Genomic DNA, 115,343 nt, shown 5'->3' on the forward strand with positions numbered 1-115,343 from the left:
CCAATGGCTTGTAGAGAGTGGCATTCAATACCAGAGCTAACAAGAGAAACTGGATTGCCATCAAGGGTAAGGTAGCATCTAAATCAAATAGCCCGCCTTCCTTGGCAACCTCTTCCACCGCCAATAAGGTGATCCAATGTGTCATGTTTGCTTGTTCCTATCTACTATGTTAGTCCTGAGTTCTGAGTTGTGAGTTATGAGTTATGAGTTATGGGTTAAAGGCTTAAACCCTTAACTCCTAACTATTTTCACTCAACACTCAGCACTCAGTACCCAGTACTCAGTACTGATTATGCGAAGGGGTTAGCAAACAACAATACTAGAGCAACTACTAGACCGTAGATGGTTAGCGCTTCCATGAACGCCAAACTGAGTAGTAATGTACCGCGAATTTTACCTTCTGCTTCGGGCTGACGGGCAATACCTTCTACAGCTTGTCCTGCTGCATTACCTTGACCAATACCAGGGCCGATTGCAGCCAAACCAACAGCTAGAGCAGCAGCTAAAACGGAAGCAGCAGAAACTAATGGATCCATGATATTCTTTCCTTACTTTAATGAAACGAATGGTTTTGTTAGTGGTCAGTTGTGAGCCAGTGCGGTCTTGGGGGTTTCCCGCATGAGCAACTGGCGAACCCGAAGGGTCAGTTGTCAATTGTCAGTTGTTACTTACTAAATAACTAATGACAATGACTAATGATGTTCCTCATGCTCTTCGCCATGATGATCTTCCATCGCTTCACCGATGTAAGCCGCAGCCAAAGTAGCAAAAATTAGTGCCTGGATAGCGCTTGTAAAGAGTCCCAAAGCCATTACAGGCAGAGGTACAAATAAAGGCACTAGTAATACCAGTACGCCGACTACAAGTTCATCAGCTAAGATGTTACCGAATAAACGGAAACTCAGGGAAAGGGGCTTAGTGAAGTCTTCAATAATCTTGAATGGCAACATGAACGATACAGGTTGCACGTAGTTACCAAAATACCCCAGTCCTTTTTTGCTGAATCCAGCGTAAAAGTACGCCAAAGATGTCAACAACGCTAATGCAACAGTTGTATTGATGTCACTTGTCGGTGCTGCTAATTCTCCTTCAGGCAAATGAATTAGCTTGAAGGGAACTAAGGCTCCTGACCAATTTGACACAAAAATGAACAAAAACAAAGTGCCAACGAAAGGCACCCAGGGGCGATATTCTTTTTCGCCAATCTGGTTTTTAGCCAAATCCCGAATGAATTCCAGGGCATACTCCAGTAGGTTCTGTATGCCACTAGGAATCCGTTTAACGTTACTGCTTGCAGCCACAGAAGCTAGTACTAGCACGCCAATAACAAACCAAGAGGTGAGAAACACCTGACCGTGCAGTTTTAAGTTGCCTATTTGCCAGTACAGATGTTTTCCCACTTCCAATTCGGCAAGTGGAACAGAGTAAAAGTTCAGAAAATTCAACATTTTCCTTCCATTTCAATTGCTTCTCCAATCTTACCTGGAGAAGAGGAGCCTTTTAAGGTTGCCGGAGCTTTGGCGAGTCAGAGATAAAAGCCACCCTAACTACATAAATGATGAGTGTTGCTTTATAGGTGAGAAATCCCAAGAATATGGGCATTATTTGCAGTTGATTCCACCGTGATGCCAGCAAAATCAGCGCTATTAATAACGCCAACCGAGTTTTACTCAGCGACTGTTTTTCTCTACCTAAACGCTCAACATCTTTTGCCAACATCCTCAAGTAAACCACACCTGTACACGCCCCTAATAAATAATTCAGGGCAATGTTTAAGGAGTAAAAGATCCAGACAGAGATAAATACAACCCCTGTTAAGACAAGAGTGATTAGCACCAACTCTTGATAGAGTTGATAAAACTCCTGCATAGAAGAGTTTGCTGGTTCTGCGTCCTCAAAACCAGGTTGAGTATCTTGTCGTGTTGTCGGGGTGGGTGCGATTGGTTCTTCTGACAAGCTCACGGGACTTGAAACCAGTACAGCTAACTTATTATGACTGCACATTCAGTCAGCTGAATCATATCACGATCCGGTAACAATACTTTAGAAAAAAACAATTAACTTCTTGTCAGGGAGATATGGATAGGGAAAAATTTACCTTAAGGATAAGGTAGATACGAGGGGAGAGACCAGGAAATGTTTCTTGATCTTGTTGTATAGTTAATCACATAGATACTAGTTAGAGAGTAATTTCTCTATTGACTCTAGTTTCTAGCTCTTATTCCCTAATCTCTAATCCCTGCCTGAGAAACCGCAAGTTTTTAACCGATTTTGGTGAATAACTATCCTCCAATATTGTTGCCAGAGGTCTAGCGTGTGCCTTGATGTTGTGATGGAGTTAGGTTTTATCAAATTAGCTAGTGCTTGAGGCGGGTCACACCACTGCTAAGTTTTCCAAAACCTGGACTTGTAGAGTTTGTCATCCCCAGTATGCTGGGCAACGGCTAGACACACTTCTACTTTACATGAGATTTGCAAAAACGGGTTGTGGGCGATCGCCTATCATGAGGCATAGCTCTTTGCATCTGGTATCAGCATAATCAGCTGTTGCTTAATTAAGCTTCTAACCTCATCTAAGCTTAACTGCACACTTACCAAAATCTCAGCTACGGTAGAATTGCCATCACATTTTTGTAAAAACTCAAACTCTAGTGCTGACAAGTTCACAATTTGGTAATCGTGATTAAATATACATCGACCGGGAAACCCATCGATACAAGGATTTAATTCGGGAATTGCTTGCTGTAAAGCGTCATCACTTGACCAGTCAGCTTTTTTGATAGGTGGACGACCAAGGAAAAATTCGTAATGGGTAACTTCTGGGTCTAGTAATTCTATTAAACGATAACGTTGGCGATCGCTCAATTCTTCAGATCGTTCTATTAACTCTGGTGCTTTCCCTAACAACCTGTCTAAACTCCAAAAGCTGGGATTTGAGAAGCCGATAAACTCTAAACCTGAAGCATCAATCAATTCAAACAATGTATCAATGTTGTAATCCACCTCTTGGGGATGAACGTACATATCAGCAAAGCATTCATCTCGTTGGTTTTCCATTGCCCAACGTTCTTTTTCTCGCTTGACAAGACGATTATTTTCTGGCAGAGAGGCAAATATTTTTCGCCCGACTTGCACACCATCGCGGTAATCACCTCGTTTCTCATTTTGCAGGAGTGCGATCGCTTTTTGCATCAGTTGAATTTCCCAGCGTCCCAACTCTCCATACACAAAAATGTGCATTAGTCCACCAGGAGCTAACTTTTTCGCCAAAGCTTGAATACCACGAATTGGATCTGGTAGGTGATGCAACACACCGACACAGTTAATTAAATTAAACTCACCCGGTAACTGTTCCACATCGTACAAACTCAAGTGATGAAACTCGACGCGGTTTGCACCGGAACGCTGACAACGTTCTTTGGCTACTGCTAGAGTACCTGCACTTAAATCAATTCCAACTACTTGCGCTTGGGGGTTGAGATGTACTAAGTATTCTGTCCCCACACCTGAACCACAACCAGCATCTAATATGCGAATATCTTGCTTTGTTGGTTTTTGTCCTGTGCAGAAGCTGTAAGCCGCTAACCAATTCCAGCGCCAATTGTAACCAGGAGGTGGTTCATCTAGTATCGGTTCTGGCGGGAAGGGATAAGTATCGTAGAGTTTAGCTACAGCATTACTAACGGTTTGAGGGTCGGACATGATGAGGAAGAACGCAGCATTTCTGAGTTTAGCGGATAGGGGTGATTAGGGCAAAGCTTGCTATGCTCAAATTTTATTTAGATTGAGCTAGAATCATCCCTGATGTAGTTAATTGAAGGTTTATCCAACAGCAAAACCTGTAAATTGACGTTTATAAGGCGCGTGAAATCCTAATACAATATCTTCTTTTGGTACACCAGCAGCAATTAATTCATTGGCAATGCCGATTTCTGTACCATATCTTTGTATCCAAATTTTCTCATTTTTAATATCAACATGAATAATGACACCATAAGTTCTTTTTTGTTCTTTCCAACCAATATTTAAAACTTGATAATGATGGCGCTCTGTGTCAAATAACAGTTGAATTTCTGTATCCTAGCTATTAGGCGATCGCTCTCATGATCTACGACCAGTCTGACTTTGATTGGTATGATTTATGTAAAATTCAAGTAGCTTATAATACTAAGTACTTTAGGCTAAGGGAACTTAGGGAGGAATTTTTACCCAATCCCTAGCCCCCAGTACCCAGTACCCTGATTTTTATGCTCAAATAAAAATTAGAGAACCAAAGCGAATTAGAACTTTTTTGGCAGATTTGTTAAAGAACGTAACAAAAATTAGATTTTGTCTTCGCCCTGAAAGAGTATGTACTTCTAGAAATACAAGGGTTGAGACTAAAAAATCTACATACTTCTTAATAAATCACCAGCGTCAACGCAAAACGTTCTAATCTAAAAGCTGATTGGGTTAATTTTACTGGCAGTTTTGAAGGCGTTATTTGTAAATCATAGGTACACCCATGTGTCAAGCCTCAAAGCGACCCAGACTTAACACATAAATTATTATGATGGGAGTTTTACAAATCAGATGAGTGTTAAGGCGAGTGGAGGAAGCTCGGTTGCGCGCCCGCAACTATATCAAACCCTAGCTGTGGCAACAATCACCCAAGCGGAACAGCAAGACCGCTTTTTAGGCAGGGGTGAACTAGATGAACTAGCAAGCTATTTTGCATCTGGTGCAAAACGTCTAGAAATTGCCCAACTTCTCACAGAAAATTCCGAGATTATTGTTTCTCGTGCTGCTAACCGGATTTTTGTTGGTGGTTCGCCAATGGCTTTCTTGGAAAAGCCGAGAGAACCAGAACTGGCAATGGCTGCTGTTGGTGGTGGTGGAGATGTCAGAGAGAGCATGAAGTTGGGAACTGTCACCTATGTGGAAACCCGTGGTGGATTCCTAGAAAACTTGCGCTCTATCTTTAATACATCTCCCAGTGGTCCAACTCCTCCAGGGTTTAGACCAATCAACATTGCTCGTTACGGCCCAAGCAACATGGCCAAGAGCTTGCGGGACTTGTCCTGGTTCTTGCGCTATGCTACTTATGCGATCGTGGCTGGCGACCCTAACATCATTGTGGTGAACACAAGAGGTTTGCGGGAAATTATCGAAAATGCTTGCTCTGGTGAAGCAACCATTGTTGCTTTGCAGGAAATCAAAGCTGCATCACTTTCTTATTTCCGTAAAGATCCAGAAGCCACAGAGATTGTGTCTCAATACATGGATGTTTTGATCACAGAATTCAAAGCACCCACACCATCTAATAAGCTGCGTCAACGTCCCTCTGGTGACCAACAAGGCTTACAACTACCTCAAATTTACTTCAGTGCGGCTGAAAGAAGACCCAAGTTTGTGATGAAACCGGGGTTATCAGCGACTGAGAAAAATGAAGTAGTAAAAGCAGCTTATAGACAAATCTTTGAGCGCGATATTACTCGTGCTTACAGCTTGTCAATCTCTGACCTAGAATCCAAAGTTAAGAACGGCGACATCTCTATGAAGGAGTTTGTCCGTCGTTTAGCAAAATCTCCTCTTTACCAAAAACAGTTTTACCAACCTTTTATTAACAGCCGCGTTATCGAACTAGCTTTCCGTCACATTTTGGGACGGGGGCCAAGTAGCCGTGAAGAAGTTCAAAAATATTTCTCAATCATTTCTAACGGCGGTCTACCAGCTTTAGTAGATGCTTTGGTTGATTCGGCAGAATATGGGGACTACTTTGGAGAAGAGACAGTACCTTACCTACGTGGTTTAGGTCAAGAAGCTCAAGAATGTCGTAACTGGGGACCACAGCAAGACCTGTTTAACTACAGTGCGCCTTTCCGTAAAGTACCTCAGTTTATTACCACATTTGCGGCGTACGATCGCCCACTACCAGATCAACACCCATACGGTTCTGGTAATGACCCATTAGAAATTCAGTTTGGGGCAATTTTCCCGAAAGAAACCCGCAACCCCAGCACCAGTCCCGCACCTTTTGGTAAGGACACCAGACGGATCTTGATTCACCAAGGCCCTGGAATTAACAACCAAGTTAGTAACCCCAGCGCACGAGGTATAGCTCCTGGTTCTCTTGGGCCTAAAGTGTTCAAGTTAGATCAATTACCTGGAACTATCGGTAGAAAAGCAGCTAAGGGTGCAAGTGTCAAGTTCTCCGAAAGCTCAACCCAAGCAGTAATTAAAGCTACTTACTTGCAAGTTTTCGGTCGGGATGTGTATGAAGGTCAACGGCTGAAAGTCCAAGAAATTAAGCTGGAAAACGGCGAAATTTCTGTAAGAGAGTTTGTCAGAGCTTTGGCTAAATCGGATCTATTCCGTAAGCTTTACTGGACTCCTTTCTATGTTTGTAAGGCGATCGAATATATCCACCGTCGCTTATTAGGTCGTCCTACCTACGGTCGTCAAGAAAACAACAAGTACTTCGATATCGCCTCTAAGAAGGGCTTATATGCTGTAGTTGATGCCATTCTGGACAGCCTAGAGTATACCGAAACCTTCGGCGAAGATACAGTTCCTTACGAACGCTATCTAACTCCGGCTGGTGTAGCACTCAGACAGCTACGTGTTGGTACTATCCGGGAAGATGTGGCGAATGTTGAAAAACAAGAAACACCACGTTTTGTAGAACTGGGTACAGTCAAGGAAAATCGGACTCAACCAGATATCGATTTCCGCATCAACCAAGGTGTTACCAAGCAGCGTGAACAAACCAAGGTGTTCAAGCGGGTAGCGGCTAACAACGATAAAACTGCGACCCAAACCTTGATTAGTGCGGCTTATCGGCAAATTTTTGAGCGTGATATTGCACCATACATTGCTCAGAATGAATTTTCAGGCTGGGAAAGCAAACTGGGTAACGGTGAAATCACTGTAAAAGAATTTATTGAAGGTTTGGGTTACTCTAACCTCTACCTGAAGGAGTTCTACACACCATACCCCAACACCAAAGTAATCGAGTTGGGAACCAAGCACTTCCTCGGTCGCGCACCAATTGACCAAGCAGAAATCCGCAAGTATAACCAAATTTTGGCTACCCAAGGGATTCGGGCTTTTATTAACGCTTTGGTAAATAGCCAGGAGTACAACGAGGTATTTGGTGAAGATACAGTACCTTACAGACGCTTCCCGACCTTACCTGCGGCGAACTTCCCCAATACCCAAAAGCTGTATAACCAACTCACCAAACAAAATAATGATGTGGTTATCCCCAGCTTTAAGCCTGTACAAGCGCGGATACAGTCTGATAAGACACCAATTTTAGCGAAGGCGATCGCAGATTTAGCAGCCCAAGCCAAACAAATCGACAAGAGCAAGCCTCTGTTCATTGAATTGGGTCGCTCCTACAACGACGGTCGCGGACAGTCTGTAGAAGTGGGTGTGGGTACAACTCGTCGTAAACCTGCACGTATTTATCGCCTGACCGATGGTATCGGCCAAGCAGAAAAACAACTGGTAATTAACGCGATTTACCGTCAGGTATTGGATGTATTTAGCGGACAAGTACCAGATTATTACCGCCGCACAGAACTAGATAGCAAACTGCGGAATGGGGAAATTTCTGTACGGGAATTCGTGCGGGAAATAGCTAGTTCCGAAATCTATCGCAAGCGTTTCTACACACCTTATCCCAACACCAAGGTAATTGAATTCTTATTCCGTCACCTGTTGGGACGTGCGCCAGCAACTCAAGGCGAAATTCGTCAATATAACAAGCTGCTAGCTGATCACGGTTTGCGTGCTGCGGTAGAAGCAATTGTGGATAGTCCAGAATACAGCCGCTACTTCGGTGAAGATGTGGTTCCTTACCCACGCTTCCCATCACTACCCGCAGGTAACTACCTCGGTAGCGTCCAAGCAGCAGCTGACTTGGTAAAACAATCTTGGTCTAGCTTATCGCCATCCACCCTTACAGGTAGACCAGGCGATCGCTAATTTGTAGGACAGGAGACTGGGAACTAGGTACTGGGAAAAAATTTTTCCAATACCCAGTCTCAGTTTAGGGACTGGGGATTAGGGACTAGGGATTAGGGATTGGGAAACGATTTTCCAATACCCAGTCCCCGATACCCAATCCCTAGTTTTGCTGTAACTATTGTTGGATCGCAGTAAATCTGAAACAAATATTACAAACTGTTAAGAGCAGTCATAAATGCTCAACAGAATGCCGGAGAATATTTTGCGGAAGGTCACTGAGTTTTAAAGCTTGTGTAGTTGTATTAACTCAAGCGAACTTGTATTGTAGTCACAATAGCAGTCACTTCTTTTACTGCTGTGTCCACAAGATGGGAACTAATCTCAGTCACCCAAATTTAAAATCGCACCAGTTTAATCAAATTCTGGTTTCATTTCGTACTGGAGGAATCCATTAATGAGTATCGTCACGAAGTCCATCGTGAATGCTGATGCAGAAGCCCGCTACCTCAGCCCTGGCGAATTAGATCGGATCAAGAGCTTCGTTGCTGGTGGCCAACAACGCCTCCGCATTGCTCAAGCTTTGACCGACAACCGCGAACGTTTGGTTAAGCAAGCTGGCGACCAATTGTTCCAAAAGCGCCCTGATGTTGTTTCTCCTGGTGGTAACGCTTACGGTCAAGAAATGACAGCTACCTGTCTGCGTGACCTAGACTACTACCTCCGTCTTGTTACCTACGGAATTGTTGCTGGCGACGTTACTCCTATTGAAGAAATTGGTGTAATCGGTGTTCGTGAAATGTACAAGTCCCTCGGCACTCCTATTGAGGCAGTTGGTGAAGGCGTACGTGCATTGAAAAATGCTGCTTCCACCCTTCTGTCTGCTGAAGATGCTGCTGAAGCTGGCTCTTACTTTGACTACGTAGTAGGTGCGTTGCAGTAGGGTGCAGCTGTTTCCCTGCTGAAACTGGAATATTGCAATAAGGTTGGAAATAAGGAATTAACAACATGGCTCAAGATGCAATCACCGCCGTCATTAACTCTGCTGACGTGCAAGGTAAGTACCTCGATACCGCAGCTTTAGAAAAACTCAAAGCTTACTTCTCCACTGGCGAACTGCGCGTACGTGCAGCTACAACAATCAGCGCTAACGCAGCTGCGATCGTTAAAGAAGCTGTAGCTAAATCTTTGTTGTACTCTGACATCACCCGTCCCGGTGGTAATATGTACACAACCCGTCGTTATGCAGCTTGTATCCGTGACTTGGATTACTACCTGCGTTACGCTACCTACGCTATGCTAGCTGGCGATCCTTCCATCCTAGATGAGCGTGTATTGAACGGTTTGAAAGAAACCTACAACTCCTTGGGTGTACCCGTTGGCGCTACCGTACAAGCTATCCAAGCTATCAAAGAAGTAACCGCTAGCTTAGTTGGTGCTGATGCTGGTAAAGAAATGGGTATCTACCTAGACTATATCTCCTCTGGCTTGAGCTAGAAGCTGTTTCGCACTTAGTTTATTAAGTGCGGCTTGATGAAGGTCTGGAAATCAATCGTGAGTGCTAGGACGTTCTATTGCTTACATTGATGAGTATTAGCGGTCTGGTATTGATGCTTGATTTCCAGCCTTGGAATGATTAATTAATTAATTTGCGCTCAAGATTTTTTGAGATAAAGAATTTTTCCCAGAATACTGATAGGAGATTTCAAGTTATGTCCCGTTTGTTTAAAATTACAGCGCTTGTTCCTAGCCTCAGCAGAACCCGTACCCAACGCGAACTACAAAACACCTACTTTACCAAGTTGGTTCCTTATGAAAATTGGTTCCGCGAACAACAGCGCATTCAAAAAGCAGGGGGCAAAATTATCAAGGTGGAACTCGCAACTGGTAAGCAAGGTACTAATGCTGGGTTGCAATAATTCCTATAGGCCGAAAATTATTATAGTTAAGTTATGAGAGGGGTCTGTTTAGACCTCTTTTTTCATTCTCTGTGTCTATTTTGAGAGGAGTTTTGAAACGCGGAGGGGCGCGGAGGCTAGCGCAGAGGGACGCAGAGGTTTAACTTAATTAAGTGAGGCTTGGTTTATGAATTTCTCCTCAGCACGACAATATTTTTATCAAGAGATTCAGCAATCTGAGGCGGATATTGACCTAGCTAGGGCAGCTTTGTATATTGCTAAGGAAGAATATCCTAGACTGGATGTAGAGGAATATCTAAGCGCACTCGATACAATGGCAATGGAAGTTGAGGAACGCTTGCCATCTTCACGGTATCCGTTACGGGTGATTCAAGGTATTAATCAGTATTTGTATGACGATTTAGGATTTATAGGGAATCAGAAAGATTATTACGACCCACGCAATAGTTTCTTCAATGAGGTAATTGACCGTCGAGTGGGTATTCCGATTACTTTAGCTTTAGTTTATCTGGAGATTGCCCAAAGGATTGATTTTCCAATGGAGGGGGTGGGATTACCGGGACATTTCCTCATCCGTCCAGCTATCTCTGATATGGAGATTTTTGTGGATGCGTTTAATCGTGGTGAGGTGATGTTTGCCCAAGATTGCCAAGACAAGCTAAATCAAATGTTTAAGGAATCGGTGAATTTGCGCCCGGAATTTTTGGCTAGAGTTAGCAAGCGGCAGTTTTTGGCAAGGATGTTGACGAACCTAAAATATATTTACCTGAGACAGCAGCAATTAGAAAAAAGCTTAGGTGTCGTTGAGAGAATTTTATTATTGTTTCCTGAGGCAACTTCAGAATTGCGCGATCGCGGTTTACTCTACTACCAACTAGGTTACTATCCTCAAGCTACCAATGACCTAGAAACCTACCTAGCAAATGTTCCCAACGCCGAAGATGCGGTAACTATCAAGCGGTTATTGGGAGAGATGAAGTGACTATTGACTATTGACTTTCCGCTACCCGTTTGAGGCGGCGGAGTTGCGCCTGCATATCTTGTTTTGTCCAGACGGCGGCGAAGGTGTTGAAGCCCCAACCAACTAGAGGATTAGGGATGTCAAATTCAAAGCGGTTAATTAGTTGGGTTCCTTGTTCTATGGGTTGACATTCCCAGCGATCGCTTCCTTGAAAAAATCCCTGAAATGTCCACACTACTAAACCAGGTTGGCGTTCGGCGACAACGGTGTTTAAAGTAGGTTGAAGTAGGGGAATTTGAATTATAAAGCGGCTTTTACTACCAATATCTGTACTCCACGTTTCACCCACCGGTTCGCAGCGCAGGACGGGGTTTAGCCAACGGTGCATAAGGGTTAAATCAGTAATACAGCGTTCTACTGTGCTGGCTGTGGCGTTAATTTGAATTGATTGTTCGAGAATTTGGGACATGGTGGTAATTCGTAATCAAGGCATATAGAAAAATTCTTGGCATGAGGCGTTTTTATTACTTTACCCGACAGGGTGAGGCAAGACATTTTTTCTTTATATGCTGAATTTTATTTAATGATTGCAACACGTCCTTGCTTGAAGACGCGATGAATCGCGTCTCTACAGATGGTTTATTTGTCGCATTCTTTTTTCCAATTGGTCTTACTTGACTTGGTTATTTTCTGCATCATCTTCGTTGTGAGAATTTTTAGAGGACTTGTGAGATTTGAATGACCCAAAACTGTAAGCCATTGCTATTTTCACAATGTCAAAATATGCTGGATGATTTTCTTTGTTGACGATCGCTAGAGATATCGACCCTGCAACTAAGATGACTAAAATTGGTGAGAGTGCATCGCTTTTGAAACCGTTGTTGTTGTTTGTCATAACCTAACCTCCTTCCTAGTAGTTGGGAACCTTTGGCTGGGATAATTTAGCCAAAGGTGGGTAATCATGGCGCAAAATTAACTCCAAGACTCAAAGATCATGGCGATCGCCAGTAAACAAACCAGTGAAACTGCCACCCTGGCGATCCAAATCCATGTATCTGGCGATCGCAGTAGCATCAGTACGGGGAGAACTGTAAAGGTGTGTGAGATGACGAAAGCGATCGCCATACCCACCAGCATCAACAGAAAATATTTCACCCCTCTACCAGCCCAAATTAAAATCACATTTTGTTTGTTGTCGAAATTCGATTTCATGATCATTCCTCCGATGTAGAACAAACCTAAGCAAAAAGCCCGTCAGTGCTGAATCACACTACCGGGCTTGTAAACTTCTCATTTATCAAAAGCCAAATGTCTTTAGAAACTTCACCTATTTAGTTGCAAATCATCATTCTCACCAAGCTATCAATCTTCTCAACTGTAAAATAGCTATGGCAGATTGAGCAGATTAGGTCTTTTTATTAGCTATCCTCCAAGCTATCCACGTTTCGAGGATTTGGTCGTATATCGTCTGAATTTCTGCCAATTCTTGATGAGTCAAGCCATAACGATGACTAACGTGGCCGGACAGTTCGACAATAGTTTCGTATTTACCCTGTTTACTACGAGTCACAAACTCACCATGTTGAGTTGCAGATAAAGTCTCAATTAAGAGAAAGGTCATGTGAGAAAAAACCGGCGGTAAATCAACTGAATAACATTGTGTCGGCAGAATTTTTGGCTGACTTTTGTCTTCCAGTCCTGATTTAGGCGAAGTTTCCCAAGGGTTATCCTCTATCTTTAGCTGCATTCTGAGAGTTTTAGAACCCTTAATGAATTCTGGCAATTGTGAGAAGCTATTCATATTTAGATGCTCCGTGATGTTGATTGTTGAGATTTACACTAATCTGCTTATCTCACATATATATAGCTTAGGTATAAGATAATCACATCTAATTAAAATTTGCAAGTACTTTAGTGGCATTTTTTTGACCCAAGAGGTTTATCCATGAAAATAGATATATTTTTTATATATATTTATATCACTAGGGTATATCGCGAGGGAAAGCAGTCCCAATCACAAAAATTCATCCCCAGGGATAAAATAGAGGACTTTAATAAGTATTTTTACTTAATAATCTTGGATTAAATGCTTTGTTATCACTGGGGACTTCCAGATAAAAAATATCCAAAATGTAGGGTGCGTCAGTATGAATATTTCCTTGGCACAGCTAGGTTTTTTTGGACTGACGCACCCTACTAACCGTCAACTGGGAATAATTTATTTTTTGGTGTTTCCCTAGTAGCAAACATTTATTGTGTAGTTATTGTGAAATGTGTATAAATACCCTTTCCCGAACCAAGGGACTGTGTTATAAGAAGTTATCTCACATACTGATAACTAAGTGAATATATTGTGTGGAGCCAGGATGAAATGATGATTGCTGCTGACGTGTTTCAGCTTCCAGAAGATTTCATCACAGGAGTAGCAACCAAATATGGTGTTACAAAAACAGAGCTTGATGCCTTAGTTTTGGCATTACACGATCACTCTGGTGCTGAGATTGCTGCCAAGCTAGATATTTCTCAACCTGCGGTAAGAAAAAGACTAGGAGAGAGTTACCGCAAATTAGGTATAGAGGGTAAGGGCAATAAAAAAATTAATGGACTGAGGCAAAAGCTATATGAGCAATACCAGCTCACTTATCAACACCCTGTATTTTCATCGGAAGACTGGGGAGAAGCTGTTGATGTGGCCGGGTTTCGGGGGCGAAAGGAACCACTTCTAGAATTGGAACAATGGATAGAAGGTAATGGTTCTAATCGTTGTCGCCTAGTGGCGGTATTGGGAATGGGGGGAATAGGCAAGACCGTATTAGCGGCGATGGTCGCTAAGAAAGTCCAAAAGGAGTTTGATTATTTGATTTGGCGATCGCTCCGCAATGCTCCATCACTGGGAGATATTCTCACACAACTGCTGCGCTTTTTAGCTAATGAAAATGAAAATGATTTAGCAGACACTGATAACAATAAAATAGTCAGACTGATAGATGTTTTAAGAAAAAAAAGATGTTTGGTAATTTTAGATAATGTTGAATCAGTCCTTCGTAGTGGCGAGGGCAAAAATCAAGAATGGGCTGGTGAATATCAACCAGGATACGAAAACTACGGTTATTTATTTAAAAAAGTAGCCGAAGCTTCTCACGAAAGTTGCTTGTTATTAACTAGCCGAGAAAAACCCAAAGAGGTAGCAGCCTTAGAAGGTAAAAATCTGCCTGTCAAAGTGTTGCAGCTATCAAGTCTTAACTTAGCAGAAGCTAGGGAAATTTTGCTGGATAAGGGGTGTTACTGCACTGACGAACAGTTAGATGAATTAGTCAGACGTTATTCTGGCAATCCTTTAGCGCTGAAGATAGTGGCGACTACAGTTTATGAGTTATTTAGTAATAATATCAGTGAATTCCTCGCCCAAATTCACCAGGAAAGTGCTGTATATGGAGATATTCGCACACTTTTAAAACAACAATTCCAACGACTTTCAGATTTAGAAAAAAAAGTGATGTACTCCCTGGGGGCTAATCGTGAGTATGTTTCTTTTCGAGAGATTAAAGATGATTGGCTAACCACAGAATCGCCAATCAAAATTATGGAAGCCTTGGAGTCTTTATTGCGGCGATCTCTAATCGAGAAGGCTTCGCCTACGCTCATCGAAAAAGCTTCGTCTACTCAGGGAGAAAAAGAGGCAGAATCCAGTAAATTTGGACTGGAATCTGTGGTCATGGAATATATCACCGCCAAATTTATCGAAAACTCTGTGGAGGAATTTAGTCAGAAAAAAAAACTCGATTTTATTAACACCTATCCCTTGATGAAGGCGCGATCGCTTGATTATATCCGCCAGATTCAAGAACGGTTAATCTTAGAACCAGTCAAGCAGAAGTTACTCAATATTTTTGGCACAGAACTAGAACTGCATTTACGCAGAATGCTAGGAAATTTACAAAAAGAACCCCTACCAAAAAAAGGCTATGCTGCCGGTAACTTGATTAATCTCTTGCGTCAACTACAACTAGATAAGTTTCCCGATGAATCCCCCATCGATTTGAGTGGGCGAGATTTTTCTGGTTTAACCATCTGGCAAGCTTATTTTAAAGAAGTGAAGTTAAGAGAAACCATCTTTGCCAACTCTGACTTAACTGGTTCTGTCTTCACTGAAACCATGTCTAGTGTGGTGTCAGTGAGATTTAGTCCTGATGGCAAATACTTTGCTACAGGTTTGATGAATGGAGAAATTCGCCTGTGGCAAACCACAGATAATAAACAACTGCGTATTTATAAAGGTCATACCGCTTGGGTTTGGGCATTTGCCTTTAGTCCCGATAGTCGAATGTTAGCTAGTGGTAGTGCTGACTCGACAATTAAGCTTTGGGATGTTCACACAGGCGAATGTCTAAAAACACTCTCAAAAAATGCTAACAAAGTCTACTCAGTCGCTTTCAGTCCTGATGGTCGCATCTTAGCCAGTGCCGGTCAAGATCACACCATTAAACTTTGGGATATAGCCACAGGGAATTGTCAACAAACTCTCCCAGGTCATGATGATTGGGTGTGGTCTGTCACTTTTAGTCCAGTTACCGATGATAAGCCGTTGTTACTCGCCAGTAGCAGCGCTGATCAGCATATCAAACTGTGGGATGTTGCCACAGGTAAGTGTCTGAAGACTCTCAAAGGTCATACTAAGGAGGTTCACTCTGTTAGCTTTAGTCCCGATGGTCAAACCTTAGCCAGTAGTGGCGAAGACAGCACCGTCAGACTGTGGGATGTGAAAACAGGACAGTGCGGGCAAATATTTGAAGGACATAGTAAAAAAGTTTATTCTGTACGCTTTAGCCCTGACGGAGAAACCCTAGCTAGCTGTGGCGAAGACCGCAGCGTCAAACTTTGGGATATTCAACGCGGTGAATGTACCAATACCCTATGGGGACATTCTAGCCAAGTTTGGGCGATCGCCTTCAGTCCTGATGGACGTACACTAATTAGCTGTAGCGATGACCAAACAGCCAGACTTTGGGATGTCATCACAGGTAATTCCCTTAATATCCTGCGCGGTTACACCCGTGATGTTTATTCAGTCGCCTTTAGTCCCGATAGTCAAATTCTCGCCAGTGGTCGTGATGACTACACTATCGGACTCTGGAACTTAAACACAGGAGAATGTCACCCCCTACGGGGACATCAAGGACGCATTCGTTCCGTCGCCTTTCATCCCGATGGGCAAATACTCGCCAGTGGTAGCGCCGATAACACCATTAAGCTGTGGGATATCAGCGACACTAACCACAGCAGATGTATTCGTACACTTACAGGACATACTAACTGGGTATGGACGGTGGTCTTTAGTCCCGACAAGCATACCCTCGCCAGCAGCAGTGAAGACCGCACCATCCGCCTGTGGGATAAAGATACAGGTGATTGTCTCCAAAAATTAAAGGGACACAGCCATTGGGTATGGACAGTAGCTTTTAGTCCTGATGGCCGCACCTTAGCCAGTGGCAGTGCTGACAGTGAAATTAAAATTTGGGATGTTGCTAGCGGTGAATGTCTGCAAACTTTGACAGATCCTCTGGGCATGATTTGGTCGGTAGCATTTAGTCTCGATGGCGCATTACTTGCCAGCGCTAGCGAAGACCAAACAGTCAAGTTATGGAATTTAAAAACAGGCGAATGCGTCCACACCCTCACAGGACACGATAAACAGGTTTACTCAGTTGCATTTAGTCCCAATGGGCAAATTTTAGCTAGTGGTAGCGAAGATACCACCGTGAAGCTATGGGACATCAGCAAAGGTTCATGTATTGACACTCTCAAACATGGACATACAGCCGCAATTCGTTCTGTAGCTTTCAGTCCTGATGGCAGATTGCTTGCTAGTGGTAGCGAAGATGAAAAAATTCAACTGTGGGATATGCAAAATTGTAGCCGCCTGAAAACCCTCAAATCTCCTCGCTTGTATGAAAATATGGACATTACCGATATCACAGGTATTACAGACGCGGAAAAAGCTTCTTTGAAAATGTTGGGTGCAGTTGAGGAAAGTTAAGTTTCTTCAAACCAGATCCCTGACTTCTTCCAGAAGTTGGGATCTGAAACTTTGCAAATGTTACCTTGATGAGGAAAAAATGTTTTATAAATACTTCCATAGATATATGTATGTCGGTGTATATTTTTGGTTTGTTATTCTTTGATCAACATAATTTCCTGAGTCATATCTCTGAAATTAGAGAAGATTTTACTCTTAAACAGGTGTGCATTACCACCAATCAAAATCTATAAAGATAGGTGGTGAAAAGTGTTTTTAAATCTCATCAATCCGCCAAATAAATTTATAAAATTCCTTGGTTTTGTACAAGATATGGTAGATACAGCAAAGGTTTTATCACTACCATCATCAATATGGCAACCAATTGATAACCGTTGGAAGTTATCAAAAATTGTTTTGATTGGCGAATATATTAAATATAGAACTTTTAATGGAGCTAACAAGGCTCTGCCTGTACTGGCATCTAGTTTAGTAAATGCTGGGTTTAACAGAGTTATTCAGCTAGATTTAGAGCGTCCTGACTTGACTATTGATCATGTTTTACATGAAGTAAGAAACGCTGATTTAATCATTTTCGCTGGTTGCTTAACTACTCAATGGCAAGAAATTGATGAACATAGCAAAAAAGTATTTACAGAACTAAAGAAACATGGACGGAAAAATGTTCCAATTTTAGTTGGTGGTTATGCGACAAAAAGCGTCAAAGATATTGCTCAACTTACCCCTTGGATCACCGGATTTTGTGATGGTGAGGGTGAAGAATCAATTGTAGAAATTGCTTACGCAGTTGCCAAAGGGAACTTCTACAGAAACATGAAACATTTACCTGGATTGTGTTTCATGAACAAAGATAAGGAATTTTACCGCGTTACCTCTAACCATAGCCAGCCTAATAGATTTCACCATTCTATTGCACCTAGAGTTGAGAATTTTGATGACATAGACCAAAATTTGGGGTTAATTCATATTCCCCAAATTCATAATATGGATATTTTTAAAACTAAAGACGGAAGGCAACTAAAAACAGCCCAGATTTTTACTCAAAGAGGTTGTCCCTGGGGCTGTGGCTTCTGTAATAAAAGTCAGGAAAATAATCATATAGTCAGATTAAGTGAAGCTTCTTTCCGTCAGCAGTTGCGGCAATTAAAACAGCGTGGTTATGAAGCAGTTTATCTCGATGTTGATACTTTTACTGCCCATGTAACAGCAGCTAAAAAGGAAGCAGAAATTCTTAAACAAGAAGGTTTTGTTTGGGGTTCAAATACGAGAATTGACAAAATTGACTATGAACAGATGCGCTATTTAGTAGAGCATAACTGTGTCTATATGTTCTTTGGTGTTGAGCATAGCTTACCAGAAGTATCCTTAGCTAATCATAAATTTAATGGCTCGATTCAAAGCCAAATCAAGCAAGCCTTTGATTACCCATCTAATATAAAAAAAGCATTTCAGGATATGAATAAAGCTGGATTACCCAGCAGTTACTTTTTGATTTTAGGACTACCAAAAGCCAAGCTGAATGAAGATAAAACCGAAATTATCGGTTATGAACCAACAACTTTAGAAGATGATCTGAGGACAATTCGTTTTGGCTTAGAAGAATGCCATCCTGATTTTTTGAACTTTAACATACTGCGATTTATGCCGGGAAGTTTTGCGGCTGATACACCTGGCGATTGCAGCTACTCTTGTGTACGTCCTTCTGGGAATAAACCAATTACCGCCGGCTATTTCTTACAACGCGCTGTCCAACAATATGGCTATCCCCAGTCGCCCACACATGGAGTTTACCGACTGTGTGAGTCAGTAGGTAGATATCAGCCTATAAGCACAGCAATAAATCCCCAACGGGTTTATGACACAATTTGCTACGCCATGCAATTGATCAACGCCAAAATCGACGCAGGCGGTAAAGCTACAAAGTTATTTATTGACAAAGATTTACTAACTTTAGGTTTAGTTAGTCAAGATGAACAGGGAAGATATGCGATCGCTCCTTTAGAAGATTTTGCCAGAGTTTAGGGGTATAGGGGTGTAGGGGAAGAAGTGGAGTCTAAATTCTGCCCTTACACCCTTACACCCTCACACCCTTATCCTCTCATCCTCCCAAAGTTACGAAATCTTGAATATATATTCACCAAACCCGGATTTTAAGCAAAAATCTCCGGCTAACATTCCCTTAGTCACTTGTCAATGAGTACATATTTCATGTACTCACTAGTATAGTAAAGATAAATTTTTGTGAAGCGAGGACTACGGATGTACATTGTACAGATTGCCTCGGAATGCGCTCCTGTAATTAAGGCAGGGGGTTTGGGGGATGTTGTCTATGGATTGAGTCGGGAATTAGAGATTCGGGGCAATTGCGTCGAACTAATTCTGCCCAAGTATGATTGTATGCGCTACGACCATATTTGGGGATTACATGAGGCTTATTTAAACCTGTGGGTTCCCTGGTTTGGTGCAGCAATTCACTGTACTGTTTACTGCGGTTGGGTACATGGACGGGTGTGTTTCTTCATTGAACCCCATTCCGAGGACAATTTCTTTAATCGGGGTTGCTATTACGGTTGTGATGATGATGATATGCGCTTTGCCTTCTTTAGCAAAGCCGCTTTAGAATTTCTCCATCAAAGCAATAAGCGTCCTGATATTATCCATTGTCATGATTGGCAAACAGGCTTAGTTCCTGTGATGCTCTATGAGATTTACAAGTATCATGGTATGGACACTCAAAGGGTTTGCTACACCATCCACAACTTTAAACATCAAGGAATTGGTGGTGTCAAAACTCTCTGGGCGACAGGGTTAAACAGAGAAGCTTATTACTTCCAAAATGATAAGTTACAGGATGACTTTAACCCCTTTGCCTTAAATTACATGAAAGGCGGTATAGTCTACTCCAATGCTGTTACCACAGTTTCACCAAACCACGCTTTAGAAGCACAATATACTGATGTTGGTTGTGGCTTAGGTCATACTTTGTATCAACACAAAGATAAATTTAGTGGGATTCTCAACGGTATTGATTACGATTTCTGGAACCCAGAAATTGATCGTTACATCCCCTACAACTACAACCAAGAAGACTTTGAACAAAAACTATATAACAAAAAAGCTTTACGCGAGCGCTTGTTGCTGCAAGCTGCTGATAAACCAATCATTGCTTACATTGGGCGTTTAGATAATCAAAAAGGTGTACATCTTGTCCACCACGCCATTTATCATTCCTTGAATAAAGGAGCGCAATTTGTATTATTGGGTTCAGCAACAGAAGCAGGAATCAATGCTCATTTCCGGCATGAAAAACAGTTTTTAAATAACAATCCTGATGTCCATTTAGAATTGGGCTTTAACGAAGAATTGTCCCATTTGATTTACGCCGGGGCTGATATGATTGTTGTTCCCAGCAATTATGAACCCTGCGGCTTAACACAAATGATTGGTTTGAAGTATGGTACTGTTCCCATTGTGCGCGGTGTTGGTGGGTTAGTAAACACGGTATTTGACCGAGATTATGACCAAAATTTACCACCAGAAAAACGCAATGGTTACGTATTTTATCAATCTGATAACCAAGCTTTAGAATCAGCAATGAATCGGGCAATTGATTTGTGGTATCAGTCTCCTGAAAAATTCCAACAATTGGCAATTCAGGGCATGAAATATGACTACTCATGGAATAATCCAGGCAAGGAATATTTAGATATTTACGAATGGATTAAGTACAAATGGTAGATGAATAATTTGTAATTCAAGTAGGGTGGGCAATGCCCACCTTTTGATTTTTTTTGTAGGAGTTGCCCAGTTTTGAGAATGTTAGGTTCCGTTCCTCCACCCAACCTACACCAGTCTAAGTTGTTAGCCTTAACTAAAATGTATTGATCTATAAGCTTGTTTCAAAAAAAATTACAAATCCTACATTTCACAAATTACGAATTAAACCAGTGCTTTGAGTAAAGCTTGTAATTTAAGTTGCACTTCCGCAAATTCTCTGTCAGGATCAGAACCGGCAACTATACCAGCACCTGCATAAAGTCTAGCGCGATCGCCATCTATTAAGGCGGAACGAATCCCGACAATAAATTCACAGTTACCTTGAGAGTCTATCCAACCAAGGGGCGCAGCATATAAACCCCTCTCAAATGTTTCATAGCGACGAATCTCTTCACAGGCTATATCCCTGGCTGCACCGGCTACAGCTGGTGTGGGGTGTAGTTGGGCAATAATCTTTAATGGGTGGACATTGGCGGGAACTATGGCGTTGATTGGTGTCCACAGGTGTTGGATATTAGATAATTGTCGTAGACGCGGTGGTAATACTTGGGGTAATAGACCCAGTTGAGTAAGGCGTTGAGTAATGAAATCCATTACTAATAAATGTTCATGTCTTTCCTTTTCGCTATTTAGTAAGCGATTAGCATTAGCTGCATCTTCAGCAGGTGTTTTTCCTCGTGGCGCAGAACCCGCTAAAGCATCAGTAATTAACTGTTGGTTATGAATAGTAATTAACCTTTCTGGACTGGCACCAATAAAGTTTTGTCCTTTGCCATTACTGGTAGAAAATATATAACAATTAGGATGAGTTTTACGCAGATTATTTAATGAATGTAATAAATTAAAGTGCTGATTTGAACTCACATCCAAGATATCAGCTAGAACTACTTTGCTTAATTCCTTAGACTGAATTTTTTCTAATGCTGATGCCACTGATTTTTTATATCTTTCTCCATTAGTCACTAATTTTTTACTGAGATTAGTGGGAAAATAATCAAGATTAGATGAATAAGGTTCCAGGGAATTTATAAGCTCTATTTTATCTAGTAAATTTTGTAATAATATTTGAATATTAACGCTAGAGTTAATAACTGCATTCATCACCAATGTACAACATTGATTTTTTACAGATATTTGCCAACGTGGTAAAAAAACTGTTGCCGCAGGAAAGGGATAGTCTAGTTTATTTTTTTCTGCAAAGAAGCTGAAGTAACAAAAAAAGTGAGGACCGGCAAAAGGTTGGCTAGTGTTACCAAAATTAACTATATTTTCTAAATTAGATTTAATAAAATACTCTGATTGAATGAAGCGTTCTTTACCATCAATTTGTAATTTCGTAACTGCATCAATGCCGGCGATCGCTTCTCCTTTAACTTTGTTCTCAAAGTAAAAATTTATTGCATTTGCTTGCGCTAATTTAGCAAATACGGCCAAAGGATCAACCCAGTCAATTTCCAAAGAAACGCTCACAATCTGCCTACAATGATTTTTGAGGCAATTTTGTTGCACAGCTAACAAAAATTGATAGAGGTCTTTTTGTTCGACAAATAAGCTACGACGACATGGTGAAACTGTCATGGATGTAAAAAATAGTAAATTTTTTTTAAGTTATCTTCCAAAGTGTAATTAATCATGGTCGTATTTCTACAGGTAACATATTCAGTCACCATTTCACCAGAGTATGATTTTTCTTGTTGATGGTGTTCCCAGACTCTTACCAAAGTCCTTTAGGGGTGGGTGTAAGGGTGTGGGGGTGTGAGAGATACTTCCAAAAAAGATAGTAGCTTTATTTAACCTGTACTCTACTAGCTAGAGGTATTGTTTGTAATTTTCAATTTTGAATTGTTTACCACAACTGATGACTACAAAGCAAATTTCTCATACTAAAATTAAGCTATGGATGGCGGCGATCAAACCGCCGATGTATAGTGTTGCCATCATGCCTATTTGGGTAGGAAGCGCAGTTGCATTTGCTGAAAATAAAGTTTTTAATTTAGCAGTATTTTCTACTTTTATTTTTGCAGCAATTTTAATTCTGGCTTGGGAAAATATCAGTAATGATGTATTCGATTCAGAAACAGGAATTGATGTAAATAAACATCATTCTTTAGTAAATTTAACTGGCAAGAAGGCTTTGGTGTTTTGGTTAGGAAACTTGTGTTTAGTTTCTGGACTATCGGGGATATTAGCGATCGCCACTTGGCAACAAGACCCCACAGTTATCGGTATCATCTTGTTATGCTGTGGTTTGGGCTATATGTACCAAGGCCCTCCCTTTCGTTTAGGATACCAAGGTTTAGGGGAAATTCTGTGCTTTTTTGCCTTCGGGCCTTTAGGAGTGTCAGCAGGATACTATAGCCAAACCCAAACTTGGTCAATCACAAGTTTAGCCGCCTCCGTCATTGTCGGGATTGTCACCAGCTTAATTTTATTTTGCTCCCACTTCCACCAAGTTGATGATGACATTAAAGCAGGTAAGCGATCGCCCATTGTTCGTTTAGGTACAGCCAACGGTGCAAAAGTTCTCACTTGGTTTACAGCCAGCATTTACCCCTTTAGCTTGCTGTTTGTAATTTTGGGATTCTTCCCTGTGTGGACGCTGTTAAGCTGGCTAAGTCTACCTTACGCCTTCAAATTATGTCGCCACGTCCAGCAAAACCACAACCAACCAGAAAAAGTCAGCAATTGTAAATTCATTGCCGTAGCGGTGCATTTCTGGAGTTGCTTACTGTTGGGTTTGGGGTTTGTCATTGCAGGCGTTTAACGTGAGTTCGACGGAACCTAACCCCAACCCCTTCCCTTGTAGGATACTGTTGGCGAATTATTGAGGGGTTAAGCCCCTCAAGAGTTTGGAACAGTGGAAAAAAGAGAATAAGTATATTGAGCGTAGCATCTACAAAGATTATGACCCTGCACCCGCGTGATATGTCGCAGATTCCTGAAACAACAGCGCAAGTAGCCCGGAATTCATTTCCCAAAGGGAACATATATATGAAGATGCGGGATGAAATAGGAGTGTTATATAAGGATGAGGATTTTGTCAAACTTTACCGCGCAGATTGTGGTCAAAGTGGAATATCAGCAGGACAACTGGCATTAGTGACAGTAATGCAATTTATCGAAGGTTTAACGGATAGACAAGCGGCGGATGCAGTGAGGGGTCATATTGATTGGAAATACGCACTATCGTTGGAATTAAATGACCCAGGGTTTGATTATTCAGTACTTTCAGAATTTCGTCAGCGATTAATCAAAGCAGGACGAGAGCGAGAGTTACTCAACCAAATGCTAGCTCGTTTCCAAGAACTAGGTTGGCTCAAAAATCGCGGCCGTGTCAGAACTGATTCAACTCACGTATTAGCCGCAGTACGACAGTTAAATCGTTTGGAATTAGTGGGAGAAACTTTACGTCATACCTTAAATGACTTGGCTTATTTTGCCCCTGATTGGCTCAAATCGAGAGTTGACGTTGATTGGTTTGAACGTTACTCCCTGAGATTTGAGCAATACCGCTTGCCCAAATCAAAAGCCGAACGTGAGAAATTGAGGCGAAAAATTGGTGAGGATGGTCATCATTTGCTATCCGCTTTGTATGCAGACTCAACTTGTAATTGGCTGTGGCAGATTCCATCAGTGGAAACATTACGTATAGTTTGGGTGCAACAATACTATATTCAATTGCAACAAGTCTATTGGCGAGAACAAGATAACTTACCACCAAATAGACTACAGATTGAATCTCCTTACGATGTTGATGCACGCAATTCCAGCAAGCGAGAAATCAACTGGACTGGTTATAATCTGCATCTGACAGAAATTTGTCACCCCATACTGCCAAACTTAATTATCAATGTGGAAACGTCCGTGGCCACAAGTGCGGATGTTGAGATGACACCAGTAATTCATTCTCGTTTAAACCAGAACAATCTTTTGCCACAAGAACATGTTGTCGATACTGGCTATGTCAATGCTCAAAACTTAGTCGATAGTCAATCCCATTTTCATGTTGATTTAGTAGGAAAAGTTCCCCCCGGAACTAGTTGGCAAGCAACAGCACAATCCGGCTTTGAGCAAAATTGCTTCACTATTCATTGGGATTTGATGCGTGTTGATTGCCCAATGGGTAAACAAAGTAAGTCCTGGCGTACAACTGTCGATAGCCATGACAATCCAGTAGTCAAAATACAATTTGACAAATCCGATTGTTCGCTTTGTTCAAGTCGCTCAAAATGCACTCGCTCCAAAAAACTACCGCGTCTTCTGACCCTCAAACCACAGGAACTACATCTTGCATTACATGATGCTCGCATTCGCCAAAAAACTGAATCTTTTCAACAAATTTATCACCAACGTGCTGGCGTTGAAGGCTTGATTTCCCAAGCTACTGGTCGCTACCAATTACGCCGTTGTCGCTACATTGGTCTTGCCAAAACTCTCTTGCAGCATGTCATTACTGCTGCTGCTATCAACTTCAGTCGGATGTGGGATTGGTGGCAACATGTCCCACGCAGTCAGACTCGCGTTTCTCACTTTGCTCGAATTGCTCCCACTGCCTCATAGTATTCCTGATTTTCTATTTTGTGATGATTGGTTTTGCCCTCTATCAATTCGCCAACAGTATCCTACAAGGGAAGGGGCTGAAAATCTATAACTGAGTACCAAATCATAAGGGTTTTAAGCCTTTCCCCGTGTCGGGGAGAGGTTTGGAGAGGGGTTCTTCCGAATTTATCGAACTCACGCGGATTTAAATCCCCGTCTGAACGCTGAACAGCTTGCAGTGTGCAAAATGTCTTTAATTTTGTTGGCGTAGCCTGAGAGTAGGGTATTTTGAATTTTGAATTGTTAATGTGTTATCCAAGTATAAATTCAGCTTTCGTCCCATAGCCCGAAAATTTGTGCGATCGCTTGTTACTAGTCATGGTATCTGGGAAGTACGCGAGGCAATTATTCTCCGCCTCACAGATACCACAGGTAAAGTCGGCTGGGGAGAAATCGCACCCATTAGCTGGTTTGGTTCGGAAACTCTAGCCCAGGCTTTATATTTTTGTCGCCAATTACCAGAAGAAATCACCCAAGAAACCATTTTTTCCATTCCCGATGATTTACCAGCTTGTCAATTTGGCTTTGAATCGGCGTTGGAAGCAATGGGCAATGGGGAAGATGTAACTATAACTAACGCTCAATTTAGCGCCTTATTACCAGCCGGGGAAGCAGCACTACATCAATGGCGGCGCTTGTGGGAGGAGGGATATCGCACCTTTAAATGGAAAATAGCCGTGGGTGAAATAAGTGAAGAATTGAGAATTTTCGACTTACTCACCCAAAATTTACCAACATCCGCCAAACTGCGGTTAGATGCTAACGGTGGACTGAGTTATCCAGAAGCTCACCTATGGTTACAGGCTTGTGATAATTTACCCGTAGAAGTGGAATTTATCGAACAACCGCTACCCGTTGAGCAATTTTCCCAGATGTTGGAATTGAGTGAAGCTTATCCTACAGCGATCGCTTTAGATGAATCTGTGGCTAACCTCAAGCAACTAGCTACTTGTTATGCACAGGGTTGGCGGGATGTGTTTGTGGTTAAACCTGCGATCGCTGGTTCCCCCTCTCGCCTGCGACAGTTTTGCCAACAGCATAAAATTGACGCGGTATTCTCATCGGTATTTGAAACTGCGATCGCCAGAAAAGCATCACTCCAACTAGCAGCAGAATTATCTCGTGACAACAGGGCTGTTGGTTTTGGCGTTAACCACTTTTTTTACCAAGAAGCAGAAAACTGGCTGCAAAGTTTATGGAACAACCCCTAGCCTATCTGAATCGCCTCACTTCCCATGATTGGCTGATTGGTTATGACAGCCGAGAGTTTCACCAAAAAGCCACAGAACTGTACTTACAACTGAGTCAATTATCAACGCCAGAAACATCACCAAAAATTATCCTAGCCGAACGTGAACCAGTAAACTTTCTCGCTAGTTTTATCGCCGCCTGTGCTGCTAATTGCCAAGTTTTTCTCTGTAACCCAGATTGGGGTGAACAAGAATGGCATCAAGTATTTAATTTAGTACAACCCGATATTATTTTAGGCTTAGAAACTAAGGACAAATCAACTCAAACCTCAACAACTACTACCCACTATCCAATCCCCAATTCCCACTCCCCACTCATCATGATTCCCACCGGTGGTTCATCGGGACAAATTAAATTTGCCATTCACACTTGGGAAACCCTCACGGCTTCAGTGCAGGGATTTAGAGAATATTTTCACATCAAACAAGTTAATTCATATTGTATTTTACCTCTATATCATGTCAGTGGTTTAATGCAGTTTATGCGTTCTTTTACCACAGACGGAAAGTTAGTAATTCAACCATTTAAATCATTAGAAAGCAGTCAAATATCCCCAATCAAACCTACAGAATTTTTCATATCTTTAGTCCCGACACAATTACAACGCCTACTACAAAACTTAGAATTAACTACATGGTTATCCCAATTCAACACCGTACTTTTAGGTGGTGCGCCAGCTTGGGATGAACTATTAGAAAAAGCCAAATTCCATAACATTCGATTAGCACCAACCTATGGAATGACAGAAACCGCCTCCCAAATTGCCACCCTCAAACCAGATGATTTTTTGAATGGTAAAATTAACAGTGGTCAAATTCTTCCCCATGCCCAAGTGACAATTTGTAATCAACAAGGGGAAGTTCTACCAGCAAATCACATAGGAAATATTACAATTCAAGCTCAATCTTTATCCCTTGGTTATTATCCTCAACTTGTGGAGAACCAAAATTATTTCCAAGTAGATGATTTAGGTTTTTTAGATGGACAAGGTTATCTAAACATTGTCGGCAGAAACAGCGACAAAATCATCACAGGTGGAGAAAACATCTACCCGATAGAAATAGAATCAGCCATCCGCGCCACACAAATGGTAGCTGATGTTTGCGTAATTGGTATACCAGATCAGCAATGGGGACAAGCATTAACAGCAATTTATATTCCTAAAGACACCAATACATCTGTCAGTGAAATTAAAACTGCCATCTCCCATCAACTCAGCCGATTTAAAATCCCCAAACATTGGATATCATTAGATACCTTACCCCGCAACCCTCAAGGTAAAATCAGTCGCCAACAACTACAACAAATAGCCCTGTTAAAAACAGAAACCAAGTAAAAAAACTCCGCGTATCTTTGCGCCTCCCTCCGCGCCCCTCCGCGTTTAAAAACAATTTTCACCAAACCTCTACCTAACCAGAAAACTCAGCCCGCAACTGACTCACCACCCGATCCAATCCCACAGAATGAGCCGCCTTAAACAACACACGATCGCCCCCCTGCACAAACGTAGTCAATCTCGCAACTAAATCAGCATGGGTAGCAAAACACTCAGATGGGATTCCCTCAGCACTTTTGGCGATCGCTTCCGCATCTTCCCCATCAACTAGCACCAACAAACCATCTAATTTTAAGTTACGGACTGTTTCCCCTACCCGTTGGTGTAACTGTGCTGATCGCTCGCCTAATTCTTTCATCGCCCCCAACACCGCAATTTTCCGTTTTCCTGGTGTATCGGCTAATAATTGCAACGCTGCTAACATAGCTTCTGGTGCAGCATTATAAGTCTCATCTAATATTAATACATCATTGGGCAAACTAAAACGCTGTGATCGCCCAGTCGGCATATTCACGCTCACACCAGCTTGCAAGCTCGACCATTCAATCCCTAATACCTTTGCCACTGCCAAAGCTGCTAAGTAATTGGTGGCATTATGACGACCGGGCAAAGGTAAAGGTAGACGTAATCCAGCCACTTCCACAATGGCATTATCAACTAGAGAACCTTGAATATCCCCACCAGATAAACCATAAGTTAATACTTCCCCTGACCAAAATTTTCCTGCTGTCGCCATCAACAACGGATTGTCATGGTTAAGAATCGCCACACTATCCTTGGGCATTTCGGCTAATAACTCACATTTTGCCTCAGCGATCGCCTCTTCTGAACCCAATAACTCAATATGTGCTGTTCCGACGTTGGTAATCACCCCAATTGTGGGATTGGCTATTTGGGTGAGTTCGGCAATTTGTCCCCTACCCCGCATAGCCATTTCAATCACAGCGTAATCGTGTTCAGCGTTCAGTTCTAGAAGGGTTTTCGGGACACCGATTTCGTTGTTGAAATTGCCATAAGTCTTGTGGATATTACCTTTCGTCCCCAACACTGCGGCGATCAATTCTTTTGTAGTAGTTTTCCCTACCGAACCCGTCACCCCAATCACTGGGATATCGAAGCGATCGCGCCACCATCTACCCAGTTTTTGATAAGCCTCTAGGGTATTGCTGACTTGTAAGACAGGGAATCCAGGATTCTCGTAATCATCATCAACAATAGCCGCGATCGCACCATTAGCGATCGCTGTCTGGACAAACTCATGTCCATCAAACTTTTCTCCCCGAAAAGCCAGAAAAACTTCCCCTGGCTTGATAATCCGCGTATCTGTTTGGATACCGCTACTAACTTGTGCTAACGCCGCTTCCGATATATTGAAAGGACGAGCTAAAAGAACTTCTATTAGTTGATTTAAAGTAACAGACCAAGACATATTAATCAATTCAAAATACCCTACGGGAAGCTAAAGCTACAAAATTCAAAATTCAAAATAAGTGTTTGAAACCCTTAAACCCTTAAACCCTTACACCCCTATACCCCAATACGGTTCAGTTAAGAAAATAAATTAACTGCTACACATAAAACAGATCTATTTTTTGGAGGGGGCTTGGGGGACGCAACCGTCCCCCAATCGGGGGTTTGGGGGAGAATCCCCCAAGTCTTGGTTCTTCTGAAATCGATAAGCTGACAACGTTAACTGAACCGTATTGCCCTATACCCTTACTCCCTAAACCCAGTCTCAACAGAAAATCTGGGTGCGTAAGTTCTAACTAAACATGCCAAAGAAGTTAAACTCCTTTGGCACACTTAGTATATAAGTATTTGGTAATTATGGCTTGCTAATTGCCAGAAATAATTTTGTGATCAGCTTAAATTTGGTTTTTGAGTGACATCGTTTGTAAAATTCGTATTGCTATATCAGGGGAAATACCCAAAGCTTGATATAAATCTTTTAAAAAGTTTGTTTCTTCTTCAGTAACATGATTTTCACTCAAAACCAAATCACTGGCTACGGCAAAAGCTACTTCTCGTAACTCTAGAGATAAAGATTCTTTAGCCAAATTAAATAAGGCATTAAAACCGTCTCGCCGGAGAATCATCAAGGTTTTGTCACACAACTGGGCGATCGCTTCCGTGGAGTAGTTTCTTAAAGGCTTTGAGCGAGACAGTTCACAAGAGATAGAACGCTCTTGTTCATAGGATAAATAACCATCTAACGCTGTTGCCAATAAAATAATAGCAACAAAAGCTTCTGTGGAACTGAGTACTTCTGGGGCTTGGTTTTCTCTGCCCAGGAAGGTGTCTAATAAATTCATGATAGTCGCTCCTGGTGGGGGTCTCAATAGCGGTACAGTTACCCGTTTGTTTTTGGCTTACAGATAAGTCTGCATCGCTGTGAGACTTAACATAATTTAGTGTTCCCAGGATTTTTGTATAGCGAACACTAGTAATTAATGGGTTGCGACTAAAAGTATACCTTTAGGAGTGGATTTAATGTTCTCCTGTCTTCTCAATTGTTTCAATAACCGCCAGACCTATACCAGAAGCTGTAATCAACAGTACTACCGATAGCAGAAAGGCGCTGGTTAGCATCCGCAAGGCTTCATCGAAAAAAATGTAGGTGGTCATTGCTTCACCTGTTGAATTCTGTGCTGCTAGTACTTTTTGTTTCTCCACCTCCTGAGTCAGGAATTCCGTCGAGAAACTGCTAGCAATTGCATCTTAACAAAACTTTAGCTCCTTCAGTTTATGAAAAAAAATATTTCTTTCTGAAGATTCGATGAAATTAGCCTAGATTTTGTTGCGTACAGTACTGAAAGATTTTTTATGAGAAGAATCAGCTATCTTTATTGCTATCACTTTAGTTGATGGGGGGTAAAATAAAACACTTATACTCTGGAAATAGCTCTGAGTGGGAATAAACAGGCATAAAATTCATAGCAGCCAATTTTTAATCTCTAAATCGCTAAAATACTTAGCAGATATTTTGAGGAAATTTACTGATAAAACAAAATTTGCAGACCTTTGCTTTTACATCAGGTCAATTATGAGAAAGAATTAAAAATTTATTTACAAAATTTATATGTTTTCAGCCTAAAGATGGAAGATTTTGTCAACGGTAAACTTTATTGATATTGTTTCTTGTGAATTCTGCGGTGTTTTCTCCCAAACTAAAGCAAAAATAAATCCATGATACAAAATGATACAGAACTATTGACAACATCTGGTGCGGCTGTACCTATTCTGATTACGGGTGGTGCAGGCTTTATTGGCTCCAATTTCGTCCATCATTGGTATGAACAGTACCCAGGCGATCGCATAATTGTTTTGGATGCGCTCACCTATGCAGGGAATCGCCAAAATTTAGCAGATATAGAAGGAAAAGCAAATTTAAGATTTGTCAAGGGAGATATAGGTGATCGCGCTCTCATTGATCAGCTACTAGAGGAAGAAAAGATTCAGGCGATCGCCCACTTTGCAGCTGAATCTCACGTTGATCGCTCAATTGTCGCGCCAGATGCTTTCATTCAGACCAATGTTGTAGGTACATTTACTTTATTAGAAGCCTTTCGCCATCACTGGACAAAACAAGGCAAACCTGCTAACTACCGCTTTCTCCACGTCTCTACAGATGAAGTTTACGGCAGCCTTGAACTAGATGATCCAGCTTTTACAGAAACAACTCCTTACGCCCCCAACAGTCCCTATTCCGCCTCTAAAGCAGGTAGTGATCATCTAGCACGAGCTTATTACCACACCTACGGTTTACCAACCTTAATTACAAATTGCTCCAATAACTACGGCCCCTATCACTTCCCCGAAAAATTAATTCCCCTAATATGCCTCAATATTCTCTTAGGTAAACCTCTACCTATCTATGGAGATGGGTTAAATATCCGTGATTGGTTATATGTTGAAGACCATTGTCGTGCTTTAGATATTGTCATTCATCAGGGTAAACCAGGAGAAACCTACAACATTGGCGGTAATAACGAAATCAAAAACATTGACCTTGTTCAGATGATCTGTGAGTTAATGGACGAATTAGCCCCTGATTTACCCGTCTCTCCCGCCAGTAAACTCATTACCTTCGTCAAAGACCGCCCCGGACACGATCGCCGTTATGCGATCGATGCGACAAAAATCAAAACAGAATTAGGTTGGGAACCCCAACAAACAATCTCGACTGGATTACGCCACACCATCCAGTGGTATCTAACTCATCGCCATTGGTGGGAAGCACTTTTACCAAAGGAGTAGGTCAAGATTATCAGGGAAAAATCATGTTCACCAACTTTGAACAAACCATAGTTGATACAACAGCAGCTCAAATCAATCTAGTCAAAGGAGGTCAAGGCGCGCCACTACTTTTATTACATGGCTATCCTCAAACCCATGTCATGTGGCATAAGATAGCACCTCTCTTAGCTGAAAACTTCACCGTAGTCGCCACAGATTTAAGAGGATACGGTGACAGTTCCACACCCACCAGTACACCCAATCACATCAATTATTCCAAAAGGGTGATGGCGCAAGATCAAGTCGAGGTCATGTCAAAGCTAGGATACGAAGAATTTTATGTCGTCGGCCATGACCGAGGAGCGCGAGTTGCTCATCGTCTGGCGTTAGATTATCCTCATCGTGTCAAAAAACTAGCCTTACTAGATATTGCACCCACCCATAAAATGTACAGGACAACCGATCAAGAATTTGCCACAGCTTATTATCATTGGTTCTTTTTGATTCAACCCGATAATTTACCAGAAACCTTAATCGGAGCTAATCCCGAATATTATCTACGCAACTGTTTAGAAAAATGGGGTAAAGATTTTTCAGCTTTTCATCCTCAGAGGCTATTTATAAAGTAAATCTAAAAGTGAGTATAAAAGTAAGCTTGGAGGTATAGGATACATGAAATATAGTGTATTTACATAGCTACTCATGGGACGAAAGTCTTACCCCACAGACTTAACTGATATGGAGTGGGAAATTCTGGCTCCATTGATTCCACCAGCCAAAGAAGGAGGGCATCCACGCACAACGGATATGCGTGAGATATGCAATGCTATCTACTATCACTTGAAAACGGGATGCCAATGGAATATGCTTCCGGGGGACTTTCCACCCAGTTCAACTGTTTACAGTTACTACCGCAAATGGCAGCGCAAAGGAGTCTGGGAAAAATTAAACCATACACTGCGCGGACAAGTTCGCACAAAACTAGGCAAATCAACGCAACCCACAGCGATCGCCGCAGACAGTCAGTCGGTCAAAACTGACCAAAAAAAGGGGAAGTGTACGGTTTTGACGGGTGTAAAAAGGTAAAAGGAAGAAAGCGGCAGACTCTAGTTGATAGCCTGGGACTGTTGTTGAAAGTTGTTGTCAGTGAAGCCAATGCGCCGGAACGGGTACTTGCTGCCTACGCATTAATGGAACTTTTAGAGGAGCGTCCGGAATTACTGGAAAAAGTTCAAGTCATGTGGGTTGATTCCGGTTACGACGGCGATAAATTTGCTCTTTCAGTTTGGTTGATGATCCAAGCACATGTTGAAGTCATACGGCGTACTGAGCAAGAATTCCGGATTTTGCCCAAACGTTGGGTAGTCGAAAGAACATTTGGCTGGTTGAACCAATATCATCGTCTCAGTAAGGATTATGAGCATCTTCCAGAGATGAGCGAAGCAGCTATATATGCTGTAATGACTAGGATTATGCTACGTCGTCTTGTATCCTAAAGATTTACTTTATAAATAATCTCTCAAGCTTTAGCCGAATATATACGCTGCTTTTGTCAGCCGGCTGTAATTCACGCAACCTGTGAAGATTATCGTGCTGCGGCCACGATTGATTTAGAACATGATGAACTCGACATAGAACAGAAAATTCAATGTCCTGTACTGGTGCTGTGGGGTGAAAAAGGAATTATTGAACGCAAATACAATGTTTTAGAAACGTGGCAAGAACGAGCCATTGATGTGCAAGGTCAGTCTCTACCTTGTGGTCATTTTCTACCTGAAGAAGCACCAGAAGAGACTTATCAGGCTATTTATAAGTTTTTAACTCACCATCTCTCAGATCATTCCAATGGCGATCGCTCTAGTAGTAGTTAGTAATACCAATTAAAAAAAAGAATGCGACAACAATCTGTAGAGACGCGATTCATCACGTCTTCACCCAATGATGTGTTGCTGCTGTGATGAAAGGCAGATAAATTTTAGTGAATTATAGGTAGGCTAGGCAATGTCCAGCATATCCGGGTTTTGGTGGGCAATGCCCACCCTACAAATACTTACGTTTGTTCAATCATCAAATCGGATTCCCATATACTGGTTTTTGTTTAAGGACTAGCTGTATCTACTCTCACAGAAATAACCTTAATCTTTACGTATTTGTCTAACTTCTTTGACGCGCCAACAACACGAAAGCTCACAGAAACAGGAGAATTAGAACCTACTATTTTTCTAGGAATAACCGCCTCATATTCACTAGTCTGATTTGAATTGTTTAAAGTCCATTGAGTAATATAACGATTATTAACTATTAACTCTAAATTTGTTTTTAAATTTGCTTCTACTGACAGATTATCTATTTTAGCCATTAACTTCAAATCTTCTAATTTCTGAGTATCAATAGGTAAAATAAATTCAGCTTCTGGAGATTTAATTAAACTGCCATCTACTTCAGCTTTTCCCCAACCTTTCCGAGTAAAATTACGCAAGTTGCCACTTTCTGCAAAATTTATACTCAATGGTACAGCACATCGAAAATTTCCATTGAGATATCCCCAACCCTGACGGTTAAAAGAAATATTAGCTAATAGTTGTTCCAGTGAATCTTGTGGGTTGCGACTAATCAGCTTTCCTTTCGTACTACAAAGACGTTCTTCTGTTTGATTGACAAAATCTTGGTAAATCAGAATTTTGATAATATCGCCAGCCTTGTTTACATAAATAAAAGGTGAGTCTATTTGATTAGGTGCGATCGCTTCACCAAATCGCTCATATTCTCTAACTCGTTCAGCAAAAATTTCTGGTTCTGGATTGTACCAATTAGGAAAATTCGATAAAACCCAATTTGCTTGGGATTTCATTTTTAAATAATGCCCATCCCAAGGACGTTTAAAGAAAAGTTCATTGGGAAAAAGCTGTAAAATTAACATCAAAGGTAAGAGAGAATATTTGAATAACCCTTTTACATCATCTATATTTGCAGCTACCCAGACAATCAAAGCCATCGCCGCCCAAAAAGCATATCTACTGAAAATTTCCTGGCCATGATTCCAGTTTGTTTGGCTTAAAGTTGGCTGGAGCATTAAGAAAAATGCTACTAGCAATATATCACTTTGGTTGAATGCTGGCTGTTTCTTCTTGATTACAACTAGAAGTACGCGATATACCAGAAGAATCAAAACCCCAATCATTAGACCTGGAAACCCAACAATTAGTCCCTGATTCAAATCAAATAATGTAGAAGTAAAGCGTTCCCAGCTAATTAAACTAGGGTTGACAAATCCTCTTTTGGCAATCAAATTGGGGATTTGGTAATGATAATAGAAAAATCCATAAGGAAAAAGAGATGAAGCGGCTATTAAAGCCAGCCAAATATGTTTCTTGATGAACTGTAAGGGATTATTTACTATATTGGATTTGAAGTTCTTGAGGACAAAGAATATTAAAATTGATGCCAAAAGAAAAACTACTGATGGGTTTTGTAAGGTTGCTAAAGTCGCAGCGATCGCCGCAATGTAAATTCGTTGCTCAAGAAAGGCACATCCGGAGATTAAAATAGATGCAGCGATGAAAACCTCAGGGTGAGGCCATCGCAGATAAAAGAACACGCACCCAGCTAAATATAATAAGGCGATCGCCCAACGTACTAAAGGAGATTGTCGGGAAAACAACAAAACATAAACCAGGGTGAAGCTGATAAAAATTGCGTTGGTTAGCTGAAAAGCTTTAAGTTCATTGAGTCCCAAAACAGCAAGAAAAGCTTTAGCAGGGAGATTGATTAGCGGATAAAGCCAGAAGTGATAACCAAAATACTCTCCCCTCGTAGACTTGAGAATGCCCAAATAAATCTCATTTTCCCCATTTCTCAAAGCTTCCAGCGTTCCTTGGAGAACCTTAACATCATAAGAACTAGGTTGAGTTTCCACAATCTTGATCAGACTGGTAATATCACCTTCTCTAATATCTGGGCTGAAATGATTAAAGAACCCTTGGAGAATCAAAGCATATTCATAGCCATCGCCTTGTCTAATTGGATTGGTCTTGAGACAGTATAAAATTAGAACAATTGTGAAAATTGAGATAAAGATAACAGCAAATTTTTTAGAAGCGATCACACTGACAAAGGAGTCTAACGGATAATTTCTCATAGAGCTTAATCGCCACATCGTAAAGTTATTTGAAATAGCAATAATATATTTTCAAAAATCACATTTCAGAATATCAGCTAAAGTCGTGTCAGTAAACTCCATGATTTTGAAGTTTAGTTTGCTACACATAGCCTAAGGAACAAAAGGTTGAGCATGAGCGAGTTTACCCTTACTGAATAATTTATTACTCCTAACTCAGCACTCAAGTTTGATTAAAATCAATGATAATGATAAAGATTTTCAATAAATTCGATAATTGAGAAGCTCACACAGCTAGCTATACCACTGCTACCACTGATGTTTAGGCTTTTATCGCCTGAAAAAGCCAAATAAAATTAACCTTGACTTATGGATTAGGTTAAGAGAAACTAACTAATGACGGATGCGTTGACTTATAAAATTAATAATTTTTGTAAATTTTCTGAGATATTTATTTTGAGAGATGGAACATTAGTTAAAAAATGGCAAGTTTGTATCTAAGTAACAATGTTCCTAGAGCTATACATATAGCTTGCTGCTAAGGCAGTAAAATTCAAGCGGACTTATTGTGGTTGGCTAAGAGTATGGAAACATTAGAATTTATCATCTATCCAGACGGTCGAGTACAAGAAACGGTCACTGGCATTGTAGGGGCTTCCTGTGCTGAGGTTACAGCAGCAATAGAAGCACAACTAGGGCAAGTACTTACTCATCAGCCAACCTCAGAATTTTTCGCCACCCAGGTTCAAGAATCTAGCGTGGCAAATACGCAAACTACTTACAGCGATTGGTAAGTTCTCATAGCAGTTCATTGTCGTTGATTTACAACCACCATGTCACACTTTAGCCAAATTAAGACTCAGATCCGTAACCTCGAATCTTTACAAGAAGCGCTCACCGATTTGGGCATAGACTGGAAACCAGGCCCACAAGAAGTACGCGGCTATCGCGGTCAAACCCATCCTGCGGAAATCACCATTGAGCAGGAAAATGGCTATGATATCGGCTTTAGATGGAATGGCAAAGAATATGAACTAGTGGCAGACCTACAATATTGGCAACAAAACCTGTCAGTTGATGGTTTCTTACGCCAAGTTACCCAACGTTATGCTTACCAAACAGTAGTGAAAGAAACTGCTCGTGTAGGCTTCCAGGTCTCCGAACAGCAAAAAAATGAAGATGGTTCGATTCGCCTAGTTGTACAGCGCTGGAGTGCGTAATGGCTGATTTTCTGCCGTCGCCAGAACAAGAAGACAATCGTTCCGGTTTTGAGCCAGAACTAGGGGGTTTTTTGCGGGATGCCCCAGAACGTTCTGGTTTTGAACCAGAATTGGGCGGAATACTGCGGCAAAAAGGTGTTTATGTTGACGAAATCACCTGTATTGGTTGCAAGCATTGCGCTCATGTGGCGCGGAACACATTCTACATTGAGCCTGATTATGGGCGATCGCGTGTAATTCGTCAAGATGGGGACGCGGAAGAAGTTATTCAAGAAGCAATCGATACTTGTCCGGTTGATTGTATTCATTGGGTTGATTACACCGAACTCAAAAATTTAGAAGAAGACCGTAAATTCCAGGTAATTCCTGTTGTTGGCTACCCAGTAGACCATGCAGTGGCAACTACCGAAAAGCGGCGGAAAAAGCAAAAGTCAAAAAATAAAAAATCCCGTTATTAACATAAAAAATTAAATCTATAAAAGTAAAAGGACTGTTAATAACAGCCCTTTTATTTTTGTGATTTTTTTTAAGTCTCGATTTAGCATCAATCCGGTATTCACTTTTGATGATGATTCCCCTTGAGCTTAACCTCATTTCATGGGCTTAACTAAATTGAATTTAGCTGGATTTTATTTAAGGTTCAAAGGATCATGTTGTGACAACAACTTTTCTACTTTTGCTTCATCAATGCGCGCAGCTAATCTTCTGGCTTCATGCAAATCTCTAGTGGTTTTAGCTAGAGTAAAAGTTGAACCAACAGAAAAAGCCAAACCCATACTCATAAAGCCTTTTACCCAGTTATCTACAGGTAAATTCGCAATTCCAAAACTAGTCATAGAAATAGAAAGCACAAAAGCAGCCCATGTTTGAATAACCCAAGCCGCACTATCTTTCTGAGGCCCAATAGTTTGCATATTTTTCACCTGTGATGAGATTTCTTAAGAATAATTATGTGTATGTTTTAATGTTTAATAAGGGAATTCCAGATAAAAAAATATCCAAAATGTAGGGTGCGTCAGTATGAAGAATTTATGAGTATAGTTAGGTTCTATGGCACTGACGCACCCTACTAAACCATGAATTTTGGATAATTTATTTTTTGTTGTTCCCTAATTAAGATTAAATATGATTATATTGATTACTAAATTCGCTGATTTTTAGAATCAATCCACTTTATTAACTGGACTCAAGAAAGTAATTTTTAACTAATAAAAATAAGTAAAAACTGGCACAGGAAATGTACCAGTTTTAGGATTGTCATCAAGCTCTAGTTGATATTCTCAAAATTTCAGTTTTGACTATTCAGTCTCTGGGAAGGTTTGTACTTTACCATCTGGGCTGAGAAGAACCCGAATTCTTGTCATTTGCCCAGAGCGATTAGCAGAAACAAAGGGTTCTCCGATAGCAGGCATTCCAACTAAATCAACATAATCTCTAGCTGCCTTGCCTAAAGGTAAAATCCGCTCAATTGAGCCATCTACCCCCAGCATGACGCTATACTCCAAGGTTTGTGCAAATCCTGAGGGTGGTTGCCAACGCTTTTTGAAAAACTCCCTAGCTTCTGCTACCTGTGGTGTATCAAACAGTGTGCCAGTGTTACTCGTAGCAATGTCACCAGACGAAGCTGTCTTGGGTTCACTTCTCGAACCATCTATTAATGAGCTAGTGTCAGCCAACTCTGGAGAAGTATTGACTCTACTTCTTGTGGCTTGTGAGGTTACTGGTGAGTAGGCCTGAGGAATTGCATTGTTAGGTATGGTAGCCAGTGGTGGTGGTACCGGTGGAATACCAGAGGCAATATTACCTGTAGAGGTGGATAATCTGGGGGGCAAATTCCGCTTGAGAGTAATCCCTGCTGAGTTAATACCCCCTGAGGGATTTGGTTGAATAGCCACTTGTTGCCCTGGTGGAGTAATACCTCCTGCATTGCCTGAGATTGGTGGAATGTTTGTCTGAGGTATATTTAATGGTTGTTTTGAAGTTACAGAGTTGGGAGGTAAAGCAGAATTAGCTGGGAAACTGGTATTAGGAGATATGAGGGGAGTTGTCGGTAAACCAGTATTGGGAGGAGGTGGCGGAGCCGAACCTAAAGGCAAGGACGATGAATTATTAGCAGGGGCTAGTTCAGATTGAGGTGCGGGAAAATTAGGTAGGGTTGGTTGTAAAGCTATTTGTTCATCGTTGGGATTGCTGTTTGTTGCTGTCTGCTGCTCTTTTTGTTTGGTGTTATTAGCATATTGCCAAGTTAAAGGCGTTAAACCTAAAGCTAATACTAATACGGCAGCAACAGAAGCCCAAGCCGGGAACCGTACCACGGAACTAGTGTTATTGAGAGATGGTAATGCCATTACATCTGTCGAATATTCATCTAACGCTGTTGCGAGATCGAACAGTTGCAACAAACTTAGTTGAATAACATAGCCAGATGCTTGATTAGCTAAGGAACCAAGAAATAAATTGTGTGTTAAATAATCGCCCGGTTCTAAATAGATTTTTGTCCCTGGTATTTGGGGTATAAAAGATTTTGTGGTTTTAGATAAGAGTGAAGCTTGATGAAAATCTGTTAATTCTTCAGTAGATACTTTAGTTGAATCTTCCAGTTCAGAGACATTAAAACGAAAACTATCTGGTGGCTGTTGGAGAAATTGTTGTACGTAAGTGGTGACAGCATCACATAAAGCTTCAAGTTGGTCGCGATCGCCTCGAATTGGTACTCTGTTTTCTTCGGGCAATTGCGGGTCATCAAAGCGCAACTCAAAGGTTAAGTGCCTAAGTACTGGTTTGCCCATCCAACGTGACAAAGGGGAGCTTTGCGCCAATACTTCTAGCGTACAAGTAGGTGGTGTGTAGCGGCGAATGACAGAATTAGATAGAGGCATGGCAGGAACTGCAAAGGAGATGTTTTCAAAATTTTGCGGAACGGTCGATGAGTGCTAGCCAAAGACGGCGGTGTCCACCAGGAGCGCTATAAAACAGCAAATCTACAAGTAGTTTCAGCGCTAGGTTGGTTAGTAAATCCGTCGAGATTTGCTCGTCCTCTTCCATCCGCTCTTGGTAGGTGTTGCAGAAAGCATCTATGTAGTCTCCAAGTAAAGCAGCCTGATGAGGTTCCCGATTTTTTTCCGCCATTTGTTCTAGTAGACCCACCGCACGACGAATTAATTCCTGGTGCTGTTTGGCGAGGTAGCAGATGATGAGAACAAGCGATCGCGCTTCTTCTACATCCAGCTTTTTCCGCCCTCCTTGACCTTTGCGTAGAGGGTTTGACTGACGCAAACGCCATAAAGCTACGCGGTCTGGCACTTTCGACTCTAGATTCAGACTGGTTGCCGCCGAGAGCATAGCCTCAGAGCCAATTCCCGTCAGGGTTTCCAGTGCCAACAGTACCAAATCTAACTGAGTTTTGATGTTGTCCCATTCAACGACATTTGGGGTTGGGAGTTTAATTAAGTCCTCCCATTGGGAATTGGGAGTGGCTGGATCAGCGGCCGATTGCATAACTTTAAGCATAGGTGATCAGGCTGGTAGGGGCTGTTGCTGTTACCCATTTTGAAACCAGACTCTGAATAATTAGAGTTGGTTTCCTCTGAAAAATGCAGGAAGAAGAAGGGAGGAGGAGGGGCAGGAAGAGAAGTCGCCAAGAGGGTCTCCCTCCGGGCGAACTTCCCTACGGGATGCTACGCGAACGGGGACAGGGAGAGAAATTTTTACTCACCATTCAGGACTCACCACTTCCTAATCCTTTCTTCAAGTCAGAATGTGAAAAAGTTTGAGTATGAGTCTTTGCTGGATTCTTAACTGCACTATCTTTTCTGAACTTTGGTAAACAGCAATTGTCACTGTCTTACTCTACTTGATGAAAATTTATTTTCAACAGTGTAGAAAGTGAATTGTCATGGTAAAATATACTTACTTATTATCTACTAATTAAGTACTTAAGTATAAATAAATATAATCAGAAAATCTAATGTCTAATTATTAACAATAAGCTTCATCGAAGAATGAATAATTAGATACTCGTGATTAAATTAGGAACTTAGTAAAATTTATTGCTAAAGGTTTGATAAATAAAATTCATTAAAGAAGGGTAGAGAACAGGATGATTCTCTACCTTTCTTTTCATTAGGAGGTGCAGAGTGAAGGTACTAAAGTTATAGGACTTACGCGCCCAGATTTTCTTTTGAGACCGGGTGTAAGGGTGTAAGGGTGTAAGAGTTTCAAATATTTATACCCCTAAACCCCTAAACCCCTAAACCCTTCTCCAAACCCTTGATCTTTCGTTTTCATCCGTAAGTCCTAAGTTATTCTCCCTGCCTTGTTTGCTTCAAGAAATATGAGCGACTGTCACCCCACTACCACCATCAGATTGTTCTGCTGGCTCGTGATGGCTAACTCTAGGGTGTTGTTCTAAAAAGGCGTGGACACCTTGACGGAGTTTGCCAGTACCGTGTCCGTGAATAATCCAGATTGGGCCAGTTGCTTCAGAAATGGCTTTGTCTAAAATGTATTCGGCATCTGCTACCCGTTTACCTCGTAAATCCACAGTATTTTTGGAGGTACGAATTGCTAGAACCGGTTGGGCTGGTGGGGGTGGAGTAACTGGGGCTGGCTTAGCCTTGACGATTGGTTCCGGTTTTTGACCATCGAGAGATTCGATATCTTCTAGCTTCACCGTCATTTTCATGATGCCAAAGCGGACTGTTAACTCACCATCTTCATCAGGGGCGGTTAACACATCGGCTGTTTGCCCAAATTGGGAGATGCGAATGCGATCGCCTATTTTGGGAACAAACCCCGGTTTTGCCTTTGGTGGTGGTGCTGGTTGATATTTTTGGGCTATTTGATTGAGGTTGTTGGTTGCTTGCTGGGCATCTTGGGCTGTGGCTGTACCTTGCTGCAAGCGGCGAATTACTTTGGCGATTTCACCTTTGGCTTGGGTAATGGCTTGTTGTACCGCTACTTCCTGGGAAGCCCGCAGAGATTGTTCTCGCTCTTGTAATGCCGCCGCTTTGTTAGATACTTCTTTATACAAACGTTCTGCTTGTTGTAATATTTTCTGCGCTTCTGCGGCTTTGGTTTCCTGGCGACGACGTTGGGCTTCTAACCCGGCAATTACCAGGTTAACTTCGTCAGTTGCTTCTCCCACTTGGGTTTTTGCCTGTTCTACCACTTCCGCCTTTAAACCCAAACGTAGGGCGATCGCTAAAGCATTAGAACGTCCAGGGATACCCCACAACAAACGATAGGTAGGCGACAAAGTAGCATCATCAAATTCTACGGAAGCATTTTCAAAGCGCTGATCTTCATATTTCAGGGCTTTTAATTCGCCAAAGTGAGTTGTAGCAACAGTTAGCTGGGCATGATCCGCTAGATATTGTAAAAGGGCGATCGCTAAAGCACTCCCCTCCGCCGGATCTGTACCTGCGCCAACTTCATCAAGTAAAACTAGGGATTGGGGACGATATTCTTCTTTGTCCCCAGTCCCTAAAGCATTTAAAATCCGGCTAATGCGACGAATATGCCCAGAAAAAGTCGATAAACTTTGTTGTAGTGATTGTTCATCGCCAATATCTGCTAATACTTGGTCAAACCAAGGAATTTCTACTGGCTCACGGGCGGGGACGAATAAACCCACCTTGGCCATTAAGGCTGCCAGTCCCAGGGTTTTTAATGTTACCGTTTTCCCACCAGTGTTAGGCCCTGTAATCGTTACTACCCGGATATGGGGGCTGATTAACAAATCCACCGGAATTACCGCATGACCTTGTTCGTGCTGTTGTTGCCAAACTAATAGGGGATGGTGTAACTGCCTCAAGGTAATGATTTCTTGTTCCTGGCGGTCAATAAATCTAGGGGGATTGGCTTTGAGCCATAAACTATATCTGGCTCTAGCAGTTGCCATATCCAAAGTTGTGACAATTGCTAATAACCGTTCTAAATCAGGTTTAACTGCTGCTACTTTTTCCGTGAGTGCGCGACGAATCGCTTCTTCTTCGGCTTGCTCTTTTCTAATTGTCTGCCGCAGTTGGTTACCCATCGGCACAACAGAATTAGGTTCTATGTATAACGTTGCCCCACTGGTTGAGGTGTCATGAACAATACCGGGAATAGCATCCTTCTGTGGTGCTTTGACAGGGATGACAAAGCGATCGCCTCGCTGGGTAATCAGTTGTTCCTGAACCGCATTAGATTTTACTTGTAAGATATTTTGCAGCTTTTGGGTAATCTGACTCCGCAATTTCCGCAATTCTGTACGGATGTCACCTAATTTCGTGCTGGCACGGTCTGTCACCTGACCCCGTTCATCAATACAGCGATGTATTTCCTGTTCTAGTTCAGGGTAAGTGCGTAACTCAGCCACCAACTCAGTTAAAATTGGTATATCTTCTTGGTTATCAATTATACGTCGTAAATTTCTAGCACCTGCAAGAGTAGTCGCGATCGCCAAAAGTTCATCTCCAGCCAAAATCCCTTGCAGTTCTGATCTTTCCAAGGAATCACCAATATCTTGGATACCCTCAAAAGATAAACCGCTTGCCAGACGACTTTCCAGTTGATAAACTTCTTTTGTCTGTTCTAACAACTGCTCGCTTGCTGCTTGAGATGCAGGGATTTGTAGATGAAGAGATGCGATCGCCCCTAGTTTAGTTGCCGCAAATGTAGAAAGATGCTGACAAAGGCGATACCATTCCAGTAGTTCTAAAGTTTCAGATTGAATCAAGGCTGCAAAATCAAATCTGAAGTGATCGTAACAATTCTAGCCTCTCTATAGCCAATTCTTAAAGGCTGAAATGAATTAAGTTGACAGTAGACTGTTAACAGTTAACAGTTGTTATATTTATTACACTGTCTTATTTCCGTAAATAACTAAAACTCGCATTCGGTCTACCTACGAAGCAGGAGCGAGTAAATTGATATTTTTGGATAATTGCTAGTGATTGTTCTGCCTCAGATTTATTATTATCAAAATCAAACATCCAGTGATTACCATCTACAATTTTCCAGCGATTCTTTATTTTGTTGACTGTTGTAGTAGCGGGATTGAATGCCACACAATCTTCACCAGGCACAGAACCAGAGGGTGCGAGATTATTGACTAATAAATATGTGAAAGATGGCTGTGGTCTACCAACAAAGCAGGATTTATTCATGCGGTAATTCTTAATGATTTGGAAAGCGAGTTTTGCCTCATTGGCTTGATTACCAAAATCAAACATCCAATGATTACCACCTTCAACTATTTTCCAACTACCATTAACTTGATTAACAGCAATATTATTGGGATTAAAAGCAATACAATCTTCCCTGAGTGCTGGCGGTGATTGCCCTTTTTGCAATGAAATTGAGTTAGAACGATAGGTTTTATTTGCCCTTCTATCATTAAGGACAATATATACAGAACTAGGTGGTGTTTGACCTTGCTCAACCGCAAACCAGAGAGAATTTAAGTTTTGCGGCAATGAAAAAGCACAAAAACCATAGATTCGCTGATTATTTTGGGTGTTATAAATATCTACCCAAGTTCGAGAAGAGTTATTATTCAGCCCGCAGGGAGGAAGGTCAGAGGAGCTATCAAACAATTGAGCCGGAAATGCCGACCAGTTAGCTACAGCCAACTTATATCTTTGAAAATTTTTGCCTGCATTTGTGTAAGATTCCTGACCTTGAAATACTAATTTTGGCTGAGGAAGATGATTAGATGCTAACTGAATCATATTCCCAAAAGAGGGATTAATACTAGCTGGCGCTACAACTTGAGAGACATTAACAGCAGTCGCCACAGTAGAAAAACTCGACAATAACCATCCGGCGATCGCTAAACCTGTAAACTGACTGTAATTTCTAACTCGCATTTTCCTACAACCTCCAGCAACAGTGACTCTTGCCATCCAACTTACGTACTTGGTAAAACCCGTAAATCCTGACAGCTATTCATCAATAAGTTACTGATTGATTTTTTATGCAGGAATCCCAAAATTCCTAGCCAATTAACTTTCAAAATACTCCATACCCCTCTGCGCTAACCTCCTTTTGGGTTCACCAGTCGTTTACGCAGGGAAACCTTCCTACAAAGCGGGTTCACCGCGCACCCTCTACGTTAAAAAAAGCGGGATTTATGGGATAGCTATCCCCACCCGTCCTTAATCGTGCAACACGTAAACTTAGCCATCAATTAAAAAAAATCGCTGCAAACTATCTCACAATTTGATACCCTAGCTAGAACAGAATTGAGAAAAGTTAACAGCGTGGAAATTCAACTTGGGCGGGGAAAGACAGCTCGCAGAGCATATGGCATTGATGAAATTGCTCTAGTCCCCGGTAACAGAACACTCGATCCGAGTTTAGCTGATACTCGGTGGAAAATTGGCAATATCGAGCGAGAAATCCCGATTATTGCCAGTGCAATGGATGGGGTTGTTGATGTCAAGATGGCGGTGCGTTTATCGCAACTTGGGGCATTAGGAGTTATCAACTTGGAAGGCATTCAAACTCGTTATGCTGACCCAGAACCGATTTTAGATCGGATTGCTTCGGTAGGCAAAGATGAGTTTGTCTCTTTAATGCAGGAGCTTTATGCCGAACCCATCAAACCAGAATTAATTACCAAGCGTATTCAAGAAATTAAAGAACAAGGTGGGATTGCAGCTGTTAGTGCTACTCCAGTAGGAGCCAGCAAATATGGTGAGGTAGTAGCCCAAGCCGGGGCAGATTTATTTTTTATTCAAGCTACGGTAGTTTCTACCGCCCACTTGTCACCAGAATCTGTAGTACCCCTGGATTTGGCTGAATTTTGCCGTTCTATGCCAATTCCCGTAATTTTGGGTAACTGTGTGACATACGAAGTCACCTTGAACTTGTTAAAAGCTGGGGCGGCGGCTGTCTTAGTAGGGATTGGCCCTGGTGCAGCTTGTACCTCTCGTGGGGTATTAGGTGTAGGAGTACCCCAAGCAACTGCGATCGCTGATTGCGCCGCCGCACGGGATGATTACTATCGGGAAACAGGTAATTATATCCCCATCATCGCTGATGGCGGTTTAATTACTGGTGGTGATATTTGTAAATGTATTGCCTGTGGCGCTGACGGCGTAATGATCGGTTCTCCCTTTGCTAGAGCCGCCGAAGCTCCAGGAAGAGGCTTCCATTGGGGTATGGCAACACCTAGCCCTGTATTGCCCCGTGGGACGCGGATTCGCGTCGGTACAACCGGCACTCTTGAACAAATATTAACTGGGCCAGCCGGACTAGATGATGGTACTCATAACTTATTGGGAGCTTTAAAAACTAGCATGGGTACTTTGGGAGCAAAAGATATTAAAGAAATGCAGCAAGTTGAAGTTGTAATTGCTCCTTCTTTGTTAACTGAGGGCAAAGTTTACCAAAAAGCTCAACAATTAGGTATGGGTAAATAAAGGGAATAGGTAAAAGGGAATAGGGAATGGCGAATGATTAATTAGAAATAAATTTTTTAGTATGCCTTCTACCCTATCCCGGATTACCAACTTTAAATTATTCAGAAATTTTTTCCAGACTCTTAAACAACCACTGGAAAAATCACATATGTCGCCTACAATAGATATAGCGGAGACGCATGTTTCCGTTCACTCCTCACACCACACTCCGCCCGGACTACTGTTCGGGCGGTTCCTTATGTATTACATAAATTCTTCAGCTTCTTTGCAAATGTACATCCTTGTGTTTTGGGCAGTTGTTTTTGCTATGGTAGAATTTTCACGAAAGTCAGAAATATAATTGGCAAAGGTTTTTAGGCATGTCAGCAGCCGCACAAGTTACAGATTCTACTTTTAAGCAAGAAGTACTCGACAGCGATGTACCAGTTTTGGTTGATTTTTGGGCCCCTTGGTGTGGTCCTTGCAGAATGGTCGCTCCTGTTGTCGATGAAATAGCTCAACAGTACGAAGGTAAAATAAAAGTGGTGAAAGTCAACACTGATGAGAATCCGCAAGTTGCAAGTCAGTACGGCATCCGCAGCATCCCCACACTTATGATTTTTAAAGGTGGGCAGAAAGTCGATATGGTAGTCGGTGCGGTGCCTAAAACAACATTATCTCAAACCCTAGAAAAGCATCTGTGAAACTCAATCAATAGTAAGCTCTTGTTGAGTAATCTATTGCCATTAAGTTTAGGTAATATTTGTCCAATACTTTATGAGGTGCAAATTCTAGCACCTCATAATATTTCTTATGGACGAAACAAATATACGTCACAATTAGTAAACTAATAAATTCTTCCTACTTAAGAGGTGTTCCTAAGCTATTATTTTGAGACGTGATAGGAATCCGGTTTATTCGTAAAATTGCACTCAAAAATTAGGTAGAATGTAATGCCATTGTGGTGGCATCTATCATGACCTCATCTGCGTCGTTTGAAACATTTGAGTCTCTCCAAGCCGATCTTGTTGAACTAATCGATCGCTTACCGACATTAAAAAATCGGCAACTTATTTATAATGCTTTGGCAACAATAGTCCGTCTAGCGGACAGCGATATTGAACGTCTCGATTGGAAAATATTATCTGCGGCTTTAGCAGATATGGAACGAGGCTTCCAATTATTTTATGATTACCGACACGTCCGCAAAGTAACCATCTTCGGCTCGGCTCGTCTATTGCCACAAGCCCCAGAGTACCAAATGGCAGTGGAATTTGGCCGTGCGGTAACTCGGATGGGATTTATGGTAATGACCGGAGGAGGTGGTGGTATTATGCAGGCTGGTCACGAGGGTGCAGGACGAGAAAATTCCTTTGGATTGAACATTCACCTGCCTTTTGAACAGCAAGCAAACCCAATTATTGAGGGTGATCCCAAGCTGATTCACTTTAAATATTTCTTTACCCGCAAGCTGTTTCTCCTCAAAGAAAGCGATGCTATAGCTTTGTTTCCTGGTGGGTTTGGTACTCAAGATGAAGCGTTTGAGTGCATGACTTTAAGCCAGACAGGTAAATTTGGCCCTGTACCAGTAGTTTTAATAGATCATCCTGGCGGTGATTATTGGCAATCTTGGAGCGAATACATCAATCAGCATCTAGTGAAAACAGGTTTGGTAAATCCTGAAGACCCTAGCCTGTACACCGTCACAGATAGTCTAGAAGTAGCCTGTGATGCCATAACCCGCTTTTATCAGGTTTATCATTCCTGTCGCTATGTGGGCGATCGCTTGGTAATTCGCTTAACCCAAGAATTATCAGATGCTGAGGTTGAGCAACTGAATGCTGAATTTAGTGACATTCTCGTCCAAGGAAAGATAGAAAGAAGTGAGTCTTTGCCTCAAGAAAACCAAGATGAAACCGTGGGATTACCCCGCCTAGTTTTATCCTTCAATCAACGGGACTTGGGACGTTTATATCAGATGATTGCGGTAATTAATCAAATGGGTATTCCTGCTACCAAAGAGCAGGTACATCCAGAGAGGAAATAGTCATTGGTAATTGGTAATTAATACCTAATACTTAATACCGTCCAACTTACTTTGAGAGGAGAAGAAAATACCAGTTATGATGACTCAATGCTGATGAACACCATAAAGCGCGTATATTAGCACAGGAAACAATATATTACAGTCATAAGTGGGGAGTGAATCATGCTGGAATTGTTGAGTTCGGGTTTGGTTTCTATCTGGCTGGAAATGGCTGGTGTGCAAATCAAGCCTGCGGATGCTTTAGATGCACTAACTTGGCAAAGTAGCCCAGGCTTGGTTATTGCACCTGATCCGAATCCAGCAGGAATTAATACAGTCAAGGAATATCTGAAGGGATTAGTCACGACAAAATTAATTGCTCAGAATTTAGCAGAAAGCCAAGGAATTTGGTTGCAGTCAGGGCCGATGTTGATGGCTAATCATCAAGGAACTACACCTCTGCCGGCAGCTTCTCTCACTAAAATTGCTACTTCACTGGCGGCTTTTACTACTTTCGGCCCAGAACATCAATTTGAAACGACGATCGCCACTAATGCTTCAGTTGTTAATGGCGTATTACAAGGTGATTTAATCATTAATGGCGGCGGCGACCCGATGTTTGTTTGGGAAGAAGCGATCGCCCTGGGTAATACGCTCAATAAAATGGGAATCAAGCAGGTAAAGGGCAATTTGGTAATTACAGGCAATTTTGCCATGAATTTCCAACGCCATCCCCTCTTGGCTGGGCAAATGCTCAAACAATCACTAAATTCTAAAACCTGGACTCGTCCAGCAAATTATATACATTCCATCATGCCTAAGGGAACACCAAAGCCCCAGGTAGTAATTAATGGCACAATCAAATTTTTCGCCCAGGCCAACCCCAAACAAACTTTACTTGTGCGTCACCGTTCCTTACCCTTGAAACAATTGATCAAGGAGATGAACGTTTACAGCAATAATGAGATGGCGCAGATGTTGGCAGAAGCGGTGGGAGGCCATACTGTAGTCCAAGCCAAAGCTGCCAAACTAGCAAGAGTACCAGAGACAGAAATTCAATTAATTAATGGTTCGGGACTGGGCCCAGAAAATCGAATTTCTCCCAGGGCGGTTTGTGCGATGTTGATGGCGCTGCAACATGAAGCTGCTGCGGCTCAACTCAATCTAGCAGACTTGTTTCCCATCTCTGGCTTTGATCACCGAGGCACAATGCACTCTCGACATTTGCCGATGGCTACTGTGATGAAAACTGGGACGTTGCGGGATGTAAGTGCTTTAGCTGGAGTTGTACCCACACGCGATCGCGGTTTGGTTTGGTTCGCTATCATTAACCGTGGCCCCCAAATTGGCGCTTTCCGCCAACAACAAGACAAACTTTTACAACGTCTAGTACAGCAATTACAAGTAGCCCCTAGCACACCCACAGCCCTTACCCCCCATTCACCTAAATCTTTACCCGATCTGGGGAATACTAACCGCAGTGAAATTGTGTATGGTGGCTAGTAGGGTAATTCGTAATTACGCTGTTGTGAGGGTGATAAACATTGCCGATAGGCGTGTATTTACACCGCAACTAGTATCACTACACGAAATTAAGCAGGTACTTCGCTGAAGCATGGGTGATTGTGATGATTACAGTCACCATGCTTTAGATTTCTAATTCATGCGGTGATTTTGCTATGCGGGATCTCAAACTTACTCCGCGTTGGTTGAGGTTATTTTTACTAATACTATTGGTAACAGGTGTATTTTTCCGCTTTTTTCATCTCGACTACAAAATTTACTGGCACGATGAAGCCTATACATCTATACGGGCGGCGGGCTTCACACGCCAAGAAATAGACCAAGAAATTTTTCAAAATCACATCATACCAGCACCATATTTACTGAAGTTTCAGCGATTGAAACCAGGAAGCACTGTAGTAGATACAATTAACTCACTAAAAATTGAAGACCCGCATCATCCACCACTTTATTTCTTAATGGCTCGCTTTTGGATGCAGATGTTTGGCAGTTCTCTCACTGCGTCCCGGACCTTGCCCGCTTTACTGAGTTTGTTGGCGTTGCCATTAATGTATGCTTTGGGGCTGGAGTTATTTGCTTCTACAACAGTGGCTTTGTTTGCAACAGTGCTTTTAGCTTTGTCTCCTTTTGATATTCTGTTTGCTCAAACAGCCAGACAGTACAGCTTACTAACAGTAGCAGTCATTGGGAGCAATTTTTTATTATTACGGGCTTGGCGCTTATCTACCTGGCAAAATTGGAGTTTGTATACTCTCAGCAACATTATAGGCTGGTACACCCATCCTTTTTTTGTTCTAACGGTAGTTGCTCAAGGAACTTATATATTTTTAGGGCGGACATTTCAGCAAGAAAATAGGCAATCAACTAGAAAGAATGTCATATATTTCTTAGTGGCGATCGCTAGCTCGCTTATTTTATATCTTCCTTGGTTAGTAGTACTAGTCACTAACCGCCAACGGGCATTAGAAACCACAAGTTGGACTGGAGATACAGTTGACATATGGTATTTATTAAAACTATGGCTGGTTAGTTTTAGTTCTTTATTTTTTGACTTAGACTTTGGTTTTGACACTATCTGGAACGGTATCCGTTCTTCTCTATTGAAACTAGCCGTTATTATGTTAATAGCTGGGGCAACTTATTTAGTGTGTCACCAAACTAAAAGAGCAACCTGGTTATTTATTATTACTACAATTCTCGTTCCTTTTCTCAGTTTAGCTTTGCCAGATTTACTACTAGGGGGTAGGCGCTCTACTGTCAGCCGTTACTTGATATCTTCTTATCCTGGTGTGCAACTTGCAGTTGCTTATTTATTAGGAACTAAAATTATTTCCCAACGCTGGTTATGGCAAGGTGTGACTCTACTTATTTTCACAGGCAGTATCGCATCAGCTACTGTTAGTGCTTCTGCACACACTTGGTGGAGCAAGGATTTAAGCTATCATAATTTTGAAATAATTAATCGGATTAACGGTAGTTCCTCACCAGTGATAGTCAGTGATATTGGAGATGAATACACTAACACTGGCGATCTAATTGCCCAGAGTTATTCACTTCAAGATCATGTAAGATTACTGCTTTTAACTCAGCCTACTAATTTGGAGAATGCTAATTTAAATCTTTTCCTTTCCCAAAATAATCAATTGTTGACATTTCGTCCGTCACAGCAAATATTAGGAGCTTTAAAACAAAATAAAAAACAGGTGCTTCCAGTGTTTGAGCCTGGAAGACTTTGGCAAATAAAAAATACCCTAACTCAAGAAGTTAATTCAAAATCAACAAATATTCGGAGTAAATAAGCTTATAAAAACTCCAACCATAAGGTAGTGGGATTTCGCGTCATTTGTCAGTGGCAAAAACGCCTAAAAACTACCCACGAGAGGATGGGGCATTAAACCAGATCCTTTCAAAAACTGACACGAGCAGCGCAATAAATTGGCACTTAAAGCTATGAAAGAAGAATCTCTCAACATCACTGGTTTTCACGCTCACGTTTACTTTGATAGCGCTAGTTTTGCTACAGCTATGAGTATCCGTGAAGAATTGGGTAATAGATTCAATGTACAGCTTGGGCGATCGCATGAAAAACCCATTGGCCCCCACCCTAAATCCATGTACCAAGTTGCCTTCCCGTCAACAGAGTTCGCTCAAATTGTCCCCTGGTTAATGCTTCACCGTCAGGAATTAGATATTCTCGTTCATCCCTTGACAGGAGATGATGTCAGCGACCATACCCGTTTTGCCTTGTGGCTGGGAGAAAAGTTAGAACTCAACATTGATTCACTAAGGAAAGTAATACCAGCTAATGAATGATTGATGATACTCAAAGCATTAATTTTTGCTTTAGTTATATTTACAGGTAAAAAAAACCTAAAATCTATAACTGGTAAGCATAATGGAGATTTTCAGCTAGCCCTTAGTGGACATCAACTGTTCAAACACCAAGCTAATATGTATGTGAAAAATATCCGGCATACAGCCTGAGGTTTGGCATGAAAGTAGCAGTCTTCAGTACAAAAGCCTATGATCGGCAGTTTTTAGAAGCTGCAAATGCTCCAAAGCAACATGATTTGGTGTTTTTTGAACCCCGTCTCAATCAAGATACCGCCATTTTAGCCGCCGGATTTCCGGCGGTTTGTGTATTTGTACATGATCAAGTTGATGCAGCTACTTTAGAAATTCTTGCTTCACGAGGAACTCGCTTGATTGTCCTCCGTTGTGCAGGTTTCAATAATGTAGATTTAAAAGCTGCTAATAAGTTGGGTGTTAATGTAGTTCGTGTTCCCGCCTATTCACCCTATGGTGTAGCCGAACACGCAGTAGGTTTAATTTTGAGCCTCAATCGCAAAATCCACCGCGCTTATAATCGCGTCCGTGAAGGTAATTTTGCTTTAGATGGACTTTTAGGTTTTAACATCAACGGACGTACGGTGGGAATTATCGGTACTGGTAAAATCGGTTTGATTTTGGGACAAATCATGAAAGGGTTTGGCTGTCGTCTACTCGCCTATGATGTGTACCACAACCCAGAAATGTTAGCATTAGGGGGGGAATACGTAGAATTACCGGAACTATTTGCCAATTCTGATATTATTTCTCTCCATTGCCCCCTGATGCCGCAAACTCATCACTTAATCAACGCGGAAGCAATCGAGCAGGTAAAGCCAGGGGTAATGTTAATCAATACCAGCAGAGGTGCGCTCATTCATACCCAAGCTGTAATTGAAGGACTCAAGACTGGCAAAATCGGTTCTTTGGGTGTAGATGTTTATGAGCAGGAATCAGAATTGTTTTTTGAGGATTTATCAGGGGAAATCATTCAAGATGATATCTTCCAAAGACTGACAACATTTCCCAATGTACTTATCACAGGACACCAAGCATTTTTTACAGAAGATGCTTTACGCAACATAGCAGAGACAACCTTAAACAACATTGCTGATATTGAGCAAGGTCGTTCTTGTCCCAATGAAATCCGTTATCAACCAGAAGTAGAAGCTAAGGTTCTAGTTAGTTGAGTATAGGGGTTTAGGGGTTTAGGGGTATAAATTTTGAAAAACCTTACACCCTTACGCCCTTACACCCATTCTCAACAGACTACCTGAGTGCGTAAGTTCTAAGAAAATATAGCTGTTGTCAGTAGTGTTAGGACATCAATAGATGATACAACCTAGACACAACAAGACTTTTCACCCAGTCCCCAGTCCCTAGTCCCCAGCTATATTTCAACCCTTGTGATAACTACTCATATCATTAGCGATAATGCCAACTAAGTTTAAGCTGTTTAATATCTCCACAGCTTGAGTTAGTTCAGTTTGTGTTACCCAACCAATGCGCCCTACCATCATAATTCCATGACAGTAGGAGGCAACAATTCTGCCATCGACTGTGCCTAAAATGGGTGGAGCATCTATCAATACTAAGTCGTAAGTTTCCTCAAATAACTCAATTAAATCTTTCAATCGCTGAGAACTGAGCAATTCTACCGCGTCTTCTGGTGTTGGCCCCGCAGTCAAAATATCAATAGAAGGGTGAATTGGCTGGATATAATCTTGAACTTCAGTGTTTGTCTCATCGAGGAGTAGTAAAGATAATCCCCAGTCGTTTGATAGTTGGAGAATTTTGTGGAGTTTAGGCGATCGCAAGTTAGCATCAATTAGTAACACTCTTCTGTGCATATGAGCCGCACTAGCTGCTAACCCCATCGCTAAAGTTGTCCTTCCTTCCCCTGGTAGCGCTGAAGTTACCATCACGGACTTAAAAGGGACAGGATACTTCAATATTTGAGTGTTTTGGTAGACCATATCCAAGGTTTCGTGGCAAGGTAGCCAAGAATTACCTACTTCCTCAGACTCAGCTACGTTGCGTCCCCCAAGCCAAGATAAATTGGGAAGGCGTTTTTCCATCGTCCGGGGTGCTAACTTCGGTACTGTTCCCAGTAATCTTAAGTTACTTACCTTCTGCAAATCTTGTGCAGAATGAATAATCCGATGACGCATTCCCCAAATCAGCGCCAAGACAACACCCAAAATCGGGCCAGTAATCATACCGACAAGTACTAACCAAAACCTATCATTACCAACATAAGTTCCCAGATTTGGTTCCTCTAATACCAACCAATCAAAACCTCCATGAGCAATTTTCATCCCCATTGATTGTTGTGCTTGCAACATTTGCTCAAGTGTTTTGCGTTGCGTTTCTAGTTCTGGTAAAAGACGTTGATATTCTGCTATCAAACTAGGATATTTTCTCAATTCAGAACGGATACGTTGTTCTGATTCTCTGAGGCTCTTTTCGTTAGCAATTAATCCTAAAGCCGTCGTCTGTACTTGAACAAATTCTTCCACTAAATTTGGATCAACTCCAACCAGTTGTCCTGGTTCTGGAGTTGTTTCTGTTCTAATTTCCGCAGTTAACCGTTTTAACTCTTGCTGTACTAAAGTTAATTGACTCTGGCGTTGCTGCTTGAGACTCTGCACAATAGGGGAGTCATCTGTATAACGTAGCTGCTCTTTGGCCAGAGTTTGTTCAGTCTTTTGTAATTCACTCGTCAGTGTTTTATAACGACTTGATTGAGCCAAACGCATTGAGATGAGCGCTTTTTGACTAGCCTCTGTGATTCTTTCTTCTAAGTTTTGATAGCGGGAATTAATATCTTGTAATTGGGTACGAGTTACTTGTAACTGTTCTTGCGTTTTAGTCAAGGATTTTATTAAAACTTGACTTTGTAATTCTGGATCTAGTAAATTGTGCTTCTTACGAAACTGTTCTAATTTTCTCTCAGCTTGTCTTACCTGTTGTTTAATTACTGGTAACCGAGCATTAATAAATGCTAATCCTTGATTAAATCGCTCTTGTCTTCGCTCTAGATTGTAATCCTGATAGACCTTTTGTAAAGCTAGAAGTACTTTTTTAGTTTTCAATGGGTCGTTATCTTGAAAAGAAATTTCAAATACGGGGCTAAGAACTTGCTTTGCTCCTTTATTAGTCTCTAGCTGAGTTACTTTTAAGCGAGAATTTTCACTATTCTCTGTTTTCCCTAAAATATGTTCTTTAGTAATATTGGGATAGTCAAAACTTAGTATGTTTACCACCTTATCTATTAATTTAGAACTCTGCATCAAGTTTTTCTGCACAGAGTATTGCTCAATACTTATGGGAATATCTATATTATTATTTGTTGCACCTACCTCTTCAGATACATTAGGGCTGACTAATATTTGTATCTGGCTTTTATAAGTGGGTTTGTTTGTTATGGCTGTAAAGCTAGTAGCTGACATCACGATACAAGAAACGCCCAACACTATAAAACGTCGTCTTAGAAGAATTTTAGTAAGATGTCTAAACTTCCATTCATTTGACAAAGAATTGGTAACAAATTGTCCTTGTTTTAAACTGATGTTAGCCACTATATAATCCCTCTAATATCGGTCAGCTTCTAGAAGAAATGAATATTTTTAATTGAATATTGTCTTAAGCATAATGTTTATATCAAAAGTTATATTACGGACAGATTTATACTTGATTTAAATACAAATATTGCTTGTACAATAACTAAAATTATTGATTGCATAGTAAATGGGCAACAAGCATATTGAGCTTAAAACAAGAGTATTTGTAGTGTCAACTTCTCTGATATTTTTTCATGATATCCTTATTGATATCCTAGAAGTAATATTTAGATGATTTTCTAAACTAACAGGTTGTTATAAATAACGCCACTAATTAATCAGTAGTCAGGTAATTTTTTATATGGAAGGATATTTTAAATACAAATATATTTAATTCACTTGAATGTAATTAAGTGACTTGTATTACTTATACATATTAGTATCTAAGGCAATATTTCTAATTTTTATAGGGCTTTTAGGGATAGTGTAGGTGTAGGCGATCGCTAGAATAATTACAACTAAATTTCTTATTCTTTATTTAAAGAAACATCTTCGTCAGTTTGATTTGCTCGAAAACAAATATACATCAACAAATAATTAAATTTCTCCCCAGGTATAGGTTAATTCACTACTAACAGTAATTTTTAGGATAAAAATAATGAATATTAACTAATTTCCGACTAAATTTTGAATATGAAATTTAAAGATTACTTGAAATTACCTGATTATTTCCTGGTGACAAGAGAACCTGATGGTAGATGAAAAAAATTTATGATTATACAAAAAAAGACGCGATTGCTCGCGTCTCCACAAGGTTGATTTTTTGGCTAATTATGCCTATTTAGTCTCAACCTTTACACCTTTCCAAAAGGCTACGTAACCTTCAATATTCTTTGCTTTTTCTTTAGTGCTGGGATAGTACCAAGCAGCATCTTTGTTAACTTGTCCATCAACTTCGATGCTGTAGTAACTGGCGACACCTTTCCACGGACAAGTGGTGTGAGTTTCACTCGCTTGAAAATATTCCTTGTTAATTGCATCAGCCGGAAAATAATGGTTACCTTCCACGACTACAGTGTTATCGCTCTCGGCTAACACAGCTCCATTCCAGATGGCTCTTGGCATAAGTGTGTTTGTGATGAAAGTTTACATTTAACATTCTGACATTTTATGCTTCCAGTATTTTGGGAAAAGTATGTGTAAAATTTGAGGAACTTCCTCAATATACTGAGCTTTACACTAGATTTATGGTGACTGTAACACTGGCTAGTGGTCTATCGCATTAATTATGCAGGAAAAAATTGGGGGATATGATTATCACTAACCACTCATATAGGAATCCAATTTGATTATTGTTGGCGTAGCCTGCGCTTGCGTACAAGAATCTAAGTATCTGTAGGGTGTGGTAATACCCACCGTATCATGGTTTTGCTGGGTATTGCCCACCTACGTGTGTTTCAAAAATCAAGTATAAATCCTACAAGAAATGCTAAAATACTCTGTTAAATTATTTCTTCATTATAGAAAATATCAAATTTTGCCTAGATAAATTAAATTATTAATTCATTCACTAACGCCGGAATTTTAATATGATGTGATGAGTAACTCTTTAACTAAACCTCGTTTTTTTATATTAGAATTAATTGACCTTTTTGCCTCAATAAAATAAATATTAAACCCTATTTCTTGATATATATTCTTAATAAATTCGGAATCAGAATTGCACACAGCTACTTTAACACCTCGGCTAGCCAGTTCTACACAAGTATTTCTTAAAATTAACTGGTCTTTTTCTCCAAAAGAATTTTTACTATAACCTGTAAAGTAGCTAGTACTACTAATAGGATAATATGGCGGGTCAAAAAAAACGAAATCCTCACTACCAGTAGCATAATTCAGCACCTCTGTAAAATCGGCTTGTTTGATTTCTGAGGTAGCAAGCACATTGGAAGCGGCTCTGAGTAAATCTTCTTGACAGATATTAGGATTATTATATTTACCGAAAGGAACGTTAAATTGACCTTGAGAATTTACCCGATAAAGACCATTGTAACAAGTTTTATTGAGATAAATAAATCGTGCGGCTTGTTCTAACTCATTATCAACAGTTTTTCCTCGGACACTATAATAATAATCTCTATTATGTTGACCTTTATGCTCTTTTAAAAGGCTAATTAATTCCTCGATGCGATCGCGGACACAGCGATAAGTAGTAATTAGCTCAGAATTAATATCAGTTAAAATAGATTTGCTCGGTTGGAGATAGAAAAATAAAGCACCACCTCCCAAAAATGGCTCATGGTAAGTCCGATAATTCTTGGGTAAATGTGACAGATATTGCGGAATTAACCTACTTTTACCCCCAGCCCACTTTAAAAATGGACGTGGGCAGGTTTCTTTAGGGATTTGGCTTACCATAAGGCTGGAACTACGCTATAGGCTATTAAATATAGCAAATATAACCAACGAACCATATTTTATATTGAGCGAGTATTTTTCTAGCGTCATATATTACAATTATGTTGATAAAGTAAATCAAAATGAACGTTAAGTATATAAGAAGGCAGTTTCAATTAAAATGTTTGATGGATTTTGGGATAACGTTTTTCGCTACCCCCGTTATTTGATCACTATTGTATTAGGTATTTTCCTAAACACTTTTGAGCCACTATTCCCTCTGTTAAAACGCCCCGTTACTTTAATCGCCATTGTGGGTTTGTTGGTAGGCGGGCTAGCGTTCATCACTTTTACATTAAGAGCCATGCTTGGCTTCGGTACAATCTAGATTAGGACATACCAAAGCGAAGAAAGAGATTCAGACCACGAAATCAAGGAAATGCTTAATAAATAAGGTTTGTAGATTTTGTCGGCAGGTTTTTCTAGAGGGTATTCCCCATAGTTTTGCTGTCCTATCTAACTAAAATTTATGTTGTTGTCCAACCTCTGTGAGGAGGGAATGTTTTTATGGCTACAAATCGCCGCGTCTCCCGTGTTGCTGAATTGATCAAACGGGAAGTTAGCCAAATGCTAATTAACGGTATTAAAGATGATCGTGTGGGTACAGGCATGGTCAGTGTCACAGACGTAGATGTTTCTGGGGATCTGCAACACGCCAAAATCTATGTCAGTATATATGGTACAGAAGAAGCTAAGGCAGAAACAATGGCGGGGTTGAAATCAGCCACAGGTTTTGTCCGTAGTGAATTAGGGGCAAGGGTAAGGTTACGTCGCACTCCCGAAGTGACTTTCATCGAAGATCGTTCAATAGAACGAGGAACAAAAGTGCTAACTTTGCTGAATAAACTGGAGAATGCGCGATCGCTTGATGATATACCTTCAGCAGATGACTCTTTAGACGAAGATTAGGCATAGATTAGGCATAATTTTTTGTGAGACTAGGGATTGAGAGGAACCAGGAGATATGAAGCCATCAGCAATCACTCTCAGCGTTCATAACTTCCCTGTAGCCTCAATCATAATGTGACTAGAGAACAATTAATCCCCGCAGAACTCACCAACAGTTGACAGACGTGACTCAATCGCGTCTGTTTAAATTTATTAGTATCTAATTCCTTAGAGGATACCAGAAAATAAATTATTGGAAATAGATGGTTCGGTAGGGTGGGTCAGAATGAATAATTTCTGACTAGATTTAGGTTCCATCCCACTGACGCATCCTACATTTTGGATATTTTTTTAGTTGGACTTCCATTATCAGGGGTGAGAACCCCTAAGACTTTACTGGTCGGCAATGTTAGGATTTGAACGCCAAACTTATCGTTTCCGGTCTTGATAAGTTCACTGACAGGGAAATCCTTATCTTTAACAAAAATTCATATTCTTCATAAAATTTACTTACGTAAATATATGTCATGAAATTATGACTCAGGTAATAGTTGTAACAATCAATCCTTTCTAGCTACATCTCAAGCAGGATATACCTTTATATAAACACTGCTACTCTAGAGGGATGTCATCTCAAGGGACGACAGATGTTGATTTCAAGGGATCATTTCATTCAAATGAAATTCATCAACCTCATACCTTATGAGTTGCTTTAAGAAATTATTAACTTATAGCACTTTGCAAGTCTTCCTAGTGTAGGGTAACCTTGGCTCCGCAACAGTTTATACCTTTATTCTCCCTTAACTGTTGAGTTTGCTGATCTTTGGGTGGTAATAAATGCTCCCACTTCGATGATTTTTGACCTCAGCCATCTGTCTTTATGAAGAATTGTCATCTACCCATTAATACCTCAAGCCGGAAACAGCAAGAGTTTCACACCTTATTGATTCACATTAACTATGAATTCTTTCACGAATTAAGTTAGCAGACTAAATATCTGATTGTGTGATGCTTATGTCACTAATGTCAGGAAATTTTGACAAACTTAACATTTCTTTAAATTATTTGAGGGTGTCTAGCGTCAAAATGAAATTAGTTCCGTATAGCAAAATACAAAACCCTAAGCGCAAGTCCAATTCCTGTCATGTTTGTTCCCTTTGATTTGGTGGGAACACTATCTTAAGTGTAAATTTGTGAGTAAAAACCATGAGTGTGAATACGGTGCCCTCTATCAATTACTACTCCCTAGATGTAATTCAGGACGAAGCACGCCGACTAGTAGAAAAAGGAATGGTCAGCAGACAACAGCCTATCTATACTCTGTGCCAATATATTCCTGCTAGAGAGTGGGTTTGTGTAGAGTGTGAGTTAGAGAAATGTGACTTTCTATTACGCGATCGCATTGGCGACCTCATTGGTCGTGAACAATGGGACAACGACTAATCCAAGATCCATAAATACTGGTGATTTTGGATTGGGAGTTTATTTTTGGATGACTGGATTTGACAACAAAGGATTCACTTCCCAAGCTGAGGGATAATCTCTGGTTTTAATAACTCCGTCCCGATCCAGAATCCTCTATTTTTTGTTTTTACAACTTTTCCCGTTAATGAACGTCTAAAAAACAAGCTTTTGTGTAGATCCTGTGTAATAACTTGATTAACTTATGTAAAATCTCTGTTCGGGGTAGTTTACCGTGTTAAACTACCCCGTTAATTTCTCAGGGAATATTTCCATAAGAAAGACTCATAAGTTAGGTACTACTGACTCACAATATCAAACTTGTTGATAAAAACTTCATGATTTCCCATCGAGAAAGCCTAACCCACTTGCTCTAAATACTGATTAATATCTTCAATTACTCGTGTGAGTTCAGCTTCTGTAGTCAAACGAATGCTGACATCACGAATTGTCAGTAGTACTTTTGCTGCAAAGGGAGTAGGCCAGATATTGGGATTACAGAAAATTTCTAAAAAGACATCGCCAGTATAACGATATTCTAATGGTGGCTGGGGATTGACCTTACCACCTGAAGCTGGTTTGCTGCTAACAGCCTTGAGACTCTCCATTAATTGATTAATGGCTGCTTTTAATTCCCGCGCCGCCTGGGGGGAAAAACTGAAAGACACTGAACCTTCAACTAGGTTCAGCACAAGAGGAGTAGAAGACATAAGCTTTTAATAAAAACTGATTAATTATTGTTCTATCTATATTACTGGAATCCCACTTGATTCACTCAGCATGAACCATCAGAGGCGATCGCCCTATCATCTCTATAATATTGGGATGGGATAAAGAGCGATCGCCAAAGAATATTCCCAGAATCAAAAACTAAACTTTAGCCAGAGTCACCTTCTCCAACTGATCCTGATATTTACCCTGACGTGTTTCGTAACTTATAGCACAAGGTTCACCCTCCAAGAAGAGTAATTGTACAACGCCTTCATCAGCGTAGATACGACAGTCAGCACTAGAAGAATTAGAAAACTCTAGAGTTAAATGACCCCGCCAAGCCGCTTCCGCAGGTGTTAAGTTAGCTATAATACCACAGCGAGCATACGTGCTTTTACCTATGCAAATGACTGTAATATTATTTGGCACCTCTAGTTTTTCCAGGGCAACCCCCAAACCATAACTATGCGCTGGCAAGATAAAGTAACTGCCATCTTTATCTGTATGTAGCGGTGTTGGTTCCAAATTTTGGGGATTAAAGTTTTTGGGATCAACTACAGTTCCAGGGATGTGGCGAAAAATGCGGAACTCAGCTGATGAGAGGCGAATATCGTAGCCGTAAGAAGACAAGCCGTAGCTGATGACGGGTTGAGCGGCTACAAGGTTATCTTTGGGAATTTTTCGGATTAAACTAGACTCAAAAGGAGCAATCATCCCTTTTTGAGCCATTTCAGTAATCCAGATGTCGTTCTTAATCACAAGTTCACAGGTAATTGCAACCGAATTACTAGGATATCTTGTTTAGGGGCAATGACTACGCCTAATCTCTGTAATTTGATCTGCCACATCTAAAATAGACTGGGGCATTTCTGTTCCAGTAAAAATAATATCGACATGGGGAGAGCGTTTGGCTAAAAAGGCTAGAACATCGCTTTCAGGAATTAGCCCAAAGTGAATCGCCAAACTTAACTCATCTAGAACAACAAGAGAATACTTGTCTTCATCGACGACCTGCTGTGTGTGTAACCACAACTTTTGTAAAGCCTGATTCTCTGATTCATCTAAATGTGGGGTGTCGATGCAGCGTGGTAAATCACACCGAATCCAATCTAAATTTTGACCCAATTGAATTGGTCGGTCTTGTCCTTGCTTGATCCCACCTTTGAGAAACTGCACAATTAACACTGGTGTACCTTGCCCAGCAATTCTCAGGGCTTGTCCCATGACACTGGTAAAAAAGTTACGGTGTGAGCTAGTGAAAACTTGTACTAGCCCTTCAATTGGGTAAGGTAAACTGAGGGACGAATTTGCACTGGGCGTTTCTAACTGGGCAACCATAGGGTAAATTTCAAAAAATTACAATAGATAAAATAGGTTGTGCAGGCATTCTTGGAGAAAATCTACCTGTATAATCAATCTGATTTTGATTGAGCGTTATGTGTCTGGCAATCTGCTTTATAAGTCAAACACTAGGTTTGTCTGAAGTCAAGAGTTAGTTGAGTATAGAAGAGCGGAGATTGATAGACGAATAATTATGTATTTTCCTCATCTTCCCTGACTCATACTCTTTGGCTAAATGTTAGATTTCTGACGGGGTTGGGCAAAACAAATTTATTATGTTTTAAATATTACTGGTTGAGGAGTGAATTGTTGTGAGATTAGTGGTTCTGGGAGGTTCAGGGTCGGGAAAAAGCACTCAAGCACAAAGGCTTTGCAGTCATTTAGGAATTACTCAGATTTCTACGGGCGAGATTTTACGGGAAGCCATTTCCCACCTGAGTGAATTAGGCCGTCAGGCCCAACCTTACATGGTTAAAGGGGAACTAGTTCCTGACGAAATGATCATTGAATTAATCCGACTGCGGTTGAAAAAGTTTGATGTAAGTGATGGCTGGGTTTTGGAAGGTTATCCGCGTACTGCCTTCCAAGCTGAAGAGTTGGACTTTTTGCTTGATGAGTTGGGGCAGAAATTAGATTGGGCAATTTATTTACAAGTACCGGAAGCAGTTATGGTGAGTCGTTCTTTGGGGCGTTCTCTACCAGATGACCAACCTGAAATTGTGCAGCGTCGAGTAGAGATTTTTTACGATCGCACAGTTCCCATTTTAGAGTATTACGACCGTCGCCGCCGCCTGTTGACAATTAACGGTGATCAAGCGCCAGAATTAGTGTTGCAAAACATCCTCAAACTACTTTTAGTAACTTAGAGTTTTTAGTTATAGCTAGGGACTGGGGACTGGGGACTGGGGACTGGGTGAAGGGTCTTGTTGCGTCTAGGTTGTATCATCTATTGATGTCCTAACACTACTGGCAACAGCTATATCTGCCAGCTTTCCTTGATTTGATTCTGGTTATCAGATGCTGATCCCGCATAGTACTTAATGTTTTGCACCACTAAGGTAACTTTAAAGGGGTATTCTACAATTAAAAGTTAGAGGTGACTCTCATGGTTTGGCAGCGTCCCGACGGTAGAAAACCCTATGAACTCCGTCCTATCAATTTTCACACTAAATTTACTCGTTTTGCCCCTGGCTCGGTTCTGACAATATGCGGTGAGACTAAGGTATTGTGTACTGTTAGCGTTGCGGAAAGTGTACCCAAGTTTCTTGCAGGTAGTGGCAAAGGTTGGTTAACGGCTGAGTATCGGATGCTACCATCAGCTACACAACAACGGCATGAAAGAGAATTATTGAAGTTATCTGGACGGACGCAAGAAATTCAACGTTTGATTGGGCGTAGTTTACGAGCAGCGATAGATTTTGAGGCGTTAGGAGAACGGACTTTAACTGTAGACGCAGATGTGTTACAAGCTGATGCAGGTACGAGAACGGCAGCAATTACGGGCGGATTTGTAGCATTAGCTGAGGCTATTTCTCAATTATTGCAGCGAGGGGTATTAGAGCGATCGCCTTTATGTGGACAAGTCGCCGCCGTTTCTGTGGGTTTATTAGAACAAGAAGCATATTTAGATTTGAACTATATAGAAGATGTAGCCGCAACGGTAGATTTCAACGTTGTGATGAATAAAAACTTAGGAATTATTGAAGTTCAGGGAACAGCAGAAGAAGGTAGTTTTAGCCGTACCCAATTGAATCAGCTATTAGATTGCGCCGAAACAGGAATTCAGCAACTATTAATTGCCCAACAGAAAGCAATTACTGATTGGGATGAGTTGTTTGTGGGCAAGTAGAGAGTGGGGAGTTAAAGGTTTGTCTTTTTCTTCTCCCTTATTTCTTCTGGAGAATATCTAATAAGTCTGTTGTTTGCGATCGCTCTACCAAGGTATTTGCACATAAAATACCAGAAGCGGCTACCGCCGGGACACCAATGCCTGGGGTAGTGCTATCACCAACGCGATACAAACCCTGAATGGGTGTATGTGTACTCGGAAACATTCCCTGACCAGCCGCAATGGCAGGGCCGTAGGTTCCTTGATAGCGACGTAGATAATGAGCATGAGTCAAGGGTGTACCGATGAGTTCCAAGACTACACGCTCTCTAATATCGGGAATGATGCGTTCTAAAGCACGGTATAAAGACTCGGCTTTTTCCCTTTTCTTCACTGCATACCCATCATTGCGTTCCCATCCAGTGTAGGATTCTAGGGTATAGGCATGAACTACATGATGTCCCTCTGGAGCAAGAGCCGCATCCCACACACTGGGAATCGATATCATACAAGTATTGCCTGGGGTAGTAATATCTACACCAGAATCATTGACTACTACGTGATGTCCTGTTAAATTTTCTAACCCATCTGCTCTGATACCTAGATGCAGGTGCATAAAACTTTTTACAGCCAGTGTCTGTAACGCCTCTTGCCGATAGGCAGTGGGTAAATCTTCAGGACGTAACAAGTGATTGTAGGTGTCCCAAATTGTCGCATTAGAAATCACAATAGGCGCGTTGAGAATTTCACCATTTCGTAACTTCACACCTACAACTTTGCCAGCTTCCAGCAAAATCTGCTCAACATGACATCCCAAGCGTAACTGACCGCCCCAACGTTCCAAACCCCGCACCAAGGCATTGACAATTGTGGCACTACCCCCTATTGGATACTCAACTCCCACACGGGAACGTTCACCCAACATAAAAGCCACCTCTGGGGCAATTGTGCCGTGTGCCTTTAAACCAGAAAGCAGAAAACACTCTAAATCAATTAGTCGTCTTACCCAAGGGTCGTTAACAGTCCTATCCATCACATCCCCTACAGAAGACTGAACCAAGGGTAAGTAAGGTAACATTTGCCCCAAAGACATTAGGTAATGTTGCAGTAAAATCAAAATTACCTGCCAATCTGAACGCAATGCTAAGGTGGGAATGCCTTTCATGGCATCGTATAAACCTAATAAGCGTTTTGTGAATTGCTGTAGTTCGTTTGCACCTTGGGGAGTGATTTTCTCTACTTCATGAAGGTATCTTTCGGTGTTGCTGTACACTGCAACAGTTCCCTCAGGAAAATGGTATTTTCCTAAAGGATCATACGGTACAACTGGGAGAGATTCACCCAAGGCATCAAGAACCTGTTTGATAGGATTCAAACTCTGGACATCCGTCAAACCACAATAAAAGGAGGGGCCAGAATCAAACTCAAATCCGCGCCGTTTAAAGCTATGGGCTGCACCACCGGGAATTGTATGACTTTCGCACACAATCACTCGTTTACCATAACGTGCCAACAACCCAGCCGCACATAAACCACCGATACCGCTACCGATAACGATGATATCTAGTGGAGATTGGGGAGTAGGAAGTGAAAAGTTCATAGAGAGTAATGACTATTGACTAATGACCAATGACCAATGACCAATGACTATTGACTATTGACCAATGAAACAACCACTAATTCAACTTAAAGGCGTTTCTAAGTCTTTTGGTAACAATCAGGTTTTAGATAATGTAGATTTGACGATTTATCGAGGTGAAGCTTTAGGGATTATCGGCCCTTCAGGAACTGGTAAATCCACAATCTTACGGATAATAGCAGGCTTAATTACTCCTGATGCTGGGGAAATTTATGTGCAAGGAGTCAAAAGGGAAGGGTTGATTGAGGATGGTCAAGACCCAGTGGGTATTGGTATGGTATTTCAGCAAGCAGCATTATTTGATTCTTTGACTGTAGAAGAGAATGTGGGATTTTTACTTTATCAACATTCTCGGTTAGAGCGATCGCGTATTCGAGAATTAGTCGCAGAAAAACTAGAAATGGTTGGTTTGCGGGGAATCGGTCATCTGTACCCATCAGAACTTTCTGGGGGGATGCGAAAACGGGTAAGTTTTGCCCGTGCAATTATGTCTAACCCTGATAATCCCGCAGAAGGCCCAGAGGTTTTACTTTACGACGAACCCACAGCCGGACTAGACCCCATTGCTTCCACAGTCATCGAAGATTTAATCCGTGACTTGCAATGTACACATGGAGTTTGTAGTACCTATGCGATCGTCACTCACCAAGATAGTACGATTCGACGGACATCTGATAGACTGGTGTTTCTTTATCAGGGTCAAGTGCAATGGGAAGGCACAGTTAGTGATATAGACACTACCGACCATCCATTAATCAATCAGTTTGTCAGTGGAAGTGTACAAGGGCCAATTCAAGTAGTTGGTTAGTGCTGAGTAGTTCGTCGTAGGTAGTGAGTGCTGAGTGGCTTAGGCCAAGTTTTTGGGTAGAGGTAAAATATGCGAGACTTGATCACCAATCGTTTTACATCGCAACGCACATTAAGGGAAGGTTCAGTAGGGTTATTATTTCTGCTGGGACTAGGGGCGTTTGGAGTTATTCTATTGTGGTTGAATAGGTATACGGCTGCTGGTAGTTCTTACAAAGCCGTGGTGGAATTTGCCAATGCAGGGGGTATGCAAAGAGGCGCAACAGTTCGCTATCGCGGCGTGAAGGTGGGCAGAATTTCTCAAATTCAACCAGGGCCAAATGCTGTAGAAGTGGAAATTGAATTTGCTCAATCTGACCTGATTATTCCCCGCGATGTGGTGATAGAAGCTAATCAGACTGGATTGATTAGCGAAAGTATTATCGATATCACACCCAAATCATCACTACCCACTGGGCAAAATCTCACTAAACCTCTAGATAAGAATTGTGATAACAGCCTCATCGTTTGTAATAATTCTCGGTTAAAGGGGCAAATAGGTATAAGTGTTGATGCGCTGATTCGTAGCAGTACTGACTTTGCGAATACATACAATAACCCTGAATTTTATCAAAGGGTAAATAGACTTTTGGAAACCTCCGCCCAAGCAGCCACCGGTGTAGCCGCACTAACCCAAGATTTTCGTGGTTTGACAAAAAGCTTTCAAGGACAGTTAGGTACTTTTGCTTCCACCGCCAATACTGTACAACGAGCCACTAATGAACTAACTGTTTCTACCACTAAAACAGTCAATCAATTCGGTATCACAGCAGATAAATTTGGCACGACCGCAACTCAAGCGAGTCGTTTGTTGAGTGATTTGAACAGTTTGTTAAATACCAATCGCTCAAGCTTGGTCGGCGCTTTGAATAATATTACAGAAACTAGCAATCAATTACGCTTGACTGTGACAAATTTATCACCAAGTCTGAATCGCTTAACTCAAGGAGAGTTAATCAAAAACCTAGAAACTCTATCTGCAAATGCTGCTCAAGCCTCGGCTAATTTGCGAAATGCAACTGAAAGTTTAAATGATCCGAAAAATGCAGTGTTGCTGCAACAGACTTTAGATTCAGCGAGGTTGACTTTTGAAAATACCCAAAAAATTACATCTGATTTAGATGAATTGACAGGCGATCCGAGTTTTCGGCAAAATCTTAGGCAATTGGTGAACGGTTTGAGTGGTTTGGTGTCTTCTACAGACCAAATGGAACAGCAAGCAAAGTTAGCTACTGTCCTAGAGTCAATGAAAGCCGCCGCCGACAAGCCTAATATTACCATTCCCTCTCTTGCTACTAACCCATTACCTAATGCTGTGACAATTGCGAATAATCAGCCGCAATTATCATCTCAGGAAAAATTATTGCAGCAGCTACGGGACTATGCAGAACAAGGTAACAGTGAGGAGAAGCAGGGAAAAGAGAAAAAAACTAATGAAAACTGATTATTGACCATTGACTATTGACTATTGACTATTGACCATTGACCAGTTCAACAACGGCGGCGAAGAATTCTTCGGCGTTGAGGGGTTTGGGTAGGTGTAGCTGAAATCCGGCTTGGAAGGCTTGTTCTCGATCATATTGTCGCGCAAAGGCTGTTAAGGCGATCGCCGGAATTGCTCCCCCCTGTTCTGCTGTCCATGTCCTCACTTGCCTAATTAATGTATAGCCGTCCATATCTGGCATACTGATATCACTCACCAAAACATCTGGTTTAATTTCTGGCAATAGTTGTAATACTTCTAACGCTGAAGCCGCTAAAGTAACCTCGGCTCCCTCCTGTTCTAAAATAAAAGTCAGAAAATCCCGTGAATCAGCATCATCATCAACGACTAAAACCTTGATACCCTCAAGAGGTAAAGAACTAGTTATTGATGATGTCGAACGATGCTGTTCGTAGGTGACATTCCCATCTTCTTCTGGGAGGATTGGTAATCGTACAGTAAAACTAGCTCCCTGTTCTTCACCAAGACTTTGTGCTGTCACCGTACCACCGTGAATTTCCACGATTTTACGGACAATTGCCAGCCCTAACCCTAGCCCACCGAATCTTCTGGTAGAACTGCTATCTGCTTGACGGAAGTAATCAAACACATAAGGTAAAAACTCTGGTTTGATTCCTTTACCTGTATCACTGACTACGATTTGAGCATAGCCGTCCACCTTTTCCAAACTAACTTCTATCTTGCCGCCTTTGGGAGTGAATTTAACAGCATTAGAAAGAAGATTCCATACTACTTGCTGCAAGCGAGCAGAATCACCCATCACTTGCCCCATCTTGGATGGAAAGTTAGTTGATACCTGAATTAACTTACTTTCTGCGGCTAGACGCATGGTTTCTAATGCCGTCAATATGACAATTACCAGATTGACTTTTGTAATATTAATTACTAGTTTGCCTTGCAATATTCTGGAGATGTCTAACAAATCTTCAATGAGTTGTACTTGTAATGTGGCATTACGTTCGATAGTTGCTAGGGCCTGGAATGTCCTTGCCGGTTCAAGTTTGCGCTCTTGCAATAATTTAGACCAGCCAAGAATCGCGTTCAGGGGAGTGCGTAACTCATGGGAGAGGACAGCTAAAAATTCATCTTTAATTCTATTGGCTGTTTCCGCTTCAGCTCTGGCAGTTTGCTCCAATTCCAACAGACGCGCCCGTTCTTCGAGAATTTGTTTTTGCTCATGAATATCTGTACAAGTTCCAAACCACTTGACTACGCGTCCTTGGTGGTCTTTAAGTGGCAAACCTCGCCCTAATAGCCAGCGATAGGAACCATCAGCAGCACGTTTAAAGCGATATTCATTCTCGTATAATGTACCAGTTTCTACAGCTTTCGACCATGTTTCATAACTCCGTTCTAAATCTTCTAAATGCAACGCTGCCAACCATCCAGAACCCAAAGATTCCTCTAGGGTTAACCCAGTATAATCACACCAATTTTGATTGAAATAATCACATTCACCATTCGCGTCAGCTGTCCATACAAGTTGGGGAATTGCTTCAGCTAAATAACGGTAACGTTCCTCACTTTCTCTGAGAATTTCTACGATACGCTGACGTTCATGAATTTCTTGTTGTAATTTTTCGTTAGCATTAGTGATTTCATTGGTGCGTATATTAACTAGTTCTTCCAAGTGATTTTGATATTTTCTCAGTTCGGCTTCTACCTTTAATCGTTCACCTATCTCATTTTGCAGGTCTTTATTTGCTCTTTCTAGTTGAGCAGGACTAGGGAGTATTAGAGCTTTGGGAACTAGAGGTATTAGTGCTAATGCTGTAAATACAGATATGATTGCTGTAATAGCTTTTAAAAAACCTGAAACCCAATAAGTAGGATACCAAAGCGTCCAAACTTCCATGATGTGGGTTGTACCACAAGCTACTATAAATCCACTAAATAACAGAAACATCCAATAAAAAGGTAAATCCTGCCGTTTACGGACAAAGTAAAAAAGAGTAGCTGGAATAGAATAGTAAGCTACGGCAATGAGTCCATCAGATATTATGTGTAACCATACTAAATCCGTTTGCCATAAATAGCAGTGACCATGTGGAATGAATGGTGCTGAATTAAAAAAATAAGTCCACAATGCTGACATATTACTTGAAATAGATACCTGTTTTTCCTGATTTAATCAATAGTTAAAAAACTTGTTTCCAATGTATTTTTTTAATGTAAGATACAGTAGTGCTAAAATATTTTGCTCGTTTAATGCCTAATCAAAACACACTATAAAAAGTATATTTTATTATTAGTATTATCAGATTTTTTAAGTTTAATAATCACTTGGATGACGATTATCCAATAAATTTAACACCTCAATTGGTATAGAATCCATATTTTATTTTTGAACAGATAAGTAGAGTATGTTAGCGACAGCGTAACGCACCCACCAAGGGTTTCGGTGCGTTACAGCTTATGCCTATCACACCCCGATAGATTTAGATGTTTCAGAAATCAAACTGGATTCCTGTATCAACCATAAATATATATACTCAAAGTAATTTCCTCAGTAACGTCTATGGACATAGGCAAGCTATGGCTTTAAATCTAGACCAATGATCTTTTGATTAACAGTAAACTTTTAGCACACCCTAGCCCTGGACTAGATTCTAACTCTAGCCAATTTTGAAGAGGAATGTCATAACAATAGTAGTTCCTAATTTTAACTAATTGGCGATCGCTCTACGTAGGACGCACAAAAGTTATCTGTTGAGAGAGGGCGCAAGGGTTCGAGGGTTTAGGGGTATAGGGTTTTACTACTATTGATGAATTGAAAATACATCTTTCTGAGACTACAACTCACGTTCGTTCTAGCCTTAACTGAATCGTATTGATTTATACTGGGCTTTTCCTTTCTCTCCTAGACGCTATGCAAACCCGTAGTATCCCCAGGACAATCAGAACGGTAATCGCTAATTAGATAATTTTTATTACTAATTATCAATTACCATCGCTTCCTATTCCTTAAATGCTAGGCTCATTCTGATTGAATTGGGTTATCTTTAGGATTAACTAATCTCAGGAGCTTTTGCTTAATTTGAGCATCGAATACTTCCCATTTCATTCTGGCGTAGGCAGAGTTTTCGTTACCCCCAGACAAGAAACCCATAGGAATTTCAAAGCCGCCAGCGCCTGTCCTCCCACCACCGAAAAATCGACCTGTACTATCCTGACCGAAGGCTTCTTTGATAAATTCATCAGGGTCTAGGGTCAGTTTAGTTGTTCTCAACGAACCAATGACTACTTCTAGCTCATCATCTTCATCGTGAACAATGCCGTAAACTACGGCAGTGTGGACGTTTTCTTCTGTTACCAGAAAATCAGCAGCTTGGGGGATAGCATCACGATCGTCGTACCGTAAATAACCCACACCAGCAATAGAAAAGTTATTTTGGACAATACGATTTTTGAGCGATCGCTCGATCACGTCCATCACCCGTTTAGAACGGTTAGCCTGAAGGATGGCGTTTAACAGTTGAGCATCATAAAATCGACTAAGATAGGCAGCTGCCATAAAGTCTTCTTCTTGGGCTTGCATCAGTCGATTTGTATCCGATCGCAAACCGTGCATCAAGGCAGTCGCGCATTTAACGTGCTGACTAATGCTGCTATCTAAACCTAACAGACCAGCCTGGAGATACTGAGTGAAAATTGTCGCTGTGGCTCGCACGTAAGGACGAACATCCACAAAGTCAGCTTTCAGTTCTGTCTGTAAGCTGTGGTGATCAATCACTGCAACTAGCGGGATACCTGCTTGCTGAACAGATGTGAGTAACTGACTAGTTGTCCCTTGGTTATCAATTAAAATAAAACCTTGATAACAGGATAAGTCTTTGCCCTTGATAGTTTGTGGTGTCCAACGCTGGGCTGGTAAACCAGTAAGTTTCACTAGGGCAATATTTTCTTGGTGGCTTAAAGTCCCGGCATAAATAATTTCACACTTGATATCATATTGCTGGGCAATTAATTGGTAAGCCCAGGCACAAGAAAGAGCATCGGGGTCTGGGAAGTCTTGCAATATTATCAACTGACGCTCATGTCGGTGTAATAATAGAGCCTTTTGCAATTCTTCTGACTTTTGAAAGGCAAGGGAATTGTTTCGTTGCCCTAGATAAATACCTACTCCTTCGCCTGTCGATACTGGCAAAGATGGTCTAGTTATTGTCACTTCTGCTTCTTTGTCTACTTCAGGTTCTTCTGAATTTGGCTCTTTAGTCAACGAAAAACTCTCAGACTGCTTAAATGAAGAATTCAATTGCATAAACAAAGTTTTTGTAAATGTGAGGCTCCATTTATGTGTTCAGAGATATTGCCATCAGCAATTGACTGATTTGACCCCACATTCTGATCTTCGCAAAAATCTAGCAATATGGGGATACATATCTCGGTATATTTTTTGTCAAGATGGTGAGTCAGCAATCTGATCAATTTCACCACAATGTCAATGAAGGATGTCAACAAAGATGGATGGTTCTTGGGAAGGTATGATTCAATGTTGCTCAATCTTTGTTGTCTTTGCTTGATCAATAGATACGCTCTTGAAGCAAAGTTATTTGCTATCACAGCTTTTGCAAATTCCCATTTAAAATGGATGTTGTGATTTTGTAAAATTTATGTCTTGTTTATCGATTCTACTGATCATATTTTTTACTGAATCGCCAGTGTCTTTTGTCAGTTGCTAGCTGTTTGAGTTTCGGCGAGGTTCAGGCATTTGATGGGGTCGTGATTTTAAAACATTTTTATCTCCAGGAACACCCTGCGCGAAAGCCTTTAACTACCGACAAAATTTCTATTCCCTTGTGGGTAGATATCCTTAAGGTTCTTTAGTTTATCTTGATATAAGCTTGGTTTTGATACCATATTCCAGTGTATCCTTTACTCGGCAGATATTTGTGCTTTGATGGTCGGTTTATCAATAAACAATTTTAGAATTATTTATATTTTCAACTAAAAAGGGTAACAAGTAAGCTATTTTGCTCTTAAGTTGCACAATCCATCGTGAGGAATATTGACTGTTGACCGTTCACAGTCAACAGGTATAGCTGTCGCCAGTAGTGTTAGGACATCAATAGATGATACAACCTAGACACAAAAAGACTTTTCACCCAGTCCCCAGTCCCTAGTCCCCAGCTATATAACTAACAACTTGGGCTAATTAAGAAAAATCCCCGGTGGGTAGCCGGGGGTGTTGATAATTAATTACTCTGGCGTGGATGACATTGAATTTAATGACAATAGCAATTTGTAGAACGTTAAACTAGCCAAACTGCCGATCGCTCAACTTCAAATCAGAGAAAATCTATTTTTTCAAGAAGCGTTGACGCATACGCACTACAAAGCTGTTAACTTCTGGTATTTTCATGAGTGAGGCGATCGCTGCAAACACGGCAATTCCCACAAAGCCAGATATACACAGCTGTAAAATTTGAATTAATAAACCCTCTTTCCCTAACAATTGCTGAGAAGCTGCAAGGGTGGCAAAACTAGCAATCCCAGCTACCACACTACCCCCAGCCAAACCGAGGATTGGCAAGCCCCACTCCCGCCAAGGTAAGCCATTAAGACGGCGATCGAGTAAAAATAACAGCATCAACATGGAGCTGCAATTGACACTTACTGTAGCTAACACCAATCCAGGAGCGCCAAAAGGTTTAACGAAAAACCAATCTAATACAACGTTGAGAAAGATGTTAAAAATGCTGATCCGAAAAGGTGTCTGTCCATCTCCCAAGGCGTAAAATACCCTGACCAAAACATCCCGCCCCAAATAAACAAACATCCCAATACCGTAAGCAACCAATAGGGATGAAACTAGCTGTGTAGCTTCTTGTTTAAATGCGCCACGTTCATAAACTACCTGCACAATTGGCACAGACAAAGATATCAGCAATGCCCCTAAAGGAAGCATGGTGACAGCAGTCAATAATAATCCTTGACGAATACGTAATTTCAGGTCTGGCCAGTTTTCTGGTTCTGCTAGTTTGGCGAAGATCGGTAATAAAGGCAACAATATAATATTAGAAATAATCCCTAACGGTGTTTGTACTAAAAGATTGGCATAGTTAAAACCAGCCGCCGCACCGGGAATTGGGCTAGCAAAATAGAGGTCAGTAGCCACGTTAATTGGCATCATCCCGGAAGAAACAGTTGCCGGAGTCATGATTTTAATGACTTCCTGAACTCCTGGGGATTTAAAATCAAACCGTAGCCTTAAACTACCTAGTCCTAATCGCCACTGTACAATTAGCTGCACTAACCATTGGAGAATTGCCCCAGCTAAGGTTCCCCAAGCCAAAACCATACCGCCAATGAAAGCGTATTCTGGCTTGATAATGTCTTTGCCTAACTGCAAAGCCATGATACCGATACCAAATACAACTGCCACACTGGATAATAGGGGGCTGATGGAGAGTAGCCAATATTGATTAGCAGCGTTGAGAGTCCCGAAGCCAATGCCGATTAAGCCTGAGAATAAAGCCATCGGGGCCATAATTTGGATTTGTTGAATGGCGATCGCTCTAGTTTTCGCCTCCAAACCATGACCAACAAGATCCACAATATTATCTGCCAAGAAAATCTGGGCTACCGTCACTAACAACAGCACTCCCCCCACCAAGGTAGTCACTGTTTCCACCAAGGGGGCTGCTTCTTCTCGCTTGCGCCTAGCTAAAACGCTAACAACTGCACTATGTAAGGGCCCATTTACTCCCCCCAGCAATACCAACAAGAAACCAGGAATAATGTAGGCATAACTGTAGGCAGTTGCAGCCGCACCTACACCAAAAGCAGCTGCGATCGCCTGTTGCCTCACTAAACCAAATACTTTACTAATTAAAGTGGCTGCGGCAACAATGCCAGCAATCCCAGCGAAAGAACGAGAAGGTTTTTGTTCTTGATTAGTCACGAATAGTACCCGACAACTCTTGCAGAGTGCATACCTGAAAAGATTAACTCGAAATCTCACACTCCGTCAGGTAAATTTTCTTAACTAATTATTTACAGCCCAGACTATCGCGGGTAGCAACACCTGTAACGGGATTTACTCCATCGGCTCTTTCACACAGTAAAGAAACTTGATAGCGATCGATTATCGCATCTGTAAAATCAGCACCAGTAATGTCAGCATCATAGAAGCGACTACGGGTTAAAGTTGCTTCTGTGAAAATGGCATTTTTTAAATTTGCATTGTCTAAAGTTACTCTATCTACTAAAGCGCCTGTCAAATTTGCCTCTGACAAATTAGCCTTTAATAAAACACCTTTGGTGAGAATAGCATTAGTTAAATTTGCGCCTTGAAAGTTTGTTCCTCGCATTTCCGCCGCGACAAAATTGACCCCTACTAAATCAGCATTGGCAAAGTCACGGTTTTCCAGATTTGCATTGTTGTAGTTAATTGTATTTATCTGAGCAAATGCCGGATGAGTATCAATAATTACCCAAAACCAAGCCAGCATCACAATCACAATTAAACCAAACAATTTTATGAAAATCTTATTCATAACTTTATAAAGTATATTAATAGTCAAAAGTCAACCCTCCGGGTGACGCTCCTAACGTCGCTACCGCTACGCTAACGGCAGTTCGCAATCGACGGAAACCGCCAAGACTGCGACTGCCTCACAGTCAACAGCCACAACTAATGACTAATGACCATTGACTAATGACTAATTTACTATTTCCAATCTTTCCCAATACGAATTGTTAGGTCAGATTCTAAATCCCCTGTTGATTTAGTTTCTAGCAAACCGAGTCCTAAGATTTTGCGTAAGTCAAAACCAGCTTGGCGGTTGCCTTTTTGGATAATAATTTGGGTTTGGCGCTGAGTATCAGGCCAATCCGGTACAGTGTAAATATTTTTAAAGCCTTTCTGTTTCAAGTAAGCAATAACTTTTTCCGTTAGCTGGGGTTGATTGGAAGCATTTTGAATAGCAACTTTGAGCTGAGAAACAGGCCGAGAATCTTGTTTCAGACCAGGCACATCTACCCCAACATAATTGTTTAATAGATTTTGCTGTCCGGTCATATTCAGCCAATAGCTATTGGGGTCTTTACTAAATTTGCTGAATGTACCAGGCAACATGGTCATTTGGAAATTATCCCGCTCTAAATTCACGGCAAAATTTACCAAAGCCATCATTTCTTCTGTCTTCAAATTTGTATCAAAATATTTCCGCATTAGGCGGGTTAATTGGGGCAATCTGGGTAATACAGTCGGACTATTCAGCCTTTGTAGTATTGCTGCTACCAGTGCTTGTTGTCTCTGGACTCTAGATAAATCCCCTAATGTTTCCTCCCGGTAACGAGCAAATAGTTCTGCCTGTTCACCGTTGAGAGTTTGCCAGCCACTAACTAAACTCACCCTAGAGCGACTGCTGGGGTCTTGATATTCCATTGCAGTGGGTACAAAAACCTCAACACCACCCAACTGATCCACTAATTGCCGTAAGCCACTAGTAGAAATACGGATATAGCGGTCAATTCTGGCATTATTTAAAGTCCGGCTGACTACTCTGGCTGCCAATACTGGCCCGCCTTGAGCATTAGCCTCTGATACTTTGGTGAGTCCCTTTTCTGGGATCGCAATCATGGTATCCCTGGGAATTGACAGCACCCGTGTAGTTTTACTTTCTGGGTTGAGTCTGACCATCATCATGGTATCGCTATTACCAGAGAAACTTTCTGGTGAGCCATCAACAGCGCCTTTAACTGGCTCAATTCCCATGATGAGAATATTCATAGGCTTGGATAGCTGATATTGGGAGATTTTGCTCCACAATTCCCCAGGTAAGGGAACTTTCTGCTCATTTTGCCCAGAAACGCCCAATTCTTCGTCAGTGCGATCCAAATTGCTCCACAGAGGAGTCCATAGCGCCAAGGTGGATACTAACAGCCCAGATAGGATTACTCCTAAAACTACTGTCAAAATCCACAATAGCCAACGAGGCATGGTCAAGCCCAAGCGCTCGTACAGTTCATTGGGTATTGCAACAACAGACTCAACCACGTTACGGGAAATAGTGGCTGAATCTTGTTCAGTTTCTACCTCTACTTCTTGTGCTGATACTGGTTGAGATATGCCCTGGTTTTCTACCAGTTGTATTTGTGAAGACCCCACCTCTAAATTAAGATCCGGTATTTGTTGAGGTGCGACCTGATTATCCGACCATTGAACCTGTTTAATCACAATTATCTCCCCACTCAACCACTCCCTAAAATTTATGTTAAAGCAAGCTACCAATCTTGCCAGTGTAAGACCGCACTGTACACTTGAAATGTTCTACCGTTTGTGTGTATGACAACATGAGTAGCCCATTGTTCCCAGTAATCCTGGCTGGTGGTAAAGGCGAGCGTTTTTGGCCTCTCAGCCGCCAAGACCGACCCAAACAATTTTTAAGTCTTGATGGTAGCTCCAGAAGTCTATTGCAATCAACCGCCGAACGACTGGTTAAGTTCGCAGGCGAGTGGAATGATTTATGGGTAATCACCTCTAGTCAGTTAGGACAAGGGGTGCAACAACAGCTACCCGAATTACCATCGCAAAATTTGTTGACTGAGCCGCAGGGTAGAGACACTGCTGCTGCCGTTGCTTGGGCTAGTTTGGAAATTCAAAAGCGTTATGGTGATGACGCGATTATAGGCTTTTTTCCTTCTGATCACTGGATAGCTGATCCAGAGGCGTTTAAACGCACTTTAGATGCTGCTAGCCAATTAGCGACAAGCACAGAGGCAATTGTCACTTTGGGGATCAAGCCGACTTTCCCATCAACTGGTTACGGCTACATTGAACAAGGTGAAAAAATTGGTACCTTTAATGAGTTGCCAGCTTATCATGTCAATCGCTTTACTGAAAAGCCTATCCGGGAAAAAGCCGAAACTTTTCTATCTACGGGACGATATAGCTGGAATAGCGGTATGTTTGTTTTCCGAGCCGGAGTTGTTCTCAAGGAACTCTATACCTATGCGCCAGAAATCATTGAACCACTGGTAGAACATGGGGTTGATGTTTATCCCCAGTTACCTAAGAAGAGTATAGACTACGCACTTATGGAAAAGACAAATCTAGTATATGTCTTACCAGCAGAATTTGGGTGGGATGATTTAGGAGATTGGAATGCAATTGAGCGTTTACTCAAAAAACCGGATGATCCCAATGTAGAACTGGCTACTCATGTAGGTCTAGATACTCAGGGGGCGATTGTTTATGCTACTAATCCAGAGGATGTAATTGTTACTATTGGTTTAGAGGATGTAGTGATTGTGCGCGATCGCAATGTTACTCTCATAGTCAATAAGGAACGTACCCAGGAAATCAAGCAAATTATCAAAACCCTCCAAGGTGATCCCCGATTTACTGACCTGCTCTAATTATACTAAGTTGTAAAAGTTAAAACCCTTGGCAGAGGTTAAAATGCGGGGTTTTTATTATAACTAGTTATGAAGAGGCAGGGGTGTAGGGGGCAGAGAGAGAAGAAGAAATGATACTGAAATATTCTCCCCCTCCCTGCTCCCTACCCTAATTCCCATTCCCTATTCCCAACTCCCCAACAATGTTCCTCACCCAAACTGTCCCCCGTCAACGAGAAATTATTGAAGTTGTCCTCCGCAATGGCTGGGATTATATGCGGCGGTTACTTACAGGTGGCAAGGCTGATGAACCCCAATTACCGACACCTGCGGTTTTAAAAAATATTTTGGTGGACTTAGGGCCGGTTTATGTAAAACTCGGTCAATTGATGTCTACTCGTCCGGATTTACTGAATGCGGCTTACATTGAGGAACTTTCTACCCTACAGGACGAAGTACCCCCTGTTCCCTGGACAGAAATTGAAATTCTCATCCGCAAACAACTAAAACGACCTCTGGAAGAAACTTTTAGTAAGATTAATCCCGTACCTGTAGCGGCAGGATCAATTGCCCAGACTCATCGCGCTACATTAATAGATGGTAGGGAAGTGGCGCTGAAGGTGCAACGACCGGGGATCGATCTGACTATTGCCCAAGATATTGCTTTAATTCAAGGGATTGCTGATTTGGTGGCGCGTACCGATTTTGGGCAGAACTACGAAATTAAATCAATTGCGGAAGAATTTACCAAAGCTTTAGAGGCGGAGTTGGATTTTACACGGGAAGCAGGACATACAGATTTACTGCGCCGTAATTTATCTCGTAGTCGCTGGTTTGACCCCACACAGCTAGTCGTAGCTGAGATTTATTGGTCTTTAACTACAGAAAAATTGTTGGTGATGGAATGGCTAGACGGTGTACCAATACTGTCAGCAAGTTTGAACAATAATAACGGTAAAGACCCAGTAGCCGAACGTAAAGCAGTTACGACGCTGTTATTTCGGGCTTTCTTTCAGCAATTATATGTTGATGGCTTTTTCCATGCTGATCCTCATCCGGGAAATATCTTTTATCTCAGCGATGGGCGTGTTGCACTGTTAGATTGTGGCATGGTGGGTAGACTTGATCCCCGGACTCAGCAGATTTTAACAGAAATGCTGTTGGCGATCGTGGATTTAGATGCAGGGCGATGCGCTCAATTAACATTGCAATTGGCAGATTCCGCCCAACCAGTTATTCTGTCCCGGTTGGAAAGTGATTATGACCGGATGTTGCGGAAATACTATAACGTTAGTTTGACTGAGATGAATTTTAGTCAAATTTTTTATGAAATTTTGCAAATTGCGAGAAATAATAAAATTCGTTTACCCAGCAATATGGGTTTGTATGCCAAAACTATAGCGAATTTGGAAGGGGTAGCACAGACCTTTAATCCAGAGGTAAATTTATTTGATGAAATTCAACCATTAATTACAGATTTGTTTCGGCGGCAGTTATTGGGGGATAATCCAGTGCGATCGCTCCTGAGAACAGCCTTAGATTTAAAAAGTCTCTCTTTACAATCGCCCCGACAGGTGGAACTATTATTAGACCGAGTAACATCGGAAACCTTGCGGTGGAACCTTTCCCTACATGGTTTGGATGGGGTACGGCGCACAATGGATGATGCAGCCAATCGCTTATCCTTCAGTATATTAGTAGGTTCACTGATTATGGGAGCAGCAGTTATATCTACGAAAGCCCAGACAAGTGAATTGTCATTTTTAAGTAGCGTTTTGTTTGCGGTAGCAAGTTTGTTGGGATTGTGGCTAATTGTGAGTATATTGCGATCGGGTCGTCTCAAATAATTTTTTTTAACGCAGAGGGGTGCGGAGGTTAACGCTGAGGGGCGCAGAATGTAGCGAAATAATTTCATTTAGGGTGAAAAACATTTAGTATTATTGTTTGCTGCCTCCTAGATTCTTAGAGGTATATGTCAATTATTACTGTTGAAAATCTAAGTAAATCCTATCCAGTAGCGGTGAAAGAACCAGGAATTGGCGGTACAATCACTCACCTTTTCCGCCGCACCTACCGTTCAATACAAGCTGTTCAGGATGTTTCTTTTGAAATTGCACCTGGTGAAGTAGTGGGGTTTTTAGGGCCGAATGGTGCTGGTAAAACTACCACGCTGAAAATGCTGACAGGGTTGATACATCCTTCTCATGGTGTTGTCAGGGTGGCTGGCCATGTTCCTTTTCTGCGCCAAGAAGCATTTTTACAAAAAATCACTCTGGTAATGGGACAAAAGCAACAACTTCTCTGGGATTTACCAGCACTGGATTCTTTGAGAATTAATGCTGCTGTCTATGACATCTCGGACAAGGAATTTCAGCGTCGGGTAGGGGAATTAACAGAGATGCTGTCCTTGGAAGGTAAGCTGACTCAACCAGTGCGGAAACTTTCTTTGGGTGAACGCATGAAAGCTGAACTTTTGGCAGCGCTGTTACACCGTCCTCATGTATTGTTTTTGGATGAGCCAACATTGGGTTTAGATGTCAACGCTCAAGTTGCGGTACGTGATTTTTTACGCGAGTACAATCAACGTTATCAAGCTACAGTGTTGTTAACTAGTCATTACATGGCTGATATCACAGCTTTGTGTGAACGGGTGCTGTTGATTCATCAAGGAAAGCTCATGTATGACGGTAGCTTAGATGGACTACTAGAAAGTTTTGCTCCTTACCGAGAAGTTCGTGTAGAGTTAGCCCAACCTTTACCTTTAGAAACACTCAAATCTTATGGTGATGTGCAACTTTTAGAAGGGCGTGCGGTATGCTTTATAGTGCAGCAAGAGGTACTGACGCGCACAGTATCGAAAATATTAACAGAGTTAGAAGTTATAGATTTAACAGTAACGGAGCCACCTGTTGAGGAAGTGATAGGGCGAGTTTTCCAGGCAGGAGTTGTTTAATCAAAATTTAAAATCTCATGAAAAAGACTATTAGAAAAGCATGGACTTTGCTGACAGTTTACTACGCCTATATGGTTGAGTATCGAGCAGAACTAATCCTATGGGTCTTGTCTGGTTCTTTGCCAATTATTTTGATGGGTGCTTGGATAAAGGCGGCGCAAGGTGGTAGCTTTGGTTTATCGCCCGTGGATTTTGCCCGTTACTTTCTCACAGTTTTTATTGTGAGACAAATATCCGTTGTTTGGGTAATTTGGGAGTTTGAAAAAGAAGTAGTAGAAGGTAAATTATCACCTAAATTATTACAGCCATTAGATCCAGTATGGCATCACGTTGCATCCCATCTTTCAGAAAGGGTTGCTCGCATACCTTTTGCAATATTATTAATAGGGTTATTTTTTATTCTTTATCCCCAGGCGTTGTGGTTTCCAACCGTTAGTCAATTATTGTTATTTACAGTAGCTGTATCATTGGCTTTTGTACTGCGGTTTGTAATTCAATACACATTTGCTATGTTCGCCTTTTGGACGGAAAGGGCTAACGCTATAGAAAATTTTTGGTTTTTATTTTATTTATTTTTATCTGGATTAATTGCACCTTTAGATGTGTTTCCTCCCCAAATAAAAGCGATAGTTTTATTTACACCCTTTCCCTACTTGATTGATTTTCCCGCCAGTTTGTTGGTAGGGCTACCTGTAGATGTAGTACAGGGATTTTTGTCACTACTGGCTTGGATATTCATGTTTTGGGTGGTAAATCGTTTGCTGTGGCGTGCAGGATTGAAAAAATATTCAGGAATGGGAGCTTAAATTTACTAGTTCGTTGCCTATTTTATGAGTGATATTAATTAAAACGTGGAAGAAATATCTAATTTTTTAGTCTTTGATTAATAGAGGCGATCGCCTAAACTTAAACTACATTATAATTGGCTTGGTATTGTCTTAAATTTATCTACAGAACCCAAGGAATAATCATCTAATTGAAAATCGCCGAAAGGCTTATTTTCTAATCTATTTCGCAAAGCTTCATCTATAACTACGGCTTTAGATTGTCTTTTTAAACCGATAATAATTACACTTCTTTGGTATGCAGTTAAATCCCGATTACTTTGACAAACACTGCCTTGAAATTCCCCTAAGTTTAATAATCGATAGTTTTTAACGCTTGGGCTATTTTGAAATATTTTTTTAACTAAATTTTGTATCTGCTGGGAGCGCTCAAAAGCTTTACGTTGCGCGACTGATAAACTACCTTCACAGGAAGCAGTACCTACAGAGATAATCTCTTCAGGATTTTCCATAATTTCCTGGATACCTTCTTGTTCTAAACGCAATTTTAAAACATCTAGGCTTATTACTCTGTCATTATTTCTAATCTGAAAATTGCTACCTGAAAGCCATTTATGTTCTATTGATAAAACAGCAATATTAAATTTGGCGACTCGTCCTTGACTATCTTTACCTGTTTCATAAGGAAAGTAGGCAATCTTGCCCTTTCTCTGTGGTGACTGTCCTGGTGGTGGTAATAAAGTAAATCTTGGATAACCTATCATAAAGGCAACTAAACTCAGTAATCCAACTGAGACTATGAGGGCTGCACAAAATGCAATTAAAGGTACTTTATTAAAGCTTTTTGTGGGTGATTGTAAAGGCAGATGAGATTTTAGCTGAGTTTGCTGTTCGCTTTGAGGAATTTCGTTCCAATTCACTTGCTGTTGAATATCTCTAAGACGCTGCAAAATTCCCTGGGTATTGGTTGGACGGTTTTTTGATTCTGGTGCTATTAACCAATCGATGAAATTCAATAATAATGGTGAAATTTGTTTGGTATAGTTACGCCATCGCAATAAATTTTGATGGACATCATACATATCTAACGGGTGTTGTCCTGTTAGTAAAAAAACGAAGGTACGCCCCAAGCTGAAGAAATCTGATTGTGGTGTGGCTTCTCCATTCATTTGTTCTGGAGCGCTGTAACCAGATAATAAAGTGGGTGTGGTGGTTCCATTGGCATAATTCTTAGCTGTACCAAAATGAATTAAAACTAACTTGCCATCAGGTTGGAGCAAGATATTTGATGGCTTAATATCTAGATGCAGGTATAGTTTGCCATGCACTGAATCTAAAATTTCTGCCAACTGTATCAACCAAGTTATGGCTTGTGCTTGGGAAATCGGCTGATTTTGTTGCTGTTGTAACCACTCCTCCAAGTTTGTCCCTGTAATTTTATCCATAACAATGCAGTGCAGAATTACACCATTTCTGGTTTGATGCTGAAAATAGCTATCAACTTTAGGAATTCCCGAATGATTTAGCTGTCCTAATACGACTGCTTCTTGGCGAAATAATTCTACTGCTTTAGGGTCGCGGGAGAGGTTGGCTTTGAGTATCTTGAGGATTTTAGCTGTGTTTTCTTCATAGGCTTCATAAACTGTGGCGAAGCCAGTTGTATCACTTAATAATTGCGTTACCCGATAACGCCCTAGCAATTCCAACTGTGAACCACAACTTTGACAAAAGCGATTTTTGTCATTATGGGGGTGGTTAGGGTTGGGGCAAACTGGATTGATACAAAGGCTCATGATTAAGGAAGTCAGTAGTCGATAGTCAAAAGAGTAAAATGAGCCTTGGCGATGACTGTAGCGTTACTAGCACGGCTAATTTTATCCTTCTGTTCCTATCTATCAATCATGAGACTTATTTTCCTGACATTCTGCTAAGAATGCTGCTATTGTCTGATTAAAGGTTTGCGGTGCGGTTAAAAAAGGCCAATGATTGCCAGGAATTTGGCACAGACGGAAATTTTTGAGGTAAGTTTTGTAAGGTTTGATTTGCCATTCGAGGCGGTTCAGTCCCTGTTCTGACTGGACAAACAGGGCGGGAGTGTCTAAGGGGATGGTGAAACCAGGTACGCGCAATACTGCGTCAAAGATGCCATCACGGGCGGCGATTGTAAATTTACTCCCCCAGCTACCATCGGGTTTTTGTTCGAGTCCTGCTTGAAACACTTGCTGTTGTAAGGGACTCCAGCCTTGGAACTGGTTTAATTGCTGCGCCTCTTGTTCGGCTTGTTCGTAGCTGGTGAACGGCCCCATCCCTTTGAGAAAGGATAAAAAGCGGTAAAGCAGAGGAAAGGTAAGGCGGAAGAGGTTGGGCATTTTCCAAATGAAAATGGGGTCAACTAGCACCATACTCCGTAGACGTTGGGGGTTTTGCCTTGCCCAAATGACTGCTAATTTACCTGTCCAGGAGTGACTAACAATATGGGCTGATGACCAGCCTAGATGATTCATCAAAGCTTCTAGATCAGCGATCGCACTCTCAAAGCTATAATCTTTATCTGGCTTACTACTTTCGCCATGACCCCGCATATCTGGCGCTACTATGTGATATCCAGCCGCTAAATCATCCCCTAAGCTAGACCAGACTAAGGCATGGTCGCCTAAACCATGTAACAGTAGCAAGGGTTCTTTACCTTGATTCCACTCCAAGTAGGACAGTTGGATATCAGATGTTGATAAGGTTTGGCGTACAGGCATCGTCTTCAGTAATTCACAATTCAAAATATTCAGCCGTAAACAGTACTTAATAACTGATAAAGAAGCGCTGTTACGGGTACTTTACGAGAATCAATACCAGAAATGCAAGCATTGGCGATGCTAGCTAGTCATTAGTTATTGAAAATTTTGCCTACACTCCTACTACTGTATCCTCATTTCTCAGAAGAAGTGTTATCTATTCTTATCTATGGGGAATCATAATGTATGAGTAACTCTCAGTATTATCTAATGCCATTAGCAAATACTTATTCCAGAAGATTTTCTGAGTTATATCTTTTGATGGATTAGCAATAAATCAAAAATAAATCAACTGTTTTTTTGGCTATTCTATATTTCCTTCTTTAGGTACTTAGCTAAAAACCCTCATATTTGGTATTTTACTGGTATGGCAATAATTAAGCACAATTTTTTAAATAACTCAGTAGATTCGTCAGAATTATTAGATCACAAAAATATTGAAGCGCAGAGAATACAAGACGTTCAGCTTTTGCTGCAAAACTTATCTGAAAGTGAAGAAGCAACGATTAAGCTGATTCTAGATTGCCTCTATGATATCGGTTCAGTCAACTTGATTAATCAAAGGTTTCGCTATCGACCCTTTAACCGAGTAGTTAAATTAATCGCTCGGCTTTCTAAACCTATATTTAGAATCTATGGGTGGCATTGGTTTAAGAAAAATTGTCCTCAATTAATTGCTAATTGGTTGCATTCCCAAGTAGCTTTTGAGTATGTAGTAAATACACCTGAACAAATAGCAGTTGCAGTCTCGGCAATTCAACAGCATCAGCCATTGCCATTAGATCATTACAATCTTGAGGTTAAGGCTTTACGCAATCAAATAAGATGGCTAACGGGAATTACTATAGTCTCGCTGTCAACCTTGGGAATAGTATTTACTATATTTAACAGCAATCCACAGATACTACTACGAAACATACCGCAATTTCAACCAACAATCTGCCGATAAATATTATATGTAAAAACAGTTATTTATTTTACAAAATATAGAGTGATAATTTGAGGATAAAAATTAAAAACAAATGACTTACTTGATTAAAATCCTAATTTTTCTTGAATTACTTTCTCATCCCTAAAACCTACCGCTACTGCTATCCCATCCTTAACAAACAGGGGACGTTTAAGTAGCATGGCATCTTTAGCAAATTCTTCAATCCATTGCTCATCAGTCCAGTTCTTTTTTTCTTCACCCAAAGCGCGGTAGGATTGACCGGAAGTATTACGCATTGGTGTAGAACCTAAAGATTTTACCCAGTTCTGGATATTCTCACGCGTTGGTGGATTTTCTTTGGTATTGATAAATTCATAGTCAACCTTATGGGCTTGAAGCCAGTTAAAAGCTTTTTTACAAGTGCCACAATTGGGTATTCCGTAGACTTGAATGGACATAATACAAGTTTCTCAATAATTTCATGATATCTAAATATATACATAGCTGGTGCAACTTCTAACAGCCTCTAATTTGGACTTGATGATCCATACACCAAGGAGTACAAGTATCATTTATATACTAGTAATTACCACTAGGTATTGACTGAGGAAGATTGAACAGTTGATAAGCTATACCGTAAATTCACTAAAACTCTGTAAAAAAATTAAGATAGCTTGATTGATACTAGGGTGTATCAAGGGTAAGCTATTAACAATAAAGTTAAAAAATATTTGGTCTTGATAAATTCCATGACCACCAATAGTTTGCCTAGTATTTTAGGAAATCAACATACTGTTAAACAGAATTATCCAGAGCCGAGTTTACAAGCTTTACAAGAAAGTCTTTACAACTTCTTAATACAACTTGTAAATATATATCCCCCAGAGGAGGCTTTAAAGGAATTTAAACAGTTATTTATTCATTGTCTGGAGTCTGGTAATTTTTCTGCTGTGCCAGTCATCCAGAAAATGGTGATGTTTGATAATGAAGAAGAGTTTCACTACACGCTCAAACGTTCCTGCTACATTTTAATTAATAATTGGGCAGCTAAGAGAAAACATAAGTATATTCACGAACTAATTAGCTTATTTACTCAATTACCAGTAAATAAACTACTAATATATAGTTGCCCAGAATTAATTACATATCAGGTATGGCTGGAGAACTTTGCTCATAGTCAAGATTATCAAGAACTGAAAAAATTTAATTATACAAATACTAATAAAAGTCAAACACACTGGAGCGATCGCTATGCTAATTATCTCTTAGTTGCCCAATCTGTAGATCCTGATAAACCTCAGGAACAACAAGAGGCAGCAAGCAAACTCTCCAAGCAAATGAAGGACAAGTATAAGTTTGAGCTAGCAATGTATATTGCTCGTTCTCAGTCTACTGCTTCTAGTCCAACACGATATCATAACCCTAGCATTTTTGGGGATGAGGTTTTGCGTCTCATCAAAATGATTGTGGTGAAGAAAGGAAAATTCAGTTATGAGAACATTGCCCATATATTCCTCAAGCAAACTGAAAATCAAACGCTGAAGCAGTTTAAAAAAAGCATCCATAAATATTTGTTTTTTTCTGTGGGTAATCAAGCGATCGCAGAAATTATCAGTCAAATTTTGACAGAAAAACTGTCACTATGGAAGGTAGAAAAAGATGAGGTATGTTTAAGTAAAGATTTATTGTTGAGGGTTTGTAATCGATTAATTGATTTTCTGACTACGGAAAATCGCCAGGAGCCTTCCGAGTTATTCACTTTATTACTTTCTCATGGGCATCCTTTAACTTTAGTAGTTATTCTCCTGAAAATTATTTGTATTTGTAAAAGCACCCGTAGCCATTTAGAAAGCCGGATTGCAGATTTGATTAATTTTTACAAAGATAAATCAGAGGATGAATGTAAATGGCTAATTCAGTTCATTGAATTTTATAATATTACCTTTGCAATTTATGCAGAAAACGTAGAGTATAATTTGCTGAAGATGGTAGAAGATGAAGCATCTGGTAATTCGCACACAAATTTGGACACTTATCGTGTATTTTCCCAAGTGAAAGCGGATGCAAATATACCTGATTAAATGATACTTGCCAATTTCTGTTGGTAAAATTTATGACTTAGCAATTTTTTCATCCAAGGAAGCCAAAACAGCACCAGCAGTTTCCGCAATAATACTAATCAAACGATATAAAGCGATCGCACTAATCACCGCCGCCGAGGGAAAGCGGTTTTGCAAAAGAGCGATCGCTGTTGCTTCAAATACACCCAAACCCCCAGGCGCACCCGGAATCACAAACCCTAACAACCAAGAAAAACTAAAAGCACCCAATAAGAGGGGAATTTGACTGATATTCAAGGGCATCAAAGCAAACAAAGTGAGGATAAATCCTATCCCGCGTATCACCAAAAATCCCAACTCACCTAATAATGGTCGAAAGGGATAGCGTTCAATGCTAAAAGCCGTAGTTGGTTGGGAATCTGACTTTTTGGCTTTCAATTTGTACAAAAAGCCGATAACTGGATTCAAAAATCGGGGATGTATCCCAGCCAGTATTATGACTAAACTCAATAACTGTGAAATGCGTAGTGTCAGGCTATTACTACTAACCGCGAATCTACTGCCAAACATTACTACAATTATTAAAGCCGCAGCCGCCATGAGTAAAGGTTCTAACAACACACTCAGAGTAGCTGCACCAGTGGTAACGTTAGCATTTTTCAACGCCACAATTCGCCGATAATGATGCCAAACATTACCAGGTAAATACTTTGCAATATTAGTTTTGAGATACACCTGTATCAACTCAGTAGTTGGTATTGATTGATTTAAATCTTGTAAAATCAAAGTCCAGATCCAACCTGCCCAAGTATGAGCTAGTAAAGTTATACCTGTGGCGATCGCTAAAACCGCCCAACCAACTTCATTAATACGGATAGCTGTAACTTCTAACCAGTTATCCTTGAGGGCTTTGGCTAAAAAAATCAGCGTTGCGCCTAAAATTACCCAACGTAAAATTTGCTTCAATTTTATCTTCATTGGACAGCGAAAACACCCGAAGCTGAATATTTCAGATTTTATGCTAAATCAGCTACAAGCCATCATTATTATGGGAAATTTTATTCCCAAGTAAAATATGGCTTTTTTATGAGTATTTATATCAGATATTTAGTATTCTAGATTGTTTTAACTGAGCATATTTTTATGTATTGGTTGAAAATTAAACATAACCATGAATACAATTCAAGGTCTTACCCAAGAGTGAAATAAATATCATAAATATTTAATTAACCAATCAAGTTACAGAAATTTCCAGGGGAGCAATAATATTGCGATATATTAAGCTCTATCTCTCTGTAGTTAGATAAATATGGCACATTATCGCTCAAATTAATGTGACTTACGCTAGATGGAAAGATGTTTTTAAATCCCTAACATTGATAACTGTTGGTTAAATAATTAGTCAACATAAAAAACAACAAAACTTTCGCCTGTCCGAGGAAATATTAAGCGATAAATTTTGTGATTGATAAAAGGAGGAACTAGTGAACAGTTTAACAAATATATGGAAAAATCTGCGACTACGCCAGATTTTAACTGTATTTTTGGCTGGTATATTGTTAATGATTAGTACTGCTTGTAGCCAAGGTAATCCTCAAGGGGCAAATCCTCAAAATCCTGCTGTACAAGCTGGTGGCGCTAATAATCCTTATAAAAATGGTGGAGATAAATACGTCAATTCTAGGTTCTCTACAGATCCTAATATCACTAACCCAGAAACTAAGAAAAGACGTGATCAAGCTAACTTACCAAGCAGTTCACAAATACTGATTGCTGTTAATGCTGTTAATAGAGAATCAGAACTACTTTACCCTGGAGCCGAAACACCAGCAGGCAGAGTCAAGAAAGAAGCGGAACTGCCAATCATTCGAGAAGAAGACTTCCAGCACCCCGAACCAGGTGGCTTGATTCAGAATGAGCCAAATGTAGGAACTCGCATTCAAGAACGGCTAGAAACTGTTAAAGAATCAGTACAAGAGGCTTCTAAATTTATCCAAAATAAGGCAGATGAAGGTAGTTCTAGACCTGAATTACAAAAAAATCCTGCCGTTGGTAGATAGGATTTTTTACATCATCCAAAGTTTAATTGAGTCACAAAAAAACAAGGAGTAGCACTATGAAAAAGTTCATTAATTGGTTGAAGAATGTTCGTCCCCTGAAAATTGCCACAGTTTTTGTATTAGGATTTTTCCTATTGTTTACCCAATCTTGTTCTGCTAAAGGAATTGCCGCACAACCACCACAGCAAAAAGCTGAATCCGCTTATATTGAAAGATACGATCCCACAAAAGAATATCCGCTTAACGCTCCCAAGGGCGGAATGAATAACTTTAGCGATGTAGATCCTAGAGCCGAAGTTGGGGAAAAAACAGCCGAAACTAAAGCTAAAGCTCTGCGAGACAATGCTAAGAGAAACGTTGATGAAAAAGGCATTGACAGCACAGAACAATATGCTCGCAATTATCGCCAAGGTACACCCTTTGGAGAAAGAGTGAAGAACTTAGGTGAAGACATCGGTAGTTCTGCTGAAGAACTGCGCGAAGGTGTTGTTAAAGGAACTCAACGTGGTCTAGAAAATATCAAAGAGAATACCCAGAATGCTGGTGAGGACTTGGTCAAAAAAGGAAAGCAAACCACAGGAAACGATTAATTTATTTTGCTTTGTGTGTTAGTTGTTAGTTGTCAATTGTCAGTTGTTGAGAGAATCTGGTCTAATACCCCAACCCGCAAGTGGAGTTGTTTTTACTATCTTTGCCACTAACTAATGACCACTGACTACTGACAAGACTCCACCCACAAGGGGATGGAGTTTTTATTTTGTATTTTGAATTGATTCATACCAACCCTGTAACGCCAGTTGCTGAATTTCCCGCCAGGGAATTTTGTGTTTACGGGCTAATTCTGCACAATCTTCATACTCTGGCTGGACGTTGGTGATGACTTTTTCTGGTGATTGTCCATGCCATGCTATTTTAATTCGTACTGTGCCATATTTCGTTTCTATTTGTTTAAATTCCCGTTGTAAGATGGCGCGTTGCTGGGTAGTCCGGCGGATTCCCAAGGTGGTAGTTTCGCGGAATAGTACTGCTTCACAATCACTTAGAGTTTCTGGATGACAAATCACAGTTAGTAGAATCCCTGGACGGGATTTTTTCATGCCTATCGGTTGAGTGAAGACATCAAGCGCACCAACTGCGAACAATTGTTCAAAGACATAACCGATCGCCTGTGGATTTAAATCATCAATTTGAGTTTCCAGTACAGAGATTGTCTCTAGAGTTGGGCTATTAGCAGCAGAATCCGTGATATTTGCCTGTAGATTAGCACCTTCGCCCAGCCAGAGCCGTAGTATATTAGGTATAGGTAGATTAATCGTGCCTGCTCCTAATCCTACCTGTTTGATTGTCATGGGTGGTGGCGCTCCAAATTCCTTGACTAGGGTCGTGGCGATCGCTGCTCCTGTTGGTGTCACCAATTCCCGGTCAATACCGTTGCTATAAACTGGACAACCCCGCATTTCCCATAACTTCAAAACTGCTGGTACTGGTACTGCCATTTGTCCGTGGGCGGCGCGTACAGTTCCCCCACCAGTGGGAAAGGCCGAACAATAAAGCAGTGGGAATCCTGCGTTATCACTAGCAATGCCCAACCAATCTAAACCCAAGCAAGTGCCAACGATGTCTACAATCGCATCCACCGCACCTACTTCATGAAAATGAACCTTTTCCGGAGCAATCCCATGCACAGCCCCTTCAGCTACCGCTAATTGGCGAAATACAGCTAAACTCCAAGCCTCAGCCCTTGGTGGTAAACCTGCTTGCAAAATCATTTGCTCAATTTCTGGCAAGTGTCGCCCGTGGTGATGATGTTCGTGGTCATGGTCATGGTGATGATGATGGTCAATCAAATCTACATGAACCTTCGTGGCTTCCTGACCATTACGTTGCACCTTTTCCGCCCTTAACTTATATTCCTGAGAAATACCCAAGTTATTGAGTTTTGCTATGAGGTATTCCACCGGAACACCCAGGCTAACTAAGGTTCCCAGGCACATATCACCAGAAATGCCTGTCGGACATTGAAGGTAAGCAATTTTGTTCATAAAGATAATTCGTAATTTTTAATTTCTAATTCGTAATTAACGCTGATAACTAAGTATTACGCATTGTTAAGTACGAACTCTCGTGATTTGCCCGTAAAAATATGTATCTACAGTTTAAGCAATTGCTTCTTTATGTAAATATGTGCAACGCTTAATTTTACATAAATGTCGATAGATAAGAAACAGACGGAAAACTTACTGAAAGATTCCTCCCCTAAGTCCCTATTCCCCAATCTTCAACATTCAGTAACCCAAAATTTTATGGCAAAAATTATCGCTGTCCATCCTGATAATCCCCAGAGTCGCAGAATAGAGGAAATAAGGTCAGCGCTTTCCAGTGGCGCGGTGATGCTTTATCCAACTGACACAGTTTATGCGATCGGTTGTGATTTAAATGTCAAGTCTGCGGTGGAAAGAGTGCGGCAAATCAAGCAGTTAGCAAACGATAAACCACTGACATTTTTATGTCCTTCACTGTCTAATGTAGCTACTTATGCCTTTGTCAGTGATACAGCTTATCGAATTATGAAGCGACTAATACCAGGAACTTACACATTTTTGTTACCTGCAACTAAGTTGGTACCAAAATTAGTCCAAAGTCCCAAGCGTAAAACTACTGGAATTCGCGTACCAAATCATACTGTATGTTTAGCATTACTTGAAGCCTTGGGGAATCCGATTATTTCCACTTCAGCACACATACCGCCAGATGAGGCAGGTAATGGGAAAGTCGGGATAGTTTCAGAATCGATTACCTCAATGGCAGAGCTATTTGACCGCGTGGATAAATTAGTTGATGTGATTGTAGACACTGGACAGGAACCAACTTACGATGTGTCCACAATCGTTGATTTGACGGGAGATGAACCAATGATTACTAGACAAGGATTAGGTTGGGAAGCGGTAAAAGCGTGGGTATAAACAACGAACTTCACCGCCTTTCTTGTCAGTTTCGGAATAGCGCAGCAAAATGCCTCCAGTTTCGTGAGCGTCATAACTAAGAGTTAAGCTAGTGGATCTGATGAAATAGGAGTATTGCTAGATACATTAAGGTTTTTAGCAATTTGGCAGGCAAAGCGAATATGGGTGTGTTAACCTCGATCTGGTTGCGAGTGAAAAAAGCGACACATGACCTTCTCTGTAACTTTTTTCGATTGCGTACAGTCTTATATATGAGCGGTACTTGTCTTAGGTCTTGATGGATGAATGGTCAAAGATTCTCCAGCAAAGCCCATTTTCAGGTGCTGTTTGTGCATTCTACTTAAGGTGCAAGACCAAACCCAGGAAAATACATGAAAGTAAACCTTGCAAATCTACCAATCTCTACATCTGATTTTGTTAGCAACATCGTCACTGAGGAATTACCTGCTACAGGTGCTTTAATGCAATTTCTATTGCAAGAAATGCAGGCTCAAGTCAAAGCATCCCCAAAGTGTGTACAAGCCGTAGCTCAACGCATGGCTAAAGAAGTGAACCGCATATGCGATAAAAGCTCTCGCATTCAAACATCTGGTGAGGTTCACTCTTGGCAATTAACTCTGGCTCGTCATCGTTTGCAAAAATGCCTACATTACTATCAATTAGGTTCTCAACGGGGACGGGTAGAATTACATAGTAGTCTAGGCGCTATGGTTTACCGTCATGTGACGATCGCCGGTTCAGATTTAGGGTTTGATGGACGTTACAGTTTAATTGAAGATTTTCTCCAAGCATTTTACATTGAGGCTATCAAAGCTTTTCGTCGAGAAAATGAACTGGCTGAAGATTACACACCACGTACTCAACTGCAACTAGCAGAATATATGGCGTTTACCGAACAGTACGCCAAGCGCCGAATTAACTTACCGGGTGGCAATAATCAACAATTAGTTATTTTACGCGCCCAAGGTTTTGCTCGTCGTCAGCCCCAAGAGACAACAGTAGATATTGAAATGGCGGTAGAATCTGCCAAAAGTGAGGAGGCTGAATCTTACCAGCGTAACTCGGCGGTGCAGCAAATCCGCTCCCAAATGATTGCCCAAACTAATTTTGACCCTTCAGAAGAATCAGAACGCGATCGCATCATTGCCGAATTAATTAAATACCTAGAATCTCAAGGTCAATCGGACTGCATTGATTACCTCACCCTCAAGCTGCAAGACCTCTCAGCACCAGAAATCGACCAAATTCTCGGTCTGACCAGCCGTCAACGCGATTATCTACAACAGCGTTTTAAATATCATGTGCAGAAGTTTGCCAAACAACACCAATGGCAATTAGTCCACCAATGGTTAGGTGCAGGTTTAGAACAGAAATTGGGTTTATCTGCCCAGCAGTGGAACACTTTGATGGGTACACTGTCTCTACCACAACAACAACTCCTGCAATTAAAGCTGGCGAGACATAGTGATCAGGCGATCGCTAAAACCCTCAAATGTACTCCCAAGCAATTACAAAAACGCTGGACTGAACTGCTAGATACCGCATGGGCTATCCGCAACGGTAATACTGAAGTTCAAGCAGGCTAAATCATCAGATTTCATCAGTTGGTTAGACAAGTTATTACCAAGATTTTCTGCAAAATCCTACTGCATAACTAACATTAAAATTCTTCTCTCTTTAGCTCTTAGTCTTGATTTTGATCACATCATCCTATGATTTATTTAGTACAATTGCACTAAAAATTAACTTGGTAAAATCTCAATTGAAAATTCATATTAAGTAATCGATCATTTGCGACTGGTTCCATGAAATCCTGAAATGAGCATGGTTGATGCAAAATGATGGGTGATAAACATGACTCCGGGTGCAAAAGCGAATCAGTCAGGCAGGATTTTAGAAACTAATGTAGAAGCAATACTAACTGCCTATGAGTACTTTCAAATTGGCACTCATGTCACAAAAGAATATTTACTCAACGCTAGTTTATTAAAAAAACGCTACGCTAAACAGGTTTATATTGGTAACGGAGTATATCAAACATCACTAAAAGTTGATTTTTATGTTGTGGGCTTGCCTCTCAATCCATCAGAATTAATTATTGAGTGTAAATGGCAAGAAAGTGGTGGCTCCGTTGATGAAAAGTTTCCTTATTTAAATTTGAATATTCAACAATATTACCCAGCACCGACAATTGTCGTGATTGGTGGTGAAGGGATGAGAGAAGGGGCGATTCAGTGGTTAAGGCAACAAGTAAATTTTAACCATAATCTCCTAGCAGTACATACACTAGATAGATTTATTGCCTGGGCTAATAAAACTTTTGGCGTTGCATAATACAGAAATGCACGAAGCCATTATCTTGCGCGCCAGAAAAACTTTATTCCCCATTGTTAAAATCTTGTTATCCTCGGTAAACACCCACGCAGAACGCAATCAAAAAAGCGATCGCTATGCTTCAGTATCCCAATCTCGAACAGGCGCTAAAATATCACTTCGGTTACGATAACTTTCGTCCCGGACAACGGCAAATAATTGAAGATGCGCTGCAAAATCGAGATTTAATGGTAGTGATGCCTACGGGTGGAGGAAAGTCTTTGTGCTTTCAGTTACCTGCACTCATGAAGCAGGGTTTGACTGTGGTGGTATCACCGTTGATTGCTTTGATGCAAGACCAAGTGGAAGCACTACGTAATAATAATATCTCTGCCACTTTCCTTAATAGTAGTTTGAATGCGTATCAGGTGCGATCACGTGAGGAAGCCATTCTCAATGGTAAGGTAAGATTACTTTACGTCGCTCCAGAACGTCTCCTCAGTGAAAGATTTCTGCCATTTCTCGATTTAGTCAACGAAAAAGTTGGCATATCTATCTTTGCAATTGATGAAGCCCATTGTGTCTCTGAGTGGGGACACGATTTCCGTCCAGAATATCGCCAATTAAAATCCCTACGCAAGCGTTACCCAAATGTTCCCGTTTTGGCACTTACCGCCACAGCCACAGACCGCGTCCGTTCTGATATCATCCAACAACTGGGATTAAAGCAACCAAGTATTCATCTTGCCAGTTTTAATCGCCAAAATCTTTATTACGAAGTCCGCCCCAAAAGTAAACAAGCTTACGCTGAATTATTAGAATTAATTCGAGATAATGAAGGTTCAGCGATTATTTATTGTTTAACTCGGAAAAAAGTTGAGGAACTAACATTTAAACTGCAAAAAGATAAGATTTCCGCCTTATCTTATCATGCCGGATTACCTGATGATGAGCGTAGCAAAAACCAAACGCGGTTTATTCGGGATGATGTGCGGGTAATGGTAGCCACAATCGCCTTTGGCATGGGTATTAATAAGCCAGATGTGCGCTTAGTGGTACATTTTGATATTCCCCGAAATTTGGAGAGTTACTATCAAGAATCAGGTAGGGCTGGTAGGGATGGAGAACCATCACGCTGCACAATCTTTTTTAGTTTTGGTGATATTAAAACTATTGAATGGAGTATTGAGCAAAAAACAGACCCCCAAGAACAGTTGATTGCTAAACAACAACTGCGACAGATGATAGATTACGCTGAGGGGACAGACTGTCGTCGGACAATTCAACTGGGTTATTTTGGTGAAAGGTTTGCGGGTAATTGTGGTAACTGTGATAATTGCCGTTATCCTAAACCCATGCAAGACTGGACAATTGAGGCGATGAAGTTTCTATCTTGTGTAGCCCGTTGTAAAGAAAGGTTTGGGATGCTACACATAATTGATGTGTTGCGGGGGGCAAAAAAAGACAAAATCATTCAATATGAACACGATAAGCTTTCTACCTATGGGATTGGCAAAGATAGAACAGTGGATGAGTGGCGGACTCTGGGAAGATCACTTTTACATCAAGGTTTATTGGAACAGACTAGCGATGGTTACTCGGTTTTAAAATTAAACGCCCTCAGTTGGGAAGTGATGAAGCGACAACGCCAAGTGTTTCTCTCTGTTCCTGTAGCACAAAAGCTGAGTTTGATACAAGAGACTCCCAAATTTGAAGAAGCAGAAGCATTATTACATAGACTGCGATCGCTGCGTAAACAACTTGCTGATGAACAGTCTGTACCGCCCTACGTCGTCTTCCACGATTCCACATTAAAGTTAATGGTACAGGTGCAACCGCAAAACTTACTGGAATTCTCTAAACTATCTGGCGTTGGAAGTCACAAATTAGCCCAATATGGTGAGAAATTCATCGCCGAAATTCGCGCCTACCGCCAAGAAAAACATCCTCAAGAAAAACCAGTTAATCTTGCACCTACAGCCAGTGTAGTTTCCGATAGCGAAATACAGACCTTACAATTACATCAACAAGGTTTAAGTATTGCCGAAATAGCCCGCAAACGCAAACTCAGTCCAGCAACAATTTCTACTCATTTAGGTAAACTGATTGAGAAAAATCAGCCAGTCGATTTAAACCAACTGGTTCCCTTAGAACATCAACAAAAAATTTGGCAAGTACTAGAAGTGCTTGGTGATATAGCTTTAACACCCATTAAAGAACAGTTAGGTGAAAGCTATTCTTTTGAAGAAATTCGCTTAGTCAGAGAAAAATGGCGGCGACAAAACAGAAAGTAAGATATTCTGCTTTTAAGTTGCACAATCCATCGTGAAGGCTGTTGACAGTTGACTGTTAAATGTCAACAGTTAACAGCCCTTATTGGAAGTTATCCTCTCCCACTACTCCCCATCTTGACTAAGGAGTCACATCTACGTAGCTGGAAATCTTGGGGTGAGAATCTTCTAACTCTATAGGAGATTGTTTGGGTAAATTATTTTGAGGTTTTTTGCTTGCCAAAATTACAGATAAGAGCCTTGGCAGTGCAAGACAGACAATAGCATTTACTAAAGTTAAGAGGATGCCGTCAATCAGACTCATAATATAACTGCCTATTGCAAAGGTTTTTTATTATTCTTTAACTAGTGTGAAACACAATTGAGATGATTGATTAGATACAATAATTGGAATTTCTTCTGAAGTTCATAAGGTTAATGTATATATATTTTTATTAAGCAAATTTTTTCCCCATTTATACCTAAATATCCTCCTTGAGAAGTAGTTGTGATTTTGGTTTTTAATAAGCACTTGAGAAAGATACGTTGTAGGGTGGGCAATGCCCACCGTATCATGGTTGTGGTGGGCATTGCCCACCCTACAAATACTTAGATATTTTCAATAATCAAATCGGATTCCTATAGTCGTGATTTTGGTTTTTAGTAAGCACTTGAGTAGTGAGAAAAATCAGGACTAAAGTACTTACTACGAAATTAGTATTTATGCTTCTGGTGGCAAATCTACACTGTAAACTATGTCTCCTGCTAAGTTACGCAGTGATACAGTCATCACCTTCGACAAAGCATTAATTTTGACTGCGCCAAAGAATTGCAAACCTTCACTGGGAGGGCGATTTGCACTTGTACCGGGAGGAAGGCTTTGAAATACCAATTGAGGCCCAAAGGTATTTTCTAATTGGTTGGGACCGAACGTACCCGCATTGAGAGGCCCGGCGACAAACTCCCAGAAAGGCTTGAAATCTTGAAACTGGGCTTTGTTGGGGTCGTAATAATGGGCGGCTGCATAATGTACATCAGCAGTTAGCCACACAACATTTTTGATATTTCTGTTTTTGATAAATCGGAGTAAGTCTGCCAGTTCTAATTCTCTACCTAATGCAGGGCCGTCTCCGTTAGCCCAAGCCTCAAAATCAGTGCTACCATCTCGAACTATCAGCCCCAAGGGCATATCACTAGCAATAACTTTCCATGTAGATTTTGATGTTAGCAGTTGCCTTTTCAGCCATTGCACTTGTGTAACACCTAACATTTGCGTATCTTTGCTAGCTGTTGGCTGACGGTTGGGAGTGTTGCGACCCCGGTAGGTGCGCTCATCCAGCATGAAAATATCTAGTGCTGGGCCATAATTAAAGGAGCGATAAATCCTGGCTTGGTCTGTGTTATTGGTTGCATACTCGATAGGCATATATTCCAAAAAGGCTTGTCTTCCCCTTTGGGCTAGCAAGTTAACATCCTTGACTGTATAGCGACTATCGTTGAGAATTTCACCAGGATACCAGTTATTTGTAACTTCGTGGTCGTCCCATTGTGCCAACATGGGAACTTCAGCGTTAAAACGCCGCACATTTTCATCTAGTAAGTTGTAGATATAGTTACCACGAAATTCTTTGAGGGTTTCTGCTACTTTAGATTTTTCTTCTGTAGTAATATTGCGCCAGATGTTCCCATTACCCAAGGATACTTGTGATTGAATGGGGCCATCAGCGTAAATATTATCGCCAGAATGAATGAAAAAATCGGGGTTTAATTGGCGCATGGTTTCATAAATTTTCATCCCACCGAAATCGGGATTAATACCCCATCCTTGACCAGCAGTATCGCCACCCCAGACAAATAATATATCTCGTCCGAAGGTAGGGGGTGTGCGGAAAGTTCCACTAACAGGGGCGCTGTAGGTATTTTGATAATCTAAATTCTGGAAAAGCACCCGATAAAAAATTTGTTGATTTGGGGGTAGATTTCTCAGATTAATTCTGGCTGTAAAGTCGCTATTTTCTAAGGCGTTAGGCCCTAAAATACGTTGCACATTACTAAATGTTTCACTAGTGGAATATTCTACGATCATTTTGGCTGGGCGATCGCTCTTACTCCAAATGACCACATTATTATTTGTGATATCACCAGTAGCCACGCCGTAAGGTATGGCAGAGCGCATTGTATCAGAGGTAATAATTCCAGGCGCTTGGGCAAAAACTTGTGATTTTGCTACTAAATTTGTGGTGATAATACCGCCTGCTGTTATGGCTGAACGAAGGAAAAACTGGCGACGATTTAGCTTTAATTGATGATTTGATTCCATAATAATTAATGGCAAGCTGAAGCAAAGGTTTTACAGCATCAGTGTTTACCACAGCTAGTTATGGCTGAAAGTAAAGACAGAGTTATCTCCGGGTTAATATATTTTTCTTGATATTTCTATATCTTAATTAAAGATAATTAGGTGTTATTTTTCACCTTAAATTAAGGTTTACTTAAACTTAGATTTAAAAAATATCTGCATATCCATCAATTAGTCGATTGTTTCTTTGATTCATCGTGAATCATCGCCATTGAACAATATTCAAGAAGGTAATACAGTCTGATTTAGCTGACTAATCAACCTTGGAACCTGCATTACTGACATATATTTATCAGGAGGAAACCAGATATGAAATTATTTCCACATTTAGCCCTTACTGCTGCTAGCCTGACAATAAGTATTGCTACCATAGACACACAAATTGCATCTGCGGCAATTGTTAATTACGCTTTTACCGTAGATAGTCCTACTAATAAAGGTAAGGGATTTTTTAGTTTTGATGACTCAACTTTTAGTAATGACAGTATTCCAGAAGCTCTAGTTAAGTCTCTCTCTTTCCAATTTGATGGTGACTCTACCATTTACACCGAAAAAGATGCGATCGCTTACCCCTTCTTTCCTGTAGTACTCTCAACTACATATTTAACAGGAAAGCCAACTATCGGGTTAAGCTATTCATTTTATGATAAAACTAATCCGGCTGAACCAATAGTTTACGAAATTGTTGATAATAACTTTACAATCCTTTCGGGTACTTCCAGCAATACAGAAATTAGCTTTGGCAGTGTAACTTATTCACAAATACCTGAGCCTGCAACTTTAGGTGGGACTCTGTTGACTTTTGGGCTTGTTTTTTTGGGAAACAAGAAGTCAAAATCCATGAAAAAATCTAACCTTTAATGAATATATATTTGGTAATGGATACTAATCAGTAGTTAATTATTTTTACTATTACCAAATATCATTCTTTTTTTGTGAATAATTCTATTGAAGAAACGTTAACATCAATTTCTACTTTTTTCGGTTCTACATCCAGAGCATTTATGGCGTTTAATTCTCCAGAGCGCCAACTGTCAGCTATATCCTTGATGAAACTAGCTGTAGGAATGGCAATTAATAAACCCAAAACACCACCTAATTTAGCGCCTAGCAGCAAAGAAATAACTACCCAAACAGGATTTAAACCAGTTAAATTACCCAGAATTCTTGGGGCAATAAAATTAGAATTTACTTGGTCAATAGCAACCGCAACACCTAAGACTTCTCCCCCCAACCAAAAGTTTTGTAGCGCCACCAATAGACTAACAATAGAGATACCGATACCTGTACCAAAGGGAAAAAGAGAAAATAAACCAATTGCCAAACCAAAAAGTAAAGCCAAAGGTACTCGCAGGGTTACAAACGCCAATGTAATAGTCAGCCCCAGTATAGCTCCTAAGGTAGCTTGACCAATAAAATAATTGTGAAAATCCTCCCGTAGTATTTGCCGCACCTTAGAACCAATATGGGTAGGAAACCATTGGTAAAGACCATCCCAAAGGCGATCGCCATTTAATACCATGTAGATAGTCAATACTACTGTCAGCAGTACATTAACCACAACACCAATCGTATCAAAGGCAAAACCCAGAATCCTTCCTGTCACAGACTGTAATTGGCTAGATACCCTCTCTAAAATCTGCGTGACTAAACCACTTAAATTTACAGGTAACTGTTGAGTAGCTGCCCATTTTTGGAAAGCGTCAATCTGTTGACCTCCAGAATCAATCCAATAAGGCAGAATATTAACCAGTTCGTTGAGCTGTTCTATGATGAGAGGCACTAAAGTCACACCTAACCCGACTAAAATCACCACAGCCAGCAGTAATACACTGCCAATAGCCAAGTTACGTTTTACCCCCCGTTCTTGGAAAAACTGAATTGGGTAGTTCAAAACAAAAGCCAGCAAGATAGCAGCTGCAACAACATTCACCAAGGGTTGGAAATACTGCACAACTTGAAGCAGTAGCCAACCGTTGAGAATGGCAACAGGAAACGCCAAACCAACGGTTAACCATCTGGGTAATTTATTTACTGACTGCATAAGTGACGACTCCACACGAGGGAACGGGGGACTAGGGAAGCAGGGGAAGCAGAGGAGCAGGGGAGCAAAGAAGAATAATTATGGACTATGGACTGTTGACTAATGACAACTGACAACTGACTAATGACTATTAACTAGATCCTTTTCCATAAACTCTAATAAAATCTGCTGCGGTATTTCTCCTAGCGGTTTCTCTCCACCTGCGTTTGCCGAATAAAATCTACCTTTACGAATATCTTCTGGTGTCAATAAGCCCATATCCCAACCTTCATTTAACACCAGTTGATTAAATTCTAATAATAACGGCGCATGGAAGACATGACGCACTACTGCATCGTCAGCATAACAACCGAATTCCCAAAAAGGTGGGAGAATGTAGCCAATTTCTTCTAATATTTCTCGCTTTACTGCTATATCTGGTGTTTCGCCGGGTTCAACATGACCACCAAACAGCGCCCAGTGAGCAGGGTAGGGAATATTAGGCACATCATCCCGTAACTGCATAAGAAATTTATTATCTTGGTAGAGGATGGCGATCGCTACGTGTATGGGTTGCTTACTCATAAAATTATCGTGGAAGTTTCTGTTACCAGTATTACTCCTCCACCAGATAAAGTTCCCCAAACTCTTCACCAGCTATGGGAATGCTCTCATAACGTACTTTACCCTGAAAAACTACCGATTCTCCGGGTTTGAGATTATTCTGCTTAGTCACCACCCAGATTGTGCCAGTCGAATCATTGATTTGATACACCCGTCGTTGCAATAAAGGAACTTGTTTTTCCACCTTCCCTTGGATGTAAACTTTAGTTTGTTTATCTTGTGTTGGTTTGATATTGCGAATTGGGGTGATATTGCGACCAAAGCTAATGTTACCGTCCTTCCAGTCAGATACATTCACTGAAGTGCAACTAAATACTCCTATTAGCAATAGAAACATCAATCCCAGACTGTGAATTTTTTTCGTTTGCTGCATAAAAGTTATTAATTAGTCATTGGTCATTGGTCAGTTGTCAGTTGTAATTATTTTTCCCCTACACCCCTACACCCCTGAACCCCTAAACCCCTACCTCTTCCCAGCCCCTGAATATGAGAAAATAAACAATATAGTCTAGTGGTAGAAAAGACGCTACGGCATCAGATGGCAACGCCATCCATCATAATTACTGCGGACAACTGAAATTTGCACCAAAGCGCATCTTCTGGGAATTCTCATGGAAACAAAAACTGCCAAAATTCTTGATGGTAAAACTTTAGCTGAGAAAATTCAAAAAGAACTGACTGCCCAAATTATAGAAGTACAGGCCAAAATTGGTCGTCCTCCTGGGTTAGCAGTATTGATGGTTGGTGATAACCCAGCCTCAGCAGCCTATGTACGGAACAAGGAAAAATCCTGTGCCAAAGTGGGTATTGCTTCTTTTGGTAAGCATTTTCCCCAAGAAACTAGCCAAAAAGAGTTAGAGGATGTGATTGCTGCACTTAACCAAGATGAACAGGTAGATGGCATTCTTGTACAACTACCCTTACCTGAGCATCTGGATGCAGTAAAGTTGCTGCATCAAATAGAACCGGATAAAGATGCTGATGGACTCCACCCAGTGAATTTAGGGCGTTTGGTGCGTGGGGAAAAAGGTTTACGCAGTTGCACCCCAGCTGGAGTAATGCGGCTATTGGCAGAATATGAAATTTCTTTGCGAGGAAAGCAAGCTGTGGTGGTGGGACGGAGTATTTTGGTAGGGAAGCCTATGGCTTTGATGCTCCTAGAAGCTGATGCCACCGTGACTATTGCCCACTCGCGATCGCAAGACCTAAAATCCATCACCCAAAATGCTGATATTCTCGTTGCTGCTGCCGGTTTGCCAGGATTAATTACTGCTGACATGGTGAAACCAGGTGCTGTTGTGGTAGATGTGGGGATAAATCGCGTGACTGATGCTAATGGCAAAAGTCGCTTAGTAGGCGATATTAATTTTGCATCAATTGCTGGTGTGGCAGAATATATCACCCCAGTTCCCGGTGGTATTGGCCCTATGACTGTGGCTTTGTTATTACAAAATACAGTCACCAGCTATTTACAAACAGCAAAAGAAAGCGGAGCCTTGGATGTTAAATGAAAAATTACGAATCGTAACATAAATCATCATTTATCATCCATCTTTGATGATTACTGAAGTATGAGTTAATCTTTCAGCTCCAGAGCATCTTAAAATTGTGACGTGTATGACAAACAGCCAAAAGCAAAAAATTTAAGGAAATCTAAGAATGGTAGCAGCTGATAACCTCCAGAAGATGTCAGAGGAAGCCAAATTTAATCTAGTAGCTTATCTTAAAGAGCGGCAAAAACTTTGTGAAGCGGCTTTGGATGAAGCCATACCTGTTATTTATCCAGAAAAAATTTATGAATCGATGCGCTACTCCTTATTAGCTGGAGGTAAGCGCTTGCGTCCGATTCTTTGTCTGGCTACTTCGGAAATGATGGGTGGAACAATCGAAATAGCTATGCCAACAGCTTGCGCTGTGGAAATGATCCACACCATGTCTTTGATTCACGACGACTTGCCAGCAATGGATAACGACGATTACCGTCGCGGTATGCTGACGAATCACAAGGTATATGGTGATGATATTGCGATTTTGGCGGGAGATGGCTTATTAGCCTATGCTTTCGAGTTCGTAGCTATCCGTACTCCTGAAAGCGTGCCTAGAGACCGAGTATTGCAGGTAGTAGCCCGATTGGGACGAGCATTAGGAGCTGCTGGCTTGGTTGGGGGTCAAGTAGTTGACTTAGACTCAGAAGGGAAATCAGATATTTCCTTAGAAACGCTCAATTTTATTCATAATCACAAAACAGCAGCTCTTTTAGAAGCTTGTGTGGTCTGTGGCGGCATTTTAGCTGGGGCATCATCAGAAGATGTACAAAGACTTTCACGGTATTCTCAAAATATTGGGCTAGCATTTCAAATCATCGATGATATTCTTGATATCACTTCTACTCAAGAGCAATTAGGCAAGACTGCGGGTAAAGACCTTTTAGCGAAGAAAGTCACCTATCCTAGCCTATGGGGAATTGAACAATCACGGGTCAAAGCCCAACAGCTAATTGAAGCAGCTTGTGCAGAACTAGAACCATTTGGAGAAGATGCACAGCCTCTGAAAGCGATCGCTCACTTCATCACTAGCCGTAATCACTAATCAAACATCTAGTTGTTGTGTTGGTTCCCAAGTATACGCAGGCGGAAAACAGTAAAAATAATTACCACTGACAACCGACAACTAACAACCGACAACTAACAACCGACAACTACTGCTAATATTGACCAATCAAACCAAAACACCATGCAGGACATAGGCGAAATTTTAGACAACCGGGTGCTGCTGGTTGCTCTGGTAGCTTGTTTTGTCGCTCAAGCTTTAAAGCTATTTGTTGAGCTAATTAAAAACCGTAAATTGAATGTGCGCGTTTTGGTGACCACCGGTGGTATGCCAAGCGCCCACTCAGCCTTGGTAACATCTCTAGCCGCAGGTGTCGGACAAACTCTTGGCTGGGCATCCCCTGACTTTGCTTTGGCTACTGTTTTTGCCATCATTGTCATGTACGATGCAGCAGGAGTACGTCAAGCTGCGGGTAAGCAAGCTCGTATTCTCAATCAAATGATTGATGAGTTATTTCATGAAAAGCCAGACTTTAGCCAAGACAGACTTAAAGAATTGTTAGGACACACACCCGTGCAAGTAATAGCAGGTTCAGCTTTGGGTGTAACTATTTCTTGGCTAGCTAGGGCTTTATTTATAGTTCATAGTCCATAGTCAAAAGTCAAAAGTCAACTGTTAAACGACTATCACCTCACAACCGATCGCAGTAATACTACATTACGACTATCTACCAACACAGCAAATAAACCACGCTCATTCAGCCTTTGCAATGTGTTGTAGGCTTCTTGTTGGTTAGTGGTATAAACTGCCAATAGGAAAGGGCGTTGTCCATAGGAAGCCAAACCTACATTACCCCCTACAGCTTGTTGTACATTACTGACTAATTCTGGACGGTTGAAATAGTCCACTAACACAGCATATCCTTGACCTAAAGCTTGGGGATTATAAGTAACCCTGGGAGGTGTCGGCTGTTGAGGAGTTGGCGCTTCGCCTGGTCGTGTAGTAATGATGGCAGATAACCCAACTATAGTGTTGATATATCTAGCCCAACGGTTAGCATCGTCGATTTTTTTAAACCCGCCTATCCGCGTTACCGTATCATTCAGATATTGGCAGGTAGTAGTTTTAATTTCGTTCGGTAAAGCATTCCGTAACTGTGTGCGATTTTCCGCCGTCGGACTGACTACCAGTAATAGATACTCGCCAGCGCTGGGGGGTTGACAAACAGGGATAGATTGGGCATTTGCAGAAGTTATGCTACCCATCAATCCCGCTCCGGCGATCGCCAATCCTAATACACTAGGTAAAGTTGCAAATTTCTGCACAGAATTACGAATATATAAATAAATCAATTCTTTAAAAGATTCTATGTAGTTATTAGTCAATAGTCCATAGTCAAAAGTCAAAAGTCCATATTTCAAAACTGTTGACCCTGAAGATTACTCTAAGAGAACCCCTTCTCCTGCCAAGACGCTACCGCGAACAGGCAACCAAGGCAACAGAATCGCACTATCTCACTTTTGACCGTTGACTTTTGACTAATAACTAAGACGCTGTGGCTAAAGATGCCAAAGGATTAGGAATTGTTTCCGAAGGAGCCGAAAACTCACCTGTAACGACATACTCTAGCCGCAGTTTCAGCCAGGTAATAAATTGGGAGTTAGTAGAGATAATAGCTGCTGCTGGCTGAGGACACTTTGCTTTAATATCTGCGAATGCTGGCGCTTCTAAAAATGCTGGTTGGGGAACTAACCAAAAATCAATTTCTTTTTCTTGTTCGTGGTAATGACGAGTGCGTTCTTTCAGCACTTCCTCTATAGGTTCTTCTTGCAACAAAAAGCGGCGGCTAGCCAAAACGTAATAATATGTTTGCATTTTCATCCTCTGCTTACTAATAATTTTAGGTTACCGTATTGGGGGTATGGGGGTGTAGGGGTATAGGGGTTTAGGGGTTTAGGGTAAATCCTTCTTGTCCTTACACCCTCACACCCTCACACCCTCACACCCTAACTCTTGGGAGATTTTTTAAACCAAGAACTAAAAGGACAACCTCTTCCTTCGGGTTTACCATTTGCCTGTTTACCACCAGCTGTTAACTTGTCTAAGAACAGCGTGTTGTCGAAATAGTGTTCCAAAGAAATAATTTTTAAGTCATCTGTGACATGAGCAACACTCAAGCCGATGATCTCTACTGTCTCTCCAGTCGGTGCGTAATCTTTGTAAGCACCTTGAAAATGTCCCCAGTGTCGCCATTTGAATGTTACAGTTGGTGGCCCTGAGTAGACTTCCAGTACTTCCCAAGGAAAGCCTTGAGGAAATGTGGTATGGAAGAGTTTAGCAGATGATTCAAAGCTTTCTTGTGATGCTTTGTAATGTTCAGAATCCGCCATAAATAGATTGTAAGTGCCTTGGGCAGATACATCTTCTGCTGTGAATTCTGGTCCTCCATTAGTACTGACGCGGAACTGGTCGTTGACAATCGACAACCATTGCTGTGGATCAGTCTTAAAAGATACCTCCATCTCGAAGGTTCTCACTAAATTCTGTACGATCGCCTCCAGTGTACCCTCTAGATGATTGCGTGTACTTTCATTGGCAAGATTTTCTTTAGAGCGAGAATAGTCTGGAGGAGTCTGATACCGCCATTGAACATCAGTACTTTCAGCAATTACCAGGTCTCTGTCCTGCACCCAAAGTGGAAGGTCATTAGATTGTGTTGCGCTCATAGAAGTCTCTTAAATTACCACAGATTTTCCAGATTACGCAGCGACCCCCTCCAGAGCCTAGAAACCAAAGATTAGGCATGAGAGGCTAAATTATTGATCTCTTCCCCAGTCTCTACTCCCCTCTTATCGCCTGTTTCATTTCTCGAACAGCTCTTTCTATTCCTACTAAAGCCGCTCGGCTGATAATGGTGTGACCAATATTGAGTTCTTCCATCCCTGGAAGTGCAGCCACGGGGTAAACGTTCCAGTAGGTGAGTCCATGACCAGCGTTGACTCTTAGTCCGGCTTTAATCGCTTGTTCACACCCTGTAGCCAAAAATGCTAGCTCTTGCTGACGGCTAGTCTCGTCGGTCGCCTCAGCATACCTGCCAGTGTGCAGTTCAATAAACTTTGCTTGTACCTTGACAGATGCCTCTATTTGTGCTGGTTCAGCATCAATAAACAAGCTCACAGGAATGGCAGCATTCTGCAATTTACTGACGACCTCACCTATTCTAGCAATTTGACCAACAATATCTAAACCACCCTCTGTGGTAACTTCTTCCCGTTTTTCGGGAACCAGTGTCACATAATCGGGTTTAATGTCAAGGGCTATTCCCACCATTTCGTCTGTAGCCGCCATTTCCAAATTCAGGTGAGTACGCACAGTTTGGCGCAACAGTTGTACATCCCGGTCTTGGATATGCCTACGGTCTTCCCGTAGATGTACGGTGATGCCATCAGCACCACCTAATTCTGCCAGCACCGCCGCCGCCACAGGGTCTGGTTCCACCGTCCGCCGCGCTTGTCGAATGGTAGCGATATGGTCAATGTTTACCCCAAGAGTAGCCAAGGCGAATATCTCCCTATCTACAGTCATCAGAGTATTGATTTTACCTGAGATTGTCTATGAATCGTACAATTTGCATGAGTGCTAACGGCAGAAGCTTATTATCCAAAACAGTACTCATTAGCATAATGGCTTTAGAGCAATCGCCTAAAAATTACGCCTACCATTGGGGATTGCTCATAATTAACGCCTTTGCCGAATCGCTATCCAATGGTTCCGAGAAAAAGTATCCCTGACCATATTCACATTTCAACTCTCTAAGCCTTTGTAGTTGCGCTGGTGTTTCCACCCCCTCGGCTGTTACATCCACACCCAGTTTGCTAGAAAGGGTAACTATAGTCTCCACAATGTGTAAATTGCCTGCTTCTACACCTCTCCCACTAACAAAGGATTGATCAATCTTTAGCCCATTAATCGGAAAATTATGGAGACGACCTAATGAAGAATATCCTGTACCGAAATCATCAATTGCTAATTCGATGCCTAAGTTTCTCAATTGATAGAGCATAGTAGTAGCATTTTCCCCATTTTCCATAATTACGCTTTCTGTAATTTCCAATTTCAAACTCTGTGCATCTAAACCAGTGTCTTGTAGTACTTGATTAATATCCTCCAGCAGCTTTTTTTGGCTGAATCGGGAACTACAAAGATTAATACTGATGCTCAAAGGCTGCTGATGTAAATTTACTGATTGAGAGGGAATCTGTTCCTGCCACTGCCTTGTCTGGCGACACGCCTCACGCAACACCCAGGCATCAATCGGGATAATTAGTCCGGTTTCTTGGGCGATTGGCATAAACTCCTCCGGGAACACAATTCCCTGCTCTGGATGTAGCCAACGTACAAGCGCTTCAAAACCAATAATTCTCCCGCTTGCCAGTGACACAATAGGCTGATAATAAACTAGGAACTCATGACGTTCAATTGCTTTGCGTAAGTCGTTTTCTAGCTGCAAACGTTCCACTATCTGAACGTGCATATCACTATTAAATATTTCGTAACACGCCTTACCCCGCGCCTTAGCTCGGTACATCGCAATGTCGGCGTTACGTAAAAGGTCTTCTGGTTGCTCATAACCTGTGGCGCTCAAACTAATACCGATACTAGCTGTGGTAAAAATTTCATGGCCACTTAAATCCACCGGAACTAACAATTTCTCCTGTATTCGCTCAACGACACGCACTGTGTCACTAATGTCTTGAATACCTTCTAGCAGAATGATGAACTCATCTCCGCCAAAGCGTGCAGCTATATCTGTAGGTCGCAGACACTCTATCAGCCTTTGAGCAATAATCACCAGTAATTGGTCGCCAATTGTGTGTCCCAGGCTGTCGTTGATAAACTTGAAGCGATCCAAATCGAGGAACAGCACCGCAAACAGATGATCCGAATATCGTTTTGCATACTCAACCGCACGTCTTAAGCGGTCTATGAATAAGACTCTATTTGGCAACCCTGTTAATACATCATGTAGGGCATCATGAACTAATCGCTCTTCTGCTAGCTTGCGATCGGTAATATCACGAGAATTAATAACTATGCCCTTCACAGATGGCTCTGCTAGAAGATTACTACCTGTTGATTCGAGAAAACACCACGAACCATCTTTGCGTCGAAAACGCGACTCTACTAGTACAGTCGCGCCTAAATTTTGGATTAAGTAATTAAAGCTTTCAGAACTACCAGCAATATCATCGGGATGAATAAAATCAAAAGCGTTTTTACCGACTAGTTCTTCTGGTTTATATCCTAGAATTCTTTCAACAGATGGACTTTCGTAGCGAATAGTTCCATCTGGTTCAAAAATACCAATGATGTCGGAGCTATTTTGAATCAGCGAACGAAATTTAGCTTCACTTTCACGCAGTGCCGCTTCAGCTTGATTGCCGTCAGTAATATCTTCGCTGATGCTTGTCATGCAGATGATGCTCCGTGTTGCCTCCCCATATCCAATATAAGGTCGCTCAGAGCTTTCGTCTCTGTAATGAAATGATAACAACAGTCTGCCAAGCTCTAGGACAAAGAATAGCACAGGTAGTGAAACTGTAAGGGAGTAATAGCGTCAATATTGAAAACTTTTACTCCTTTATACCCCAGAAAGGCTGACTGAAATCCTTAATTCTGATTTTCGATCGTTAAAATTTGGGTTTGATTAATCTTGGCCAGCAACCGATGAAAATTTTGTTATTTTACTTATGTTCTGTGGGCAGTATAGAAGTATTAGCACCATTTAAAACTTCACAGTGCTAGCAAACAAGGCTCCTTTTTGTTGATATTCAACTACAAGCTGATCAAAGACTTTACGTTGGTTTTGTGAGTACTGTATGTAAGCTAAAAACATTTCCTGTATTAGATTAATGTAGAACGAATTATCTTGAAAACTCTTCCACATCTGATCTGGTGAAAGATTATATTTTTGGCACCAGTGGATCAACACATCATAGCCAACCACTGTTTGAACAAATGCCAATTTGTGAGGATCTTGCCATACCCTGGACAGTTCTTCTATGAGTGATGGTCGTCGGGGATTCGATATCAGTGCATTCTGCATACGCCTCCACAATCGACTTTGATAAAGTTCCTCGTTCTCGACCTTCACATACTCAATAGTGGTTTGATAATTCTCTAGAATTCGGCTCTTCCATAAAGCTGTGCAGAGTGATATCGATCCTCCCTCTAGAATCAGCAATTTATGCTGTGATGAGAGTCGGTCGATGTGCTGCAAGGTTAAAGATAATGACTCAAGTGTATTCAGATTACCGTCTGCTAGCTGACGTTCTTCAAGATATATCCGAGTCGTTCCCTCAAGTTCATCAATCAGTGGCCTGCCGCTACCAGTTGCTAGTTCCTGATAAATCTGAATGCGGTCTAGTACAATCACTGGAGCTTTGGTTTGTTTGGCTAAAACAACGGAGCGATCTGTCTTACCTGTGCTGGTTGGGCCAAGTATTATGTGTAATCGCATAAGTGTTTGTACTGAGGTATGGGGTTTTATGCCATGAGCTTAAGGGAAAGAACTGGCAATGAACATGATATATTTACGGTAATTTTGCTCCAGCCATCAGAAAATTCAGTATTAATACTTAAATAAATCTAAAATTTTAAATAATACATATATAGAGACTAGGAATGTTACGGCTGTTGTAATTACGTATGCTGGAGTAAGATGTAATTACTAGTATTTCTCAGGTATTACAAGATATTTATGGCGATCGCTCACACCTAAAAATATGGAACTTTACCTTATTCGTCATGGCATCGCTGAAGAACAAAAAACTGGTATAAAAGATGAGGAACGTGAGCTTACCAAGGAAGGAAAACAAAAAACTGAGAAAGTTGCTCACCGTCTTGTAGAATTAGGGCAGCAATTTGACTTAATTGTCACTAGCCCGCTAATGCGCGCTCACCAAACAGCAGAAATTCTTGTAGCGTCTGGACTCAGTTGTCAGCTAGAAGAATCCAACCATCTTGCACCCAATGGCAATATCTTTAATTGGCTGGATTATTGGTTAAAACCCAGAAATTTTCCTGAAAATGCCCAAATTGCGATCGTGGGACATGAGCCTTGTTTAAGTAACTGGGCAGAAATTCTCCTATGGGGGGAAGCCAAAGACAGCTTAGTCCTGAAAAAAGCAGGTATGATCGGATTAAAACTACCAGAAATAGGTTCACCTGTGGGTCGTAGTCAGATGTTCTGGTTGACACCACCCAGGTACTTGCTATAACTGTTCTCCAACTTTTACCCTAAGTAGGACTGACGCATGAAAACGAAAAATCGAGGGTTTTGGAGGGCTTGGGATTTGGGGGTGTAGAAGTGCAGGATTCACAACCCTTACACTCCCACACTCTTAATTCCTGGTACCCCCTAAGACGGAGAGTCTCGTTGCGTTAGTTCTGCCAAGAATTGTTGTGAGCTAGGCTAGTGTTATGGCGGCAATAATTTCTGGTAAGTTAGCTTGATCAGATATTTCACTAAGCAAATGGTGTTGCCATGATGGTGTGCGAATATAAGCCTGGTTTAGAAGGCATTCCCGCCGCCCAATCGAGTATCAGTTATGTAGATGGGCAAAAGGGAATACTAGAATATCGTGGCATCCGGATTGAGGATTTAGCCCAGAAGAGTACTTTTCTGGAAACTGCTTATCTTTTAATCTGGGGTGAGTTGCCAACAAAAGAAGAATTGCAAGTATTTGAGGAGGAAGTCCGTCTTCATCGGCGGATTAAATACCGGATTCGGGATATGATGAAGTGCTTTCCCGAATCGGGTCATCCAATGGATGCACTCCAAGCCTCTGCTGCGGCTTTAGGCTTGTTTTACTCCCGTCGAGATTTGCACAATCCTGTCTATATTCGGGATGCTGTAGTGCGCTTAATAGCTACTATTCCAACGATGGTAGCTGCATTCCAGTTGATGCGGAAAGGCAATGACCCCGTTAAACCCCGCGATGATTTAGATTATTCCGCCAATTTTCTCTACATGCTCAACGAGAAAGAACCGGATGCTTTGGCGGCAAAAATCTTTGATATCTGCTTGATTCTCCATGTCGAGCATACGATGAATGCTTCTACCTTCAGTGCTAGGGTAACAGCTTCAACCTTGACAGACCCCTATGCGGTGGTTGCTAGCGCTGTGGGAACCTTGGGAGGGCCTTTACACGGTGGAGCCAATGAAGAAGTAATTCAGATGTTGGAAGAAATCGGTTCCGTGGAGAATGTGCGTTCTTATGTCGAAGAGAGGTTGCAACGGAAAGACAAGCTCATGGGCTTTGGACATCGTGTTTACAAGGTGAAAGACCCACGGGCAACAATTTTGCAAGGTCTCGCAGAACAGTTGTTTGCCAAGTTCGGCGCGGATAAGTATTACGACATCGCCCAAGAAATGGAACGGGTAGTCGAAGAGAAGCTTGGTCATAAAGGGATTTATCCCAATGTTGACTTTTACTCAGGTCTAGTGTATAGGAAGATGGGTATTCCTACAGACTTGTTTACACCAATCTTTGCGATCGCTCGTGTGGCTGGTTGGTTAGCCCACTGGAAAGAACAACTTGAAGAAAACCGCATCTTCCGTCCTACCCAGGTTTATAACGGCAAACACAGTGTTACTTACACCCCCATTGACCAACGTTAAAAGCTGGGGAATCGGTAAATTAATAGCCAGCTGATAACCGTTACCAAAATGGAAGCGGCGTTTTTCTGATGCTTTTGTGAAGCACTGGGAATTAGGGATAAAAATTAGGATTCAGAGGCAGCAGAGGCGGAAGGGTCAACAATAATCTCCCTCGTTCTCCTCTGCCTCTCTTCCCCCTATGCTTCCTCATGCCCCATAGTCCCACTCAATCCTACCTATAAGTAGAAGTTCTCATAGAGTTACAAAAGCCTAAAACCATCCGGCGATATACTAGGCATGGGAAATGGCAACAAATCTTCAATCAGGTGTCATCTCAGCAGAGATATTAATGGGTGTGGTTGCAGGTATTAGTTTAACTAATGATTGTAACTCGCCATGACTTGATGACTTAAAGAGCGAAAACATGAATTCAGGAATTGACCTCCAAGGAACGTTTATTAAATCCCTAATGGATTTAGGAATCCCACCAGGAACAGCTAAAGCGATTTGGATGCCTCTGCCCATGATCCTGATGCTGATTGGGGCGACGGTGGGCGTACTGGTTTGTGTTTGGCTAGAACGGAAGATTTCGGCAGCCGCACAACAACGGATTGGCCCTGAATACATTGGGCCTTTGGGCTTGCTGGCTCCAGTAGCCGATGGTCTCAAGCTGGTATTTAAAGAAGATATTGTACCGGCTCAAGCTGACCCTTGGCTATTTACCCTCGGCCCGATTCTTGTAGTCTTGC

At 41.2% G+C, this 115,343-nt stretch carries 100 protein-coding genes and 1 pseudogene (2 of these 101 only partly in view); 53 read left to right on the top strand and 48 right to left on the bottom strand.

Annotated elements, in window-relative coordinates:
- The 6 genes and pseudogenes from GSQ19_RS18775 to GSQ19_RS18800 all read right to left on the bottom strand — a co-directional run.
- Nucleotides 1-145 carry the 5' portion of a F0F1 ATP synthase subunit B' gene (locus GSQ19_RS18775; RefSeq protein WP_011319381.1) on the bottom strand. It extends 347 nt beyond the left edge of the window, so the window shows 145 of its 492 coding nt (coding positions 1-145); its start codon is at nucleotides 143-145; the stop codon falls past the left edge of the window.
- A gap of 145 nt (nucleotides 146-290) precedes the next feature.
- Entirely contained in the window at nucleotides 291-536 is a 246-nt protein-coding gene (atpE, locus tag GSQ19_RS18780; protein ID WP_010994186.1) for an ATP synthase F0 subunit C, read from the bottom strand.
- 156 nt (nucleotides 537-692) lie between these two features.
- Nucleotides 693-1,448, bottom strand: coding sequence for a F0F1 ATP synthase subunit A (atpB, locus tag GSQ19_RS18785; RefSeq protein WP_011319382.1), 756 nt, complete (start codon nucleotides 1,446-1,448; stop codon nucleotides 693-695).
- 52 nt (nucleotides 1,449-1,500) lie between these two features.
- On the bottom strand, nucleotides 1,501-1,962 hold the full coding sequence (locus GSQ19_RS18790) for an ATP synthase subunit I (RefSeq protein ID WP_041456793.1): 462 nt from the start codon (nucleotides 1,960-1,962) through the stop codon (nucleotides 1,501-1,503).
- 540 nt (nucleotides 1,963-2,502) lie between these two features.
- Nucleotides 2,503-3,702 (bottom strand): class I SAM-dependent methyltransferase, encoded by a 1,200-nt coding sequence (locus GSQ19_RS18795; protein ID WP_011319384.1) that lies wholly within the window; start codon nucleotides 3,700-3,702, stop codon nucleotides 2,503-2,505.
- Between the two features lie 120 nt (nucleotides 3,703-3,822).
- Nucleotides 3,823-4,077 (bottom strand): annotated as a pseudogene (locus GSQ19_RS18800) (element excision factor XisI family protein); the annotation flags it as partial.
- 495 nt (nucleotides 4,078-4,572) lie between these two features.
- Here GSQ19_RS18800 and GSQ19_RS18805 point away from each other — a divergent pair.
- From GSQ19_RS18805 to GSQ19_RS18825, 5 genes are all read left to right on the top strand, one after another.
- Nucleotides 4,573-7,971, top strand: a complete 3,399-nt coding sequence (locus tag GSQ19_RS18805) for a phycobilisome rod-core linker polypeptide (protein WP_011319385.1) — start codon at nucleotides 4,573-4,575, stop codon at nucleotides 7,969-7,971.
- A gap of 436 nt (nucleotides 7,972-8,407) precedes the next feature.
- Nucleotides 8,408-8,893: an allophycocyanin subunit alpha gene (apcA, locus tag GSQ19_RS18810; RefSeq protein ID WP_010994198.1), complete on the top strand. Its 486-nt coding sequence runs from the start codon at nucleotides 8,408-8,410 to the stop codon at nucleotides 8,891-8,893.
- A 65-nt stretch (nucleotides 8,894-8,958) separates the two neighbouring features.
- A complete protein-coding gene (gene apcB / locus GSQ19_RS18815; protein ID WP_010994199.1) occupies nucleotides 8,959-9,447 on the top strand; it encodes an allophycocyanin subunit beta in 489 nt (162 codons plus the stop codon).
- 215 nt (nucleotides 9,448-9,662) lie between these two features.
- Complete coding sequence (locus GSQ19_RS18820) at nucleotides 9,663-9,869, top strand: phycobilisome linker polypeptide (protein WP_010994200.1); 207 nt, start codon at nucleotides 9,663-9,665, stop codon at nucleotides 9,867-9,869.
- A 166-nt stretch (nucleotides 9,870-10,035) separates the two neighbouring features.
- Nucleotides 10,036-10,851: a SirB1 family protein gene (locus GSQ19_RS18825; protein ID WP_011319386.1), complete on the top strand. Its 816-nt coding sequence runs from the start codon at nucleotides 10,036-10,038 to the stop codon at nucleotides 10,849-10,851.
- Nucleotides 10,852-10,858: 7 nt separating this feature from the next.
- Here GSQ19_RS18825 and GSQ19_RS18830 read toward each other — a convergent pair whose 3' ends face one another.
- The 4 genes from GSQ19_RS18830 to GSQ19_RS18845 form a co-directional block, all read right to left on the bottom strand.
- Complete coding sequence (locus GSQ19_RS18830) at nucleotides 10,859-11,299, bottom strand: SRPBCC family protein (protein ID WP_011319387.1); 441 nt, start codon at nucleotides 11,297-11,299, stop codon at nucleotides 10,859-10,861.
- Between the two features lie 201 nt (nucleotides 11,300-11,500).
- Nucleotides 11,501-11,725 (bottom strand): hypothetical protein, encoded by a 225-nt coding sequence (locus GSQ19_RS18835; protein WP_011319388.1) that lies wholly within the window; start codon nucleotides 11,723-11,725, stop codon nucleotides 11,501-11,503.
- A gap of 77 nt (nucleotides 11,726-11,802) precedes the next feature.
- The gene (locus GSQ19_RS18840) at nucleotides 11,803-12,042 is read right to left on the bottom strand and encodes a hypothetical protein (RefSeq protein WP_224311691.1); all 240 of its coding nucleotides are present in this window, start codon (nucleotides 12,040-12,042) and stop codon (nucleotides 11,803-11,805) included.
- Between the two features lie 193 nt (nucleotides 12,043-12,235).
- A complete protein-coding gene (locus GSQ19_RS18845) occupies nucleotides 12,236-12,631 on the bottom strand; it encodes a hypothetical protein (RefSeq protein WP_011319390.1) in 396 nt (131 codons plus the stop codon).
- Between the two features lie 552 nt (nucleotides 12,632-13,183).
- On the opposite strand from GSQ19_RS18845, the gene GSQ19_RS18850 reads away from it, so the two are divergent.
- From GSQ19_RS18850 to glgA, 3 genes are all read left to right on the top strand, one after another.
- Nucleotides 13,184-16,867, top strand: coding sequence for a WD40 domain-containing protein (locus GSQ19_RS18850; protein ID WP_104009927.1), 3,684 nt, complete (start codon nucleotides 13,184-13,186; stop codon nucleotides 16,865-16,867).
- 249 nt (nucleotides 16,868-17,116) lie between these two features.
- The gene (locus tag GSQ19_RS18855) at nucleotides 17,117-18,889 is read left to right on the top strand and encodes a B12-binding domain-containing radical SAM protein (RefSeq protein ID WP_011319392.1); all 1,773 of its coding nucleotides are present in this window, start codon (nucleotides 17,117-17,119) and stop codon (nucleotides 18,887-18,889) included.
- A 237-nt stretch (nucleotides 18,890-19,126) separates the two neighbouring features.
- Nucleotides 19,127-20,605, top strand: coding sequence for a glycogen synthase GlgA (gene glgA / locus GSQ19_RS18860; RefSeq protein WP_011319393.1), 1,479 nt, complete (start codon nucleotides 19,127-19,129; stop codon nucleotides 20,603-20,605).
- A gap of 201 nt (nucleotides 20,606-20,806) precedes the next feature.
- Here glgA and GSQ19_RS18865 read toward each other — a convergent pair whose 3' ends face one another.
- Nucleotides 20,807-22,222 carry an isochorismate synthase gene (locus tag GSQ19_RS18865; protein ID WP_011319394.1) on the bottom strand — a complete coding sequence of 472 codons (1,416 nt, stop codon included), beginning with the start codon at nucleotides 22,220-22,222 and terminating at the stop codon, nucleotides 20,807-20,809.
- A 280-nt stretch (nucleotides 22,223-22,502) separates the two neighbouring features.
- Between GSQ19_RS18865 and menA the strand changes: the two genes are divergently transcribed.
- From menA to GSQ19_RS18885, 4 genes are all read left to right on the top strand, one after another.
- Entirely contained in the window at nucleotides 22,503-23,408 is a 906-nt protein-coding gene (menA, locus tag GSQ19_RS18870) for a 2-carboxy-1,4-naphthoquinone phytyltransferase (RefSeq protein ID WP_011319395.1), read from the top strand.
- A gap of 140 nt (nucleotides 23,409-23,548) precedes the next feature.
- Nucleotides 23,549-25,204 (top strand): IS5-like element ISAva5 family transposase, encoded by a 1,656-nt coding sequence (locus tag GSQ19_RS18875; protein ID WP_041455935.1) that lies wholly within the window; start codon nucleotides 23,549-23,551, stop codon nucleotides 25,202-25,204.
- A 287-nt stretch (nucleotides 25,205-25,491) separates the two neighbouring features.
- Nucleotides 25,492-26,454: an o-succinylbenzoate synthase gene (locus GSQ19_RS18880; protein WP_011319396.1), complete on the top strand. Its 963-nt coding sequence runs from the start codon at nucleotides 25,492-25,494 to the stop codon at nucleotides 26,452-26,454.
- Nucleotides 26,439-27,830 carry a 2-succinylbenzoate--CoA ligase gene (locus GSQ19_RS18885; RefSeq protein WP_011319397.1) on the top strand — a complete coding sequence of 464 codons (1,392 nt, stop codon included), beginning with the start codon at nucleotides 26,439-26,441 and terminating at the stop codon, nucleotides 27,828-27,830. The genes GSQ19_RS18880 and GSQ19_RS18885 overlap by 16 nt, the downstream gene beginning before the upstream one ends.
- A 73-nt stretch (nucleotides 27,831-27,903) precedes the next feature.
- Here the strand turns inward: GSQ19_RS18885 and GSQ19_RS18890 are convergent, their stop codons facing one another.
- From GSQ19_RS18890 to GSQ19_RS29785, 3 genes are all read right to left on the bottom strand, one after another.
- Nucleotides 27,904-29,259, bottom strand: coding sequence for a UDP-N-acetylmuramoyl-tripeptide--D-alanyl-D-alanine ligase (locus GSQ19_RS18890; RefSeq protein WP_011319398.1), 1,356 nt, complete (start codon nucleotides 29,257-29,259; stop codon nucleotides 27,904-27,906).
- A 436-nt stretch (nucleotides 29,260-29,695) separates the two neighbouring features.
- On the bottom strand, nucleotides 29,696-30,142 hold the full coding sequence (locus tag GSQ19_RS18895; protein WP_011319399.1) for a tellurite resistance TerB family protein: 447 nt from the start codon (nucleotides 30,140-30,142) through the stop codon (nucleotides 29,696-29,698).
- Between the two features lie 175 nt (nucleotides 30,143-30,317).
- Complete coding sequence (locus tag GSQ19_RS29785) at nucleotides 30,318-30,455, bottom strand: hypothetical protein (RefSeq protein WP_041456794.1); 138 nt, start codon at nucleotides 30,453-30,455, stop codon at nucleotides 30,318-30,320.
- 561 nt (nucleotides 30,456-31,016) lie between these two features.
- Here GSQ19_RS29785 and rfbB point away from each other — a divergent pair.
- From rfbB to GSQ19_RS29790, 4 genes are all read left to right on the top strand, one after another.
- On the top strand, nucleotides 31,017-32,087 hold the full coding sequence (gene rfbB, locus GSQ19_RS18900; RefSeq protein WP_011319400.1) for a dTDP-glucose 4,6-dehydratase: 1,071 nt from the start codon (nucleotides 31,017-31,019) through the stop codon (nucleotides 32,085-32,087).
- A gap of 23 nt (nucleotides 32,088-32,110) precedes the next feature.
- Complete coding sequence (locus GSQ19_RS18905; RefSeq protein WP_011319401.1) at nucleotides 32,111-32,695, top strand: alpha/beta fold hydrolase; 585 nt, start codon at nucleotides 32,111-32,113, stop codon at nucleotides 32,693-32,695.
- A gap of 73 nt (nucleotides 32,696-32,768) precedes the next feature.
- A protein-coding gene (locus tag GSQ19_RS18910; RefSeq protein WP_104009889.1) for an IS5-like element ISAva7 family transposase occupies nucleotides 32,769-33,562 on the top strand; the annotation gives its coding sequence in 2 pieces (ribosomal slippage) (nucleotides 32,769-33,108 and nucleotides 33,108-33,562; 795 coding nt in all).
- 165 nt (nucleotides 33,563-33,727) lie between these two features.
- Nucleotides 33,728-33,937 carry an alpha/beta fold hydrolase gene (locus GSQ19_RS29790; protein ID WP_197992818.1) on the top strand — a complete coding sequence of 70 codons (210 nt, stop codon included), beginning with the start codon at nucleotides 33,728-33,730 and terminating at the stop codon, nucleotides 33,935-33,937.
- A 227-nt stretch (nucleotides 33,938-34,164) separates the two neighbouring features.
- Here the strand turns inward: GSQ19_RS29790 and GSQ19_RS18920 are convergent, their stop codons facing one another.
- Nucleotides 34,165-36,204 carry a hypothetical protein gene (locus tag GSQ19_RS18920; protein WP_104009930.1) on the bottom strand — a complete coding sequence of 680 codons (2,040 nt, stop codon included), beginning with the start codon at nucleotides 36,202-36,204 and terminating at the stop codon, nucleotides 34,165-34,167.
- A 563-nt stretch (nucleotides 36,205-36,767) separates the two neighbouring features.
- Here GSQ19_RS18920 and GSQ19_RS18925 point away from each other — a divergent pair.
- The 3 genes from GSQ19_RS18925 to GSQ19_RS18935 are packed head-to-tail and all read left to right on the top strand — an operon-like array spanning nucleotide 36,768 to nucleotide 37,861.
- Nucleotides 36,768-36,977 (top strand): DUF2997 domain-containing protein, encoded by a 210-nt coding sequence (locus GSQ19_RS18925; protein ID WP_011319403.1) that lies wholly within the window; start codon nucleotides 36,768-36,770, stop codon nucleotides 36,975-36,977.
- Nucleotides 36,978-37,016: 39 nt separating this feature from the next.
- Nucleotides 37,017-37,403, top strand: a complete 387-nt coding sequence (locus GSQ19_RS18930) for a DUF1257 domain-containing protein (RefSeq protein WP_011319404.1) — start codon at nucleotides 37,017-37,019, stop codon at nucleotides 37,401-37,403.
- Nucleotides 37,403-37,861: a ferredoxin gene (locus GSQ19_RS18935; protein WP_011319405.1), complete on the top strand. Its 459-nt coding sequence runs from the start codon at nucleotides 37,403-37,405 to the stop codon at nucleotides 37,859-37,861. The genes GSQ19_RS18930 and GSQ19_RS18935 overlap by 1 nt, the downstream gene beginning before the upstream one ends.
- A gap of 171 nt (nucleotides 37,862-38,032) precedes the next feature.
- Here the strand turns inward: GSQ19_RS18935 and GSQ19_RS18940 are convergent, their stop codons facing one another.
- The 5 genes from GSQ19_RS18940 to GSQ19_RS18960 all read right to left on the bottom strand — a co-directional run bounded on the left by GSQ19_RS18940 (nucleotide 38,033) and on the right by GSQ19_RS18960 (nucleotide 45,256).
- The gene (locus tag GSQ19_RS18940; RefSeq protein ID WP_011319406.1) at nucleotides 38,033-38,317 is read right to left on the bottom strand and encodes a YiaA/YiaB family inner membrane protein; all 285 of its coding nucleotides are present in this window, start codon (nucleotides 38,315-38,317) and stop codon (nucleotides 38,033-38,035) included.
- Between the two features lie 384 nt (nucleotides 38,318-38,701).
- The gene (locus GSQ19_RS18945) at nucleotides 38,702-40,282 is read right to left on the bottom strand and encodes a DUF4335 domain-containing protein (protein WP_011319407.1); all 1,581 of its coding nucleotides are present in this window, start codon (nucleotides 40,280-40,282) and stop codon (nucleotides 38,702-38,704) included.
- A 25-nt stretch (nucleotides 40,283-40,307) separates the two neighbouring features.
- Nucleotides 40,308-40,913 (bottom strand): DUF3038 domain-containing protein, encoded by a 606-nt coding sequence (locus GSQ19_RS18950; protein WP_010994225.1) that lies wholly within the window; start codon nucleotides 40,911-40,913, stop codon nucleotides 40,308-40,310.
- A gap of 814 nt (nucleotides 40,914-41,727) precedes the next feature.
- Nucleotides 41,728-44,124, bottom strand: coding sequence for an endonuclease MutS2 (locus GSQ19_RS18955; RefSeq protein ID WP_011319408.1), 2,397 nt, complete (start codon nucleotides 44,122-44,124; stop codon nucleotides 41,728-41,730).
- A gap of 130 nt (nucleotides 44,125-44,254) precedes the next feature.
- Nucleotides 44,255-45,256, bottom strand: coding sequence for a hypothetical protein (locus tag GSQ19_RS18960; RefSeq protein ID WP_011319409.1), 1,002 nt, complete (start codon nucleotides 45,254-45,256; stop codon nucleotides 44,255-44,257).
- A gap of 393 nt (nucleotides 45,257-45,649) precedes the next feature.
- Between GSQ19_RS18960 and GSQ19_RS18965 the strand changes: the two genes are divergently transcribed.
- From GSQ19_RS18965 to GSQ19_RS18995, 8 genes are all read left to right on the top strand, one after another.
- Nucleotides 45,650-46,813: a GuaB3 family IMP dehydrogenase-related protein gene (locus tag GSQ19_RS18965; protein ID WP_011319410.1), complete on the top strand. Its 1,164-nt coding sequence runs from the start codon at nucleotides 45,650-45,652 to the stop codon at nucleotides 46,811-46,813.
- A 359-nt stretch (nucleotides 46,814-47,172) separates the two neighbouring features.
- On the top strand, nucleotides 47,173-47,496 hold the full coding sequence (gene trxA / locus GSQ19_RS18970) for a thioredoxin (protein ID WP_010994229.1): 324 nt from the start codon (nucleotides 47,173-47,175) through the stop codon (nucleotides 47,494-47,496).
- 272 nt (nucleotides 47,497-47,768) lie between these two features.
- The gene (locus tag GSQ19_RS18975; RefSeq protein WP_011319411.1) at nucleotides 47,769-48,839 is read left to right on the top strand and encodes an LOG family protein; all 1,071 of its coding nucleotides are present in this window, start codon (nucleotides 47,769-47,771) and stop codon (nucleotides 48,837-48,839) included.
- A 162-nt stretch (nucleotides 48,840-49,001) separates the two neighbouring features.
- Nucleotides 49,002-50,321 carry a D-alanyl-D-alanine carboxypeptidase/D-alanyl-D-alanine-endopeptidase gene (locus tag GSQ19_RS18980; RefSeq protein ID WP_011319412.1) on the top strand — a complete coding sequence of 440 codons (1,320 nt, stop codon included), beginning with the start codon at nucleotides 49,002-49,004 and terminating at the stop codon, nucleotides 50,319-50,321.
- 176 nt (nucleotides 50,322-50,497) lie between these two features.
- Nucleotides 50,498-52,141 (top strand): glycosyltransferase family 39 protein, encoded by a 1,644-nt coding sequence (locus GSQ19_RS18985; protein WP_011319413.1) that lies wholly within the window; start codon nucleotides 50,498-50,500, stop codon nucleotides 52,139-52,141.
- Between the two features lie 151 nt (nucleotides 52,142-52,292).
- Complete coding sequence (locus GSQ19_RS18990) at nucleotides 52,293-52,655, top strand: DOPA 4,5-dioxygenase family protein (RefSeq protein WP_011319414.1); 363 nt, start codon at nucleotides 52,293-52,295, stop codon at nucleotides 52,653-52,655.
- A 3-nt stretch (nucleotides 52,656-52,658) separates the two neighbouring features.
- The gene (locus GSQ19_RS29795) at nucleotides 52,659-52,826 is read left to right on the top strand and encodes a hypothetical protein (protein ID WP_185478763.1); all 168 of its coding nucleotides are present in this window, start codon (nucleotides 52,659-52,661) and stop codon (nucleotides 52,824-52,826) included.
- 8 nt (nucleotides 52,827-52,834) lie between these two features.
- The gene (locus GSQ19_RS18995; RefSeq protein ID WP_011319416.1) at nucleotides 52,835-53,860 is read left to right on the top strand and encodes a 2-hydroxyacid dehydrogenase; all 1,026 of its coding nucleotides are present in this window, start codon (nucleotides 52,835-52,837) and stop codon (nucleotides 53,858-53,860) included.
- 207 nt (nucleotides 53,861-54,067) lie between these two features.
- Here GSQ19_RS18995 and GSQ19_RS19000 read toward each other — a convergent pair whose 3' ends face one another.
- The 3 genes from GSQ19_RS19000 to GSQ19_RS19010 form a co-directional block, all read right to left on the bottom strand.
- The gene (locus tag GSQ19_RS19000; RefSeq protein ID WP_041456221.1) at nucleotides 54,068-56,251 is read right to left on the bottom strand and encodes a GumC family protein; all 2,184 of its coding nucleotides are present in this window, start codon (nucleotides 56,249-56,251) and stop codon (nucleotides 54,068-54,070) included.
- Nucleotides 56,252-57,070: 819 nt separating this feature from the next.
- Entirely contained in the window at nucleotides 57,071-57,358 is a 288-nt protein-coding gene (locus GSQ19_RS19005; RefSeq protein ID WP_011319418.1) for a DUF427 domain-containing protein, read from the bottom strand.
- A 459-nt stretch (nucleotides 57,359-57,817) separates the two neighbouring features.
- A complete protein-coding gene (locus GSQ19_RS19010; protein ID WP_011319419.1) occupies nucleotides 57,818-58,651 on the bottom strand; it encodes a DNA adenine methylase in 834 nt (277 codons plus the stop codon).
- A 160-nt stretch (nucleotides 58,652-58,811) separates the two neighbouring features.
- Here GSQ19_RS19010 and GSQ19_RS19015 point away from each other — a divergent pair, with 160 nt between their 5' ends.
- The 3 genes from GSQ19_RS19015 (at nucleotide 58,812) to GSQ19_RS19025 (ending at nucleotide 61,021) form a co-directional block, all read left to right on the top strand.
- On the top strand, nucleotides 58,812-59,018 hold the full coding sequence (locus tag GSQ19_RS19015; protein ID WP_011319420.1) for a DUF751 family protein: 207 nt from the start codon (nucleotides 58,812-58,814) through the stop codon (nucleotides 59,016-59,018).
- A 179-nt stretch (nucleotides 59,019-59,197) separates the two neighbouring features.
- Nucleotides 59,198-59,599 (top strand): 30S ribosome-binding factor RbfA, encoded by a 402-nt coding sequence (rbfA, locus tag GSQ19_RS19020; RefSeq protein ID WP_011319421.1) that lies wholly within the window; start codon nucleotides 59,198-59,200, stop codon nucleotides 59,597-59,599.
- A 1,185-nt stretch (nucleotides 59,600-60,784) separates the two neighbouring features.
- Entirely contained in the window at nucleotides 60,785-61,021 is a 237-nt protein-coding gene (locus GSQ19_RS19025; RefSeq protein ID WP_011319422.1) for a DUF4327 family protein, read from the top strand.
- 377 nt (nucleotides 61,022-61,398) lie between these two features.
- Here GSQ19_RS19025 and GSQ19_RS19030 read toward each other — a convergent pair whose 3' ends face one another.
- The 3 genes from GSQ19_RS19030 to GSQ19_RS19040 form a co-directional block, all read right to left on the bottom strand.
- Entirely contained in the window at nucleotides 61,399-61,749 is a 351-nt protein-coding gene (locus tag GSQ19_RS19030) for a hypothetical protein (protein WP_011319423.1), read from the bottom strand.
- Nucleotides 61,750-61,909: 160 nt separating this feature from the next.
- Nucleotides 61,910-62,479 (bottom strand): dCTP deaminase, encoded by a 570-nt coding sequence (gene dcd, locus GSQ19_RS19035; RefSeq protein ID WP_041456802.1) that lies wholly within the window; start codon nucleotides 62,477-62,479, stop codon nucleotides 61,910-61,912.
- Nucleotides 62,480-62,551: 72 nt separating this feature from the next.
- Complete coding sequence (locus tag GSQ19_RS19040) at nucleotides 62,552-63,088, bottom strand: P-loop NTPase family protein (protein ID WP_011319425.1); 537 nt, start codon at nucleotides 63,086-63,088, stop codon at nucleotides 62,552-62,554.
- Nucleotides 63,089-63,402: 314 nt separating this feature from the next.
- Between GSQ19_RS19040 and GSQ19_RS19045 the strand changes: the two genes are divergently transcribed.
- Together GSQ19_RS19045 and rph are read left to right on the top strand one after the other, a co-directional pair.
- Nucleotides 63,403-63,957, top strand: coding sequence for an adenylate kinase family protein (locus GSQ19_RS19045; protein ID WP_011319426.1), 555 nt, complete (start codon nucleotides 63,403-63,405; stop codon nucleotides 63,955-63,957).
- A gap of 239 nt (nucleotides 63,958-64,196) precedes the next feature.
- Nucleotides 64,197-64,940: a ribonuclease PH gene (gene rph, locus GSQ19_RS19050; RefSeq protein ID WP_011319427.1), complete on the top strand. Its 744-nt coding sequence runs from the start codon at nucleotides 64,197-64,199 to the stop codon at nucleotides 64,938-64,940.
- A 37-nt stretch (nucleotides 64,941-64,977) separates the two neighbouring features.
- On the opposite strand, the gene GSQ19_RS19055 is transcribed toward rph, so the two are convergent.
- Nucleotides 64,978-66,519, bottom strand: coding sequence for a phytoene desaturase family protein (locus GSQ19_RS19055; protein WP_011319428.1), 1,542 nt, complete (start codon nucleotides 66,517-66,519; stop codon nucleotides 64,978-64,980).
- A gap of 64 nt (nucleotides 66,520-66,583) precedes the next feature.
- Here GSQ19_RS19055 and GSQ19_RS19060 point away from each other — a divergent pair, with 64 nt between their 5' ends.
- Nucleotides 66,584-67,366, top strand: coding sequence for an ABC transporter ATP-binding protein (locus GSQ19_RS19060; RefSeq protein WP_011319429.1), 783 nt, complete (start codon nucleotides 66,584-66,586; stop codon nucleotides 67,364-67,366).
- 69 nt (nucleotides 67,367-67,435) lie between these two features.
- Nucleotides 67,436-68,848, top strand: a complete 1,413-nt coding sequence (locus tag GSQ19_RS19065; protein ID WP_011319430.1) for an MlaD family protein — start codon at nucleotides 67,436-67,438, stop codon at nucleotides 68,846-68,848.
- Between the two features lie 28 nt (nucleotides 68,849-68,876).
- On the opposite strand, the gene GSQ19_RS19070 is transcribed toward GSQ19_RS19065, so the two are convergent.
- From GSQ19_RS19070 to GSQ19_RS19090, 5 genes are all read right to left on the bottom strand, one after another.
- Nucleotides 68,877-71,003 carry a hybrid sensor histidine kinase/response regulator gene (locus GSQ19_RS19070; protein ID WP_011319431.1) on the bottom strand — a complete coding sequence of 709 codons (2,127 nt, stop codon included), beginning with the start codon at nucleotides 71,001-71,003 and terminating at the stop codon, nucleotides 68,877-68,879.
- 882 nt (nucleotides 71,004-71,885) lie between these two features.
- Nucleotides 71,886-73,169, bottom strand: a complete 1,284-nt coding sequence (locus GSQ19_RS19075) for a DHH family phosphoesterase (protein WP_011319432.1) — start codon at nucleotides 73,167-73,169, stop codon at nucleotides 71,886-71,888.
- Nucleotides 73,170-74,207: 1,038 nt separating this feature from the next.
- Complete coding sequence (gene murJ, locus GSQ19_RS19080) at nucleotides 74,208-75,812, bottom strand: murein biosynthesis integral membrane protein MurJ (protein ID WP_011319433.1); 1,605 nt, start codon at nucleotides 75,810-75,812, stop codon at nucleotides 74,208-74,210.
- A gap of 88 nt (nucleotides 75,813-75,900) precedes the next feature.
- Complete coding sequence (locus GSQ19_RS19085) at nucleotides 75,901-76,407, bottom strand: pentapeptide repeat-containing protein (RefSeq protein ID WP_011319434.1); 507 nt, start codon at nucleotides 76,405-76,407, stop codon at nucleotides 75,901-75,903.
- A 173-nt stretch (nucleotides 76,408-76,580) separates the two neighbouring features.
- Complete coding sequence (locus GSQ19_RS19090) at nucleotides 76,581-78,092, bottom strand: LCP family protein (protein ID WP_011319435.1); 1,512 nt, start codon at nucleotides 78,090-78,092, stop codon at nucleotides 76,581-76,583.
- Nucleotides 78,093-78,208: 116 nt separating this feature from the next.
- On the opposite strand from GSQ19_RS19090, the gene GSQ19_RS19095 reads away from it, so the two are divergent.
- The 4 genes from GSQ19_RS19095 to GSQ19_RS19110 all read left to right on the top strand — a co-directional run bounded on the left by GSQ19_RS19095 (nucleotide 78,209) and on the right by GSQ19_RS19110 (nucleotide 83,011).
- A complete protein-coding gene (locus GSQ19_RS19095; RefSeq protein WP_011319436.1) occupies nucleotides 78,209-79,273 on the top strand; it encodes a mannose-1-phosphate guanylyltransferase in 1,065 nt (354 codons plus the stop codon).
- A gap of 182 nt (nucleotides 79,274-79,455) precedes the next feature.
- A complete protein-coding gene (locus tag GSQ19_RS19100; protein ID WP_011319437.1) occupies nucleotides 79,456-81,099 on the top strand; it encodes an ABC1 kinase family protein in 1,644 nt (547 codons plus the stop codon).
- A 125-nt stretch (nucleotides 81,100-81,224) separates the two neighbouring features.
- Nucleotides 81,225-82,205 (top strand): ABC transporter ATP-binding protein, encoded by a 981-nt coding sequence (locus GSQ19_RS19105; protein WP_011319438.1) that lies wholly within the window; start codon nucleotides 81,225-81,227, stop codon nucleotides 82,203-82,205.
- Between the two features lie 17 nt (nucleotides 82,206-82,222).
- Nucleotides 82,223-83,011 (top strand): ABC transporter permease, encoded by a 789-nt coding sequence (locus GSQ19_RS19110; protein WP_011319439.1) that lies wholly within the window; start codon nucleotides 82,223-82,225, stop codon nucleotides 83,009-83,011.
- A 110-nt stretch (nucleotides 83,012-83,121) separates the two neighbouring features.
- Here GSQ19_RS19110 and GSQ19_RS19115 read toward each other — a convergent pair whose 3' ends face one another.
- Nucleotides 83,122-84,783, bottom strand: a complete 1,662-nt coding sequence (locus tag GSQ19_RS19115; RefSeq protein WP_011319440.1) for a serine/threonine-protein kinase — start codon at nucleotides 84,781-84,783, stop codon at nucleotides 83,122-83,124.
- Nucleotides 84,784-84,885: 102 nt separating this feature from the next.
- Entirely contained in the window at nucleotides 84,886-85,740 is an 855-nt protein-coding gene (locus GSQ19_RS19120) for an alpha/beta fold hydrolase (RefSeq protein ID WP_011319441.1), read from the bottom strand.
- Between the two features lie 406 nt (nucleotides 85,741-86,146).
- On the opposite strand from GSQ19_RS19120, the gene GSQ19_RS19125 reads away from it, so the two are divergent.
- Nucleotides 86,147-86,728 carry a hypothetical protein gene (locus tag GSQ19_RS19125; RefSeq protein ID WP_011319442.1) on the top strand — a complete coding sequence of 194 codons (582 nt, stop codon included), beginning with the start codon at nucleotides 86,147-86,149 and terminating at the stop codon, nucleotides 86,726-86,728.
- A gap of 86 nt (nucleotides 86,729-86,814) precedes the next feature.
- Here the strand turns inward: GSQ19_RS19125 and GSQ19_RS19130 are convergent, their stop codons facing one another.
- Nucleotides 86,815-87,168, bottom strand: a complete 354-nt coding sequence (locus tag GSQ19_RS19130) for a Spx/MgsR family RNA polymerase-binding regulatory protein (protein ID WP_011319443.1) — start codon at nucleotides 87,166-87,168, stop codon at nucleotides 86,815-86,817.
- Between the two features lie 291 nt (nucleotides 87,169-87,459).
- On the opposite strand from GSQ19_RS19130, the gene GSQ19_RS19135 reads away from it, so the two are divergent.
- A complete protein-coding gene (locus GSQ19_RS19135) occupies nucleotides 87,460-88,791 on the top strand; it encodes a hypothetical protein (protein ID WP_011319444.1) in 1,332 nt (443 codons plus the stop codon).
- A 30-nt stretch (nucleotides 88,792-88,821) separates the two neighbouring features.
- Here the strand turns inward: GSQ19_RS19135 and GSQ19_RS19140 are convergent, their stop codons facing one another.
- On the bottom strand, nucleotides 88,822-89,748 hold the full coding sequence (locus GSQ19_RS19140; protein WP_011319445.1) for a lysylphosphatidylglycerol synthase transmembrane domain-containing protein: 927 nt from the start codon (nucleotides 89,746-89,748) through the stop codon (nucleotides 88,822-88,824).
- A 506-nt stretch (nucleotides 89,749-90,254) separates the two neighbouring features.
- On the opposite strand from GSQ19_RS19140, the gene GSQ19_RS19145 reads away from it, so the two are divergent.
- Together GSQ19_RS19145 and GSQ19_RS19150 are read left to right on the top strand one after the other, a co-directional pair.
- Complete coding sequence (locus tag GSQ19_RS19145) at nucleotides 90,255-90,830, top strand: DUF6658 family protein (RefSeq protein WP_011319446.1); 576 nt, start codon at nucleotides 90,255-90,257, stop codon at nucleotides 90,828-90,830.
- A 56-nt stretch (nucleotides 90,831-90,886) separates the two neighbouring features.
- On the top strand, nucleotides 90,887-91,420 hold the full coding sequence (locus GSQ19_RS19150; RefSeq protein WP_011319447.1) for a hypothetical protein: 534 nt from the start codon (nucleotides 90,887-90,889) through the stop codon (nucleotides 91,418-91,420).
- A 162-nt stretch (nucleotides 91,421-91,582) separates the two neighbouring features.
- On the opposite strand, the gene larC is transcribed toward GSQ19_RS19150, so the two are convergent.
- The gene (gene larC / locus GSQ19_RS19155; protein WP_011319448.1) at nucleotides 91,583-92,872 is read right to left on the bottom strand and encodes a nickel pincer cofactor biosynthesis protein LarC; all 1,290 of its coding nucleotides are present in this window, start codon (nucleotides 92,870-92,872) and stop codon (nucleotides 91,583-91,585) included.
- 261 nt (nucleotides 92,873-93,133) lie between these two features.
- Here larC and GSQ19_RS19160 point away from each other — a divergent pair, with 261 nt between their 5' ends.
- The 4 genes from GSQ19_RS19160 to recQ all read left to right on the top strand — a co-directional run bounded on the left by GSQ19_RS19160 (nucleotide 93,134) and on the right by recQ (nucleotide 98,400).
- A complete protein-coding gene (locus GSQ19_RS19160; protein ID WP_011319449.1) occupies nucleotides 93,134-93,793 on the top strand; it encodes an L-threonylcarbamoyladenylate synthase in 660 nt (219 codons plus the stop codon).
- Between the two features lie 371 nt (nucleotides 93,794-94,164).
- The gene (locus tag GSQ19_RS19165; protein ID WP_011319450.1) at nucleotides 94,165-95,379 is read left to right on the top strand and encodes a HetZ-related protein; all 1,215 of its coding nucleotides are present in this window, start codon (nucleotides 94,165-94,167) and stop codon (nucleotides 95,377-95,379) included.
- A 268-nt stretch (nucleotides 95,380-95,647) separates the two neighbouring features.
- A complete protein-coding gene (locus tag GSQ19_RS19170; RefSeq protein WP_011319451.1) occupies nucleotides 95,648-96,127 on the top strand; it encodes a PD-(D/E)XK nuclease superfamily protein in 480 nt (159 codons plus the stop codon).
- A gap of 116 nt (nucleotides 96,128-96,243) precedes the next feature.
- Complete coding sequence (gene recQ / locus GSQ19_RS19175) at nucleotides 96,244-98,400, top strand: DNA helicase RecQ (RefSeq protein ID WP_011319452.1); 2,157 nt, start codon at nucleotides 96,244-96,246, stop codon at nucleotides 98,398-98,400.
- Nucleotides 98,401-98,518: 118 nt separating this feature from the next.
- Here the strand turns inward: recQ and GSQ19_RS19180 are convergent, their stop codons facing one another.
- Both GSQ19_RS19180 and GSQ19_RS19185 read right to left on the bottom strand, forming a co-directional pair.
- Nucleotides 98,519-98,701 (bottom strand): hypothetical protein, encoded by a 183-nt coding sequence (locus tag GSQ19_RS19180; protein ID WP_011319453.1) that lies wholly within the window; start codon nucleotides 98,699-98,701, stop codon nucleotides 98,519-98,521.
- Nucleotides 98,702-99,097: 396 nt separating this feature from the next.
- Nucleotides 99,098-100,696, bottom strand: coding sequence for an alkaline phosphatase D family protein (locus GSQ19_RS19185; RefSeq protein ID WP_011319454.1), 1,599 nt, complete (start codon nucleotides 100,694-100,696; stop codon nucleotides 99,098-99,100).
- 348 nt (nucleotides 100,697-101,044) lie between these two features.
- Between GSQ19_RS19185 and GSQ19_RS19190 the strand changes: the two genes are divergently transcribed.
- Nucleotides 101,045-101,596, top strand: coding sequence for a PEP-CTERM sorting domain-containing protein (locus GSQ19_RS19190; RefSeq protein WP_011319455.1), 552 nt, complete (start codon nucleotides 101,045-101,047; stop codon nucleotides 101,594-101,596).
- A gap of 61 nt (nucleotides 101,597-101,657) precedes the next feature.
- Here GSQ19_RS19190 and GSQ19_RS19195 read toward each other — a convergent pair whose 3' ends face one another.
- From GSQ19_RS19195 to GSQ19_RS19205, 3 genes are all read right to left on the bottom strand, one after another.
- Entirely contained in the window at nucleotides 101,658-102,779 is a 1,122-nt protein-coding gene (locus GSQ19_RS19195; RefSeq protein ID WP_011319456.1) for an AI-2E family transporter, read from the bottom strand.
- 120 nt (nucleotides 102,780-102,899) lie between these two features.
- Nucleotides 102,900-103,343: an NUDIX hydrolase gene (locus tag GSQ19_RS19200; protein WP_011319457.1), complete on the bottom strand. Its 444-nt coding sequence runs from the start codon at nucleotides 103,341-103,343 to the stop codon at nucleotides 102,900-102,902.
- Between the two features lie 31 nt (nucleotides 103,344-103,374).
- Nucleotides 103,375-103,755, bottom strand: coding sequence for a hypothetical protein (locus tag GSQ19_RS19205; protein WP_011319458.1), 381 nt, complete (start codon nucleotides 103,753-103,755; stop codon nucleotides 103,375-103,377).
- Between the two features lie 238 nt (nucleotides 103,756-103,993).
- Between GSQ19_RS19205 and folD the strand changes: the two genes are divergently transcribed.
- The 3 genes from folD (at nucleotide 103,994) to GSQ19_RS19220 (ending at nucleotide 106,586) form a co-directional block, all read left to right on the top strand.
- Entirely contained in the window at nucleotides 103,994-104,893 is a 900-nt protein-coding gene (gene folD, locus GSQ19_RS19210) for a bifunctional methylenetetrahydrofolate dehydrogenase/methenyltetrahydrofolate cyclohydrolase FolD (protein ID WP_011319459.1), read from the top strand.
- A 148-nt stretch (nucleotides 104,894-105,041) separates the two neighbouring features.
- Nucleotides 105,042-105,971 (top strand): geranylgeranyl diphosphate synthase CrtE, encoded by a 930-nt coding sequence (gene crtE, locus GSQ19_RS19215; RefSeq protein ID WP_011319460.1) that lies wholly within the window; start codon nucleotides 105,042-105,044, stop codon nucleotides 105,969-105,971.
- Nucleotides 105,972-106,115: 144 nt separating this feature from the next.
- Complete coding sequence (locus GSQ19_RS19220) at nucleotides 106,116-106,586, top strand: divergent PAP2 family protein (RefSeq protein WP_011319461.1); 471 nt, start codon at nucleotides 106,116-106,118, stop codon at nucleotides 106,584-106,586.
- 32 nt (nucleotides 106,587-106,618) lie between these two features.
- Here GSQ19_RS19220 and GSQ19_RS19225 read toward each other — a convergent pair whose 3' ends face one another.
- From GSQ19_RS19225 to GSQ19_RS19250, 6 genes are all read right to left on the bottom strand, one after another.
- Entirely contained in the window at nucleotides 106,619-107,257 is a 639-nt protein-coding gene (locus tag GSQ19_RS19225; RefSeq protein WP_185478997.1) for a hypothetical protein, read from the bottom strand.
- Nucleotides 107,258-107,477: 220 nt separating this feature from the next.
- On the bottom strand, nucleotides 107,478-107,807 hold the full coding sequence (locus GSQ19_RS19230; RefSeq protein WP_011319463.1) for an MgPME-cyclase complex family protein: 330 nt from the start codon (nucleotides 107,805-107,807) through the stop codon (nucleotides 107,478-107,480).
- Nucleotides 107,808-107,938: 131 nt separating this feature from the next.
- Complete coding sequence (locus GSQ19_RS19235) at nucleotides 107,939-108,658, bottom strand: nuclear transport factor 2 family protein (RefSeq protein WP_011319464.1); 720 nt, start codon at nucleotides 108,656-108,658, stop codon at nucleotides 107,939-107,941.
- A gap of 112 nt (nucleotides 108,659-108,770) precedes the next feature.
- Nucleotides 108,771-109,490, bottom strand: a complete 720-nt coding sequence (locus tag GSQ19_RS19240) for a pyridoxine 5'-phosphate synthase (RefSeq protein ID WP_041456807.1) — start codon at nucleotides 109,488-109,490, stop codon at nucleotides 108,771-108,773.
- Nucleotides 109,491-109,647: 157 nt separating this feature from the next.
- Nucleotides 109,648-111,405, bottom strand: a complete 1,758-nt coding sequence (locus tag GSQ19_RS19245; RefSeq protein WP_011319466.1) for a putative bifunctional diguanylate cyclase/phosphodiesterase — start codon at nucleotides 111,403-111,405, stop codon at nucleotides 109,648-109,650.
- A 312-nt stretch (nucleotides 111,406-111,717) separates the two neighbouring features.
- Nucleotides 111,718-112,452 (bottom strand): isopentenyl transferase family protein, encoded by a 735-nt coding sequence (locus tag GSQ19_RS19250; protein WP_011319467.1) that lies wholly within the window; start codon nucleotides 112,450-112,452, stop codon nucleotides 111,718-111,720.
- Nucleotides 112,453-112,717: 265 nt separating this feature from the next.
- Here GSQ19_RS19250 and sixA point away from each other — a divergent pair, with 265 nt between their 5' ends.
- The 3 genes from sixA to nuoH form a co-directional block, all read left to right on the top strand.
- Nucleotides 112,718-113,212, top strand: coding sequence for a phosphohistidine phosphatase SixA (sixA, locus tag GSQ19_RS19255; protein WP_011319468.1), 495 nt, complete (start codon nucleotides 112,718-112,720; stop codon nucleotides 113,210-113,212).
- Between the two features lie 266 nt (nucleotides 113,213-113,478).
- Nucleotides 113,479-114,615: a citrate synthase gene (locus GSQ19_RS19260; protein WP_011319469.1), complete on the top strand. Its 1,137-nt coding sequence runs from the start codon at nucleotides 113,479-113,481 to the stop codon at nucleotides 114,613-114,615.
- Between the two features lie 403 nt (nucleotides 114,616-115,018).
- Nucleotides 115,019-115,343, top strand: partial view of an NADH-quinone oxidoreductase subunit NuoH gene (gene nuoH / locus GSQ19_RS19265; RefSeq protein ID WP_011319470.1) — the start only. It continues 794 nt past the right edge of the window; 325 of the gene's 1,119 nt are visible here — the first part of the coding sequence; its start codon is at nucleotides 115,019-115,021; the stop codon falls past the right edge of the window.

Origin of the sequence: Trichormus variabilis 0441 (genome assembly GCF_009856605.1) — a bacterium.
Classification (GTDB): domain Bacteria; phylum Cyanobacteriota; class Cyanobacteriia; order Cyanobacteriales; family Nostocaceae; genus Trichormus; species Trichormus variabilis.

What these genes read in the sequence shown, in the direction of transcription:
- atpE (WP_010994186.1), bottom strand. Translation starts at nt 536, where the DNA reads ATGGATCCATTAGTTTCTGCTGCTTCCGTTTTAGCTGCTGCTCTAGCT.
- atpB (WP_011319382.1), bottom strand. Translation starts at nt 1,448, where the DNA reads ATGTTGAATTTTCTGAACTTTTACTCTGTTCCACTTGCCGAATTGGAA.
- GSQ19_RS18795 (WP_011319384.1), bottom strand. Translation starts at nt 3,702, where the DNA reads ATGTCCGACCCTCAAACCGTTAGTAATGCTGTAGCTAAACTCTACGAT.
- GSQ19_RS18805 (WP_011319385.1), top strand. Translation starts at nt 4,573, where the DNA reads ATGAGTGTTAAGGCGAGTGGAGGAAGCTCGGTTGCGCGCCCGCAACTA.
- apcA (WP_010994198.1), top strand. Translation starts at nt 8,408, where the DNA reads ATGAGTATCGTCACGAAGTCCATCGTGAATGCTGATGCAGAAGCCCGC.
- apcB (WP_010994199.1), top strand. Translation starts at nt 8,959, where the DNA reads ATGGCTCAAGATGCAATCACCGCCGTCATTAACTCTGCTGACGTGCAA.
- GSQ19_RS18820 (WP_010994200.1), top strand. Translation starts at nt 9,663, where the DNA reads ATGTCCCGTTTGTTTAAAATTACAGCGCTTGTTCCTAGCCTCAGCAGA.
- GSQ19_RS18825 (WP_011319386.1), top strand. Translation starts at nt 10,036, where the DNA reads ATGAATTTCTCCTCAGCACGACAATATTTTTATCAAGAGATTCAGCAA.
- GSQ19_RS18830 (WP_011319387.1), bottom strand. Translation starts at nt 11,299, where the DNA reads ATGTCCCAAATTCTCGAACAATCAATTCAAATTAACGCCACAGCCAGC.
- GSQ19_RS18835 (WP_011319388.1), bottom strand. Translation starts at nt 11,725, where the DNA reads ATGACAAACAACAACAACGGTTTCAAAAGCGATGCACTCTCACCAATT.
- GSQ19_RS18840 (WP_224311691.1), bottom strand. Translation starts at nt 12,042, where the DNA reads ATGAAATCGAATTTCGACAACAAACAAAATGTGATTTTAATTTGGGCT.
- GSQ19_RS18845 (WP_011319390.1), bottom strand. Translation starts at nt 12,631, where the DNA reads ATGAATAGCTTCTCACAATTGCCAGAATTCATTAAGGGTTCTAAAACT.
- glgA (WP_011319393.1), top strand. Translation starts at nt 19,127, where the DNA reads ATGTACATTGTACAGATTGCCTCGGAATGCGCTCCTGTAATTAAGGCA.
- GSQ19_RS18865 (WP_011319394.1), bottom strand. Translation starts at nt 22,222, where the DNA reads ATGACAGTTTCACCATGTCGTCGTAGCTTATTTGTCGAACAAAAAGAC.
- menA (WP_011319395.1), top strand. Translation starts at nt 22,503, where the DNA reads ATGACTACAAAGCAAATTTCTCATACTAAAATTAAGCTATGGATGGCG.
- GSQ19_RS18875 (WP_041455935.1), top strand. Translation starts at nt 23,549, where the DNA reads ATGACCCTGCACCCGCGTGATATGTCGCAGATTCCTGAAACAACAGCG.
- GSQ19_RS18885 (WP_011319397.1), top strand. Translation starts at nt 26,439, where the DNA reads ATGGAACAACCCCTAGCCTATCTGAATCGCCTCACTTCCCATGATTGG.
- GSQ19_RS18890 (WP_011319398.1), bottom strand. Translation starts at nt 29,259, where the DNA reads ATGTCTTGGTCTGTTACTTTAAATCAACTAATAGAAGTTCTTTTAGCT.
- GSQ19_RS18895 (WP_011319399.1), bottom strand. Translation starts at nt 30,142, where the DNA reads ATGAATTTATTAGACACCTTCCTGGGCAGAGAAAACCAAGCCCCAGAA.
- GSQ19_RS29785 (WP_041456794.1), bottom strand. Translation starts at nt 30,455, where the DNA reads ATGACCACCTACATTTTTTTCGATGAAGCCTTGCGGATGCTAACCAGC.
- rfbB (WP_011319400.1), top strand. Translation starts at nt 31,017, where the DNA reads ATGATACAAAATGATACAGAACTATTGACAACATCTGGTGCGGCTGTA.
- GSQ19_RS18905 (WP_011319401.1), top strand. Translation starts at nt 32,111, where the DNA reads ATGTTCACCAACTTTGAACAAACCATAGTTGATACAACAGCAGCTCAA.
- GSQ19_RS18920 (WP_104009930.1), bottom strand. Translation starts at nt 36,204, where the DNA reads ATGAGAAATTATCCGTTAGACTCCTTTGTCAGTGTGATCGCTTCTAAA.
- GSQ19_RS18925 (WP_011319403.1), top strand. Translation starts at nt 36,768, where the DNA reads ATGGAAACATTAGAATTTATCATCTATCCAGACGGTCGAGTACAAGAA.
- GSQ19_RS18930 (WP_011319404.1), top strand. Translation starts at nt 37,017, where the DNA reads ATGTCACACTTTAGCCAAATTAAGACTCAGATCCGTAACCTCGAATCT.
- GSQ19_RS18935 (WP_011319405.1), top strand. Translation starts at nt 37,403, where the DNA reads ATGGCTGATTTTCTGCCGTCGCCAGAACAAGAAGACAATCGTTCCGGT.
- GSQ19_RS18940 (WP_011319406.1), bottom strand. Translation starts at nt 38,317, where the DNA reads ATGCAAACTATTGGGCCTCAGAAAGATAGTGCGGCTTGGGTTATTCAA.
- GSQ19_RS18945 (WP_011319407.1), bottom strand. Translation starts at nt 40,282, where the DNA reads ATGCCTCTATCTAATTCTGTCATTCGCCGCTACACACCACCTACTTGT.
- GSQ19_RS18950 (WP_010994225.1), bottom strand. Translation starts at nt 40,913, where the DNA reads ATGCTTAAAGTTATGCAATCGGCCGCTGATCCAGCCACTCCCAATTCC.
- GSQ19_RS18960 (WP_011319409.1), bottom strand. Translation starts at nt 45,256, where the DNA reads ATGCGAGTTAGAAATTACAGTCAGTTTACAGGTTTAGCGATCGCCGGA.
- trxA (WP_010994229.1), top strand. Translation starts at nt 47,173, where the DNA reads ATGTCAGCAGCCGCACAAGTTACAGATTCTACTTTTAAGCAAGAAGTA.
- GSQ19_RS18975 (WP_011319411.1), top strand. Translation starts at nt 47,769, where the DNA reads ATGACCTCATCTGCGTCGTTTGAAACATTTGAGTCTCTCCAAGCCGAT.
- GSQ19_RS18980 (WP_011319412.1), top strand. Translation starts at nt 49,002, where the DNA reads ATGCTGGAATTGTTGAGTTCGGGTTTGGTTTCTATCTGGCTGGAAATG.
- GSQ19_RS18985 (WP_011319413.1), top strand. Translation starts at nt 50,498, where the DNA reads ATGCGGGATCTCAAACTTACTCCGCGTTGGTTGAGGTTATTTTTACTA.
- GSQ19_RS18990 (WP_011319414.1), top strand. Translation starts at nt 52,293, where the DNA reads ATGAAAGAAGAATCTCTCAACATCACTGGTTTTCACGCTCACGTTTAC.
- GSQ19_RS29795 (WP_185478763.1), top strand. Translation starts at nt 52,659, where the DNA reads ATGATACTCAAAGCATTAATTTTTGCTTTAGTTATATTTACAGGTAAA.
- GSQ19_RS18995 (WP_011319416.1), top strand. Translation starts at nt 52,835, where the DNA reads ATGAAAGTAGCAGTCTTCAGTACAAAAGCCTATGATCGGCAGTTTTTA.
- GSQ19_RS19005 (WP_011319418.1), bottom strand. Translation starts at nt 57,358, where the DNA reads ATGCCAAGAGCCATCTGGAATGGAGCTGTGTTAGCCGAGAGCGATAAC.
- GSQ19_RS19010 (WP_011319419.1), bottom strand. Translation starts at nt 58,651, where the DNA reads ATGGTAAGCCAAATCCCTAAAGAAACCTGCCCACGTCCATTTTTAAAG.
- GSQ19_RS19015 (WP_011319420.1), top strand. Translation starts at nt 58,812, where the DNA reads ATGTTTGATGGATTTTGGGATAACGTTTTTCGCTACCCCCGTTATTTG.
- rbfA (WP_011319421.1), top strand. Translation starts at nt 59,198, where the DNA reads ATGGCTACAAATCGCCGCGTCTCCCGTGTTGCTGAATTGATCAAACGG.
- GSQ19_RS19025 (WP_011319422.1), top strand. Translation starts at nt 60,785, where the DNA reads ATGAGTGTGAATACGGTGCCCTCTATCAATTACTACTCCCTAGATGTA.
- GSQ19_RS19030 (WP_011319423.1), bottom strand. Translation starts at nt 61,749, where the DNA reads ATGTCTTCTACTCCTCTTGTGCTGAACCTAGTTGAAGGTTCAGTGTCT.
- dcd (WP_041456802.1), bottom strand. Translation starts at nt 62,479, where the DNA reads ATGGCTCAAAAAGGGATGATTGCTCCTTTTGAGTCTAGTTTAATCCGA.
- GSQ19_RS19040 (WP_011319425.1), bottom strand. Translation starts at nt 63,088, where the DNA reads ATGGTTGCCCAGTTAGAAACGCCCAGTGCAAATTCGTCCCTCAGTTTA.
- rph (WP_011319427.1), top strand. Translation starts at nt 64,197, where the DNA reads ATGGTTTGGCAGCGTCCCGACGGTAGAAAACCCTATGAACTCCGTCCT.
- GSQ19_RS19055 (WP_011319428.1), bottom strand. Translation starts at nt 66,519, where the DNA reads ATGAACTTTTCACTTCCTACTCCCCAATCTCCACTAGATATCATCGTT.
- GSQ19_RS19060 (WP_011319429.1), top strand. Translation starts at nt 66,584, where the DNA reads ATGAAACAACCACTAATTCAACTTAAAGGCGTTTCTAAGTCTTTTGGT.
- GSQ19_RS19065 (WP_011319430.1), top strand. Translation starts at nt 67,436, where the DNA reads ATGCGAGACTTGATCACCAATCGTTTTACATCGCAACGCACATTAAGG.
- GSQ19_RS19070 (WP_011319431.1), bottom strand. Translation starts at nt 71,003, where the DNA reads ATGTCAGCATTGTGGACTTATTTTTTTAATTCAGCACCATTCATTCCA.
- GSQ19_RS19075 (WP_011319432.1), bottom strand. Translation starts at nt 73,169, where the DNA reads ATGCAATTGAATTCTTCATTTAAGCAGTCTGAGAGTTTTTCGTTGACT.
- GSQ19_RS19085 (WP_011319434.1), bottom strand. Translation starts at nt 76,407, where the DNA reads ATGAATAAGATTTTCATAAAATTGTTTGGTTTAATTGTGATTGTGATG.
- GSQ19_RS19095 (WP_011319436.1), top strand. Translation starts at nt 78,209, where the DNA reads ATGAGTAGCCCATTGTTCCCAGTAATCCTGGCTGGTGGTAAAGGCGAG.
- GSQ19_RS19100 (WP_011319437.1), top strand. Translation starts at nt 79,456, where the DNA reads ATGTTCCTCACCCAAACTGTCCCCCGTCAACGAGAAATTATTGAAGTT.
- GSQ19_RS19105 (WP_011319438.1), top strand. Translation starts at nt 81,225, where the DNA reads ATGTCAATTATTACTGTTGAAAATCTAAGTAAATCCTATCCAGTAGCG.
- GSQ19_RS19110 (WP_011319439.1), top strand. Translation starts at nt 82,223, where the DNA reads ATGAAAAAGACTATTAGAAAAGCATGGACTTTGCTGACAGTTTACTAC.
- GSQ19_RS19115 (WP_011319440.1), bottom strand. Translation starts at nt 84,783, where the DNA reads ATGAGCCTTTGTATCAATCCAGTTTGCCCCAACCCTAACCACCCCCAT.
- GSQ19_RS19120 (WP_011319441.1), bottom strand. Translation starts at nt 85,740, where the DNA reads ATGCCTGTACGCCAAACCTTATCAACATCTGATATCCAACTGTCCTAC.
- GSQ19_RS19125 (WP_011319442.1), top strand. Translation starts at nt 86,147, where the DNA reads ATGGCAATAATTAAGCACAATTTTTTAAATAACTCAGTAGATTCGTCA.
- GSQ19_RS19130 (WP_011319443.1), bottom strand. Translation starts at nt 87,168, where the DNA reads ATGTCCATTCAAGTCTACGGAATACCCAATTGTGGCACTTGTAAAAAA.
- GSQ19_RS19135 (WP_011319444.1), top strand. Translation starts at nt 87,460, where the DNA reads ATGACCACCAATAGTTTGCCTAGTATTTTAGGAAATCAACATACTGTT.
- GSQ19_RS19140 (WP_011319445.1), bottom strand. Translation starts at nt 89,748, where the DNA reads ATGAAGATAAAATTGAAGCAAATTTTACGTTGGGTAATTTTAGGCGCA.
- GSQ19_RS19150 (WP_011319447.1), top strand. Translation starts at nt 90,887, where the DNA reads ATGAAAAAGTTCATTAATTGGTTGAAGAATGTTCGTCCCCTGAAAATT.
- larC (WP_011319448.1), bottom strand. Translation starts at nt 92,872, where the DNA reads ATGAACAAAATTGCTTACCTTCAATGTCCGACAGGCATTTCTGGTGAT.
- GSQ19_RS19160 (WP_011319449.1), top strand. Translation starts at nt 93,134, where the DNA reads ATGGCAAAAATTATCGCTGTCCATCCTGATAATCCCCAGAGTCGCAGA.
- GSQ19_RS19165 (WP_011319450.1), top strand. Translation starts at nt 94,165, where the DNA reads ATGAAAGTAAACCTTGCAAATCTACCAATCTCTACATCTGATTTTGTT.
- GSQ19_RS19170 (WP_011319451.1), top strand. Translation starts at nt 95,648, where the DNA reads ATGACTCCGGGTGCAAAAGCGAATCAGTCAGGCAGGATTTTAGAAACT.
- recQ (WP_011319452.1), top strand. Translation starts at nt 96,244, where the DNA reads ATGCTTCAGTATCCCAATCTCGAACAGGCGCTAAAATATCACTTCGGT.
- GSQ19_RS19180 (WP_011319453.1), bottom strand. Translation starts at nt 98,701, where the DNA reads ATGAGTCTGATTGACGGCATCCTCTTAACTTTAGTAAATGCTATTGTC.
- GSQ19_RS19185 (WP_011319454.1), bottom strand. Translation starts at nt 100,696, where the DNA reads ATGGAATCAAATCATCAATTAAAGCTAAATCGTCGCCAGTTTTTCCTT.
- GSQ19_RS19190 (WP_011319455.1), top strand. Translation starts at nt 101,045, where the DNA reads ATGAAATTATTTCCACATTTAGCCCTTACTGCTGCTAGCCTGACAATA.
- GSQ19_RS19195 (WP_011319456.1), bottom strand. Translation starts at nt 102,779, where the DNA reads ATGCAGTCAGTAAATAAATTACCCAGATGGTTAACCGTTGGTTTGGCG.
- GSQ19_RS19200 (WP_011319457.1), bottom strand. Translation starts at nt 103,343, where the DNA reads ATGAGTAAGCAACCCATACACGTAGCGATCGCCATCCTCTACCAAGAT.
- GSQ19_RS19205 (WP_011319458.1), bottom strand. Translation starts at nt 103,755, where the DNA reads ATGCAGCAAACGAAAAAAATTCACAGTCTGGGATTGATGTTTCTATTG.
- folD (WP_011319459.1), top strand. Translation starts at nt 103,994, where the DNA reads ATGGAAACAAAAACTGCCAAAATTCTTGATGGTAAAACTTTAGCTGAG.
- crtE (WP_011319460.1), top strand. Translation starts at nt 105,042, where the DNA reads ATGGTAGCAGCTGATAACCTCCAGAAGATGTCAGAGGAAGCCAAATTT.
- GSQ19_RS19220 (WP_011319461.1), top strand. Translation starts at nt 106,116, where the DNA reads ATGCAGGACATAGGCGAAATTTTAGACAACCGGGTGCTGCTGGTTGCT.
- GSQ19_RS19230 (WP_011319463.1), bottom strand. Translation starts at nt 107,807, where the DNA reads ATGCAAACATATTATTACGTTTTGGCTAGCCGCCGCTTTTTGTTGCAA.
- GSQ19_RS19235 (WP_011319464.1), bottom strand. Translation starts at nt 108,658, where the DNA reads ATGAGCGCAACACAATCTAATGACCTTCCACTTTGGGTGCAGGACAGA.
- GSQ19_RS19245 (WP_011319466.1), bottom strand. Translation starts at nt 111,405, where the DNA reads ATGACAAGCATCAGCGAAGATATTACTGACGGCAATCAAGCTGAAGCG.
- GSQ19_RS19250 (WP_011319467.1), bottom strand. Translation starts at nt 112,452, where the DNA reads ATGCGATTACACATAATACTTGGCCCAACCAGCACAGGTAAGACAGAT.
- sixA (WP_011319468.1), top strand. Translation starts at nt 112,718, where the DNA reads ATGGAACTTTACCTTATTCGTCATGGCATCGCTGAAGAACAAAAAACT.
- GSQ19_RS19260 (WP_011319469.1), top strand. Translation starts at nt 113,479, where the DNA reads ATGATGGTGTGCGAATATAAGCCTGGTTTAGAAGGCATTCCCGCCGCC.